99 protein-coding genes, 1 other RNA gene and 1 riboswitch (2 of these 101 only partly in view) are annotated in these 114,685 nt (G+C 71.3%); of the genes, 54 read left to right on the forward strand and 46 right to left on the reverse strand.

Going from position 1 to position 114,685, the window contains the following annotated elements:
- Nucleotides 1-1,110, forward strand: partial view of a pectinesterase family protein gene (locus ACFVNO_RS03345; RefSeq protein WP_378888827.1) — the 3' portion only. It extends 15 nt beyond the left edge of the window; only the last 1,110 of its 1,125 coding nucleotides appear in the window; its start codon lies beyond the left edge, outside the window; the stop codon is at nt 1,108-1,110.
- Between the two features lie 439 nt (nt 1,111-1,549).
- On the opposite strand, the gene ACFVNO_RS03350 is transcribed toward ACFVNO_RS03345, so the two are convergent.
- Both ACFVNO_RS03350 and ACFVNO_RS03355 read right to left on the reverse strand, forming a co-directional pair.
- Complete coding sequence (locus ACFVNO_RS03350; RefSeq protein WP_378888830.1) at nt 1,550-2,383, reverse strand: arylamine N-acetyltransferase; 834 nt, start codon at nt 2,381-2,383, stop codon at nt 1,550-1,552.
- A gap of 87 nt (nt 2,384-2,470) precedes the next feature.
- Nucleotides 2,471-2,794: a hypothetical protein gene (locus ACFVNO_RS03355; protein WP_378888833.1), complete on the reverse strand. Its 324-nt coding sequence runs from the start codon at nt 2,792-2,794 to the stop codon at nt 2,471-2,473.
- Nucleotides 2,795-2,994: 200 nt separating this feature from the next.
- Here ACFVNO_RS03355 and ACFVNO_RS03360 point away from each other — a divergent pair, with 200 nt between their 5' ends.
- From ACFVNO_RS03360 to ACFVNO_RS03420, 13 genes are all read left to right on the forward strand, one after another.
- Entirely contained in the window at nt 2,995-3,696 is a 702-nt protein-coding gene (locus ACFVNO_RS03360; RefSeq protein WP_378888836.1) for an HAD family hydrolase, read from the forward strand.
- A 350-nt stretch (nt 3,697-4,046) separates the two neighbouring features.
- The gene (locus tag ACFVNO_RS03365) at nt 4,047-8,915 is read left to right on the forward strand and encodes an NAD-glutamate dehydrogenase (RefSeq protein ID WP_355256835.1); all 4,869 of its coding nucleotides are present in this window, start codon (nt 4,047-4,049) and stop codon (nt 8,913-8,915) included.
- A 118-nt stretch (nt 8,916-9,033) separates the two neighbouring features.
- Nucleotides 9,034-10,152 (forward strand): peptide chain release factor 2, encoded by a 1,119-nt coding sequence (gene prfB / locus ACFVNO_RS03370; RefSeq protein WP_220565083.1) that lies wholly within the window; start codon nt 9,034-9,036, stop codon nt 10,150-10,152.
- A gap of 498 nt (nt 10,153-10,650) precedes the next feature.
- Nucleotides 10,651-11,340 (forward strand): cell division ATP-binding protein FtsE, encoded by a 690-nt coding sequence (ftsE, locus tag ACFVNO_RS03375; protein WP_220565084.1) that lies wholly within the window; start codon nt 10,651-10,653, stop codon nt 11,338-11,340.
- A gap of 89 nt (nt 11,341-11,429) precedes the next feature.
- Nucleotides 11,430-12,341: a permease-like cell division protein FtsX gene (gene ftsX, locus ACFVNO_RS03380; protein ID WP_355256839.1), complete on the forward strand. Its 912-nt coding sequence runs from the start codon at nt 11,430-11,432 to the stop codon at nt 12,339-12,341.
- Between the two features lie 75 nt (nt 12,342-12,416).
- Entirely contained in the window at nt 12,417-12,884 is a 468-nt protein-coding gene (gene smpB / locus ACFVNO_RS03385; RefSeq protein WP_355256842.1) for an SsrA-binding protein SmpB, read from the forward strand.
- A gap of 23 nt (nt 12,885-12,907) precedes the next feature.
- The gene (locus ACFVNO_RS03390) at nt 12,908-14,875 is read left to right on the forward strand and encodes a penicillin-binding transpeptidase domain-containing protein (RefSeq protein ID WP_355256845.1); all 1,968 of its coding nucleotides are present in this window, start codon (nt 12,908-12,910) and stop codon (nt 14,873-14,875) included.
- A 388-nt stretch (nt 14,876-15,263) separates the two neighbouring features.
- Nucleotides 15,264-15,636: a transfer-messenger RNA gene (ssrA, locus tag ACFVNO_RS03395) on the forward strand.
- A 504-nt stretch (nt 15,637-16,140) separates the two neighbouring features.
- Entirely contained in the window at nt 16,141-17,178 is a 1,038-nt protein-coding gene (locus ACFVNO_RS03400) for a serine hydrolase domain-containing protein (protein ID WP_355256848.1), read from the forward strand.
- 75 nt (nt 17,179-17,253) lie between these two features.
- Nucleotides 17,254-17,961: a CPBP family intramembrane glutamic endopeptidase gene (locus tag ACFVNO_RS03405; protein WP_355256851.1), complete on the forward strand. Its 708-nt coding sequence runs from the start codon at nt 17,254-17,256 to the stop codon at nt 17,959-17,961.
- Nucleotides 17,958-18,287, forward strand: a complete 330-nt coding sequence (locus ACFVNO_RS03410; RefSeq protein WP_220565090.1) for a PadR family transcriptional regulator — start codon at nt 17,958-17,960, stop codon at nt 18,285-18,287. Before ACFVNO_RS03405 ends, ACFVNO_RS03410 begins: the two co-directional genes overlap by 4 nt.
- Entirely contained in the window at nt 18,284-19,018 is a 735-nt protein-coding gene (locus tag ACFVNO_RS03415) for a DUF2812 domain-containing protein (RefSeq protein WP_355256857.1), read from the forward strand. The genes ACFVNO_RS03410 and ACFVNO_RS03415 overlap by 4 nt, the downstream gene beginning before the upstream one ends.
- Nucleotides 19,019-19,110: 92 nt before the next feature.
- Nucleotides 19,111-19,896, forward strand: coding sequence for a class I SAM-dependent methyltransferase (locus tag ACFVNO_RS03420; protein WP_355256860.1), 786 nt, complete (start codon nt 19,111-19,113; stop codon nt 19,894-19,896).
- Here ACFVNO_RS03420 and ACFVNO_RS03425 read toward each other — a convergent pair.
- Genes ACFVNO_RS03425 through ACFVNO_RS03435 form a run of 3 tightly spaced genes read right to left on the reverse strand, consistent with a single transcriptional unit; the run spans nt 19,874 to nt 22,279 of the window.
- Nucleotides 19,874-20,611 (reverse strand): helical backbone metal receptor, encoded by a 738-nt coding sequence (locus ACFVNO_RS03425; protein ID WP_355257108.1) that lies wholly within the window; start codon nt 20,609-20,611, stop codon nt 19,874-19,876. The genes ACFVNO_RS03420 and ACFVNO_RS03425 overlap by 23 nt on opposite strands.
- A complete protein-coding gene (locus tag ACFVNO_RS03430; RefSeq protein WP_355256862.1) occupies nt 20,611-21,288 on the reverse strand; it encodes a DUF6891 domain-containing protein in 678 nt (225 codons plus the stop codon). The genes ACFVNO_RS03425 and ACFVNO_RS03430 overlap by 1 nt, the downstream gene beginning before the upstream one ends.
- Before the next feature lie 7 nt (nt 21,289-21,295).
- A complete protein-coding gene (locus tag ACFVNO_RS03435; RefSeq protein ID WP_378888850.1) occupies nt 21,296-22,279 on the reverse strand; it encodes an aldo/keto reductase in 984 nt (327 codons plus the stop codon).
- 95 nt (nt 22,280-22,374) lie between these two features.
- Between ACFVNO_RS03435 and ACFVNO_RS03440 the strand changes: the two genes are divergently transcribed.
- The 3 genes from ACFVNO_RS03440 to ACFVNO_RS03450 are packed head-to-tail and all read left to right on the forward strand — an operon-like array spanning nt 22,375 to nt 23,544.
- Entirely contained in the window at nt 22,375-22,953 is a 579-nt protein-coding gene (locus ACFVNO_RS03440; RefSeq protein ID WP_355256868.1) for a TetR/AcrR family transcriptional regulator, read from the forward strand.
- Nucleotides 22,954-23,011: 58 nt separating this feature from the next.
- The gene (locus ACFVNO_RS03445) at nt 23,012-23,287 is read left to right on the forward strand and encodes a type II toxin-antitoxin system Phd/YefM family antitoxin (protein WP_355256871.1); all 276 of its coding nucleotides are present in this window, start codon (nt 23,012-23,014) and stop codon (nt 23,285-23,287) included.
- Complete coding sequence (locus tag ACFVNO_RS03450; RefSeq protein ID WP_355256874.1) at nt 23,284-23,544, forward strand: Txe/YoeB family addiction module toxin; 261 nt, start codon at nt 23,284-23,286, stop codon at nt 23,542-23,544. Before ACFVNO_RS03445 ends, ACFVNO_RS03450 begins: the two co-directional genes overlap by 4 nt.
- Before the next feature lie 139 nt (nt 23,545-23,683).
- On the opposite strand, the gene ACFVNO_RS03455 is transcribed toward ACFVNO_RS03450, so the two are convergent.
- Together ACFVNO_RS03455 and nagA are read right to left on the reverse strand one after the other, a co-directional pair.
- Nucleotides 23,684-23,983, reverse strand: coding sequence for a hypothetical protein (locus ACFVNO_RS03455; RefSeq protein WP_220565098.1), 300 nt, complete (start codon nt 23,981-23,983; stop codon nt 23,684-23,686).
- 99 nt (nt 23,984-24,082) lie between these two features.
- Nucleotides 24,083-25,225, reverse strand: coding sequence for an N-acetylglucosamine-6-phosphate deacetylase (gene nagA, locus ACFVNO_RS03460; protein ID WP_355256877.1), 1,143 nt, complete (start codon nt 25,223-25,225; stop codon nt 24,083-24,085).
- Nucleotides 25,226-25,867: 642 nt separating this feature from the next.
- Here nagA and ACFVNO_RS03465 point away from each other — a divergent pair.
- A complete protein-coding gene (locus ACFVNO_RS03465) occupies nt 25,868-26,383 on the forward strand; it encodes an NADPH-dependent FMN reductase (RefSeq protein ID WP_220565101.1) in 516 nt (171 codons plus the stop codon).
- 43 nt (nt 26,384-26,426) lie between these two features.
- Here ACFVNO_RS03465 and ACFVNO_RS03470 read toward each other — a convergent pair whose 3' ends face one another.
- Nucleotides 26,427-27,332: a hypothetical protein gene (locus tag ACFVNO_RS03470; RefSeq protein WP_220565103.1), complete on the reverse strand. Its 906-nt coding sequence runs from the start codon at nt 27,330-27,332 to the stop codon at nt 26,427-26,429.
- 542 nt (nt 27,333-27,874) lie between these two features.
- Between ACFVNO_RS03470 and ACFVNO_RS03475 the strand changes: the two genes are divergently transcribed.
- Nucleotides 27,875-29,464, forward strand: coding sequence for a GDSL-type esterase/lipase family protein (locus ACFVNO_RS03475; RefSeq protein ID WP_378889219.1), 1,590 nt, complete (start codon nt 27,875-27,877; stop codon nt 29,462-29,464).
- Nucleotides 29,465-29,494: 30 nt separating this feature from the next.
- Nucleotides 29,495-31,324, forward strand: a complete 1,830-nt coding sequence (locus ACFVNO_RS03480; protein ID WP_378888858.1) for a hypothetical protein — start codon at nt 29,495-29,497, stop codon at nt 31,322-31,324.
- Nucleotides 31,325-32,573: 1,249 nt separating this feature from the next.
- Here ACFVNO_RS03480 and ACFVNO_RS03485 read toward each other — a convergent pair.
- From ACFVNO_RS03485 to ACFVNO_RS03520, 8 genes are all read right to left on the reverse strand, one after another.
- Nucleotides 32,574-32,999, reverse strand: coding sequence for a hypothetical protein (locus tag ACFVNO_RS03485; RefSeq protein ID WP_378888861.1), 426 nt, complete (start codon nt 32,997-32,999; stop codon nt 32,574-32,576).
- A gap of 357 nt (nt 33,000-33,356) precedes the next feature.
- A complete protein-coding gene (locus ACFVNO_RS03490; RefSeq protein WP_378888864.1) occupies nt 33,357-35,510 on the reverse strand; it encodes a bifunctional DNA primase/polymerase in 2,154 nt (717 codons plus the stop codon).
- Between the two features lie 498 nt (nt 35,511-36,008).
- Complete coding sequence (locus tag ACFVNO_RS03495; protein WP_378888867.1) at nt 36,009-36,611, reverse strand: hypothetical protein; 603 nt, start codon at nt 36,609-36,611, stop codon at nt 36,009-36,011.
- Nucleotides 36,612-36,784: 173 nt separating this feature from the next.
- Nucleotides 36,785-37,033, reverse strand: coding sequence for a hypothetical protein (locus ACFVNO_RS03500; RefSeq protein ID WP_378888870.1), 249 nt, complete (start codon nt 37,031-37,033; stop codon nt 36,785-36,787).
- Between the two features lie 754 nt (nt 37,034-37,787).
- Nucleotides 37,788-38,204 (reverse strand): hypothetical protein, encoded by a 417-nt coding sequence (locus ACFVNO_RS03505; RefSeq protein WP_378888873.1) that lies wholly within the window; start codon nt 38,202-38,204, stop codon nt 37,788-37,790.
- Complete coding sequence (locus ACFVNO_RS03510; RefSeq protein WP_378888876.1) at nt 38,201-38,494, reverse strand: hypothetical protein; 294 nt, start codon at nt 38,492-38,494, stop codon at nt 38,201-38,203. The genes ACFVNO_RS03505 and ACFVNO_RS03510 overlap by 4 nt, the downstream gene beginning before the upstream one ends.
- Nucleotides 38,491-38,709, reverse strand: coding sequence for a hypothetical protein (locus tag ACFVNO_RS03515; RefSeq protein WP_378888878.1), 219 nt, complete (start codon nt 38,707-38,709; stop codon nt 38,491-38,493). Before ACFVNO_RS03515 ends, ACFVNO_RS03510 begins: the two co-directional genes overlap by 4 nt.
- 841 nt (nt 38,710-39,550) lie before the next feature.
- A complete protein-coding gene (locus tag ACFVNO_RS03520; RefSeq protein ID WP_378888881.1) occupies nt 39,551-39,877 on the reverse strand; it encodes a hypothetical protein in 327 nt (108 codons plus the stop codon).
- 97 nt (nt 39,878-39,974) lie between these two features.
- Between ACFVNO_RS03520 and ACFVNO_RS03525 the strand changes: the two genes are divergently transcribed.
- On the forward strand, nt 39,975-40,742 hold the full coding sequence (locus ACFVNO_RS03525) for a helix-turn-helix domain-containing protein (RefSeq protein WP_378888884.1): 768 nt from the start codon (nt 39,975-39,977) through the stop codon (nt 40,740-40,742).
- Nucleotides 40,739-40,912 carry a DUF397 domain-containing protein gene (locus ACFVNO_RS03530; protein WP_378888887.1) on the forward strand — a complete coding sequence of 58 codons (174 nt, stop codon included), beginning with the start codon at nt 40,739-40,741 and terminating at the stop codon, nt 40,910-40,912. Before ACFVNO_RS03525 ends, ACFVNO_RS03530 begins: the two co-directional genes overlap by 4 nt.
- 64 nt (nt 40,913-40,976) lie before the next feature.
- Here the strand turns inward: ACFVNO_RS03530 and ACFVNO_RS03535 are convergent, their stop codons facing one another.
- The gene (locus ACFVNO_RS03535; protein WP_378888890.1) at nt 40,977-41,879 is read right to left on the reverse strand and encodes a tyrosine-type recombinase/integrase; all 903 of its coding nucleotides are present in this window, start codon (nt 41,877-41,879) and stop codon (nt 40,977-40,979) included.
- Between the two features lie 346 nt (nt 41,880-42,225).
- On the opposite strand from ACFVNO_RS03535, the gene ACFVNO_RS03540 reads away from it, so the two are divergent.
- From ACFVNO_RS03540 to thiC, 6 genes are all read left to right on the forward strand, one after another.
- Complete coding sequence (locus ACFVNO_RS03540) at nt 42,226-42,366, forward strand: hypothetical protein (protein WP_220565106.1); 141 nt, start codon at nt 42,226-42,228, stop codon at nt 42,364-42,366.
- A 233-nt stretch (nt 42,367-42,599) separates the two neighbouring features.
- The gene (locus ACFVNO_RS03545; protein WP_220565107.1) at nt 42,600-43,883 is read left to right on the forward strand and encodes a glycosyltransferase family 4 protein; all 1,284 of its coding nucleotides are present in this window, start codon (nt 42,600-42,602) and stop codon (nt 43,881-43,883) included.
- Nucleotides 43,880-48,313, forward strand: coding sequence for an alpha-(1->3)-arabinofuranosyltransferase (locus ACFVNO_RS03550; protein WP_378888894.1), 4,434 nt, complete (start codon nt 43,880-43,882; stop codon nt 48,311-48,313). Before ACFVNO_RS03545 ends, ACFVNO_RS03550 begins: the two co-directional genes overlap by 4 nt.
- The gene (locus ACFVNO_RS03555; RefSeq protein ID WP_355256888.1) at nt 48,310-49,338 is read left to right on the forward strand and encodes a DUF3068 domain-containing protein; all 1,029 of its coding nucleotides are present in this window, start codon (nt 48,310-48,312) and stop codon (nt 49,336-49,338) included. Before ACFVNO_RS03550 ends, ACFVNO_RS03555 begins: the two co-directional genes overlap by 4 nt.
- 10 nt (nt 49,339-49,348) lie before the next feature.
- Complete coding sequence (locus ACFVNO_RS03560; protein WP_378888898.1) at nt 49,349-50,206, forward strand: SOS response-associated peptidase; 858 nt, start codon at nt 49,349-49,351, stop codon at nt 50,204-50,206.
- Nucleotides 50,207-50,333: 127 nt separating this feature from the next.
- A riboswitch (TPP riboswitch) is annotated at nt 50,334-50,445 on the forward strand.
- Nucleotides 50,439-52,124, forward strand: coding sequence for a phosphomethylpyrimidine synthase ThiC (gene thiC / locus ACFVNO_RS03565; protein ID WP_378888901.1), 1,686 nt, complete (start codon nt 50,439-50,441; stop codon nt 52,122-52,124). Its footprint overlaps the riboswitch before it by 7 nt.
- A gap of 451 nt (nt 52,125-52,575) precedes the next feature.
- Here thiC and ACFVNO_RS03570 read toward each other — a convergent pair whose 3' ends face one another.
- Complete coding sequence (locus ACFVNO_RS03570) at nt 52,576-53,397, reverse strand: methyltransferase domain-containing protein (protein WP_355256897.1); 822 nt, start codon at nt 53,395-53,397, stop codon at nt 52,576-52,578.
- A 355-nt stretch (nt 53,398-53,752) separates the two neighbouring features.
- Here ACFVNO_RS03570 and ACFVNO_RS03575 point away from each other — a divergent pair, with 355 nt between their 5' ends.
- From ACFVNO_RS03575 to ACFVNO_RS03590, 4 genes are all read left to right on the forward strand, one after another.
- Complete coding sequence (locus tag ACFVNO_RS03575) at nt 53,753-54,418, forward strand: sigma-70 family RNA polymerase sigma factor (protein WP_220565116.1); 666 nt, start codon at nt 53,753-53,755, stop codon at nt 54,416-54,418.
- Entirely contained in the window at nt 54,415-54,714 is a 300-nt protein-coding gene (gene rsrA / locus ACFVNO_RS03580; protein ID WP_220565117.1) for a mycothiol system anti-sigma-R factor, read from the forward strand. Before ACFVNO_RS03575 ends, rsrA begins: the two co-directional genes overlap by 4 nt.
- A gap of 849 nt (nt 54,715-55,563) precedes the next feature.
- The gene (locus ACFVNO_RS03585; RefSeq protein ID WP_378889222.1) at nt 55,564-56,949 is read left to right on the forward strand and encodes an HD-GYP domain-containing protein; all 1,386 of its coding nucleotides are present in this window, start codon (nt 55,564-55,566) and stop codon (nt 56,947-56,949) included.
- Nucleotides 56,949-58,277: an HD domain-containing phosphohydrolase gene (locus ACFVNO_RS03590; protein WP_355256901.1), complete on the forward strand. Its 1,329-nt coding sequence runs from the start codon at nt 56,949-56,951 to the stop codon at nt 58,275-58,277. Before ACFVNO_RS03585 ends, ACFVNO_RS03590 begins: the two co-directional genes overlap by 1 nt.
- 108 nt (nt 58,278-58,385) lie before the next feature.
- Here ACFVNO_RS03590 and ACFVNO_RS03595 read toward each other — a convergent pair whose 3' ends face one another.
- Nucleotides 58,386-59,126, reverse strand: coding sequence for a GntR family transcriptional regulator (locus ACFVNO_RS03595; protein WP_073378335.1), 741 nt, complete (start codon nt 59,124-59,126; stop codon nt 58,386-58,388).
- A gap of 97 nt (nt 59,127-59,223) precedes the next feature.
- On the opposite strand from ACFVNO_RS03595, the gene ACFVNO_RS03600 reads away from it, so the two are divergent.
- A complete protein-coding gene (locus ACFVNO_RS03600) occupies nt 59,224-60,774 on the forward strand; it encodes a histidine kinase N-terminal domain-containing protein (RefSeq protein ID WP_355256905.1) in 1,551 nt (516 codons plus the stop codon).
- Between the two features lie 116 nt (nt 60,775-60,890).
- On the opposite strand, the gene ACFVNO_RS03605 is transcribed toward ACFVNO_RS03600, so the two are convergent.
- A complete protein-coding gene (locus ACFVNO_RS03605; RefSeq protein WP_220565121.1) occupies nt 60,891-61,148 on the reverse strand; it encodes a WhiB family transcriptional regulator in 258 nt (85 codons plus the stop codon).
- Nucleotides 61,149-61,424: 276 nt separating this feature from the next.
- Nucleotides 61,425-62,357 (reverse strand): diacylglycerol kinase family protein, encoded by a 933-nt coding sequence (locus tag ACFVNO_RS03610; RefSeq protein ID WP_355256908.1) that lies wholly within the window; start codon nt 62,355-62,357, stop codon nt 61,425-61,427.
- Nucleotides 62,358-62,484: 127 nt separating this feature from the next.
- Here ACFVNO_RS03610 and ACFVNO_RS03615 point away from each other — a divergent pair, with 127 nt between their 5' ends.
- On the forward strand, nt 62,485-62,898 hold the full coding sequence (locus ACFVNO_RS03615; protein ID WP_220565125.1) for a hypothetical protein: 414 nt from the start codon (nt 62,485-62,487) through the stop codon (nt 62,896-62,898).
- A 20-nt stretch (nt 62,899-62,918) separates the two neighbouring features.
- Here ACFVNO_RS03615 and ACFVNO_RS03620 read toward each other — a convergent pair whose 3' ends face one another.
- The 7 genes from ACFVNO_RS03620 to ACFVNO_RS03650 form a co-directional block, all read right to left on the reverse strand.
- Nucleotides 62,919-63,677 carry an RNA polymerase sigma factor SigF gene (locus ACFVNO_RS03620; protein ID WP_073378881.1) on the reverse strand — a complete coding sequence of 253 codons (759 nt, stop codon included), beginning with the start codon at nt 63,675-63,677 and terminating at the stop codon, nt 62,919-62,921.
- A 41-nt stretch (nt 63,678-63,718) separates the two neighbouring features.
- Nucleotides 63,719-64,144 carry an anti-sigma factor gene (locus ACFVNO_RS03625; RefSeq protein ID WP_073378345.1) on the reverse strand — a complete coding sequence of 142 codons (426 nt, stop codon included), beginning with the start codon at nt 64,142-64,144 and terminating at the stop codon, nt 63,719-63,721.
- Between the two features lie 124 nt (nt 64,145-64,268).
- Nucleotides 64,269-64,760, reverse strand: coding sequence for a GNAT family N-acetyltransferase (locus tag ACFVNO_RS03630; protein ID WP_355256912.1), 492 nt, complete (start codon nt 64,758-64,760; stop codon nt 64,269-64,271).
- Between the two features lie 63 nt (nt 64,761-64,823).
- A complete protein-coding gene (locus ACFVNO_RS03635; protein ID WP_355257117.1) occupies nt 64,824-65,378 on the reverse strand; it encodes a class I SAM-dependent methyltransferase in 555 nt (184 codons plus the stop codon).
- A gap of 143 nt (nt 65,379-65,521) precedes the next feature.
- On the reverse strand, nt 65,522-66,337 hold the full coding sequence (locus ACFVNO_RS03640) for an amino acid ABC transporter ATP-binding protein (RefSeq protein ID WP_255647080.1): 816 nt from the start codon (nt 66,335-66,337) through the stop codon (nt 65,522-65,524).
- Nucleotides 66,337-67,302 (reverse strand): amino acid ABC transporter permease, encoded by a 966-nt coding sequence (locus ACFVNO_RS03645; RefSeq protein ID WP_355256916.1) that lies wholly within the window; start codon nt 67,300-67,302, stop codon nt 66,337-66,339. Before ACFVNO_RS03645 ends, ACFVNO_RS03640 begins: the two co-directional genes overlap by 1 nt.
- Nucleotides 67,303-67,344: 42 nt before the next feature.
- The gene (locus ACFVNO_RS03650) at nt 67,345-68,265 is read right to left on the reverse strand and encodes an ABC transporter substrate-binding protein (protein WP_355256919.1); all 921 of its coding nucleotides are present in this window, start codon (nt 68,263-68,265) and stop codon (nt 67,345-67,347) included.
- A 383-nt stretch (nt 68,266-68,648) separates the two neighbouring features.
- Between ACFVNO_RS03650 and ACFVNO_RS03655 the strand changes: the two genes are divergently transcribed.
- Nucleotides 68,649-69,842: an NADP-dependent malic enzyme gene (locus ACFVNO_RS03655; RefSeq protein ID WP_378888913.1), complete on the forward strand. Its 1,194-nt coding sequence runs from the start codon at nt 68,649-68,651 to the stop codon at nt 69,840-69,842.
- Nucleotides 69,843-69,921: 79 nt separating this feature from the next.
- Here the strand turns inward: ACFVNO_RS03655 and ACFVNO_RS03660 are convergent, their stop codons facing one another.
- From ACFVNO_RS03660 to ACFVNO_RS03675, 4 genes are all read right to left on the reverse strand, one after another.
- Entirely contained in the window at nt 69,922-71,004 is a 1,083-nt protein-coding gene (locus tag ACFVNO_RS03660) for a helix-turn-helix transcriptional regulator (protein WP_355256925.1), read from the reverse strand.
- Nucleotides 71,005-71,856 (reverse strand): DUF4097 family beta strand repeat-containing protein, encoded by an 852-nt coding sequence (locus ACFVNO_RS03665; protein ID WP_355256928.1) that lies wholly within the window; start codon nt 71,854-71,856, stop codon nt 71,005-71,007.
- 200 nt (nt 71,857-72,056) lie between these two features.
- Entirely contained in the window at nt 72,057-72,236 is a 180-nt protein-coding gene (locus ACFVNO_RS03670; RefSeq protein WP_220565134.1) for a DUF6104 family protein, read from the reverse strand.
- A gap of 14 nt (nt 72,237-72,250) precedes the next feature.
- Nucleotides 72,251-75,880 carry a multifunctional oxoglutarate decarboxylase/oxoglutarate dehydrogenase thiamine pyrophosphate-binding subunit/dihydrolipoyllysine-residue succinyltransferase subunit gene (locus ACFVNO_RS03675; RefSeq protein ID WP_378888920.1) on the reverse strand — a complete coding sequence of 1,210 codons (3,630 nt, stop codon included), beginning with the start codon at nt 75,878-75,880 and terminating at the stop codon, nt 72,251-72,253.
- Nucleotides 75,881-76,523: 643 nt separating this feature from the next.
- Between ACFVNO_RS03675 and ACFVNO_RS03680 the strand changes: the two genes are divergently transcribed.
- Nucleotides 76,524-76,898, forward strand: coding sequence for a BlaI/MecI/CopY family transcriptional regulator (locus ACFVNO_RS03680; RefSeq protein WP_220565136.1), 375 nt, complete (start codon nt 76,524-76,526; stop codon nt 76,896-76,898).
- A 167-nt stretch (nt 76,899-77,065) separates the two neighbouring features.
- Here the strand turns inward: ACFVNO_RS03680 and ACFVNO_RS03685 are convergent, their stop codons facing one another.
- Together ACFVNO_RS03685 and ACFVNO_RS03690 are read right to left on the reverse strand one after the other, a co-directional pair.
- Nucleotides 77,066-78,265 (reverse strand): MFS transporter, encoded by a 1,200-nt coding sequence (locus ACFVNO_RS03685; protein ID WP_378889225.1) that lies wholly within the window; start codon nt 78,263-78,265, stop codon nt 77,066-77,068.
- Nucleotides 78,266-78,335: 70 nt separating this feature from the next.
- Nucleotides 78,336-79,421, reverse strand: a complete 1,086-nt coding sequence (locus tag ACFVNO_RS03690; RefSeq protein WP_355256938.1) for a suppressor of fused domain protein — start codon at nt 79,419-79,421, stop codon at nt 78,336-78,338.
- Nucleotides 79,422-79,614: 193 nt separating this feature from the next.
- Between ACFVNO_RS03690 and rlmN the strand changes: the two genes are divergently transcribed.
- The 3 genes from rlmN (at nt 79,615) to ACFVNO_RS03705 (ending at nt 81,566) form a co-directional block, all read left to right on the forward strand.
- On the forward strand, nt 79,615-80,712 hold the full coding sequence (gene rlmN, locus ACFVNO_RS03695) for a 23S rRNA (adenine(2503)-C(2))-methyltransferase RlmN (RefSeq protein ID WP_378888924.1): 1,098 nt from the start codon (nt 79,615-79,617) through the stop codon (nt 80,710-80,712).
- Between the two features lie 7 nt (nt 80,713-80,719).
- Nucleotides 80,720-81,190, forward strand: coding sequence for a hypothetical protein (locus ACFVNO_RS03700; RefSeq protein WP_220565141.1), 471 nt, complete (start codon nt 80,720-80,722; stop codon nt 81,188-81,190).
- Between the two features lie 67 nt (nt 81,191-81,257).
- The gene (locus tag ACFVNO_RS03705) at nt 81,258-81,566 is read left to right on the forward strand and encodes a hypothetical protein (protein ID WP_220565142.1); all 309 of its coding nucleotides are present in this window, start codon (nt 81,258-81,260) and stop codon (nt 81,564-81,566) included.
- A 22-nt stretch (nt 81,567-81,588) separates the two neighbouring features.
- On the opposite strand, the gene ACFVNO_RS03710 is transcribed toward ACFVNO_RS03705, so the two are convergent.
- From ACFVNO_RS03710 to ACFVNO_RS03720, 3 genes are read right to left on the reverse strand one after another with little or no spacing between them, the layout of a single operon-like run.
- Nucleotides 81,589-83,187: an anibiotic ABC transporter efflux pump gene (locus ACFVNO_RS03710; RefSeq protein ID WP_355256945.1), complete on the reverse strand. Its 1,599-nt coding sequence runs from the start codon at nt 83,185-83,187 to the stop codon at nt 81,589-81,591.
- Entirely contained in the window at nt 83,184-84,107 is a 924-nt protein-coding gene (locus ACFVNO_RS03715) for an ABC transporter ATP-binding protein (protein ID WP_355256948.1), read from the reverse strand. The genes ACFVNO_RS03710 and ACFVNO_RS03715 overlap by 4 nt, the downstream gene beginning before the upstream one ends.
- A 53-nt stretch (nt 84,108-84,160) precedes the next feature.
- The gene (locus ACFVNO_RS03720) at nt 84,161-84,811 is read right to left on the reverse strand and encodes a TetR family transcriptional regulator (RefSeq protein ID WP_378888929.1); all 651 of its coding nucleotides are present in this window, start codon (nt 84,809-84,811) and stop codon (nt 84,161-84,163) included.
- Between the two features lie 85 nt (nt 84,812-84,896).
- On the opposite strand from ACFVNO_RS03720, the gene ACFVNO_RS03725 reads away from it, so the two are divergent.
- Complete coding sequence (locus ACFVNO_RS03725; protein WP_378888932.1) at nt 84,897-85,700, forward strand: carbon-nitrogen hydrolase family protein; 804 nt, start codon at nt 84,897-84,899, stop codon at nt 85,698-85,700.
- Between the two features lie 247 nt (nt 85,701-85,947).
- Entirely contained in the window at nt 85,948-86,193 is a 246-nt protein-coding gene (locus ACFVNO_RS03730) for a hypothetical protein (RefSeq protein ID WP_378888935.1), read from the forward strand.
- Nucleotides 86,194-86,468: 275 nt separating this feature from the next.
- Here the strand turns inward: ACFVNO_RS03730 and ACFVNO_RS03735 are convergent, their stop codons facing one another.
- Nucleotides 86,469-87,977, reverse strand: coding sequence for a CoA-acylating methylmalonate-semialdehyde dehydrogenase (locus ACFVNO_RS03735; protein WP_355256957.1), 1,509 nt, complete (start codon nt 87,975-87,977; stop codon nt 86,469-86,471).
- 21 nt (nt 87,978-87,998) lie between these two features.
- Entirely contained in the window at nt 87,999-89,285 is a 1,287-nt protein-coding gene (locus tag ACFVNO_RS03740) for an aspartate aminotransferase family protein (protein ID WP_378888939.1), read from the reverse strand.
- Between the two features lie 192 nt (nt 89,286-89,477).
- Here ACFVNO_RS03740 and ACFVNO_RS03745 point away from each other — a divergent pair, with 192 nt between their 5' ends.
- Complete coding sequence (locus ACFVNO_RS03745; protein ID WP_220565155.1) at nt 89,478-91,085, forward strand: PucR family transcriptional regulator; 1,608 nt, start codon at nt 89,478-89,480, stop codon at nt 91,083-91,085.
- Nucleotides 91,086-91,209: 124 nt separating this feature from the next.
- Nucleotides 91,210-91,698 (forward strand): Lrp/AsnC family transcriptional regulator, encoded by a 489-nt coding sequence (locus tag ACFVNO_RS03750; RefSeq protein WP_220565157.1) that lies wholly within the window; start codon nt 91,210-91,212, stop codon nt 91,696-91,698.
- A 75-nt stretch (nt 91,699-91,773) separates the two neighbouring features.
- Here ACFVNO_RS03750 and gabT read toward each other — a convergent pair whose 3' ends face one another.
- The gene (gene gabT / locus ACFVNO_RS03755; protein ID WP_378888944.1) at nt 91,774-93,108 is read right to left on the reverse strand and encodes a 4-aminobutyrate--2-oxoglutarate transaminase; all 1,335 of its coding nucleotides are present in this window, start codon (nt 93,106-93,108) and stop codon (nt 91,774-91,776) included.
- 173 nt (nt 93,109-93,281) lie between these two features.
- Between gabT and ACFVNO_RS03760 the strand changes: the two genes are divergently transcribed.
- From ACFVNO_RS03760 to ACFVNO_RS03805, 10 genes are all read left to right on the forward strand, one after another.
- A complete protein-coding gene (locus ACFVNO_RS03760) occupies nt 93,282-94,727 on the forward strand; it encodes a PucR family transcriptional regulator (RefSeq protein ID WP_378888947.1) in 1,446 nt (481 codons plus the stop codon).
- A 112-nt stretch (nt 94,728-94,839) separates the two neighbouring features.
- Nucleotides 94,840-97,836, forward strand: a complete 2,997-nt coding sequence (locus ACFVNO_RS03765; RefSeq protein ID WP_378888950.1) for a DNA helicase — start codon at nt 94,840-94,842, stop codon at nt 97,834-97,836.
- Nucleotides 97,837-97,901: 65 nt separating this feature from the next.
- Complete coding sequence (locus ACFVNO_RS03770) at nt 97,902-98,783, forward strand: DNA-formamidopyrimidine glycosylase family protein (RefSeq protein ID WP_355256972.1); 882 nt, start codon at nt 97,902-97,904, stop codon at nt 98,781-98,783.
- A gap of 107 nt (nt 98,784-98,890) precedes the next feature.
- Nucleotides 98,891-99,910, forward strand: coding sequence for a LacI family DNA-binding transcriptional regulator (locus tag ACFVNO_RS03775; protein WP_220565164.1), 1,020 nt, complete (start codon nt 98,891-98,893; stop codon nt 99,908-99,910).
- A 393-nt stretch (nt 99,911-100,303) separates the two neighbouring features.
- The gene (locus ACFVNO_RS03780) at nt 100,304-102,016 is read left to right on the forward strand and encodes an ABC transporter substrate-binding protein (RefSeq protein ID WP_220565166.1); all 1,713 of its coding nucleotides are present in this window, start codon (nt 100,304-100,306) and stop codon (nt 102,014-102,016) included.
- A gap of 212 nt (nt 102,017-102,228) precedes the next feature.
- A complete protein-coding gene (locus tag ACFVNO_RS03785) occupies nt 102,229-103,224 on the forward strand; it encodes an ABC transporter permease (RefSeq protein ID WP_220565167.1) in 996 nt (331 codons plus the stop codon).
- Nucleotides 103,221-104,132: an ABC transporter permease gene (locus ACFVNO_RS03790; RefSeq protein ID WP_220565169.1), complete on the forward strand. Its 912-nt coding sequence runs from the start codon at nt 103,221-103,223 to the stop codon at nt 104,130-104,132. The genes ACFVNO_RS03785 and ACFVNO_RS03790 overlap by 4 nt, the downstream gene beginning before the upstream one ends.
- Nucleotides 104,133-105,083: an ABC transporter ATP-binding protein gene (locus ACFVNO_RS03795; RefSeq protein ID WP_355256976.1), complete on the forward strand. Its 951-nt coding sequence runs from the start codon at nt 104,133-104,135 to the stop codon at nt 105,081-105,083.
- A gap of 4 nt (nt 105,084-105,087) precedes the next feature.
- Nucleotides 105,088-105,996 carry an ATP-binding cassette domain-containing protein gene (locus ACFVNO_RS03800; protein WP_220565172.1) on the forward strand — a complete coding sequence of 303 codons (909 nt, stop codon included), beginning with the start codon at nt 105,088-105,090 and terminating at the stop codon, nt 105,994-105,996.
- Between the two features lie 297 nt (nt 105,997-106,293).
- Nucleotides 106,294-106,497, forward strand: a complete 204-nt coding sequence (locus tag ACFVNO_RS03805; RefSeq protein WP_355256980.1) for a cold-shock protein — start codon at nt 106,294-106,296, stop codon at nt 106,495-106,497.
- Between the two features lie 181 nt (nt 106,498-106,678).
- Here the strand turns inward: ACFVNO_RS03805 and ACFVNO_RS03810 are convergent, their stop codons facing one another.
- Nucleotides 106,679-108,448 (reverse strand): FAD-dependent oxidoreductase, encoded by a 1,770-nt coding sequence (locus ACFVNO_RS03810; protein WP_378888965.1) that lies wholly within the window; start codon nt 108,446-108,448, stop codon nt 106,679-106,681.
- A 280-nt stretch (nt 108,449-108,728) separates the two neighbouring features.
- Here ACFVNO_RS03810 and ACFVNO_RS03815 point away from each other — a divergent pair, with 280 nt between their 5' ends.
- Entirely contained in the window at nt 108,729-109,265 is a 537-nt protein-coding gene (locus ACFVNO_RS03815) for a hypothetical protein (protein ID WP_378888968.1), read from the forward strand.
- Between the two features lie 66 nt (nt 109,266-109,331).
- Here ACFVNO_RS03815 and ACFVNO_RS03820 read toward each other — a convergent pair whose 3' ends face one another.
- The 5 genes from ACFVNO_RS03820 to ACFVNO_RS03840 all read right to left on the reverse strand — a co-directional run.
- Nucleotides 109,332-110,084 carry an MIP/aquaporin family protein gene (locus ACFVNO_RS03820; protein ID WP_355256989.1) on the reverse strand — a complete coding sequence of 251 codons (753 nt, stop codon included), beginning with the start codon at nt 110,082-110,084 and terminating at the stop codon, nt 109,332-109,334.
- 201 nt (nt 110,085-110,285) lie between these two features.
- Nucleotides 110,286-111,782: a glycerol kinase GlpK gene (gene glpK, locus ACFVNO_RS03825; RefSeq protein WP_220565177.1), complete on the reverse strand. Its 1,497-nt coding sequence runs from the start codon at nt 111,780-111,782 to the stop codon at nt 110,286-110,288.
- Nucleotides 111,783-112,291: 509 nt separating this feature from the next.
- Nucleotides 112,292-113,077: an IclR family transcriptional regulator gene (locus ACFVNO_RS03830; protein WP_220565179.1), complete on the reverse strand. Its 786-nt coding sequence runs from the start codon at nt 113,075-113,077 to the stop codon at nt 112,292-112,294.
- A 181-nt stretch (nt 113,078-113,258) separates the two neighbouring features.
- Entirely contained in the window at nt 113,259-114,266 is a 1,008-nt protein-coding gene (locus ACFVNO_RS03835; RefSeq protein WP_355256994.1) for a GntG family PLP-dependent aldolase, read from the reverse strand.
- 59 nt (nt 114,267-114,325) lie between these two features.
- Nucleotides 114,326-114,685, reverse strand: partial view of a MarR family winged helix-turn-helix transcriptional regulator gene (locus ACFVNO_RS03840; protein ID WP_378888976.1) — the 3' portion only. 99 nt of this gene lie beyond the right edge of the window; the window shows 360 of its 459 coding nt (coding positions 100-459); its start codon lies beyond the right edge, outside the window; it ends in the stop codon at nt 114,326-114,328.

The raw sequence follows: 114,685 nt of genomic DNA on the forward strand, positions 1-114,685 counted from the left end.
ACCACGGCGCTGCGACTCACGGCCCTGCCGCTCGCCCTCGCGGGCGTCCTGGTCGCGTTCGCCGCCTCCCCTGCCCTGACCTCCGAGGTGACCCCCATGAGCGATGAGAGCATCGTGATGACCGTCGCGGCCGACGGCTCCGGCGACCACCGCAGCGTGCAGGACGCGGTCGACGCCGCTCCCTCCCACTCCACCGAGCGCGTGACACTGGTGATCGGCGCGGGGGTCTACGACGAGCCCGTCGTCATCCCCTCCTCCAAGCCGAACCTCACCCTGGTCGGCGCGACCGGCGATCCGAAGGACGTCGTCATCACCCACGGACGCGCGGCGGGCATGCCCAGGCCGGACGGCGGCACGTGGGGGACGTCGGGCAGCGCCAGCGTCGTCATCTCCGGGGACGACGTGCACGCCTACGACCTGACCTTCGCGAACTCCTTCCTGCGCGAAGAGCACCCGGACATCACCTCCACGCAGGCGGTCGCGGTACGCACCACCGGCGACCGGCTGGTGTTCGACAACGTGCGCTTCCTGGGCCACCAGGACACGCTGTACGCCAACTCCCCCGACACCGCGACGGTCTCGCGGCAGTACTACCGGAACTGCTACGTCGAGGGTGACGTCGACTTCGTCTTCGGCCGGGCCACGGCCGTCTTCCACGGGTGCGAGATCCGCTCCCTGGACCGGGGCAGCGATACCGACAACGGGTACGTGACCGCGCCGAGCACGCCGCCGGAGCAGGAGTTCGGCTTCCTGTTCACCGAGAGCTGCTTCACCGGTGACGCCCCGGCGGCGACGGTCTACCTGGGCCGTCCGTGGGTGCCTAGCTCCGATCCGGACGCCCGGCCCCAGGCGCTGATCCGCGATTCCTGGATGGGCCGCCACTTCAAGGAGCAGGGCTGGATCCCGATGTCCTCGGGCAACGGCTGGCGTCAGTTCGAGCTGCGCGAGTACGCCAACAAGGGTCCGGGCGCCCTGGTCACCGAGGACCGGCCGCAGATGGGGGAGACCGAGGCCGTGGGGCACACCGCCGAGGCCTATCTGGAGGGCGACGACGGCTGGAACCCGGTCCGCGAGCCGCGCCGGCCGGTGTGCACCGCGCGCGGTCGATGACCCGGAGCCGTCGGCGCACACGCCCGGTGCCCGGGGAGATCGCCGGCCCCGCGCACGCGGGGGTGGACCGGGACAGGGGCCGGTGGCGCACGATGCGGCCCGGTCAGCCCCGTGCACGCGGGGATGGACCGGCGGTGGCCGCATGAGCGCCACACGCCTCCTCGTCAGCCCCGCGCACGCGGAGATGGACCGGGCGCGGCCTCATCAGCGCCTGCTGGAACCGTGTCAGCCCCGCGCACGCGGGGGTGGACCAGTCGCCCCCGAGCGCGAGCGCGCCCTGTGGATGTCAGCCCCGCGCACGCGGGGGTGGACCGTTCGCCCACCCGTCTGCGACGAGATGGTTGAGGTCAGCCCCGCGTGTGCGGGGATGGGGCTGGACGGCCCTGCCGGACCGGGCGGCGGGGGCGTCGGCGCCGCGTGGGCGGAGCCGTTCGGGCGGTCAGGTGGGGGAGGGGAGGCCGGCGAGGCGCTTGTGGAGGAGGGCGCGGTCGTCCTCCGGAAGGCGCACGCCGAGGCGGTCCAGCCACGGGTCGAGGTCTTCCGGCGCCAGCTCCCCGTGCCGGGTGGGGGAGCCCGGGGCGCGGAGGGTGACCGAGTCCTGGGTGAGGCTGGCGTGGATCCCGTCGGGGAGGAAGCCCGTCACCACCAGCATCCTGCGGAACACCGAGTCCGGGTGGGTCGCGACGAAGTGGTTCCCCGCGACCAGGTCCACCGGGTACACCTCCGACTCGTGGGTCACGTGCAGCGGCTCCCACCCCTGACCCCGCTGCTTGCGCAGCTCCCAGCCCCACGACCTCCCGCGGGGCACCCGGGCGAGGCCGAAGGTCATCCCGCCCCCGCTGCGCCGGGCCCCGTCCTCCATCGCGATCGGCCGCCGCATGCCCGAGCCGAACCCCGGGTCGGCCAGCAGCCGCCGGCCGTCCAGCACGACCTCGACCAGCAGGTGCGTCCGGGCGTTCTCTCCCGCGGGGCCGACCGTGCCCAGCCGCCGGTGCACCTCGAAGCCCAGCCGTTCCAGGGCGGCCGCGAACAGCACCCCGTGCTCGAAGCAGTACCCTCCCCGGCCCCCGCCCAGGAACTTCTCCTGCACGCCCCGGACGTCGACCGCCGGGGCCCGGCCCAGGAGCGCGTCCACGGTCTCGAAGGGGAACGCCCTGATGTGCGCCTCGTGCAGCCGGTCCAGGTACTCCCCGTCCGGCGGTTGCGCGGGCACCCCCACCCGGTCCAGGTAGGCCGTCAGGTCCAGGGCCTCGGTGCCCCATGAGGTCGTCATGGCGGATCTCCTCTCGTCACCCCGTTGCAGCGCGGGCGGATAACGGGGTGTTCCTGGAGCAATCCGGAGGAACGGCGCGGGAATATCTCAGGGACGGAGGTCGCGGTGGAGCACCGTGCGGAGGTCGCCGGGCGGCCGACCGGTGATGCGTTCGACCGTGTCCGTGACGCGGTCCTCGGCACCCGAGGCGATGAGGCCGTCGAGCCGCACCGGCATCCGCGCCACCTCCACCGGCATCGCCGCCGCCAGCGCCCGCTCCACGTCGCCGGGCTCCAGCGACTCGTGCAGGACCTCCCGCCCCGTCACCTCGCCGACGCCGTCGCCCGCGCCGGCCAGGCGCCTCCCGCGCCGGACGCCGCGTGGACCGCGCACGTCCTGCTCGGCGCCGTCCGGGCCGACCTGGTGGGCCACCTCGTCGCCGCCGAGGGACTCACCCGGGGCCGGGCGCTGCGCGACGTGCGCGCACTGGTGGAGCGGCTCCTCGGACCGGGACCGGTCGCGGCCCGGTGTGGCCGGTCCCGGACGGGGTTCTCGACGGGAAACGCCCGTGCGGCACAATAGGGGGGTCCGACTGTCGTGCATCACCCGAGGAGTTCGCCATCAGCCGCCTGGTGCTATGGAACATCGACCTCACGCTCCTCGACGTCGGCCGGGTCATGCGGGCCGCCTACGCCGAGGCCTTCGAGAAGGTCACCGGTGAGCCCCTGGTCTACCTGACCTCGACCGCGGGCCGTACGGACTCAGAGATGTTCTTCGAGTTCTGCGCCCGCAACTACGTCGACATCGAGCCCGACGTCGACACCCTCGCCCAGTTCCTCGCGGCCCTGGAGGCCGCCTTCGAGACCCGTACCGGGGAGCTGGCGGCCAAGGGCCGGGTGATGCCCGGGGCGGCGGCCTCGCTGGCGGCCGTGGCCTCGCTGCCCGACACCGTGCAGACGGTGGTCAGCGGCAGCCCCCGGACGGTGGCCACCGCCAAGCTGGTGGCCTTCGGCCTGGACCCCTACCTGAACCTGGCCATCGGCGGCTACGGGTCGGTCAACTACCCCAAGTCCACGCTCATCCAGTCCATCCGCCTGCACGCGGCCGAGGGCGGGATGATCCCCGACTCCAGTACCGTCCTGATCACCGACAACGTCTCCGACGTCCGGGCCGCCCTGATCGGCGGGGCCGTCCCGGTCGGGGTCCTCAACGGCCCCACGACGGAGGGGCGGCTGCGCGACGCGGGCGCGCAGGTCGTCCTGCCCGACCTCACCGATCCCCGCGCCGTGATGACCGCCGTCCATCAGGCGACCGATTCGACAACGGCTCGATAACGACACGTACGTCTCCGACCGGGTCGAGGTGAACCCTCGTGCACATCGCCACCGACCGTCGCAATCCGCTTCTTACAGTGTGTAACCGTGGTTTAACGGTGTTGCTCCTGCCCTCCGACGTGAAAAGCAGTAGCCTGTGTTCTTGGACGAGGCAGTGACAATGGGGTCTGAAGCCTCTTTCTTCCAGCCTGTGCGCACAGGTCACACCACCACCACACCGCTCCCCGGGTCCCGTGCGGCCCTGGGTGCTCACGTAAAATCACACATCAGCTCAGGGATTCACAGGGCACATGACCCGGTGATCCCACAGCGCTCGTGCGACGTTGCTCACAAAGGAGTGAGATAGACACATGTCCGGGCAATCCGACGGCACCCTCCAGCAGCTGCTCGCCGAAGCGGCGACCAAGTGGTCCCCCGGCCCGCGGCTCGGCGCCGACGAGGCCGAGGCCGTCCGCCGCTTCCTCCCGTTCTACTACCGGCACACCGACCCGGAGGAGATCGCGGGCCGCACCCCCGAACAGATCTGCGGCATGGCCGAGGCCCACCTCGCCTTCGGCGCCCGGCGCCGCCCCGGCCGCGCCAAGGTCCGCGTGCACACCCCGACCGTCGAGCGCGACGGCTGGGACTCCCGGACCAGCATCGTCGAGACCGTCACCGACAACGCGCCCTTCCTCGTCTCGTCCGTGACGATGGCCCTGCGCGAGCTCAACGCGGGTGTCCGCCTGATCATCCACCCCCAGATGACCGTGGGCCGCGACCTGGAGGGCGAGCTCCGCCAGATCGACCCCGAGCTCGGCGGCGACGGCCTGCTGCCCGTCGACGAGTCCTGGATGCACATCGAGATCGACCGGCAGACCGACCCCGAGCGGATCAAGGAGATCACCGACCGGCTCGAGTCCGTCCTCAACGACGTCCGCTACGTGGACGAGGACGCCGCCAAGATGAGCGACCGGGCCATCCGGATCGCCGACGAGCTGGCCGCCTACCCCGACCGCCTGGTCGCCGGGGGCGTGGACGCCCGCGAGATCGGCGAGAGCGTCGACTTCCTGCGCTGGGTCGCCGGGCGCCACTTCACCTTCATGGGCTACCGCGAGTACACCCTGGTCACCGACGAGAACGGCGACGACGCCCTGCGCCCGGAGCCCGGCACCGGCCTGGGCATCATGCGCATGGACTCCCCGGCCTCCACCAGCTTCGCCGCCCTGCCCCCGGAGATCCGCGGCAAGGCCCGCGAGCCCTACATCCTGGTGCTCACCAAGGCCAACTCCCGCTCCACCGTCCACCGGCCCAAGTACCTGGACTACATCGGCGTCAAGAAGTTCGACGCCCAGGGCAACATCGTCGGCGAGCGCCGCTTCCTGGGGCTGTTCACCTCCCAGGCCACCAACACGGGCATCGCCCAGATCCCCATCCTCCGCCGCAAGCAGGCGGAGATCCTGGCCCTGGCCGGGTTCGAGGCCGACAGCTACGACGGCCGCGACCTCACCGAACTGCTGGAGACCTTCCCCCGCGAGGAGCTCCTCCAGATCCCCGTCGGCGAGCTGTACACCATCGTCCGCGGCGTCATGCGCCTGCGCGACCGCCGCGGCACCAAGCTGTTCATGCGCCGCGACCCCTACGGCGGCCGGTACATGTCCTGCTTCGTGTACATGCCGCGCGACGAGTACAGCACCCGTGTGCGCCTGGACATCCAGCAGGTGCTCGGCGAGGCCTTCCACGGCGCGACCATGGACCACAACGTCATGATCGGCGCCGCCCCGCTGGCCCGCCTCTACCTGGTGGCGCGCGCCCGCCACGGCGAGACCCTGGCCGACATCGACCAGCTCGCCCTGGAGGAGAAGGTCCGCCAGGCCGCCCGCTCCTGGGACACCGACCTCGACGACGCCCTCACCGACGCCTTCGGCCCGGACCGCGCCACCGAGTACAAGGAGCGGTACGGCTCCGGCCTCTCCGAGGCCTACAAGGTCGACAACCAGCCCGAGGTCGCCGCGCGCGACATCGGCGCCCTGGAGGAGCTGCTCGCCCGCACCGCGCCCGACGAGCGGCGGGGCGCGTTCTCCGCCAGCCTCTACCGGCACCCCGACGACGACGCCTGGCGCTTCCGCGTCCACCGCGTCGGCGAGCCCATCTCGCTCTCCCGGATCCTGCCGGTCCTGGAGCACCTGGGCGTCGAGGTCGTCGACGAGTGGCCCTACGACATCGACGTCCAGGGCGTGGGCCGGGTCTGGATCTACGACTTCGGCCTGGGCCCCGTCACCGCGGCCGACCTGCCCGACGAGCGGCTCAAGAAGCTGTTCGAGGACGCCTTCGACGCCTCCTGGCGCGGCCTGGGCGAGTCCGACCGGTTCAACACCCTGGTGGTCCGCGCCGGGCTGGACTGGCGCCAGCTCACCGTGCTGCGCGCCTACGCCAAGTACCTGCGCCAGGCCGGGTCCACCTTCACCCCCGACTTCCTGGCCGACATCCTGGCCGCCAACGTCGGGATCACCGGCCTGCTCGTCGACCTGTTCCAGACCCGCTTCGACCCGGACCAGCCCGACGAGGGCCGGACCGAGCGCACCGAGGCCCTGGTCCGCAAGATCGAGGGCGAGCTGGACTCGGTGGCCAGCCTGGACCACGACCGCGTGCTGCGGTCCTTCCTGGCCGTCATCAGGGCCACGCTGCGCACCAACCACTACCAGGGCAACCCCTACCTGGTGCTCAAGCTCGACCCGCAGAGCATCCCGGACCTGCCCCAGCCCCGGCCCAAGCTGGAGATGTACGTCTACTCGCCGCGCGTCGAGGGCGTCCACCTGCGCTTCGGCCGGGTCGCCCGCGGCGGCCTGCGCTGGTCGGACCGGCTGGAGGACTTCCGCACCGAGGTCCTGGGCCTGGTCAAGGCGCAGATGGTGAAGAACTCGGTGATCGTCCCCAGCGGCGCCAAGGGCGGCTTCGTCTGCAAGCGCCTGCCCGAGGGCGGCACCCGCGAGCAGGTCATGGCCGAGGTCGTCGCCTGCTACAAGGACTTCATCAGCGGCCTGCTCGACGTCACCGACAACCTGGTCGACGGCGCCGTCGTCCACCCCGAGCGCACCGTCCTGCACGACGGCGACGACTCCTACCTGGTGGTGGCGGCCGACAAGGGCACCGCGACGTTCTCCGACACCGCCAACGAGATCTCCAAGGGGCGCGGCTTCTGGCTGGGCGACGCCTTCGCCTCCGGCGGCTCGGTCGGCTACGACCACAAGGCCATGGGCATCACCGCCCGCGGCGCCTGGGAGTCGGTCAAGTACCACTTCCGGGAGATGGGCGTCGACGTCCAGAGCGAGCCCTTCACCGCGGTCGGCATCGGCGACATGTCCGGTGACGTGTTCGGCAACGGCATGCTGCTGTCGCAGCAGATCAAGCTGGTCGCCGCGTTCGACCACCGGCACGTGTTCCTCGACCCGGACCCGGACCCGCACACCTCCTGGGTGGAGCGCAAGCGGCTCTTCGAGCTGCCGCGCAGCAACTGGGAGGACTACGACCCGGCGCTGATCTCCGAGGGCGGCGGCGTCTACCCGCGCTCGGCCAAGTCCGTCCCGGTCAGCCCGCAGGTCCGCGCGGCCCTGGGCATCGAGGACGACGTCACGGCGCTGACCCCCGACGAGCTGATCCGCCGGGTCCTCACCTCCCCGGTGGACCTGCTGTGGAACGGCGGCATCGGCACCTACGTCAAGGCCGCCTCCCAGACCCACGCCGAGGTCGGGGACAAGGCCAACGACCAGGTCCGCGTCGACGCCACCGAACTGCGCGTCAAGGTCGTGGGCGAGGGCGGCAACCTGGGCCTGACCCAGCCCGCCCGCATCGAGTTCGCCCGCGAGGGCGGCCGGGTCAACACCGACTTCATCGACAACTCGGCCGGCGTGGACACCTCCGACCACGAGGTGAACATCAAGATCATGCTCGACCGGGAGGTGCGCGACGGCTCCCTGGACGCCGACGAGCGCGACCGCCTGTTCATCGACATGACCGACGAGGTCGCCGAGCTGGTCCTGGACAACAACTACGCGCAGAACACGGTGCTGGCCGCCGCCCGCAAGCAGGCCCACCAGATGCTGCACGTCCACGGCCGCTACATGCGCCACCTGGAGCGCACCAAGGTCCTCAAGCGCAAGCTGGAGGACCTGCCCTCCGACAAGGCGATCGCGGAGCGGCGCGCCGCGGGCCAGGGCTTGACCGGCCCGGAGTTCGCGACGCTCCTCTCCTACACCAAGATCAGCCTCAAGGACCAGATCGGCCTGTCCGACCTGGCGCAGGACCCGTACCTGGCCGACACCCTCATCGGGTACTTCCCGACGCCGCTGCGCACGGAGCGGTTCGCACAGGCGGTGGCCACCCACCCGCTGCGCCGGGAGATCATCGTCAACCAGGTCGTCAACCAGATGGTCAACCGCTCCGGGCTGACCTTCGCCTTCCGCCTCAACGAGGAGCTGGGCTCCAGCGCCGCGGACATCGCCCGTGCCTACCTGGTCGTCCAGGAGGTGCTGCGCCTCCAGGAGTTCTGGGGCGGGGTGGAGGAGCTGGACCACCGCATCTCGGTGGACGGCCAGCTCACCCTGCTGCTGGAGACCCGCAAGCTGGCCGAGCGCTCGGCCCGATGGCTGCTGCGCAACCGCACCTTCCCGTTCGACATCCGCACCGAGATCGGGTTCTTCTCCGAGGGCGTGGGCGAGGTCCTGGGCCGGCTGGTGGGCCTGCTGCGCGGCCGCGACCGCGAGGCGTTCACCGAGCGCCGCGACCGGTACATCGGCCAGGGCGTCCCGGCCGACCTGGCCGAGCGGGTCGCGGCCATGGTGCCCGCCTACTCCACCCTGGACCTGGTGGAGATCGCGCACCGCACCGGCCGGCCGGTGGAGAAGGTCGCCGAGCTGTACTTCGAGCTGGCCGACCGGCTCAACATCAGCTGGTGGCGGGAGCGGATCATCGACCTGCCGCGCGACGACCGGTGGGGCACGATGGCGCGCGGCGCGCTGCGCGACGACCTGTACGAGGCGCACGCGGCCCTCACCGGCCGGGTGCTGGAGTCGGGCACGCCGGACGACTCGGTCGAGGCGCTGATGCTCTCCTGGTTCGAGCAGAACCGTGAGGCCGTCCAGCGGGCCGGGATCACCCTGTCCGAGATCCAGGAGAACGAGCGGTTCGACCTGGCCACCCTGTCGGTGGCGCTGCGGTCCTTCCGCTCCCTGGTCGACGACTGACCCCCCGTGCCCGCCCCCTCGGGGCGGGCCGCGGGGTGACCGGGGCCGTCCGAAAGGGCGGCCCCGGCCGTGTTCGCCGGTGGCGGTCCCCGCGGGGCGGGGGCCTACACTGGGATCCGTGGCAGAACTGGACCCAGCAGAGAAGATCAAGGACCTCGCGGCGACCCTGGCGAGCGTCACCGCCGTCTTGGACCTGGAGGCGATGAGCACCCGGATCGAGGAGCTGCGCGAGCAGTCCGCCGACCCGGAGCTGTGGGCCGACCAGGGCAACGCGCAGAAGGTGACGCGCGAGCTCTCCAGCCTGGAGTCCATGGTCAACAAGATCGAGGGCATCGGCCGGCGGCTCGACGACCTGGGCGTGCTCTACGAACTGGCCGAGGCCGAAGAGGACGCCGACACCAGGGCCGAGGCCGACCGCGAGCTGGAGCAGCTCCGCAAGGAGATCGGCGAGCTGGAGGTGCGCACCCTCCTCAACGGCCCGCACGACGAGCACGAGGCCCTCGTCACCATCAACTCCCAGGCGGGCGGCGTGGACGCCGCGGACTGGGCGCAGATGCTCCAGCGCATGTACCTGCGCTGGGCCGAGCGGCACGGCTACCCCACGGAGATCTACGAGACCTCCTACGCGGAGGAGGCGGGCATCAAGTCCACCTCGTTCGCGGTCAAGGCGCCGTTCGCCTACGGCACCCTGCGCGGCGAGCACGGCACCCACCGCCTGGTCCGCATCTCCCCGTTCGACAACCAGAACCGGCGCCAGACCTCCTTCGCCGGCGTGGACGTCGTCCCCGTGGTGGAGCAGAGCGACCACATCGACATCGACGAGACCGAGCTGCGCATCGACGTGTACCGCTCCTCGGGTCCCGGCGGCCAGGGCGTCAACACGACCGACTCGGCGGTGCGCATCACCCACCTGCCCACCGGGATCGTGGTGTCCTGCCAGAACGAGCGGTCCCAGCTCCAGAACAAGGCGACCGCGATGACGATGCTCCAGGCCAAGCTGCTGGCGCGCAAGCGCGAGGAGGAGCAGGCGGCGCTGGACGACATCCGCGGCGAGTCGGTGAGCAGCTGGGGCACCCAGATGCGCAACTACGTGCTCCAGCCCTACCAGAGCGTCAAGGACGTGCGGACCGGCATGGAGACGGGCAACACCGCGGCGGTGCTGGACGGCGAGATCGACGAGTTCATCGACGCCGAGATCCGCTGGATGCGCAGCAGGGAGCGGTCCGAGGACGCCTGACCCCACGACACGCCGACCGGCCGGGCGGCCCGCGCGGAACCGGGGACCCCTCCCCGGGGCGTGCGGGGCCCCGGCCGTTCCGGTCTCGTGGAGGACGGGGTATCGGACCCCGGCGCGGCCGCGAGGACCGGGTACCTTCTCCCTGTAATATCCGGGGTCCGGCCGCACGGAGCGACCACGGTGACACCCTGGGTGTCGGTGCGGATGCTACGGGTGAGCATATTGGGAAGAATGCGCAGGTTGTATCCCAATGGTGATGCTCACGACTCCGCGGTTTTACCGAAACGGCTATATGTGAACGTTATCATCGGTTGACGCCTCCGATATGCTCGGGGCTGTTGTCCGATAGTGTGCGGAATCTTCGGGTGCGACGCGGCCTGGACGATCCGGGTCGTTCCCCCCTCTACACTGTCGGTTGGCCATGCGGCCGGTACGATCCCCGCACGGAGTCCTCTCCGCGTCGGGTACCCATACCTTCGAGAACCTTGTGATGCGCCTGTGATCCACTTCGACAACGTCACCAAGGTCTATCCGACCCAGAAACGCCCCGCGCTCGACGGCGTTTCCATTGACGTAGACAAGGGCGAGTTCGTCTTCCTCGTCGGCCCGTCCGGCTCCGGCAAGTCGACCTTCCTCCGCTTGGTCCTCAAGGAGGAGAAGCCCGACAAGGGCCGCGTGCACGTGGCCGGCAAGGACCTCGCGCGCCTGTCCAACTGGAAGGTGCCGCACCTGCGCCGCCGCATCGGCTGCGTCTTCCAGGACTTCCGCCTGCTGCCGAACAAGAACGTCTTCGAGAACGTCGCGTTCGCCCTGGAGGTCATCGGCAAGCCCCGCAGGTTCATCCGCAAGGTCGTCCCCGAGGTCGTCGAGCTCGTCGGCCTGGAGGGCAAGGCCGGCCGCATGCCCAACGAACTGTCCGGTGGCGAGCAGCAGCGCGTCGCGATCGCCCGCGCGTTCGTCAACCGCCCGCAGATCCTGCTGGCCGACGAGCCCACCGGCAACATCGACCCCGCGACCTCGATCGGCATCATGAAGGTCCTGGACCGGATCAACCGCACGGGTACCACCGTCGTCATGGCGACCCACGACGCCGCCATCGTCGACTCGATGCGCAAGCGCGTGATCGAGCTTGAAGAGGGCCTCGTGGTGCGCGACCAGTCGCGCGGCGTCTACGGCCAGGCGTACTGACCTTCTGGCGCGCCCGGCGCCGGGCGTCCCACCCCGCCGAGGACCCGACCGGCGCGGCGAACCACCCAAGGATGGACCTTTAACAGATCATGCGAGCACAATTCGTTCTCTCCGAGACGTGGATCGGCCTGCGTCGGAACCTGACGATGACGATCGCCGTCATCACCACGGTCGCCATCTCCCTCGCCCTCTTCGGCGCGGGCCTGCTGGTCAACCAGCAGGTGTCCGAGATGCGCAACTACTGGGACGAGCGGATCACGCTCACCATCTACATGTGCAACGAGATCTCGCCGACCGCCGTCTGCCAGGAGAACGGGCCCGCGACCGACGAGGACCGCGCCGCGCTCCAGGACAAGCTGGAGGGCATGGAGCAGGTCCAGGACGTCACCTACCTGACGGCCGCCGAGGCGTGGCAGGACTTCCAGGAGCGCCTGGGCGCCTCCAACGAGGCCCTGGCCGCCGCCGCGCAGGAGGGCGACATCCCGGACAACTTCCGGGTGCAGCTCACCAACCCGGAGTACTACGACACCGTGCGGGCCGCCGTCGAGGGCAGCCCCGGCGTCGACTCCATCTCCAACGACCAGCGGGTCCTGGAGCAGTTCTTCGGCCTGCTGGACGGGCTCAAGTGGTCCGCGCTGCTGGTCGCCGGCGTGCAGCTGGCCGCGGCCGCGCTGCTGATCGGCAACACCATCCGCCTGTCGGCCTACAGCCGCCGCCGCGAGACCGGGATCATGCGCCTGGTCGGCGCCTCCAACTTCTACATCCAGCTGCCCTTCCTCCTGGAGGGCGCGATCGCCGGCCTCGTCGGCGGCCTCATCGCCTCCGGGTTCATCGTGGCCACCCGGTTCACGCTGCTGACCCGCGTGGAGGAATGGTTCCAGTTCGACATCGCACTGGGCACCGGCGCGCTCATGTACGTGATCGGTGTATCGATGATCCTCGGTGTGCTGCTGTGCACCGTCACCTCGTTCCTCACCCTGCGCCGGTACCTCAAGGTCTGACGCGGGCCGTCGGGGACGGACACGACCGAACCGGGGGGCCTCGTGCCCCCCGGGCGTATTGAAGGGACACCTCAAGTGGCACGGGAAACCGGGCGCAAACTCATCGCGCAGAACCGGCGCGCCCGGCACGAATACCACATCGACGAGACCTACGAGGCGGGCATCGTCCTCACCGGTACCGAGGTGAAGTCGCTCAGAGAGGGCCGGGCGTCCATCGTCGACGGGTTCGCGCACATCGGCGACGGCGAGGTGTGGCTGGAGCACGTGCACATCCCCGAGTACTCACAGGGCACCTGGACCAACCACGCGTCCCGCCGATCGCGTAAGCTACTCCTGCATCGCGCGCAGATCTCGCGGCTCATCGGCAAGACCCGGGAGCCCGGCTACACGCTGATCCCGCTGTCGCTGTACTTCAGCGACGGTCGGGTCAAGGTCGAGATCGCTCTGGCACGCGGTAAGCGCGAATACGACAAGCGTCAGGACATCGCCGAACGCGAGGCGAAGCGGGACATGGAACGCGCGCTCCGCCAACGCAACCGATGAGGCGCCCGAAAGGAACACACACGGTGTCCCCCCGTCCCCACGGCCGCAGGACCGCGGCCGCCGGCAGCGCCCTGATCCTCGCTGCCACCCTGGCCGCCTGCACTCCCGACCCCAGCCCCGAAGTGGCGGTCAGGTCCTTCCTGCTCGCCTGGCAGAGCGGTGAGCACGCGGAGGCGGCCCGGTACACAGACGGCGACCCGGAGGAGGTCGAGCGCGCCCTCACGGACATGAAGGAGCAGCTCGACCTCGCCTCCCTGCGCTTCGGGCTCGGCCCGATCTCCCGGGAGAAGGACAGCGCCACCGCCGAGTTCTCGGCCCACGCCGACCTCGGCATGGGCGACCCCACCTGGGACTACACCGGCCGGATGCCGCTCACCTGGGGCCCCGACGGCTGGAAGATCACCTGGTCCTCCGGGGTCCTGCACCCCGAGCTGAACCCCGAGGAGCGCCTCGCGGTCAGCTACGAGGCCCAGGAGCGCGGACAGATCCTCGACAGCCAGGGCCGGCCCCTGGTCGCCGCCGACCGGGTCAGCGCCTTCGGCGTGGTGCCGGCCGAGATGGAGGACAAGGAGGCCGGGGTCACCGAGCTGGCCGATCTCCTCGACGAGGACCCCGACCGCCTGCTCAACCGCGTGCGCTCCGCGCCGCCCGAGCAGTTCCAGCCGCTGGTGCTCATGCGCAACTCCAGCGTGGACGGGGCGCTGCTGGCCGACGTCCGCGAGATCTCCGGCGCGGACGTGCAGGAGGTGGAGATCAACCTGACCCCGGCCGCGGCGCCGTTCGTGGTCGGCGAGGTCGCCGGCACCGCCGAGCACCGGGTCTCCTCCCGGGTCCCGGGCACCTACCAGGCCGGCGACACCGTGGGCCTGAGCGGACTGCAGAACATCTACCAGCACGAGCTGGCGGGCTCGGCGACCACCCAGGTCGTCACCCTGGACGCCGACGGACAGGTCACCGGGGTCCTGGAGTCCTGGGAGGGCGAGCAGAGCGGCGGCGTCGACACCACGCTCGACACCGACGTGCAGCGGGCCGCCGAGCACGCGCTCACCGGGATGCCCGGCGACGCCTACCTGGTGGCCGTGGCCTCCGGCACCGGCGAGATCCTGGCCGCCGCCAACGCCTCCGGCAACACCGGCGACGACAACGCCTTCACCGGGTCCTACAAGCCCGGTGGCACCTTCGGCGTGATCGCCGCGCTGGCCGCCCTGGAGACGGGCGCCGCCACCCCGACCAGCGAGGTGCCCTGCGGGCCCAGCGTCGAGATCGGCGGGCAGACCTTCACCAACCCGAGCCAGGGCTCGCTCAGCTTCGACCCCAGCCTGGTCCGCAACATCGCCTTCGGCTGCAACGTCGGGTTCGCCGCCCTGGGCGAGGAGGTCGGCGCCGAGGCGCTGGCCGCGACCGCGCAGGAGCTCGGCGTCGGGGCGAACTGGCAGCTGCCGGTCCCCTCCTCGCCGGGCGAGGTCGAGATCGGCGGCGGCGAGGTCGAGACGGCCTCGGCGATGATCGGCGAACACGGGGTGCGGGTCAGCCCGCTGACCATGGCCCTGGTCGCCGGTGCCGTCGCCGACGGTTCCTGGCACCCGCCGCAGCTGGTGCGCGACGAGGCCGCCGCCGGGGCCACCGCCCTGGACGCGACCGGCCTGGAGGTGGTCCGCCAGGGGCTGCGCGAGGCCGTCGTCCAGCGCATGCCCGAGCTGACCATGGGGGTCGGCGAGGGCGAGGTGCACGGCCAGGCCGCGCGCACCGAGCAGGGCGACACCGCGCTGCACTGGTTCGTCGGCTACCAGGGGGACGTGGCGTTCGCGGTGCTGGCCGAGGTGGACCCGGCCCAGACGCAGTGGTCGCAGTACGCGGTCACCGCGGCCCAGTCGTTCCTGTCGGGCATGGCCAACGGGGTCCCGGAGACCACCACCGGGGTCCCCGACACCACCACCGAGGCTCCGCTGACGGAGGCCGACCTGACGGCCACCGAGGAGACCGGCTGGTAATCCGGTCGTACATACCATGCCCTGATGGGGCAAAACGGGCGGCCCTTCCGCAACCTTCGGGAGGGCCGCCCGCGTCTTTCCGGATACCTGGCGCCGCGACAGGGGGTAGCGGGCCAGCGTGGAGGCAGGACCTCATCTCGGGGGAGATCCTGCCGGTTTCCAACGGTCGGCCCGACCCTGCCGACCGGCCCCCGCGGGAGAGCGTCGACCACTCTGAGTCCGCCCCGCGGGGGTTTCTCCCTGTTCGAAACCGGTCCGCGCCCCCGGGAATCAGCTTGGCCCCCGCGGCGTTGACCCGGTAGAGTGACGAACGAGCCGAAGGACCACGGTCCGGACGCTCGTTGCGGGCACCGCGGGCCACGGCCGGCGGAGCCTTGACAACTGCACAGGGGGTGATCGGTTTCGACTTCGGTCGGCGTTTCAGGGGAAGCGGGTCGAGGGTTGTGTTTGTGACCTCGTTAATCCTGCATTCACGCTAAACACAAGTGCCAATTCCAAGCGCACTGAGTTCGCTCTCGCTGCCTAAGCGATAGCGACTCTGTCGGTCCGGGCTCGTCATCGGCCCGGGTACCGGCATCAGCCAGATGACTCACCGCGCGGATCAGGCCACAGGGCCCGCGCGGGACATTTCAGTGGCTGGGCCCGTCAGCGATGTGTCTGTACAAGCGCTGGGGCCGAGTAGAACGACACTACAGACTGCACCCGGAGAAGCTCTGGTGCGTCATCGAAGGACGCGGGTTCGATTCCCGCCACCTCCACTCGACTCTGGGCGACTCGTGCTCGGGGGCCTACGGCCGCCTCGCAGGAGTCGCCCTTCGTCGTGCCCGCCGGGGGGAGACCCCCCGAACCCCCCGAGGCACCCCCCTGTGGCGGGGGCCGCGGGGAACGGTTCCGCGGGCGGTATGTGCTCTTGCATCGTGACGCGGGCTGCGCCCGCTTTCGGGCGTTTCCGCTCGGAGCCTTCGGCTCCTTGCGGGGGCGCCTTTTTCGTGTGTGCGGGGCACCTCGGAGGGGCCCTGTGGCGGGGGCGGGCTGTGCCCGCTTTCGGGCGGCTCTGTTCGCGGGGGCGCCCTTTGTGGTGTCTGTCGGGGGTCTGTGGGCGTTGTGATGCGGGCTGTGCCTGCTTTCGGGTGTTTCCGCTCGGGCTTTCGGGTCCTTGCGGGGGCGCCTTTTTTCGTGTCCGCGGGGTGTGGTGGGGCGGGCTCCGGCGGCATGATGGGGGTCCGCGCCCTGCTCCTGCGTTCGTCGGCGGAAGGGGAGTGGGGATGCGGTCTCGGCGGGGGTTCCTGGTCGGAGGCGGGGTCGCGGCCGCGGCCGCGGTGGTGGGGGGCGGCGCCGCGGTGCGGTGGGCGTCCAGGAGTCCGCGGGAGCGGCTGGCGGACCTGGTGCCCGAGGGGCCCGAGGTCAGTGCGGTCGCGGCGGACGGCGAGCCCCTGGTGGCGGTGGGTATGGACACCGCGCGGGACGTGTGCTCGGTGACCAAGCAGTTCACCGCGGCCGGCGTCCTGCGGCTGGAGATGGACGGGGAGCTGTCCGTCGGGGACCCGGTGGGCGCTTTCCTGCCCGGCGCGTCGGGACGGCTGGGGGAGGTCGACCTGCACCGGCTCCTGACGCACACCGGCGGGCTCCCGGAGGCGCTGGGCGACGACTACGAGCCGCTCGGGCGGGAGGAGTTCGTGGCGGCGGCGGTGGCCGCCGAGCCGGTGGAGGGCTACCTGTACTCCAACGTCGGCTACGGGCTGCTGGCGGCGGTCATCGAGGTGGTGGCCGGTTCGTACGAGGGGTTCCTGGCGGAGACCCTGTTCGGGCCCGCGGGCATGACGCGGACCGGGTACGTGCTGCCGGACTGGGACGACGCCGGGGTCGCGGTGGAGTACGACGCCCGGGGGGACTCCTCGGGGCGGCCGTACGAGCGGCCGTGGGCGGACGACGGGCCGTACTGGAACCTGCGGGGCAACGGCGGGATGCTGTCCACCGCGCGCGACATGCTGGCCTGGCACCGGTCCCTGGCCGGGGGCGCGGTGCTGTCGGAGCGGGCCCTGGAGCGGATGTTCACGCCGCACGTGGCGGAGGACGCCCTGGGGACCTCGCACTACGGGTACGGCTGGGTGATCCTCGAGGTCGGGGGCCGGAGGGCGGCCTGGCACAACGGGGGGAACGGCGCGGCCTACGCGGAGCTGCTGCACGTGCCCGGCGGGCCGATGGCGTTCTGGGCGACCGGGGCGGTCTCCCGGGAGGGGGAGTGGGACCTGGAGGACGCCGATGTGGCGATCCGGATGGGCGAGGTCCTGCTGGGAGGGTGAATCGGTGCGGCGACATAGGTTGTATTCCTAACTAGGTAGGTCTATGGTCTAGGTAGTCGAACCGAAGGAGTCGTCGTGGGGTTCTCCGTGTGGGGACTGGCGCTGGTGGCGCTGATCGTCCTGTACCTGGTGGCCGTGGAACCGTGGTGGGGCAGGCGCGCCTACGCGGAGCTGGAGCGGGTGCGGGACACGGACCCGCGGGCGCTCACGCGGATGTTCGGCCAGGGCATCGCCGTCTGGTGGGGCCTCACCGGGGTCGCCCTGCTGGCGGTGCTGGTCTCGCCCGGGGTGGGCCCCGCGGAACTGGGCCTGGTCCCGGTGAACGGGGAGTGGGGCACGCTCGCCGGGGCCGTCGTGGGGATGGCCGTCGCGATGGCCGCGGTCGCCCTGGCCGCTCGGAAGGCCCCCGGGTTCCTGATGCCGGGGCAGAAGGCGGTCGCCGCGCTGCTGCCGCGCACGGCCCGGGAGCGGTGGTGGGGCGCGGGGGCCTCGGTCACCGCCGGGATCTGCGAGGAACTCGTCTACCGCGGCCTGTTCATCGCCGCCGGGGTGGGCCTGGGGCTGGACCCCGTGGTCGCCGCCGGGATCAGCCTGGGGATCTTCGTCCTGGGGCACCTGTACCAGGGGCCGGTGGGCCTGGTCTTCGTCACGCTGGTCGGCTTCGTGTTCACGAACGTGTACCTGGCCACCGGCAGCCTGTTCGTGCCGATCGTGCTGCACATCCTGCTGGACCTGCGCTCCCTGGCGTTCGCCCCCCGGCGCGAGGAGGTGGCGGCCCGATGAGGGCGGACCGCCGGTCGAGCTGGCTCAAGGGCGTGCTGGACCTGCTGGTGCTGGCCGGGCTGACCGAGGGCGAGAGCTACGGGTACGCGATCGCCAAGCGGCTCGACGAGGCGGGCCTGGGGACCATCAAGGGCGGCACGCTGTACCCGGTGCTCAACCGCCTGGAGGAGGCCGGGCTGGTGGAGGCCGAGTTCCGGGCCGCCGAGCGGGGGCCGGGCCGGCGCTACTACCGGCTGACCGAGGCCGGGCGCACCGTCCTGGCCGAACAGACCGCGGCCTGGCGCGAGTTCGAGACCGCCGTTCGTACCGTCTTGGAGGACCGATGACCTACTTCGACGAGCTGGCCGAACGGCTCGCGGCACGCGGCGTGGACGCCGAGAGGTCGCGGGTGCTGCTGGAGGAGCTGTCCGCGTACGCGGCGGACGCCGGGGTGGACCCGGAGGAGGAGTTCGGGCCGGTCGACGGGTTCGCCGACTCGCTCGCGCCCCGGGAGGAGGGCGGCCGGCCCGAGGAGCTGGCCTGGACGGCGGACGCCTTCGAGACGCCCGCGCGGCTCAACGGGTTCGGTGCCCAGGGCTGGGAGGTGGAGCGCATCGACCGGCTGGGCCGGTTCGTCGGCCGCCGGGACCGCGAGAACCCCCAGACCTGGGAGTACCGCCAGGAGGTCTGCACGGGCCGCGCCGACCGGGAGCGGCTGGCCGCGAGGCTGGCCCCCGACGGCTGGGAGCCGTGCGGGCACTGGTCGGTGCTGGCCTACTTCAAACGTCCCGGGGCGGCCACCGCCGGTCCCGGGGCGGAGCTGGAGGACCCGCCCGCGCCCGGGCCCCGGCGGGCCTTCTTCGGGGCCCGGGGGATCGCGCTCATCGCGGCGTCACTGGCGGTCGTGGCGGTCTCGGTGTGGTCGATCGTGCAGCGGGCGGCCGACGGGCGGCTGACGGCCGAGGGGCCGGAGGAGCTGGCGGGCCTCGCGGCGGGGGCGCTCGTCGGCGCGGCCCTGGTCCTGGGCGCGGTGTGGGCCGTGCTCCGGATCGCCCGGTCGGTGCGCGACCGGCGCTGAACGGGGCCGGAACCGGCTACCCCCTGTTGTTTCCCCGGCGGGATGGGTAGCCTCGGGGACTTCCTCCGTCTCTGTTCGATGGGAGCCCCACGATGTCCTCCTCCGCCCCCCTGAACCGCAACCGGGCCTCTCTGCTGCACAAGGTCCGCTACGCGCTGCGCAACCCGGGGAAGGTGGGGCCCTACCTGCGCCGCTCGGCCCGCGACCTGGGCCTGCGGCTCCGGCACCGGGACCACGTCTCCTACTACCGGGCGGTGATGGCCGCCGACACCGCCCGGGATCCCAAGGCCGCCGTGGGCAGCCGCAACGAGGAGCGGTGGCTGGAGCTGGGCCGGATGCAGTTCGACTACCTGGTCGGCCACGGGCTGCGGCCCGGCCACCGCCTGCTGGAGATCGGCTGCGGCAACCTGCGCGCCGGGTGGCGGTTCATCGACCACCTGGACGCCGGCGGGTACTACGGGATCGACATCTCCCCGGACATCCTCATCTCCGCCAAGGAGACGCTGGCCGCGCGGGGGCTGCAGCACAAGCTGCCGCACCTGACCCTGGTCCGGGACCTGACCTTCGACTTCCTGCCCGAGGGGCACTTCGACGTGGTGCACGCGCACAGCGTGTTCTCCCACTCGCCCCTGGAGGTCATCGACGAGTGCCTGGCGCACGTGGAGCGGGTGCTCGCCCCCGGCGGCTTCTTCGACTTCACGTTCGACCGCACCGAAGGGGCCGAGCACCACGTGCTGCGGGAGGACTTCTACTACCGCACCGAGACGCTCGTCGCCCTGGCGGGGAAGCACGGGCTGCACGCCCGGTTCATGGAGGACTGGGAGGAGCTGCCGCACGGGCAGTCGAAGATCCGCGTCACCGTTCCAGAACGGAGCTGAGGCGCGCCCGGGCGGCGGTCATCGCGGGGCCGTACCAGGTCAGGTCGCGGCCCGGGACGCACACCGAGGGGACGTCGAACGCCTCCGGGCCGTCGCCGGGGCCGAACGGGTACGGCTCGTCGGGCAGCAGGACGAGGTCGGCGCCGACGCTCCCGGGGGAGGCCTCCGGGTAGCGGCCGGGCAGCGCGGCCGGGACGTTGACGGCGCCCAGCCGGGTCAGCACGTCGTGGGCGTAGGTGTCGGCGCCGACGAACATCCACGGGTCCCGCCAGACCGGGACGGCCACCCGCGGTCCCGCGGCGGGCGCGGGGGCGGCCCAGGTCCGCCCGGCCTCGGCCAGCCAGCCGGGGTCGGCCAGGCCGCAGGCGTCCAGCAGGCGGTGCAGGGAGGCCAGTGCTCCGGGGACGGTGCGGATGTCGGTCACCCACACGGGGATCCCGGCCGCGCGCAGCTCCCGGACGTGGCGCTCCCGGTTCTCCTCCCTGTTGGCGACGACCAGGTCCGGGGCGAGCTCGACGATCCGCCGCACGTGCGGGTTCTTGGTGCCGCGCAGGCGCTCCGCGCCGGGGACCGGGGGGCACCAGTCGGTGACGCCCACCAGGACGCCGGGGTCGGTGGCGGCCAGCGCCTCGGACAGGGAGGGGACGAGGGACACGGCGCGGCGCACCCGGTCCGGCAGGGGGACCGGGTGCCCCAGGTCGTCGCGGCGCGGGATCAGGCGCTCCGGCTCGGGTGGTCGGCCAGGCGGCCGGTGCGCCGCCGGGCCAGCGAGGGGCCCAGGATCTTCTGCCCGGGGTCGCCGTTCCAGACCGGGTCCAGGCCGTGCCGCCGCAGGGTCTCCACGATCTCGTGGCCGACCGCGGTCTTGGCCTCGGCCCCGGTGGTCCCGACGGCGTCGAACCCCAGGTAGGGCTGGAGCCGCTCGGCGTCCTGGGCGTGGTAGAACACGAAGCCGTGCACCGGGTCCAGCCCCGCGGCCGCGCGGGCGCCGTTCTCGGCCTCGATCTCCCCGCGGATGGCGGAGTGGGCACAGGTGTTGCAGCACTCGAAGTTCTCCCGGGCGACGACCCCGGCGGAGTCGAGCTCCCCGAAGGCCGCGGTCAGCCGTTCGGCGTCGCCGGGCCCGTCGTCCTCGCCCTGGGAGCGCAGGTGGGCGGCGAACTCGGCGTCCAGGACCGAGACCAGCCAGGCCCGGATCCGGTCCCTGTCGGCCTCGGGCAGCAGGTCGGGGTCGTCGACGTAGTGCTCCAGGCCGTCGATGACGTAGTCCTCGATGGTGGAACCGACGATCTCGTCGAAGGTGTCGGTGCCCAGGGCGATCTGGACGCGCAGGTTCTCCAGGACCTCGCCGAGGACGTCTTCGGGGTTCAGGCCGTCGAAGGGGGTGCTCATACGCCGATTATGGACCGACCCTACGACGCCCGGCGCCGGAGAGGCCGGCCAGGCGCTCCAGCTCCCGGTCGCCCAGGCGCAGGTCCAGGGCGGCCGCGCTCTCGCGGGCCTGACGCTCGCTGGAGGCGCCGGGGATGGCCACGACGGTGTCGCCGTAGTAGGAGGTGAGCCAGCTCAGCGCCACCTGGCCGGGAGTGGCGCCGTGCGCGTCGGCGACGGCCCGCAGCTCCCGGACGAGCGGCGCGGACCGGGCCAGCCCGCGCGGACGGTACTCGGGGACGGCGAGCCGGCGGATGCGCGGCAGCGCGGCGACCGAGGAGGGGTCCTCGTGGAAGCGGCCGGTGAGGACCCCCATGCGCAGCGGGGCGTAGGCGATGAGCGTGATCCCCAGGCGGCGGGCGGTCGCCAGGACGCCGTTGTGCTCGATGTCGCGGTGCAGCAGGCTGATCTGCACCTGGTTGGAGGCCAGGACGACGCCCCGCGCGGCCAGCCGGGCATGGGCCCGCTCCATCTGCGCGGCGGAGAAGTTGCTGACCCCCACCGCGCGGACGGACCCGGCGGCGTGCAGCCGCGCCATCTCGTCCAGTTGGGCCCGGTGCGGGGACACGGACCCGCTTGGCATGTGGATCTGGTGCAGGTCCACCCCGTAGCCGCCCAGGGCCTCCGCGCGCCGGGGGAAGGTGCGCCCGATGCTCGCCGCGGTGCGCAGCAGGGGCGCCCACTTGGTGGCCACCGTGACCTCGCCGGGGGCGACCCCGTTGGCCCGCAGCGCGTCGGCCAGTGCCCGCTCGGAGGCGCCGTTGCCGTACATCTCGGCGGTGTCGAACCACGTGACGCCCCCGGTCAGGGCGGCCCCGACGATCGCCCGGGGCAGGGCCGGGTCGATGGGGCGGTAGAAGACCCGGGCGGCCCCGGTGCCGGAGAACTGCATGCAGCCCAGTCCGATGGGGCTGATCTCGATGTCGGTGCGGCCCAACCGTCGCCGTTCCATGACGACCGCCTTTCATGCTTGTCTCTGTGTGAGACACTAATGTCTCAAGAGGGGTCATGGCTGTCAATGGGCGGAGGGGATCTAGACTGCCCGGCATGGAGAGAACGGGTCTGCGCGACCACATCGCCGCCGCCATCCTGGACGCGGCGGCCCGCGTGCTGGCGGAGCAGGGGGAGACCGCGAGCATGGCGGCCATCGCGTCGGCCTCCGGGGTCAGCCGGGCCACTCTCTACCGCTACTTCCCCAACCGGGAGGCGCTGGTGGCCGGGCTGGTGGAGCGGGTCATGGAGGGCCTGGGAACGCGGATCGCCGACGCCGGGGTGGACGGCGTGCCCGTGCCGGAGGGGCTGGCCCGGGTCACCCGGGCGTTCCTGGCCGAGGGCCGGGAGTACGCGGCGCTGGTCCGGCTCGCCGAGGTGCACGAGCACAAGCGGCGGATGGGGATCGACGACGGGGACGAGCGGATCTCCGCCCCGGTGCGGTCCCTGCTCGCCCGCGGCGCCGCCGACGGCACGCTGCGCCCGGACGTCCCCGAGGACGTCCGCTTCGAGATGTTCACGGCCCTGGTCGAGCGCGCGCTCGGCCTCGTCATCGCCGGCCGGATGGGCGTGGAGGAGGCGGGCGCCCTCGCCACGGGCGTCTTCCTCGACGGTTTCCGCACCCGCCCCGCCTGACCGCCCCGCCACAGGGGCATTCTGGTACGGTAAAGCCGTACGAGTCGGGAGGAAGTCCATGTCCATCAGCGCGAACGAGGCCAGAGCGAACCTCTACCCCCTGATCAAGAAGGTCCAGGAGGACCACGACGTCATCCACATCACCTCTCGCCAGCACGGCAACGCCGTCCTGATGAGCGAGGAGGACTGGAACGGCTGGATGGAGACCGTCTACCTGCTGCGTTCCCCCGCCAACGCCTCCCGGCTGCTCGAGGCGATCGCCCGTGACCAGGACGGCGGTGAAGAGGTGGACGTCGCCCTGGAGGACCTGTCCGGGATGGCGGAGGACCGGTGAGGCATATTCGCTTCGACCCCGGGGCGTGGGGGGATTTCCAGTACTGGCTGGAGGCGGACAAGAAGATCGCCCGCCGGATCGTCCGTCTGATCGAGGAGATGCGGCGGACCCCGTTCGAAGGGGTCGGCAAGCCCGAGCCCCTCAAGGGTGACCTGTCCGGTTACTGGTCGCGGCGCATCACCGATGAGCACCGCATCGTCTACCGGGCGACCGAGAGCGAGTTGCGGATCGTCCAGGTGCGGTACCACTACGGATGACGTTGGCCCCGGCATCGGCGAACCAGGGCGATCGGTATGTATGGGGCAAATCGGAATCTACGCTGTAAAGGGCGGCCCGTGGAGGGCCGTGCACGACGGCGGGGCGGTGCCGGTCCGGCACCGCCCCGCCGTCGATCGGTCAGGCCTTCGTCGCGCCCACCAGCCAGGCGATCTTGTGCGCCGTGACCCCGAGGCTGCCGCTGCTGCCCAGGTAGACGCCGAAGGAGGCGATGAAGGCGTAGTCGTGCTCCCGGCGCTCACAGATCACGTCCTCGACCGCGTAGGTGGACGCCGGGTTGCTCACCCGCAGGCAGGGGCCGTGCTCGTCCACCACATCCGCGCGGACGTCGTACCGGGACAGCTCGTCGGCCAGTTTGTCCAGGTGCCCGTGCTCCTCCGAGGGTGCGCGGGTCTCCTCTTCCTGTCTGGATCGGCTCATGGCGGTGGGTCCTTTCACGTCACGGAACCGGGTCGGTGTCCCACCGCCATTGTCACCTAGCGTCTGATAACGACTACGAAGCGTCGTGGCGACACGCCGTCACTCGACCCTCTCGCCCCGATACAGCACCTCGGCGACCGAAAGGTCGTCCGCCAGCACCAGCAGGTCGGCCGGCGCACCGACCTCGACCCGGCCGACACCGGACAGCCCCAGCGCCGCGGCCGGGACCGACGAGGCCGAGCGCACCGCCTCCGGGACGCCCACGCCCAAGCCCTCCACGGCGTTGCGCACGGCCCGGGGGAGCACGATCGTGCTGGAGGCGATCGCCCCGGTCTCCACCAGGCGCGCCTCGCCGCCGCTCACGCGCACCCGCAGGTCGCCCAGCGTGTACTCGCCGTCGCCCAGCCCGGTCGCCGACATCGCGTCGGTCACCAGCGCCACCCGCTCCGCGCCCGCCGCCGCGAAGACCAGGCCGGCCGCCCCCGGGTGGACGTGCACGTTGTCCAGGATCAGCTCCACGGTCACACGCTCGTCGCCCAGCAGTGCCGCGATCGGGCCCGGGTCGCGGTGGCCCAGCGGGCGCATCGCGTTGTAGATGTGGGTGGCCACCGTCGCGCCCGCCTCCACGGCCTCCAGCGTCGTCTCGTAGGACGCCTCGGTGTGCCCCACCGCGGCCACCACGCCGGAGGAGGCGGCCGCGCGGATCAGGTCCAGGGCGCCGGGCAGCTCCGGTGCCACGGTGATCATGCGGACGTGCCCGCGGCCGGCCTTGAGCCATGCGTCGAACTCCGCGGTGTCCGGGTCGCGCAGCAGGTCCGGGTCGTGCGCGCCGCACCTGGACCTGGCGATGAACGGGCCCTCCAGGTAGATGCCCGCCAGTTCGCCCGCGTCGCACAGCTCGGCCAGCGCCGCCACCTGGCGGACCGTGTCCTCGGGGGGCGCCGCCACCAGGCCGCCCACCATCGAGGTCACCCCGCGGGAGCGGTTGAACCGGACCGTGGCCAGGGCGCCCTCGGGGTCGGCGTCGGGGAAGGCGTGCCCGGCACCGCCGTGCACGTGGACGTCGACCAGGCCCGGCGCCACCCAGGCTCCGCCCAGGTCGCGGACCTCTCCGGGGGGCGTGTCGGCGGAGTCGGGCTCCAGGGCGGCGATCCGGCCCCCCTCGATCCGGACGCGGCCCCGGTGGACGCCGTCGGGGGTGACCACTCGCGCGCCGGTGAGCGTGACGGGGTCGTGCACCATGTTCGTGACTCTCTCTCGCTTCGGACCCCGTGCGCAGGGCGTGTGTGTCGCACATTACATTCGTGTGACCGGGCTTCCGGGAAGCGGGCCGTGCACCCCCGCTCCGGCCCGCGCACCCCCTGCGGAGCTGGGAAATCCCGATCCTCGGGACGCCTGTCCGAAAGGTGGACCCTCCGATCCGGGGCGGAACGGGTCCGGGGCGGGTCGCCGGCACGCATTGACGATAGCGGCCGCGCCGCCCCATGATGGAGGCATGTCCGCCGGTGAGCTGCTTGTCCAGCGCCTGCACGTCGATCTCCGACAGCAGGCGAGCGCGCTCTGTCGTAGCTAGCGCCACGCGGGGCCCGCAGCCCCGCGCCACGGTCGTACCCCGTGGCCCGACCCTCGCAGACACCGGACGCTCATCTTCTCCCAGTTCTGGGTCCCGGACCGTGCATCGGTCCGAGGGAGCACCCCTGCCAGACCCGACACACCCCGCCTTGGACGACGAGGTCCGCGCACCGTGTCGGTAAGGGGAACGACGGTCCTCTCCGGTGTCACCGAACCGCAGTCCCCACTGTCGGGGAACCAGGTCCCGATCACCGCCCCGACGGTCCCTCCGGTCGATCCCGGCTCGCTCTGACCGAACCCAGGAGTTCTCGCATGACCCGCTTCACCGTGCTCGTCGCCGCCCCCCGTTCCCGCGCCTCCGTCCGCTCCACCGCCCTGGCGGCCGCCGCCGAGGTCGCCGCCCGCGCCGGCGTCGCCGACGCGCCCGAGGTCATCGACCTCGGCGACCTGGGGCCGGAGCTGCTCGCCGACTCCTCCGCCGCCGTCGACGGCGCCCTGGCCAGGGTGCGCGAGAGCGATGTCCTGCTGGTCGCCTCCCCGCAGGCGCACGGCACCTACACCGGGCTGCTCAAGGTGTTCCTCGACCGCCTGCCCGAGCTGGGGCTGGGCCACACCGTCGCGGTGCCCCTGGCGGTCGTCGACGACCTGCGCAACAGCCGCGGCATCGAGGAGGACCTGCGGATCCTCCTGGCCGACCTGGGCGCGTGGGTCGCCGAGCCCGGCCTGATCCTGTCCGAGGACGAGGCCGACCGCCCCGAGAGCGTCGTGCGGGCCTGGGCCGACGTCGCCGCCCCGGGCCTGCGCCGGGCCGTCTCCGTCGCGGTCTGACGCCCGCCCGCGGCCGGGGCCCGTCCGGGCCCCGGCGCCGCCGTCAGCCCTCGACGAGGGTGGCGGCGCGCTTGCGGCTGGTGTCGGCCTCGGCCCGGGCCACGTTGCCGCGCACCAGCACCACCACGACCAGGGTCAGGGCGAAGCCGCCGATCCGCAGGCCCAGCAGCACCGGGTCGTCGGGCAGGCTCTCGCCGAACAGCAGGGTGCCGGCCACGACCATGAACACGTTCCCGACCACGTTGGACACCGGTGCGGTGATCGAGGCCCGGGAGCGCTGCATGGAGGTCTGGAACAGCACGATCCCCACCGCCCAGCCTAGGGCGTACAGGTAGGGGAACGGGGAGAGGAGCGCGGGGACGACCGCGTTCCACAGGCCGTGGTCGCTGATCAGCCCGCCCAGGCCCTTGCCCTGGAGTCCGGCGCTGCCCTGGGCGAGCCCCGCGGCGGCGCCCATGGCGGCGGCCGAAACGTACCGCCCCCGGCCGCCGACGAACGCCATCACGGCGACGCAGGCGATGACGGTGGCCACGCTGACGCCGACCAGCAGGGGGGTGTGCGCGGTGGTGCCGGTCTCGCCGCCGTCGGCGGTGGACAGGCCCAGCAGGCCCAGCGCCACCGGCATCAGGCCCAGGGCGATGTACTCGCCGCGGGTGATGCGCTCGCCCAGGACGAGGGTCATCACGAGCAGGCCGCAGGCCACCCCGGCGGCGAAGGCGGGCTGGACGACCGACACCGGGGCCAGGCCCAGGGAGACGATCAGGCCGACGCTGCCCAGCGCCGCGAACACGCAGCCGAGCACCCAGCGGGGGTTGCCCAGCAGGACGCGGGCCAGGTGCAGGGGGCGGTTGACGGAGATGGACTCCGAGCCGTGCAGGGCCCGCTGCTCCACGGTCAGGCCCACGGTGTAGACCACGGCGGCCAGCAGGGCGACCACGAGTCCGATCACGGATGCGCCTTTCGGATCGGGGAGGGCGGCGGGGTTCGGGAGGGGGTGTCGCGCCGGGTACGGCGTACCGCTAACGTCATGCTCTGCGGCCCTCTCCGCGCGGAAAGGGTGTGCTCGGGTTGACGGCCTCCATATAACCAGTTCTAGTCTGGTGTGGCCAGCTTTGTGTTGCGCCCGACGCTCCCTGGCAACCGGCTGAGGGCGTGGCGGATGTTGATGTAGAACACGTTCCGATACCGCTGTGGCGGTGGGATTGGGGAACGGTGCGGGAGCCGGGTGGGCCCGACGGGGACGCCTCCGCGTCCTCCTCGGCGGAGGGCGGGGCCGGGCCGAGTGCTGCCCGGGCCACACTGCGGGAGGCGCTCGCCCGCCGCCGAGACGCCCTGCGCACCGCGGTCACCGAACGCCTCGCGCACTGGCGCACCCTCACCTGGCAGGACGTCAGCTGGCGCACCCTCACCTGGCGCGGGCTGGCCGCCTGGCGCCACCGCGGCTCCGGAACCTCCCGTTTCGAGCCCGGGCCCCTGGGCCTGCTCGGCATCATGCTGGCGGCGATGGCCGTCACCCTGCTGTTCATCCAGGCCGGCTCCCCGGGACTGACCGGGCGGGGCGAGGAGGGCTCCGACGGCCCGGTCCCGGTGCCCGGGCCGCCCTCGGGCGAGCTGAGGGTGATGGTCGTCGGGGACTCCCTCACCCAGGGCAGCAGCGGCGACCACACCTGGCGCTACCACCTGTGGCGGCACCTGACCGGGAGCGAGGTCGCGGTCGACTTCGTGGGCCCCTACGACGACCTCTACGACCTGGCCGGCGAGGAGTTCGGCGACGACTCCTACGCCGTGCCCGACTTCGACCGCGACCACGCCGCCCGCTGGGGGTACTCGGCGGGGGACCTCTCCGACGAGGTGTCCCGGCTGGCCGCCGAGTACGAGCCGCACTACCTGCTGCTGCTGTCCGGCCTGGAGGACATCCTGGGCGGCGGCACCGCCGACCACGCCCTGGAGGGGGTCGGGGAGACCGTCTCGACGGTGCGGGTGGTCCAGGGGGAGACGCGGTTCGTCGTGGGCGAGCTGCCGCCGGTGGAGGGGACCGCCGACGACGCCCGGGCCAACTCCGAGATCGCCCGCTTCAACATGGGCGTGGTCGCCCTGGCCGAGCAGCTGACCTCGGCCGACTCCCCGGTGGTCGTCGCCCGGGTCGCCGACGGGTACTCGCCCGCGCGGGACAACTGGGACGAGGCGCACCCCAACGCGCGGGGGGAGCTGCGCATCGCCGCGGCGTTCGCCGACGCCCTGGCCGACCCCCTGGGCGTGGGGCCGGCCCACCCGCGGCCGCTGCCCGAGATGGAGGTCGGTCCGCTGACCGCTCCGGAGCCCGGGCACGAGGAGGGCGACGACGGGCTGGTGCTCAGCTGGGAGGCGGTGCCGGGGGCGACCGACTACCGGGTGACCCAGCGCAGGGTGGCCCCCGACCCCGACGGCGAGACGGTGCTGCCGCTGGAGGTCGAGGAGGACGGCGGGAAGTACTCGGCGCTGGTGGAGGGCCTGTTCAGCGGGGCCCGGTACGAGTTCACCGTGATCCCGTTCAAGGGGCGCGACTCCGGCCGGGCCTCCGAGCCCGTCCAGCTGGTGTGGCGCGGGGACCCGCCGCCGGGGCCCGCCTGGATCCGCCTCCAGGACGGGGGCGCCACCCTGGTGTGGGAGCGGGTGGAGGACGCCACCCACTACGAGGTGTGGGTGCGGCCGCTGGAGTGCTCGTTCGCCGACGACCGGCGGGCCCCGGCCGACACGACCGACGGGGTGCGCTCGCCCGACGACGGACCGGTGGAGCCGCCGCCGGGCGGGGGCGACCCGAGCCCGGGGCCCGTGGACCCGCAGCCGACCCCGACGCCCCGGCCCGACCCCGGGCCGGACCCGGAGCCCCCGGTGGCGCCGCCGGCGCCCGGCGACCCCCGGTGCGAGCGGCGCGACGGCCTGGGCCCCGACGACGGGGAGGGGTGGCGCACGCTGGGCTCGGCCGGCGAGGACCCGCGGTGGGCGGTGACGGTGTCGGGCGACTACGAGATCGTCGTCCGCTCCCACCGCGACTACGTCGAGGGAAGGTTCTCCGACTCGATCCTGACGGCGCGTCCCTAGGGCGCAGTGGTACCGGTGAGGAGGTCGCGGATGTCCCGCTGGCTGCCCTGGGCGGTGGGCCTGGTCGCGGCGGTGCTCGCACTGGGCCCCGCGCTGGGGCCCGGCTACGTGCTGCGCTACGACATGGTGTTCGTGCCCGACCTGTCGCTGCCGACGGTGCTGCGCGGTGCGGACGGGTTCCCCCGGGCGATCCCCAGCGACGCCGTGGTGGCGGCGCTGTCGTGGGTGCTGCCGGGGGACGCGGTGCAGTCGGCGGCGCTGGCGGCGGTCTTCGTGGTGGGCGCCGCGGGCGCGGCCCGGCTGATGCCGTCCCCGGCGGCCGCGGTGGTGGCGGGCGCGGCGTACGTGTGGAACCCGTTCGTGGCCGAGCGCCTGCTGCTGGGCCAGTGGGCGATGCTGCTGGGCTACGCCGGGCTGCCCTGGGTGGTGGGGGCGGCGCGCGGGCCGCTGGCGGGGGTGGTGCGTTCACTGGTCCCCGCGGCGGTGGGCGGGTTCTCCTCGGTGGTGCTCACCGCTCTGACGGCGGGTCCGGTGGCGCTGTGGAGGCGCGGCGGCCTGCGCCGCGGCGGGCTGCTGGCGGGCGCGCTGGTCGTGGTGTCGCTGCCCTGGCTGGTGCCGGCGCTGACGGCGGGGGCGGCGGGCGCGACGACCGACCCGGCCGGAGTGGAGGCGTTCGCGCCGCGGGCCGACACCCCGCTGGGGACGGCGGGGTCGCTGTTCCTGCTGGGCGGGGTGTGGAACGCGCACGCGGTCCCGGCGGGGTACGGGGACCCGGTGGCGGTGGCCCTGCGCCTGGCGCTGTGCCTGGCCGCGGTCGCGGGGTGGGCGTGGTGGCTGTACCGGGGCCGCCCGGGGTTCGGCCCGGGGCTGACCGCGGCGGCGGTGCTCGGGTTCGGGGTGGCCCTGCTGGGCGCCACCGAGCCGGGGCGGGGCGTGCTCGCCTGGCTGATCGGCCTGTGGCCGGGGTTCGGCCCGCTGCGCGACGGCCAGCTCTATGTGGCGCCCCTGGCGCTGGTGCAGGCGCTGGGGCTGGGGGCGGCGGCCCTGTGGCTCTCCCGGCCCGCCGGGGGGACCGCGGACGGTCCGGGGGGCGGCGGGGCCGGTGCGGCGACCCGGGGCACCGGGGAGCCCGGTACTCCGGCGGGGTCCGGGCCCGCGGGCCCGGCCGGGCGGCGGACGCCGGCGGCCGGCCGGATCGCCGGGGCGGCCGCCGCCGCGGGGCTGGCGGTGCTGCCGGTGGTGGCGCTGCCCGGGCTGCTCTGGGGCGCGCAGGGGGCGCTGGCGCCGGCGGAGTACCCGCGGGACTGGCTCGCGGCGCAGGCGGCGGTGGCCGCCGACGACCGGCCCGGGACGGTGCTGGTCCTGCCCTGGAGCGCCTACCGGGGGATCGACTGGTCGGGCGGGCCCGCGGTGGTGCTGGACCCGGCGACGAGGCTGTTCGACCGGCGCACCGTCTGGAACGACGACCTGATGGTGGGCACCCCCGACGGCGGGACCGTGGTGGTGCGCGGGGAGGACGGGCTGGCGAGGGAGGCGGCCGCGGTGCTGGGGCCCGACCCCCGGACCGGGCTGCCGGAGTCCCTGGACGCGGCCGAGCTGGCGGCGCTGGGCGTGCGGTACGTGGCGGTGTCCGCCCCGGTCGATAACCGGTTCTGGTCTGATGCGGACGGGTTCTCGGTGGTGGTCGAGGGGTCTGAGATGACCCTTTTGGAAGTGCTCGCAGGGCCGATCAACACCGAAGAAGCGGACATTTCGGGGTTGGAAGTTACCTGTGGGTTAGTTACAGTTGGGGCAATCATCTGGTCTGTAGCGAAAACCGCCCCTGACCTGCGACGATTCACCCGCCGTAACCGTCCCTAGCACCGTGGAACCGCACTGTTTGGTTATTACACGCGAAGCATAGAACCGGTTCCACCAGGTGTCCAGCGGTTCGGGGGATCGAGACTCTTCCCCCGGATCGAGATCGAGACTATATATCAGCGTGTAACTAAATAATTTCAATCCGTACGCACGCAGGGAAGCGCGTCGGCACGCGCGAGGACAGCGGGTCGCCCCCGGGGATTTCCTACTATTTCGGTGGGGCATGAAGCGTACCGACCGGTCGGTGCGGGAGCGGGCAACGGGTAGCTGAACGACCGTTCAGCAAGCAGTGGTGGGGGTGGGTAGACAGTCGTCTAGCGGAACCCCGGTTCCGTGCGCTCCCGTCTAGGATTTGCTATGTCTGCAAACCGTCTAACGACACCCCCGGTTTCGAGCGCAGGTGTCTAAGTCAGGGCTACCCGCTGGGGGTCCGGGGTTGCCAGCAAGGCCGAAGCCCGTTGCCAGCAAGGCCGAAGCTCTCAGACGCGCGCTAATCGCCTAACTCGCGCCAACCCATACTCGACTAAGCAAACGGTGCCTACTCGCGTCAGCGTTGATCTGACGGCCGTATAGGCGTCTGGGGATGCGTTGCCCCACCCGCTGGGGTGGCTTGCCGGGGGTGGAAGTCGCATAGCTAGGGAACTATGGACACGTGGGCGTCACTGTGTGTAGCTAGGTGGTGACACAAGCAAGCCCCGGCGGTAGAGCCGGGGCTAGGCGCTTGGGCTACGGCTAGCGGAACAGCGTCGGCAAGGTGCGGGGGGCACGGCGGTAGTGGCGCTCCCAGGCAGCACGCAGGCCGTGACGGCGGGCACGACGGGTGAACAGTCGAGTAGCCCGGTACCAGTCGGGGGCTGCAAGGGCTACCCACACGACAACGGCTATCGCGGTGAACATCAGGACAGTGGTCACGGGGGTTTCTCCGTTGGGGTTGGGAAAGGTTCGGGCCGTTTCAGCAATGGTCCGGTAGCGGTTATTCCCGCGTGGTGTCTGCGCAGGTCAGCGCGTTGGTAGCTGTGCGTGTTGCGATGAATTGAAGCGGTAGTCGTTGCAGGTCAGGCGGGTCATCCTACGTTACCTAGGGCGGTACAGCCACTACAGCGGGTAGCCATAGGGGGTTGCGTCCGGACAATTTTTCGCAGCGTGTAGGAATTGCTAAAGCGCCCCAGGTCAGAGCGTTGTGGCTGAGTGCGGTAGCAAGCGAAGAACCCCCAGCGTCATACTCACTGAGGGCTCTTCGCTTTGGTTATCAGCTTTGAATTCGGTAACCAACCTTGTAAGTCCTGCGACGTACCTTGACTTCATTAGTCACCAGCGTGGTTTCACCCACAAGCTTCCAGGTGTCGCCACCCTTCAAGCCGCCGTGGTTGTCTCCACCGCATTCGCACGAGCATTCGTCGCCACGGGCTTGTACGCATCGGACATCGCACTTGCCGCGTAGCGCGACGTCAACAATGATCGTAGCCGCCGGGTATTCGATGTTGAGCATGCTCCGCACTTTCTGGAAATGCGTTCGCTTGAACACCCAGGTCTTGCGCACCTTGTCGAAAGTCAGGTCACTACGTTCACCGATAACGAGCTTTAGGTTGCGTCGGTTGTTGGGGTTGTAGGGGAGACGCAGCTCGCAGTCTCCCTTGGTTGGTCGATACAGCAAAGGTTCGGTGTTGTTTTGCATGTTTTCTTTCTCTCTTGTGTGTCTCTGACCTGGAGTGGAACATAAAACCCCAGGTCACGGTGAGGGGTGGAACCCTTCCACCCACTCTGACCTGGGGTGGAAGGGTGGAGGGGTGGAACATGTCTCGCGGGGGAGAAAACGATAACTCTCAATCACTAGTCTTGAGTACTGCCTATGACTCTCACAGGTAGTACTTATAAACTAAATCTACCCTGTTTATAACTAGTGGAGTGTTTATTCCCCCTCGCGCGGGGGTGGAACCCCCTTCCACCCTTCCACCCCAGGTCAGAAGGGGTGGAAGGGGGTGGAAGGTGGAGCTTTTGGGTTCCACCCCAGGTCAGGGCGTTGTAACTCAGATCACTTAACAGGAGTGATGAAACCGTTTTCGTCCACCGACACCCAACCCTGCGTTTCCGCATACTCGATAGCGTCAGCGAACAACGGTCGCTTCTTGGAGTGCAACGTCTTGCGCAGCTCCGACGAACCGATGCCGCCTGAATCCTCCACCTTCTTGGTCAGGGCTTTGGCTAGCTGCTTGTTCTTCGCGCCGATATTCGTCGTGGCTAGAGCGGTCCGCTCAGCCTCACGGATACGCTCGGCCGAAGCCCTTTCCTTCTCACGCTTAGCCGTTTCGATAGCCTCGGCGTGAACGAAGTCGCGTACCGCGCAGGACGTATCCCAGATGATTCCGGACAGCTCCCAATCCTCATGATTAACGTCGTATCGTCCTTCGAGCAACGCCAGCAAAGCAGCGACCTTAGCCCGCATCAGGTTACTGTGGGCATCAAGCGGATTCTCTTCGGATTCCTCCGAAGTCGCTCGCTTCCACTGGTACTCCCACATCTGATCCTTGAGGTCGTCAGGGAAATGCATCAGCGGCGGGACATTTCCGGGGAAGAACGAACCATCCAAAGCGTGACCCTTCAACTCCCCGGGGTGGTCGATTCGCTTGCGAGGAATGTTCGGGTCGGTAGCCCACGCCCATAGGAAACGCTGCGGGGTTCCGCCGTTGATCTCGTCCTCAGTGAGAAGAGCAGCAGCGGTGTTCACCTGGTATCCGACGATCAACCCCAGCGCGTACGACCCAGCGGGAAGGTTGCGGGAATTCTCCTGTCGCGCGTTGGCCTGACCCATGGTCTCACCGACCCAAGCGGAACGCATGATCGGCGCTACGGTAGACCCGGTACGCTCCATTACCTTGTTCAACTCGTGTCCTTCATCCACGACGAACAAAGCGTTGTGACGAACTTGCTTGCGAACCCTCGCTACCTTCGGCTTACCGTCCTTGGTGGTTTCTCCGGTTTCCTCAAAAACGTCACCCATGAAGGCTTCGATCATGCCTTCACCGGAACCCAACCCAAGCTCACGGTATTCGGGGTTCGCAATGTCACCTAGGACGTCACGGCTAGCCGAACCGCCCGACGACTTCCCCGCACCGGTTCGGCCGACAACCGCCACGTATAGGTTCAGCGACGCAGGCGACTTGACACCAGTCACGACCCGAACCCCGTGGTGAACCGCCGACGACAACCGCGCGAGAGTCGAGTAGAGAACCACGTCGGCACTCGACGTCTGGGCGTGCGCAGCGGTCCGGATGTGACGCAGGCTGTCACGGGAGTTCCAGAGGCGGTCAGGCAGGATGCGCGGGTCACGCTCGCACGGGTCGCCGTCGTTCAGCGGTTCATCCGCGATCAGGTACAGCCCGGTAAGGCCACGGTTGAACTCACCGGTCGCGTCACGCTCCCCGTCAACGTCCGACAGGTACAACCCTTCAAGGGTGTCCATAGCGGTACCGACTCCGGGGTGTCCGTCCTCCCCCAGCTTCATAAGGCGGTACTGCGCAGCGATCATCGACCCGTAACGGGACTCGCCGTTACCGGTCCGGTCGTTGTACCGGTCGAGTACCCTCGTCACTTCGTCGCACGGAACGCCACCGGTCAGGAAGTCATCCGTAGCGTCCTCAGAGCGACGCTGCGGGACTACCGCGTTGGTCTTGCGCAGGAAGTCAGCCCAAGCGTCAGGAAGCTTGGGAAGCGCGTCAGGGCCGCTCTCCCACATAGGCGTCTCGCCTACCGTTTCCCAGCGGTACGTCTGTCCGGTGTCGGGGTGGATGCTCGGTTCCACCACCATGTATCGGTGGTGGTGCTGGATGATCTCGATACCGGGAAGCTCCCCGATCGACTCGAAGTCCTCGGGCACGCGGAACAGGTAGATCCCGCTGGGGGCTTCCCGGGAACCGCTTCGGTCAGTCTCCGGTAGCGGGCCTAGCTTGTCGGCAAGACGCCTCAGCGTGTCGGCACCGGGCTTGTCGCCGTAGGCGTCAACGTCGATACCGATAACACCTCGCGGCAGTCGAATAGCGATGTTCTGGTTACCGGTCGGCATCACCGATTCGGTAGAACCGGTACGACCGGTACGGCCCTTAACCGCAAGGGTCTTTCCGTTGACGGGCACTACCTGCCAACCGGTTTCGTCGTAGCGTTCAGCGGCACGAATGGTAAGATCGTTCATAGCGGACATTGCTTTCTCTTGCAGCACCCTGGTCAGGTGCGTTGGTAATGGACATGTGAATCCTTCCTTTCCTTAGCGGTATCGGAGCGGGGCTACCTTCCGGGGTAGCCCCGTTTCTCGTCTCCGATACTGGTCTAACCGGTATCTCGGGCGCGTTCCAACATTTGCTGTCCGCGCTTCAACCGAACACTGTGGAAACGGATGCTGCCATTGGTTCGGCATTCCGTACCGGGTCCCGCCTGACAAGTCCGGTCGTAACACTTCACCGCTAGCGTGTACCCGTTGAGGTCGTCCGATCCGATCGGGTCTACGACCATTCGGACACGGCTTCGTTCGGTCGATGCTCGCTTGCGGTTGCGCAACGCAGTTACCGCAGAGTTCCAACCCTTGGCACGGGCCGCGCGGTCGGCGTGGAACTCACCACCGCCGAGGATGAAACCGGTACACGGTTCGCTGATACCGGAGCGGCACACAGGACAGGTGACTTCGATAGGAGGCTTAGACACCGGTCGCCTCCTTCACCATTCCGACGACCTTCCGAGCGTCGCTCTGGGAGAGGCTGTACCGGTTCGCAACGCGGTTCCAACCGGGGCGCTTCTCACCGGTACGAACCTCACTGACGATCTCGTTGGCGATACCGACAAGATCGGTAGGAACCTCGGTAGCCTTACCGGTTTCGGTACCGGTAATGAACGGTCGGGTGACGGTAACCGCAGGGGCTCCGATAAAGGTCGAAGTCATCAGCGACTCGACACCCAACACACCCAAAGCGGGAAGCACGTACAGAACCGCAGCGACCACACCGAAACTCGTAAAGCCGAAGAATCCAGCGCTGATGATCGACACCGACAACGCTCCGTACAACAGGATGCGGGCAACGCGCTTGCTGGTGGGGTTGGTCGCCCTTCCCCTGGTCAGGTACAGCAGGGCGTACACCCAAACAGCGTCAATGGCAGCGGCTAGACCGTGCGCGTACAGCGCGCTACCGCCGACCGCATACGGAAGGATGAATCCGACCAGCGTCGAATAGCTGAGGGCGATAACCAGGGTGACCAAGCACAGCAGGAACACCAGGTCGCCGTTTCGCTGGACCCAATCCATTACTCACCCCCGGGGCTGGGGGTGGAGTTGTCCGCAGCATGCCTTACCGTGAACTCCGGTAGCCGCATCGGTACCGTCTTACCGGTTTCATCGGTGACATCTACAACGGTCTCGTCATGGTAAAAGTCAGTCGTCAGGCCGTACGGGGTGAACTCGACACTTCGGTAACCCATTCACGCCACCACCTTGACGAAAACCTCAAGCGAGTCACGCCCATTGGTAAGCGTCTCGATCATGTCGAGAACGTCGCTGTCAGCCAACGCCTTGACGTCGGGGGTGATATCACCCCAGTGAACGAGGGCGCGAGTCCTCTTGAAATCGTCGAGTAGTTCGATGACGCGCTTGTCGTCGTCTCCGTAGTTTCGCTTCGCTCCCGCGTATCGGGCAGCGGCCTTCTTCAACTCAGCACGGTCAATAGTCATGTGAAACCTCACAGGTATATCTTTCGGTGAAATACCGACAGATGGTCTAAGAGAAAGCGGCTCTGAGCCGCTGAGCAGTTCCTACACTCCGGTGATGCGGTAGCGCTTCGGTTCTGCCTTCCCGGAGCCTTTGCTCCGAGGTACTGCCTTACTGCGTGAGGCACCTTGTGAAGGTGGCGGGGGCGAACCCCCGACTTCGCTCTAACCGAGCGGGGAATCCATACGGACTGTTGCCGTGTTCCCTGTTCGACCCGAACCGCTGCGCGATACCACGTTTCCCCTGTGGGGACGAGCCGTATCTTCGGTCTTCGGGTCTCTTCTAAGAAGAGCCTACCAAGTCGCCCTGAGGCTAAATGGTATTGGTCCTCGAACCTGGTTTCCCGGGGTTCTCCGACCCTCGAAGACAATGATACAGACCGCCCTCTCAAAAAGAGGTACTAGCTCGTTCTCGCTGGTCAGAGTGGGGTTTTCCGGTCTCAGGGGCGAGTGCCGGCACTGCTCGCCCCTGAGACCAGTGGGAGGACACGGGGGTTACCAAACCCCGTGTTAAGGGCACGGTGTGGCTGACACCGCGTGGCGTGTCGCCCGGGAAAGAGCTACCGGGCACGCCGTGGCTTGTCTGACGGGCGCTCAACCTGTCCAGGGAGCGACACAACGTCTGTGGGGGATTCCGGGCTGTGAGTGTCCGTCCGGACGGCTCTCAGCGTGGCTTGCAAGGGCTTCCAGGTGTCCACCTGGGGTTGGTCGGTACGACCTAGGCTGTGTCCTCTGCATCGACCTCAGCGGCTACACGGCGACGCTGACGCTCTTCAGCCTTGCGCTGCTCGAAATCGACCGGAGTCGTAGCGGCCTTGCGGAGCTTGTCCCGAAGGGTGTCCGCCGCAACGGCTTCGGCGTCGCGCTCTGCGATCGCGTCGATAGCGTCCTGTGTCTTCTGACGGTCTCGGGCTTCAGCGGCTTCCTGACGCTGACGGCGGTTCTCGGCTACGGCCTGACGACGCGCGCTGTGTACGTCGTAACCGGCCTCCTGCAACTCGCGCGCCCTCTCGGTCACGGCCTTCTCGATACGCGCTTCAGCGTCGGCGTGAGCCTTCACAGCGGCCTTGTCGGCTTCGGTCTGCGCTTCGAGCTGTCCGCGTAGTCGCGCTACAAGCATGTCCTTAGCTGTCATCGGTTGGTCCTCTTGTTCTGTAGTCGTTCTTGTTCGGCCTGACGGAGACGCGCGCGGTACTCGATCGACTCGCGCTCTGAGGCGATCCGCTGGGCGGTGTGCGCTGCACGGGCTTCTACGGCTTCGGCACGGCCCGTGCGCTTCAGCAAGCGTCGGACCGCATCGTGATCGGCCAGACCGAACAGGTCTCCGATCTCCTGCCACGGGCGACCCTGGCGGCTCATGGTCTGGGCTTGCCGTAGCAAGGCTTCCGGTAGCTGGGTCGCCTGGGCGAGTTCTGCGAACGTCATGCGACTTCCTCCGTACGCGCGTCGGCGAAGGCCGCTCCGGGGTGCGTGTCTTCGAGCGCCAACAGGACGCGACCGGTTGAGATCCAGCGGTAGACGTTGCTGACAGACACGTCGTACATCAGCGCGATACGCAGCGCTGGCACACCGGACGCATGCAGCCGTGCGGCTTCGATCGACCGGGCGCGTACCCGTGACGACTTCGGTAGTCGTGCCATAGTCCCTCCTTGTCGCAAAAGTGGACTTGCCTTACCAGTGTATCACACTGTTGTCAATGGACTTTGCACGATCGTTATACAAGGATTGAGACTCGCGCTTGCGCGAGGCTTGACTCGCAGGATGCAGGAAGGGCAGGAGGGCTAGAGCCCCCTCTATATACGGGAGAACTTTTTTTCTCCCCGTCAACACCGTTTACAACCAGAAAAAAAGTTCTCCCCACACAGAAGGGGGTTCCAAGCTTCCTGCCCTTCCTGCGTGTGACGGCGGTCACGCTAGAGCGGTGATACCCCCCGGGGGTGTGAGAGAGTGGTGAGGTCTCCAGCCCCCCTTATATACGTGAGAAAAATTTTTTCTTGGTCAACACCGTTTACAACCAGAAAAATTTTTTCTCCCCACACATAAAGGGGTTCCGCCAACCAACATCAACTCACACGGGACGGTCTTTCCCCAGCTCAACAAGGGTTCAACGGGTATGGTGACCGGGGTCACACTGGGGGATGTGAGTTGCTACCCCCTGGCAAGTTCCCGTGACAGGTTCTTCCACCCTCGGCGTGTTCGCTATGTGCACACATTCCCTTGTCAACCTGCATTGACAACCGAACAGCGTTCGGTTTCTGTTGCGGGTTGTCGCGTCCGGGTGTCCGGTTTCCGTACCCTTCGACCCCCGCTGACCAGGGAAGTAGGCACGTTCCGCCCACCCGTGAAGGGTGTATCCAGTGCATACACCCTTCCCCTATGTAGTACATAGGGGAAGCCCACCGGACACAGCGAAAGACCCGGGGTGCCCCTGCAACCCCGGGTTTTCCTGCAAGGGTGCGGATACTAGCCGCCCCCTTCCCCCTACCGGTTCCCCCTGCGAGGAAGCGGGAACGGCTTGCCCGCACGGGCTTCGATCACAGCATCGACAAGGAAGTCCGGGTAGTGAGGGTGGACGTCCTCCCAGACACCGGGCTGCGACTCGAACGTGTACATCCCCGCTTCGGTCACGCCGACGACGACGTTCCCCAGATACGCGGGACCGATCAAGCAAGGCTCGATCTCCGGCCCCAGCGTCCACGGGAAGCGGTACCAGTCGTGTCGCATCACGAGGGACCGGGCTGCGAAGGCTTCGGCCGCGATTGAGAGTGCTTTCCGGACGGTCGTGGTGTGCTGCTGCGTGTTGTTCATGCTCCTAGGGTGTGAGAGCGCAACGGGATTCCCTAGGAACACGGATGTATCCGCTAAAGGTAGGGTCCGCGCGGGACAAGCTCGATAGCTTTGCAACATGCATGAACACGACTTCGGGTCATACCTCGCAAAAGAACGCAGAAACGCAGGTCTGACGCTGCGCAAGCTGTCGAGCCTGTCCAATCTCGCAGCGTCCACCCTGAGCCGCTGGGAGAACAACCACGTCTCTCCGGTGCGTGCCGACGTTGAGAAGGTCGATAAGGCACTTGAGATGAACGGGCGGCTGGTCACTATCTGGGAGTTCGCCACGTCGGGGTTCCCGTCGTGGATGCGCGACGTGTCCAGGTTGGAAGAAGCCGCGCACATGATCGAACTGATATCCCCCCACCTGGTACCGGGGTTACTCCAGTGCGAGGACTACACGCGGGAAGTCTTCAAGGAAGGCTTGCTTCCGGGAACCCCCGAAGAGATCGACCGATTGGTGGCGCTCCGGTGCGGTCGTTACGATCGGCTGCGTTCCGCTAACGATCCTCTGATTACCGCTGTGTTCCCCGAGACGGCTTTGACGTTCGCGCCGGAACCCGCGCGGTCCGCTCAGGTCCGCCACTTGTTGGAGTTGAGCCGTCAGGGTCGGGTGACGATTCACCTCATCCCAGCGGGAACCCTCCTGTTGGGAGTAACGAGCATGCTTCTCATGTTCCATCTCCAAGACGGCGGTAAAGCCGCTGTGAGTGACCACGTGGACGGCGCTACCTTGTACGAGGACACGCGAACGTACGACCGGCTTCACGGGCTGGTGAAACGCGCGCTGGGCAGTGCGCTTCCGACGAAGCAATCACTAGAAGTCTTGGAGAACCTACAGTGAGTAACGAGTCCTGGCACAAGTCGTCTTACTCGACGTCGGGGGCGAACTGTGTAGAGGTCAGCGAGGGTCCCGCAACCCTGGTTCGGGACACGCAGCACCGGGAGCACGCGACCCTGACGTTCCCCGCTGTTGAGTGGGTGTCCCTCCTGCGTACCGAGTCGCAGCGCTGACGCGCCCTCAGAGACACCAGGAAGCCCCCGACCGGTGACAGGTCGGGGGCTTCTCTGTGTCCAGCTACGCAGCGCTCAGACGGTCACCAGGGGACAGGCGACGGTGAGCGTTGAACGCCCGTTCCACCTGACCCGCCAACCCGTACCGTTCGATGATCTGCTGAGGGCTCGACCAGCCACCCAGAATCATCAAGTCCTTCAGGGTCGCCCCGTTGTCGAGCATGCTGTGAACCCACGTGTGGCGGAACTGGTGGGGGTGAAGCCCGGGGCTACCGACCTGCGACCCGTACGCCTTCAGCATCTCCCGAACCGCGTTGCCCTTCAGCTCCCCCCGGTGACCGAGGAACAACTCGGGACGGTTCGCGCTGCGAGGGTACTTCGCACGGGCACGCAGGTACCTGCGCAGCGCTACCGACGTGGCGGTTCCGAACGGCACGGTACGCGGACCGGTCTTGCCGTTGACCTTCACTGTCATCGCGTCCATGTCCACGCTGTTCGTGGTGATGCTCAGAAGCTCACCGATACGGACACCGCCGTCCCACAACAAGTAGAGGATCGCTCGGTTCCGGATGGTCAGGAACCTGGTACGGGCTTCGAGCTTCAACAGCGCGTGCATCGTGTCCTCGGACACCAGGGGAGTCGGTTCGATGGTTTCCTTCGGTCGGGCGACACCCTTGACGGGGCTCTCCTTGATCTCGCCCTCAGCGACCAACCACGTGAAGAACGCTCCCAGGGAAGCGTGTCGCATGTGCAGCGTGTTCTGAGCGATCCCAGCGTCACGCAAGGCTGCGAGGAACCCCCGGACGTGTCGCTTGCCGACACGCTCCCACTCGGTCACGTCGGTCTGCTCGGACAGGTACCCCATGAACTTGTCCAGGGTGACCCGGTAGGTCTTCGCTGTGTTCTCCGCGATCGGTTCCGTGTCGGTCCGTCGCGCGTCGATGAACTCCTTCACGAGGTCTTCCACGTCGTGTCCCATCTGGTGGTTACGACGGTTCCTCGGTACTGGTCACGTTCCGTGTCGCCCCGGGGTTCGAGCCCCGATCCGGTCCGGTGTCCGCCCCGGTCGATAACCGGTTCTGGTCTGATGCGGACGGGTTCTCGGTGGTGGTCGAGGGGCCTGAGATGACCCTTTTGGAAGTGCTCGCAGGGCCGATCAACACCGAAGAAGCGGACATTTCGGGGTTGGAAGTTACCTGCGGGTTAGTTACAGTTGGGGCAATCATCTGGTCTGTAGCTAGATCAGGTTCTAGTCTCGGGTTCCAGCGCACCGGCGTCGAACGGCGTCCGGGCGCGCGGAAGGAGATCCCCTAGTGATCAAGGTAATCGCCGCCTGCGTGATCGGTGCGGCTCTGGCTGGCGGGTCGGCCTACATGGTCACCAACATCGCCACCGAGTCCACCGCCACCGCGGAACCGGTGAACGAAACCCTCTACAACTACGGCGACCGCTAGGCCGCCCGAGTTCATCGAGGTCCTTCGGGCGCCTCGCCCCCAGCGGGGCGCCCATCCGTCCCCCCGTCCCGGCGGTCCTCTGCCCCGACCGCCCCCATCCCCACAGACGTCCGGTCGATGGGCCTGTTCGGCGTGCCCACCGCTCTTCCCGTGCGCCCTCGCCCTCCGTGTTCGCTCCGCCCCGGAGGGTGTCGGACGCGCCGGGTCCCGGACACCCCGCGGAAGGAGAGCGCGTGGTCTTCTCGAAGGCCCACCACCGAGGCCTGCCCACGGTCACCGCGAACCCCGCCCCGGTCCCGGCGGCCGCCGAGGAGGACCCCGTCGACCTCGGCCCCCGGCTCGACGGCGTCCGCCTGGTCATGATCAACTGGCGCGACCCCTGGCAGAGCGCGGCCGGCGGCGCCGAGGAGTACGCCTGGCGGATCAGCCGCCACCTGGCCGAACGCGGTGCCATCGTCACCTTCCTCACCAGCCGCGAGCCCCACCAGGCCCGCGTGGAGACCAGGGACGGGATCGTCATCCGCCGCATGGGCGGCCGCTTCACCGTCTACCCGCGCGTGATGGCCTGGCTCGCCCTGTGGCGCCGCGAGTACCAGCTCGCCTTCGACTGCATGAACGGCATCCCCTTCCTGTCCCGCCTCGTCCTGCGCCGCCGCACCAGGGTGGTCAGCATCGTCCACCACGTCCACGACCTCCAGTTCAACGCCTACTTCTCGGCGCCGCTGGCGTGGTTCGGCCGGTTCGTCGAGTCGACCGTCGCCTCGTGGGTCTACCGCGACTGCACCACCGTCACCGTCTCGGAGTCCTCCCGCCGCGCGCTGCGCGAGAAGCTGGGCTGGCGCGCGCCCGTCGAGATCATCCACAACGGGGGCGTGCAGGGCCCCCTCAAGCCCCTGGACGACGCCCCCGACGACATGGGCGACCCGGCGATCGTCAGCCTCGGCCGCCTGGTGGTGCAGAAGCGCGTCTCCCAGGTCGCCGACCTGGCCCGCGCCCTGGAGGGGGAGCACCCCCGGCTGCGGGTCCACATCGTCGGCCGCGGCCCCGAGGGCGAGCACCTGGCCGAGCAGATCTCCCGGGACGGCACGGCCGACCGGGTCCGCCTCCACGGGTTCCTGCCGGAGGAGGACAAGAACAGCGTCCTGGCCTCCAGCCACCTGCACGTCACCGCCTCCGAGTTCGAGGGGTGGGGCCTGACCGTCATCGAGGCGGCGCGCCTGGGCGTGCCCACCGTGGCCTACGATGTGGACGGACTGCGCGATTCGGTCCGCGACGGCGAAACCGGATGGCTGGTGCGCGAGGGCGAGGAACTGGCCGATGTCGTCTCCCGGGCGTTGAAGGAGCTGTCCGACCCCCACCGCAGAGCAGCCGTCCGCCGGGCCTGCCGGGCCTGGGCCGACCGCTTCACCTGGGAGGCCAGCGGTGCGCGGATGACCCGCCTGGTCGCCCGCGAACTCGATCTCCCCGGTGGCGCGGACGCCCCCGACACGACCTCAGGCAGGAAAGCAGAGAAGTGACTTCGGCGGAATCCACCGCCAGGCGCGAACCGGAGGATTCCAGGACACCGTCCCCCGTCTCCGGGGGAGTGGACGAGAAGCTGCTGCGGCGGCTCAAGGTCCTCGCGGTGTGCCTTCTCCTGGGCGCGCTGGCGGCCAGCATCGACCCCGGCCGGATCGTCAGCGACACCAAGCTGGACCTGACGGTCAACCCCCTGGGGTTCATGGAGCGCGCCCTGCACCTGTGGGACGCCTCCTACTTCGGGCAGATCCAGAACCAGGCCTACGGGTACTTCTTCCCGAACGGGCCGTTCCACCTGCTGCTGGAGTGGCTCGGCATGCCCGAGTGGCTCGTCCAGCGCTCGTGGATGGCGGTGCTGCTGGTGGCCGCGTTCCTGGGCGTGTACAAGGTCGCCGGAGCGCTGGACATCGGCACCGTCAACACCCGCATCCTGGCCGGCGTCGCCTACGCGCTGGCCCCCCGGGTGCTGACGCTGCTGTCGTACAACTCCGCCGAGCTGCAGCCGATGCTGCTCATGCCGTGGGTGCTGCTGCCGCTGGTCCTGGGCGCCCGGCGCGGCTACCCGCCGGCCCGGATGGCGCTGCTGTCGGGGGCGGCGTTCCTGCTGTGCGGCGGCACCAACGCCGCCTCCGAGCTGGCCGTCCTCATCGTCCCCGGCCTGTACCTGCTCACCCGCTCCCGCGGCCCGCGCAAGCGGCGGATGATCTTCTGGTGGTCGGTGGCGCTGGTCGCCGCCACGTTCTGGTACGTCGCCCCGCTGCTGCTGATGTCGCGGTACGTGTACTCGTTCATGCCCTACACCGAGGACGCCGCCGTCACCACGGGCATCACCTCGCTGCTCAACGCGCTGCGCGGCACCTCCAACTGGATGGGCTTCCTGCCCGACCAGGGCAACACGGCCCTGCCCTCGGGCGCGGCCCTGTCCCTCACCCCCTGGCTGATCGCGGTCACCGCGCTGGTCGCCGGGCTGGGCCTGGCCGGGCTCGTCAACCGGCGCACCCCCGAGCGCTTCTTCCTGGTCACCACCCTGCTCACCGGTACGGCGATCGTCGTCGCCGGCTACACCGGCGACCTCACCGGCCCGTTCGCCGGGACCATGCGCGAGCTCCTGGACGGCGCGCTGGCCCCGTTCCGCAACGTCCACAAGTTCGACGCGCTCATCCGGCTGCCGGTGGTGCTGGGGCTGGCGCACCTGCCCGTGGTGGTCGCCCGCGACCGGGCCGACCGGCGCGGCGAACCGGTCTCGGGCCGGGTGCGGCGCACCGTGGCCGCCGTGTGCGCGACCGCGTTCCTGGTCACCCTCGTCCCCATCGCCACCGTCGGCGTGGCCCCGGCGGGCGGGTTCGTCGCCCTCCCCGGGTACTGGCGCGAGGCGGTGGACTGGCTCAACGACCGCTCCGACGAGCGCGGCATGACGATGGCGCTGCCCGGCTCGGGGCGCGGGGAGTACGAGTGGGGCCGTCCCCTGGACGAGCCCCTGCAACCCCTCCTGGAGGGGGCCTGGACCAACCACCAGATCATCCCGTGGGGCTCGGCGGGGGTCTCCCGGCTCACCCACGAGATCGACCAGCGGGTGTCCTCCGGACGCGGCTCGGCGGGGCTCTCCGCCACGCTGGCCCGGATGGGCGTCACCCACCTGCTGGTCCGCAACGACCTCCAGCGCGTGGACAACCACGGCGGCTGGCCGGCCCGCGTCCACCAGGCGCTCGAAGCCTCGCCCGGCATCACGCCGGTGGCCGAGTTCGGGGCGCCCATGGGCTCCCTGGACCACCACTCCGCCTCGCAGTGGTTCGACCAGCCCTACCCGGCGCTGACGATCTACGAGGTGGAGGGCGCCGCCCCGACGGTGGGCGTGGTGCCCGCCGACGAGGCCGTCCGCGTCACCGGCGGCCCCGAGTCGCTGCTGTACCTGGCCGAGCAGGGGCTGATCACCGACGACCGGCCGGTGCTGCTGGGCGACGACCCCGGCGCCGAGCAGGTGTCCGCGGAGGACACCATCGTCACCGACACCGCCCGCCGCCGCGAGGTCGTCTACCCCGACGTACGCCGCAACGTGTCGGCCACCCTCACCGAGGACGAGGAGCTCGAACGCGACGTCCCCGCCCCCGACATCGTCGACCCGGCCTGGGAGGACTACACCGCCCACGCCGAGGACATCGGGATCGCGTCGGTGCGCGCCTCCTCCTCCGAGGCGGGTGCGGGCGCCCGCGCCGCCGACCGCGACCCCGGGCACGGGCCGCAGGCCGCGCTCGACGACGACCTCACCACCTCGTGGCGGTCCAGCGCGTTCACCGGCGCCCTGGGCGAGTGGATCGAGGTCGAGTTCGAGGAGCCCCAGGACCTCACCGGCCTGACGGTCGCGTTCGAGCAGTTCGCGAACGACCCGCCGCCCTCCCGGATCAGCGTCGTCACCGACACCGGCGAGGTGGACGTGCCGGTCGCCCAGACCGGCGACCCCCAGGAGGTCATGGTCCCGCCCGGGGACACCACCACCCTGCGGCTCCGGGTGGAGGAGCTGGCCTGGGAGCCCGAGTACCGGTTCGGCACCCGGGTGGGCGTCACCTCCATCTCCGTGCCCGGCCTGGAGCCCGCCCGGACCCTGCGCGTGCCCGGCCCGGCCGACGCCGGCACCCTGCTGTTCACCGGGTCCACCGGCACCGCTCCCGGGTGTATGGAGGGCTCCCACGTGTGGGTGTGCAACAGCGGCCTCCAGGTGCAGGGCGAGGACGCCCGCCGGCTGGACCGCACCTTCGGGCTGTCGGCGGCCGCGGCCGCGGCACCGCACTCGGTGTCCGGCGAGGTCGTCCTCACCGACCCGCGCGAGGCCGAGAACGCGGCCAACCGCGCAGGGACGTACCCGTACGTCACCGCCTCCTCCACCGCCGTGCAGCACCCGGCGGCGATGGGCCGCGGCGCCCTGGACGACGACGGGAGCACCGTCTGGTACCCCGACCCCGAGGAGAAGCGCCCCTGGCTCGACATCGAGCTGGGCCGGTCGGTCGAGCTGAGCCATCTCACGGTGGACTTCCCGCGCGCCGACAGTGTGCTGCGCCCCATCAAGGTCACGGTCGAGGGCGGCGGCACCGTGCGCGAGGGGTGGCTGGACGGCAGCGGCCGGGTCGACTTCGCGCCGTTCACCGCCGACGCGGTGCGGATCACGTTCGAGCGCCCCGAGGGCCAGGCACTGGAGATCGGCACCATCGCCCTGCCGGGCGTGGACCCGGTCGACCCGGTCCCCGACGGGGACGCGTCCACCGCCTGCGGCCTGGGCCCCACCCTGCGGGTCAACGGGCAGCGGGTGGAGACGCGGATCAGCGAGGGCACCCTGGCCGACCAGCTCACCGGCCGCCCGCTGCGCTACGAGAGCTGCACCGCCCTGGACCTGGTGGAGGGCGAGAACCGCATCGTCGTCGACCCCGGCAACCGGTACGAGGTCCGCTCCGCCGTGGTGGGCTCGGGGGAGTCGGTGGCCGAGCGCCCCGAGGTCTCCCTGACCGCCCCCGCGACCGTGCACGAGTGGGGCCCGGGGGAGCGCCGCTTCGACGTCGAGGCCGTGGACACCGACTCCTTCCTCGTCGTCAACGAGAACTACAACGAGGGCTGGCAGGCCCGCCTGGAGGGCGGGGAGGTGCTGGAGCCGGTCCGCCTGGAGGGGTGGAAGCAGGGCTGGCTGCTGCCGGCGGGCAGCGCGGGCACCGTGACCCTGACCTACACCCCCGACGCCGCCTACCACCGGGCCCTGATCGCGGGCGGCGTCCTGGCCGCCCTGCTGGTGGTCGCCGCCCTGTGGCCGCGCCGGCTGCTGCCGGGCGGCCGCGCCGGGGCCGCCGGGGCCCTGCGCGGAGCGCGCGCGCTGCCCGCGGCCGGGGCGGCCTGGCCGTCGCGGTGGTTCGTGCTCCCGCTGGGCCTGGCGTACGGGGTCTGGGTCGCCGGGGCGGTCGGCGCCGCCCTGGTCGGCGCCATCCTGCTGTGCATGTGGTGGCTGGGCCGCCGCGCGCCCGCCCGGCTCCGGCACGCCAAGCCGGGGAGCCCGTCCATGGGCGGGCGGCTCCTGCCCCGCCTGGCGGGGCCGTGGCCGGTGGCGGTGTCGCTGGGACTGGCGGGCCTGGCGATGGCGGTGGGCACCCACCTGGCGGTCCACATGCCGTTCCACGACATCACCGACGTGGTGGGCCAGCCCCTGCGCGGCTGGGTCGCCCAGTTGCTGTGCCTGCCCGCCCTGGCCCGCCTGGTCCTGGCCCTGGGGCAGCGCCCCGACCCGTCCCGGGCCGACGCCCACCCGCGCGGGACGGGCGGCGCCCGCGGCGCGTCCGGCCCGCCGGGCCCGGGCCGGTCCCCGGACCGGCCCCGGAGCCGGCCGTGGAACGGTGACGGCCCCGCCCCGGAGGCCGGCGGCCGGGAGAGCGACCACGAGGAGGCCCGCACATGAGCGCGGACGACACCGCGGGGCGGCGCACCCTGCCCCGGGGCACGGTCCCGGCGGCGGTCGGCGCCTTCCTGCTGACCCTGGCCGCGATGCTGCCGCTGTACGTGTACGACCGGGTGGCGGTGCTGCCCGCCCAGGGCCGGTTCGAGGTGACGATGGTCGCCGACGGCGCCGGGTACCTGGACACGTCCCGGTGGGCGTGGGTGGACGGGGTGCGGATCGTCCGCAACACGTCCGTCAGCGCCCAGGCCCACGGCCCGGACTGGTCGGCCTGGGAGATGTCGGTGGACACCGTCGCCGAGGGCGCCATGATCGACCACTGGAGCCGCCGGGCCATCGTCGACCGGGACACCGGCCGCGCCGTCAACTGCTGCGGCGAGCACGTGAACGGCGACCGGGCGGTCCGCCAGGCCGGGCTGGTGTTCTCCTGGCCCCCCGGGGTGGGGGAGGCCGACCACCCCTTCTACGACGCCGAGGTGCGGGCCGCGCCCGTCATGGAGTTCCAGGGGACCGACGAGGTCGCCGGGCTTACCGTGCGCCGCTACACCCAGGAGATCCCCGCGACCCAGGTGCCCGAGTCGGCCCGCGAGGTCCCCGCGTGGCTGTTCACCCCCGGAGCGGAGGGCACGGTCACCGCCGGCCGCTGGCTGGAGCTCACGCGCACCTACTGGGTGGAGCCGGTGTCCGGCACGGTCGTCAACGCCCACGAGGCGCGGCTGGAGACGCTGCGCCCGCAGAACGCCTCCGGCGAGGCGCACCTGCTCTACGCGGAGCTGGGCCTGCGGGAGAACCAGATCGCGGGCCGCGCCGAGCAGGCCCGGGTGCGCTCCCTGCTGCTGCGCTCCCTGGACTCGTGGGCGCCCTGGGCCCTGGGCCCGGCCGGCGGCCTGCTGCTGGTCGCCGGGGGTGCGGTCGCCCTGCGCGACCGCTCCCGGGACGCGGGCCGCGACGGCCGCGGGGGCGCGGAGGGGGCGGGAGCGCCCGCGGATTCGGATGTCACGGATGGGAAGCGGGTGCCGTCGGCGTAGGATCGGACGCATGTGCGGTCGTTATGCCCAGTCCAGGAACGTGCAGCAGCTCCGGCTCGACTTCGGCCTCCCGGAGGAGTCCCTGCCCGGCGAGGACGTGGACACCCGCGCCTGGCCGCCGCTGGAGGAGCTGGAGCCGGACTACAACATCTCGCCCGGCCGCCCGGTGTACGCCGTCCTCGGCCCGCCCCCGCAGGGCGGGGAGGAGGCCGCGCCCGGGCCGCGCTCCCTGCACACCCTGCGCTGGGGGCTGATCCCCTCCTGGGCCAAGGACCGCAACATCGGCTACCGGATGATCAACGCGCGCAGCGAGACCGTGGCCGACAAGCCCGCGTTCCGCACGGCGTTCCGGCGCCGCCGCTGCCTGCTGCCCGCCGACGCCTACTACGAGTGGCAGCTCGTCGGCAGGGACGGCACGGTCCAGGCCAGCACCTCGCCCGCCACCGACCCCGACCACAAGAAGCGCAAGGCCAAGGCGGACAAGAAGCCCTACTCCGTCCACTACCCCGGCGGCGGCGAGCCGCTGGCGATGGCCGGGATCTTCGAGCGCTGGCGCGACCCCGAGGCCCCCGAGGAGGACCCGGCGGGCTGGGTGTGGAGCTGCGCCGTCATCACCACCGAGGCCGCCCCCGCGCTCGCGCACATCCACGAGCGGATGCCCGTCATCGTGCCCCGGCAGGACTGGGCGGCGTGGCTGGACCCGGCCACCGGGCCCGACGAGCTGATGCACATCATGGCCGACACCCCGGCGGACCGGCTCGTCGCGGACGAGGTGTCCACCGACGTCAACACCATCAAGAACAACCGCCCCGACCTGCTCACGCCGCTGGCGGCCGGGTCGGGGCCGGAGCCGGACACCCTCTTCTGACCCCGGGGCCCGCCTCCGGGTCCCCCTGCACCCCTGGACGGGACCGGGGTGTCCCTGTGTACAGTGTCCGGGGCCGCCCGTGAACGCGGGCGCGCCCGGGTACGGCCCGACCGTGCCCCACAACGGGATAACGCAACGCGGGAGCTCGCGCCATGGCGGGCTGAGAGGGCGGCTCAACGGTGTCGCCGACCGCAGAACCTGTTCGGGTAATTCCGACGTAGGGAGGCATGCCATGACGGCTTCGCAGAGCCGTGACACCGGTCCCACCACCGGGGAGCACCGGGTGACCACCGGTCCCATCATGGGATCATCCAAGGTCTACCGGGACATCGAGACCCCCGAGGGCTTCACCCTCCGGATCCCCGGGCGCCGGGTGGGACTCACCGACGGCGGCCATTTCGACCTGTACGACACCTCCGGCCCCTACACCGACGACACCGCGCACATCGACGTCCGCGCCGGGCTGCCCGCCCTGCGCGGGGAGTGGATCCGCTCCCGCACCCCCGTCAACGGGGCCGACACCCAGCTCGCCCACGCCAAGGCCGGGACCATCACCCCCGAGATGAGGTTCGTGGCCGAACGCGAGGGCCTGGACCCCGAGTTCGTCCGTTCCGAGGTGGCGGTGGGCCGGGCGGTCATTCCCGCCAACCGCCGCCACCCCGAGTCCGAGCCGATGATCATCGGCAAGAACTTCCTGGTCAAGATCAACGCCAACATCGGCAACTCGGCCGTCACCTCCTCGGTGGAGGAGGAGGTCGAGAAGATGGTGTGGGCCACCCGCTGGGGCGCCGACACGATCATGGACCTGTCCACCGGCAAGCGCATCCACGAGACCCGCGAGCGCATCCTGCGCAACTCGCCCGTGCCGGTCGGCACCGTCCCCATCTACCAGGCGCTGGAGAAGGTCGACGGGGACCCGGCCCGGCTGTCCTGGGAGGTCTACCGCGACACGGTGATCGAGCAGTGCGAGCAGGGCGTGGACTACATGACCGTGCACGCGGGCGTCCTGCTGCGGTACGTGCCGCTCACCGCCCGCCGGGTCACCGGCATCGTCTCGCGCGGCGGCTCCATCATGGCCGCCTGGTGCCTGGCCCACCACCGGGAGAGCTTCCTGTACACCCACTTCGAGGAGCTGTGCGAGATCCTCCGGGAGTACGACGTCACGTTCTCGCTCGGCGACGGGCTGCGGCCCGGCTCCATCGCCGACGCCAACGACGAGGCCCAGTTCGCGGAGCTGCGCACGCTGGGCGAGCTCACCCACATCGCCCGCGCCCACGACGTGCAGGTGATGATCGAGGGCCCCGGGCACGTGCCCATGCACAGGATCGCGGAGAACGTGCGCCTGGAGGAGGAGCTGTGCGGCGAGGCGCCGTTCTACACCCTCGGCCCCCTGACCACCGACATCGCACCGGGCTACGACCACATCACCTCGGCGATCGGCGCCGCCCAGATCGGGTGGTACGGCACCGCGATGCTCTGCTACGTCACCCCCAAGGAGCACCTGGGGCTGCCGGACCGCGACGACGTCAAGACCGGCGTCATCACCTACAAGCTCGCCGCCCACGCCGCCGACCTGGCCAAGGGGCATCCGCGGGCGCAGGAGTGGGACGACGAGCTGTCCAGGGCGCGGTTCGAGTTCCGGTGGAAGGACCAGTTCCACCTGTCGCTGGACCCGGAGACGGCGACGGCGTACCACGACGAGACGCTGCCCGCCGAGCCGGCCAAGACCGCGCACTTCTGCTCCATGTGCGGGCCCAAGTTCTGCTCGATGAAGATCACGCAGGACGTGCGCCGCTACGCGGCGGAGAACGGGCTGGACACGGTCGAGGCCATCCAGCGGGGGATGGCCGACAAGTCCGCCGAGTTCGGGGAGCAGGGCGGGCGGGTGTACCTGCCCATCACCGAACGGTCCGGGTGACCCCGGGGCCCTGACGGCCCGGACGCGCACCGGGCGTCCCTGAACGGGCCGGCGGCGGTACCGCCGGCCCGTTTCCGGCCCAGCACGGCCGTGCCGTCGGCGGCCCTCGAGGGCCGGAGCCTTAGGTGCTGCGTCCAGGTCCTCGCCGATCACCGGCCCCGGCGGACGGCCCACGCCGCGCTTTCCCGTGGACGCCTCCGCCGGGCCTCTTCCCTTGGGCGCCTCCTCCGGGCCCCCGGAACCCCCATGGCACAGGGGGTGTTCGGAGGGCGGGCGCCAGGGCGTGTTCGGCGGATCGTTCCGGGTCGCGGCCGTGGGGCCGCCTCTCACCGCGCCGCCCGCGCTCGGACGGGCCGACCTGCGCCGGCCGTCTTGCGAGAGAACGCCCCGCGGCCGCTCCCGGCATTCGGCGCGAGCGCCGGAACGCTCGAGGGCATCCGCCGAACACGATCTAGAGGGGCTTGCGGGCCGCGGCGACGAGGTGGACGCCGACGTAGTCGTCGGACTCGGTGGCGCGCAGCTCCATCTCGACCAGCCGGTTCATCGAACGCGGGTCGCGGGCGAGCATCATCTCCACCGTGGACGCCGACAGCACCGTGCGGGGCTTGATCCACTCCAGTTCCAGGCCCGCCTCGGTGAGGGTGTCGGTGAGCTGCTCGGCGGTGAAGCAGCGGGTGATGGACCCGTCGGGCCAGGGCACCAGCAGGACGTCGGCGCTGGGCGCGTGGCTCAGCTCGGGCCAGCAGTCCTGCTCGGCGAGCAGGGCCATGCCCAGCACCACCGAGTCGACGCACAGCAGGACCCGGCCGCCGGGCCGCAGCACCCGGGCGATCTCGGCCACCGACTCCTCGGTGGCCAGCTGCCGGGACAGCACCCGGTTGTCGGCGATCACCCCGTCGAAGCTCTCGGCGGCCAGGAAGCGCGGGAACGCCGCGTCCCCCACGATCTGGCGCAGCCGCCCGCGGCGGGCCGGGCGGGGCACCGCGGCGCGTCCGTTGACCAGGCGCAGCGGCCTGCGCACCGCCGAGTCCGCGGAGGGCAGCAGGGCGACCACGTCGTGTCCCGCGGCGACGGCGCGCGGAGTCCCCTGGTAGTCCGGGCTGGACAGGTCCAGCAGCCGGGAGGGGACCTCCGGGAGCCAGCGGGCGATCTGCGCCTCGGCGACGGCCCAGTAGAACCGCCAGTAGTCGGAGAGCCGGTCGGGGGTGGCGAACTGGGCCGCCGGTGACCGGGGGCGGTCGGAGGCCGGAGTCGAGGACGGTCGCACGTGCACTCCTCTCCCATCCTTCAAAGGGTCTTACCCGCACTCTGCCATGCCTCACCTCCCCGGACGCGTCCGATCGGCGAAGTTCCGCGAGGAGGGGACCTTCGGCCCGTGTCCGGACCGGAATCAGCGGGCGGCGGCCGTTGTTGTGACCGAACACCGCGACCGGGGAGGGCCCCGGTCCCACCGCCACCAGGGATTTTCCGAGGAGGACCGCCAGACCATGCCGATCGCCGGTGCGTGCCTCGAACGCGAGGAGGCGTTGTCCACGCCACGTGGTGCCGATGCGCGGCCCCGTGCCGGGGAACCGTATCTTGGAGGTACGGATTTCCCAGCCGGGACCAGTGCGAGGAGGCCGACGGGCTTGGATCAGGGCCAGGAGACAGCCGAGGAGCGGGAAGAGCGCTTCGAGAGGGATGTGCTTCCCTTTCTCGACCAGCTCTACTCCGCGGCGCTGCGCATGACCCGCAACCCCGCCGACGCGGAGGATCTCGTACAGGAGACCTTCGCCAAGGCGTTCGGTTCGTTCCACCAGTTCAAGGAGGGGACGAATCTCAAGGCGTGGCTGTACCGCATCCTCACCAACACCTTCATCAACTCCTACCGCAAGAAGCAGCGCGAGCCGAAGCAGGCCGGCACCGAGGACGTCGAGGACTGGCAGCTGGCGCAGGCCGCCTCGCACACGGCGGCGGGCCTGAAGTCCGCCGAGGCCGAGGCCCTGGAGCACCTCCCCGACAGCGACGTCAAGCGGGCGCTGCAGGAGCTGCCCGAGGACTTCCGGATCGCGGTCTACCTCGCCGACGTCGAGGGCTTCGCCTACAAGGAGGTGGCCGAGATCATGGGGACGCCGATCGGAACGGTCATGTCCAGGCTGCACCGGGGGCGCCGCCAGCTCCGGTCCCTCCTGGAGGAGTACGCGGTCGACCGCGGCTTCCTCCCCGCGGTGCGCGCCACGGCCGGCGCCGCCGCCTCTGGATCGTCCGCGGGCGGGCGGGGTCAGGACGGGTCGGATCGAGGAGATCGGCGATGAGCGGCCAGGGTCGTCACGGGGACACCCCGTGCAGCGAGGTGCTCGACAAGCTCTACACGTACATCGACGGGGAGCTGGAAGAGAACAACTGCGAGCAGATCAGGCGGCACCTGGACGGGTGCGAGCCCTGCCTGGAGGAGTACGGGCTCGACGAGGCGGTGAAGAAGCTCGTCGCCAAGCACTGCGGGTGCGACCCGGTCCCGCTGGACCTGCGGGACAAGGTCCTGGGCCGGCTCGCCCGGGCCCGGGACGAGCAGGCGGCCCGCGAGGCGGCGGGGCCCGGAACGTTCGCCTGAGCCGCGCACGGACGCGGTTCCCGCACGGACCCGGTTCTTTTTTCGGAAGTCCGGAACACCCCTGGGCGGAAGCTGGAATGCCAGCTTCCGCCTTTTTGGTGTCTTGCGGGTTTTCTGGGATCTTGTCATATGATGCGGCCTTGATGGGGTTTTGCGCTATTTCTTGGGAATGGGTGTTCGGATTCCCCTATGGTGTGGGGGTTTTTGGTCATCGGACTTTCCGGGTGACGCCTTCGTCCTCTCCTGCGACACGCCCGACCCCCTTCGGCCGACCCGGCCTGTGATCGACTCGGAATGATTTTTCCTGCGAGTGCGGGGAGTGGCCACGGGTGATCACTTTGTGTAGTCGGAGCTGATGGCCTTGCGGGGGGCTGCCAGGCAAGTGGGCTCGGGTTCCGGTCTTCCGCGATCACGCCGCCGAAGGCGATGGTCACTCAGGGTAGTCACCCGTGATTGCTAATTGAATTAGTAATTCCATACTCCGGAACTTCGCATCCCCTTCGGAGTCCGTGGCGCCGATGGTTCGGGTTGTGGGGAATCCGGGTGCCTTCGGGGCCCGTTAAACTGGACGCCATATCCAACGAATGGGGTAATTTACGCGGCGTGCCCGGGGAAAGGCGGCATGCCGTTCAGGGGAGAGGGGACGACGATGTTCATGGCTCTGCTTCACACCGCCGCCGCGGCGATCTTGGCCGCTTCCTCCTTCACGGGATGGTCCTGGTGGTAGAACAGAACCGGTGAAACCATGACAGTCCGGTCGTCGCTGGTGGGAGGTGAACGAGGGTGCGGGCTCTTCCCGGGGGCGCGCGTGTCTACATCGGGATCATCGTTGTCAGTGCTGTCGCCATCCTGCTCATCGGGCCCTATTCGGGCATAGATCCGCAGACGCTCATCATGGTGGCGCTGCTGTTCGTGGTCGCCGAGTCGATCAGTACGAGTGTCGGGTCGGGCGGCAAGGCGGGGATGTCGCCGAGCTCGGCGGTCTCGCTGGCCGCGGTCGTCCTCGTCGGTCCCGTCGGGGCGGCGCTGGTCGGTTTCGCCTCATGCTTCGCGGTCCGGAGGCTGGCCGCGGTCAAACGCGCCTTCAACGGAGCGCAGTTCGCACTGGCGGCGTTCGCGGCCGGACATGTCTACCTGCTGTGCGGCGGCGTGGTGGGAGGACTCGGCGAGGCGGACTTCCCGGCCGTGGTCCTTCCCTACGTCGCCGCGGTCCTGACGCACTCCGCCGTCAACTCGCTGCTGGTCGGGGTCCTGTTCTGGACGCTCGGCCAGGCGCGCCCGCGCGGGCGCGGCCGCTTCAACTGGCGGCCCCTGGTGGCGGTCGAGCTGTCCTCGATGGGCTACCAGATGCTCGGCCTGGCCATCGCGGCGGTCTGGGACGGCGTGGGGATCGTCGCACCGCTGCTGGTCCTGCTGCCGCTGTTCATCGCCCGCTGGGCGTTCGCGCAGCAGGCCGACGAGGCCAGGGCGCACGAGGCCACCCTGGCCACGCTCTGCCAGGCGGTGGAGACCAAGGACTACTACACGCGCGGCCACTGCATGCGCGTCGCCGAGGGCTCGGCCATGATCGCCCGCGAGCTGGGGATGTCGGCCGAACGGGTGCAGAAGATCCGCTACGCGGGGATGCTCCACGACATCGGCAAGCTCGGCGTGCCCACGAAGGTGCTGCAGAAGACCGGCAAGCTCACCGACGAGGAGTACGCCGCCATCAAGCTGCACCCCACCCGCGGCTACGAGATCGTCCGGGAGATCGGCTTCCTGGACGAGGCGCTGGCCGGGATCCGGCACCACCACGAGCGCCTCGACGGCCGCGGCTACCCGATGGGGCTGGTGGGGATGGAGATCCCCGAGTCCGCCCGCATCATCAGCGTCGCCGACGTCTTCGACTGCCTCACCTCCACGCGCTCCTACCGCAAGGCGTGGTCGGTGGAGGACGCCATCGTCGAACTGCGCGCCTGCGCGGGCACCCAGTTCGACCCGCGCATGGTGGAGGCCCTGGTCCGAGCGGTGGAGCGCGAGGGCTGGGAGACGCCCGACATCGCCGAGCCGCCGGGCGGCTGCTACGGCTCGGCCGCGGCGGAGGCCGCCTCCGCGGAGGACGGGGCGGCCGGCGGGACCGGACCGGGCACCGCGCCCGCCGCCGTGCCCGCCGAGCAGGGGACGGCGCCCGTCGAGGGCGCGGCCCCCACGACGGCGCTGCCCACGGGCACCGCGACGGGCGGTCGGGACCGGTGATGACACAACGGCAGACGGAGGGGCCGCCCCCCGGGCGGCCGACGGGCCCCGAGGGCGGCGCGCTCGGCCACCGGCCCCGGAGCGGGCCGGTCTGGAGGACCTCCCGCCCGGTGCGCGCCCTGCTGGTGGCGGTAGTGGGCTCGGTCTCGCTGGTCTCCCTGGTGTGGACCTCGGCCACCGGGTTCGTCGAACCCTATGTGGCCCTGTGCTTCTGCCTGGTCATCGCCGTCGGCGAACTGGTGAGGATCACCCTGCCCGGACACCGGGAGGTCGCGCCGATCGCCTCGGCGGGGGCGGTCGGGTACGCCTTCCTGCTGAACCTGGGGCAGGGGCCCTCGGACCACTCGCCCCTCCAGGTGGTGGCGGTGGTCGCCTGCGGTGTGGCGGTGGGCGAGCTGCCGCACGTCGCGGTGGGCCGCACCCCGCGGGTGGAGGACGTCGCCCGCAGGGTGCTCTCCGCCGGGCTGCTGGCCGTCGGCTTCCGGCCCATCGCCGAGCACCTGGGGCTGTCGGGGCCCTCGGTGGCGGCGACGCTGCTCATGTTCACCCTGGTACTGACCGTGTGGACGGTGGACGCCCTGCTGGCCGCGGTGCTGCGCGCCGAGCGGCTGCGCACCCGGCTGCGGGTCGCGGCGGGCGACGAGATGCGCGCCCAGTTCGCCTCGGGCATGGCCACCGGCTCCAGCGGTGTGCTCATCGCGCTGTCCTGCACCGTCACCGGCCTGGCCGGGCTGCTGGTGTTCAGCGCCCCGCTGCTGGTGGCCCAGGTGGCCTTCCGCAGGCACGCCGAAGTGCGCCGCACCTACCTGGAGACCGTGCGCGCGCTGTCGCGGGTGACCGAGGTCGGCGGGTACGTGGAGAACGGGCACTCGCGCCGGGTCAGCCACCTGTCGCACCTGGTCGGCTGCGAGCTGGGCCTGGCCGAGGCCGAGCTGCTGGAACTGGAGTACGCGGCGCTGATGCACGACATCGGCCAGCTGTCGCTGCGCGAGCCCATCGCGGGCGGGGCGACCGTGCTGGCCTCGCCCCGGGAGCAGCGGCGCATCGCCGAACTGGGCGCGGGGATCATCCGGGAGACCGGGGTGCTGGACTCCGTCGCCGAGGTGGTGCGCCGCCAGTGCGAGCCGGTCGCCGGGGACGACGACGAGGGCGTGCCGCCGCTGGGCAGCCGGATCATCAAGGTCGCCAACGCCTTCGACGACCTGGTGGGCGAGAACGGCGACGCCGAGCGCCGGGAGGCGGTGCTGGACCGGCTGCGCATGGACGCGGGCACCGAGTACGACCCGCGGGTGGTGGAGGCGCTGGCCACCGTCCTGGACCGCGGGTAGCCGCGCGGTGCGGGACCCGGGCGCGGTCCGGGTCCCGCACGCCGCGCCCGTACGGAGGGGGCGCGGGGAGGCGCCGCGCAGGGGGAGAGGGGCCGTCGGCCGGGGGGCTCAGTCGGTCGGGGGGCGCAGGCGCGTGACGAACTTGTAGCGGTCGCCCCGGTACAGCGAGCGCACCCACTCCACCGGGTGCCCGTCCCGGTCGAAGCTGTGCTGGCAGTGCAGCACCAGCGGCAGGCCCACGTCCACACCGAGCAGCCGGGCCTCGTTGGGGGTCGCCAGCACGGTCTCGATGGACGCCTCCGCCTCGGCCAGCGAGACGTCGTAGGCGCTCGCCAGCGCCTCGTAGAGCGAGGCATAGCGGTCCAGCTGCCGGCGCAGGCCGGGGAAGCGCCGGGCCGCCAGGTGGGCGGTCTCCACGGCCATCGGCTCGCCGTTGGCCAGCCGGAGCCGCTCGATGCGCAGCACCCGGCCGCCGGAGCGGATCGCCAGCAGCTCGGCGAGCTGGTCGTCGGCGTTGATGTAGCTCACGTCGAGGATGCGGGTGGCCGGGTGCAGGCCGTGCGAGCGCATCTCCTGGGTGTAGCTGGTCAGCTGGAGCACCTGGGCGACCTTGGGCTTGGCCACGAACGTGCCCTTTCCCTGGATGCGCAGCAGCCGCCCCTCCACGACCATCTCGGTGAGGGCCTGGCGCACCGTGGTGCGCGAGGTCCCGAACTGGGTGGCCAGGGCCCGCTCCGGGGGCACCGGGTTGCCCGCCGGCATCGCCTCGATCAGTTCCAGGAGCTGCTTCTTCACCTGGTAGTACTTCGGCACCCGGGGGTTGCCGTCCAGTGTGCCCTGACCGGTCATCACTCTCCTCGTGCGTTCGGCCGCGCCCGAATTGGTGTGGACCACTGGTCGAGCGCGTACCTCTTGAGTATGCACTCCTCCATGGGATGATTTGTGAGTGCCTCACCTCAGTGATCTCATCAGGCGACACACGTCGCTCAAGCAGGCCGATCTCGAATGGATCCACTCCCTCGTCTCCGATTGGCAGCTGCTGGCCGACCTCTCCTTCGCAGACCTGGTGCTGTGGGTGCGGTTGCGCGAGGACGACGGCTGGGTGGCCATCGCGCAGATGCGCCCCACCACCGGCCCCACCGCGTTCCAGGACGATCTGGTGGAGACCGTCCTCTACGACGATATGACGGACGTCACATCGCGTACCGCGCCCCGGGTGGTGGGCCGCAGGGCCCTCATCGACCGCGCCTGGAGCGAGGGCCGTATCTGCCGCGACGGCGACCCGGACTGGTCGGGCGGGGTCCCGGTGCGCGAGGAGACCATTCCGGTGCGGCGGGAGGGCAACCTCATCGCCGTCATCCAGCGCAGCACCAACCTCAGCTCCGCCCGCACCCCCAGCCGCCTGGAGCTCACCTACCTCCAGAGCGCCGGCGACCTGGCGCAGATGATCGCCGAGGGCGTGTTCCCCTTCATCGACCAGGGCCCGCTCATGGTGCGTTCGCCCCGCGTCGGGGACGGCCTGCTGCGCCTGGACCAGAACGGCGAGGTCGTCTACGCCAGCCCCAACGCCCTGTCGGCCTACCGGCGGCTGGGGCTCACCGCCGACCTGGTGGGCGCGCGCCTGGACCGCATCACCCTGGAGCTGGCGGCGCCGGGGGAGGCCCGCGACGAGAACCTCACCTACACGGCGGGCGGCCGGGCGCCCCAGGAGGCGGAGGTGGAGGCGCGCGGGGTCACCGTGCAGCTGCGCGCGATCCCGCTCATCATCGACCGGGTGCGCATCGGCGCCCTGGTGATGGTCCGCGACGTCACCGACCTGCGCCGCCGCGAGCGCGAGCTGATGACCAAGGACGCCACCATCCGCGAGATCCACCACCGGGTCAAGAACAACCTCCAGACGGTGGCGGCCCTGCTGCGGCTCCAGGCGCGGCGGCTGGACGTGCCCGAGGCGCGGGCGGCCCTGGACGAGGCGGTGGGCCGGGTCGGCTCCATCGCGATCGTGCACGAGATGCTGTCGCACACCCCCGACGAGGTCGTGGACTTCGACGACATCGCCGACCGGGTCATCCAGATGGCGGCGGAGGTCTCCTCCACGTCGGCCGGCAGCACCGTGGTGCCGCGCCGGGTGGGAGGGTTCGGCCTGCTCAACGCGCTGGTGGCGACACCGCTGTCGATGGTGCTGGCGGAGCTGGTGCAGAACGCCGTGGAACACGGGCTGGGCCAGGGGCCCGGGTCGATCGAGGTGCGGGTGCGCCGGTTCGAGGGCGGGCCGGGGTACACGGGTGCGGGAAGCCTGGAACTGGCCGTGTCCGACGACGGCGGGGGGCTGCCGGAGGACTTCGACCTGGAGGGCACCACGAGCCTGGGGCTGCAGATCGTGCGGACCCTCATCGTGGGGGAGCTCGGGGGGACCCTGGCCATCAGGCCCAAGGAGGGCGGCGGGACCGAGGTGGCGATCACCCTGCCGCTGGACCGGGAGGAGGCGTCACTGCCCTGACCGGCGGGAGCCGTGCCGGGCGGAGGCCGGAAAGGGGCGCGGGCGTCCCCGCTGCGCCGGGCGGGGACCGGGTCCGCCTCCGGCCGTTGGCCGGGGGGCGGTGCGGGCGCCGGGGATCAGCCGCGTACCATCGAACGGTGGGAGATGCCCCGCCGCTTCTTGATCAGGCGGCGCTCGTCCTCGCTGGTCCCTCCCCAGACACCGCCGTCCTGGCCGCTCTCCAGAGCCCAGTTCAGGCAGGCGGAGCTGACGGGACAGCGGTGGCACACGGCCTTGGCCTCTTCGATCTGCATCAGGGCCGGGCCGAAATTGCCGATGGGGAAGAAGAGTTCGGGGTCTTCGTCACGGCAGGCTGCGTCATGGCGCCAGTCCATGCGGTCCACTCCTCATGTCGAGGTCCGGGGGCTTGTGAAGATTTTCACGAACACTGCACGGCGGGCGCCCGATGGATGGGTCCCATCGGTGGAGTCCGGCCCCGGGTTCACCCCGCGGCCACGTGGGAAGCGCCCCAATTAACTCGCCCGTAACTCGCGGCGATATGTCGAGCGTGGCAGGCCCGTCCCCGGCGTGCAAGAGCTCTCGGGGTCAAAGGTCCCGTAAGGGCATGTCGCATGCGTCACAGTGCCGTTGAATGGCGACGGAGCCGACAATTAACAGACGATTCGTAATGCCTTCGGTACGGAATGGAAGTTGACCTCTTCCCGCTCTCCGAGGTACTCGCCGTCGATTTGGAACGCCCGCGGATGGGATGACGTGATCCGCAGAGACTCCTGATCGTGCCAGGTCAGATAGCCGTCGCCGCGGGCGGCGAGCCCTTTGGGGAAGAACATCTGCGAAAGGATCCACCCCGTGAGCGGGTGCCCGGCCTGGGTGAGCGCGAATGCGTCCAGCCCCAGCTCGAAACGGGAGGAGGGCGTGGGCTGGAGCGGCAGCGCACCCGCGTAAGTCCACGGAGTGGTGTTCGTGACGAGGGCGAAATAGACGTCCTTCGCCCCGCCGTCGCCGGTCTGTACCGCCAGTGAGGGATCGCGGATATCGCCGCCGAAGAACAGCTTGACCGCGACCTCCGCGTACAGCGCCGGGGTCGCCTTGCGCCCGTTCGACCTCTCGTGCTCCACCCGCTGGACCACGTCCGCGTCCCAGCCGAACCCGGCGCAGAAGGTGAAGTAGCGGTCGTCCCGGTCGCTGGTGATCCGCCCCAGGTTGATCTCGCGCTCCCGGCCCGCCCGCAGCGCCTCCAGGATCGTCCCCGTGGCCTCCACGGGGTCGCCGGACACCCCCAGCGCGCGGATGAAGACGTTGGCGCTGCCGCCGGGGATGACCGCGTAGCGCGGCCGTTTCAGCTCCGGGGGAGTGGCCAGCAGGCCGTTGACGACCTCGTTGACGGTGCCGTCCCCGCCCAGGCTCAGCACCAGTTCGTACCCGGCCCCGGCCGCGCCGCGGGCCAGCTCGACCGCGTGGTCGCGGTACTCGGTCTCGGCGACGGTGACGTCCAGCTCCGACGCCAGGGCGCCCAGGATCACCTCGCGGGTCCGCGACGTGGTCGTGGTCGCCTGGGGGTTCACGATGAAAAGGGCGCGCACACGGCCAGTGTAGGGCCATACGGGGCGCATCCCGCGGTCCGGGAGCGCCGCGCCCGCCGGACGCGCCCCGGGCCGCGGGAGGGCGGGGCGGGAGCGGGTCCGGCCGGGACGGGGATAACCTCGAGGGGTGTCTTCCGAGGTCTCTTCCCGCCCGTTCACCGTCGTCGTCGCAGCAGCGCTGGAGGCGCTCGTCGGGCTGGCCGCCGGCATCGGCGGGCTCTACAGCATGTTCACCGCGGTCACCGGCCGCACCGGCGAGCTGGACAGCGCCCTGCCGCTCACCGTCATCGGGCTGGGGGTGGCGGCGCTGCTGGTCTTCATCGCCCAGGGCCTGTGGCGGCTCAAGGACTGGGCGCGCACGCCGGTCTTCGTCACGCAGCTCTTCCTCGGCGTGGTGGCGTACTACATGTTCACCAGCGGCCAGTACCTGATCGGCGGCGTGCTGGCGGCCGTGGCGGTGGCCGCCTCGGCGGCGGTGCTCTCGCCTCCGACGACCGCGGCCCTCTTCCCCGGCGAATGGGGCGAGAAGAAGGATCGGTGAGCCGCGGCCGTCGGCGCGCGTCAGTCGTCGGTGGTCAGTGCCTGCCGCAGCTGGGCCAGGGTGCGGGCCAGCAGGCGCGACACGTGCATCTGCGAGATGCCGAGCTCCTGGGCGATCTGCGACTGGGTCATGTTCCCGAAGAACCGCAGCAGCAGGATGCGCTTCTCCCGGGGAGGCAGCTGCTCCAGGAGTGGCTTGAGCGACTCCCGGTACTCCACGCCCTCGAGGGACTCGTCCACGATCCCGAGCGAGTCGGCCACCGCGGGCGCGTCCTCGTCGCCGCTGTCCGGCGCGTCCAGCGACACCGTCGAGTAGGCGTTGGCGGACTCCAGGCCCTCCAGCACCTCCTCCTCGGTCATCTGCAGGTGCGCCGCCAGCTCGGCGACCGTCGGCGAGCGCCCCTCGCGCTGCGACAGGTCGCTGACCGCCTTGGTCAGTGAGAGCTTCAGCTCCTGGAGGCGCCGGGGGACCCGGACGGCCCACCCCTTGTCCCGGAAGTGGCGCTTGATCTCACCGACGATGGTCGGCGTGGCGTAGGTGGAGAACTCCACCCCCCGCTCCAGGTCGAACCGGTCGATCGACTTGATCAGCCCGATCGTGGCGACCTGGGTGAGGTCGTCCAGCCATTCCCCCCTGTTGCGGAACCGGCGGGCCAGGTACTCCACCAGTGGCAGGTGGAGCTCCACGAGCTCGTCACGGATCCTGCGCCGTTCCTCCGAATCGGCGTCGAGTTCGTTGAGGCGTTCGAACAGCGCTCTCGCGCGCGCCCGGTCGGGCACCGCGTGCTCGGTCTTCGCGGTCAGAGCGGGCCCCCTTTCGCTCACGCCGGCTCCAAGGTGCCACGGCGTTTGTACAGGACGATGGAGACACGGTCGTCGGGGCCGACCTCGGCGTCGACCTCCCCGGCCAGGGCGGACAGCACCGTCCAGGCGAAGGTGTCGCGCGCGGGGAGCCGGCCGTCGGCGGTGATCACCGAGACGGAGATGCGCATCCCGTCCGCGGCGAGCTCGAACTCTGTGGTCAGTTCCGTGCCGGGCAGCGCCTGGGAGAGGAGCATGGCGCAGGCCTCGTCGACACCGATCCTCAGGTCCTCGATCTCGTCGAGGGTGAAGTCGAGCCGGGCGGCCAGGCCCGCCGTCGCCGTGCGCAGGACGGACAGGTATGCGCTGTCCGCGGGCATGTTGACGGTGACAGCGTCGCGTACACCGGTGGCGTCGGCCATGGGCACAGCGGTTTCTTCGGTCACGTCCCTCCTTCGGGGGGCGAGGTTGCCGCTTGAATGCAATGTATCTCGTTTCACCCTGCCACTGACGCAGGGAGAACGGACCGTGTCCGCGTGATCGGGTCGAACGCGAGACGATCGGTCGTGATCAGGGGCTCTGGGAGCCCAGAGAGGCCAGGGCTTCGCCGTCCAGGCGGCGGACCGTCCACTCGCTCATGGGACGCGACCCGAGCGCCTCGTAGAAGCGGATGGACGGCTCGTTCCAGTCGAGCACGGACCACTCCAGACGGGTGTAGCCGCGCTCCACACAGGTGCGCGCCAGGGTGCGCAGCAGCGCCAGCCCGTGCCCGCCGCCGCGCGCGTGCGGGCGCACGTAGAGGTCCTCCAGGTAGATCCCGTGCCTGCCGGTCCAGGTGGAGTAGTTGAGGAACCACACCGAGAAGCCGACGGTGACGGGGGCCCCGTCCGGCCCGGGCGCCTCGGCGATGTGCGAGAACACCTTGGGGTCGGGGCCGAAGAGCGCCGTGCGCAGGTCGTCCTCGGTGGCGACCGCCGCGTCCGGCTCCTTCTCGTACTCGGCCAGTTCCCGGATCATCGCGACGATCTCCGGAACGTCGTCGGGCACGGCGGTACGGATCATCGGATCACCTCGGTAGCGGAAGGGGACAGGGCCTCCTCCAGCCTACGCGCACACCGGCGGGCGTCAGGGGCGGTGGGCGACCATCCGCTCGACCGTCCCGAAGAACAGCCGGTCGTGGTGGCCGACCCGGAAGCCCGCCTCGGCGGCCACCTCGCGCGGTGCCCGCCGGGGGTTCTCGCGGCGGCGCTCCCACAGCCGCGCGGGGAAGCGCGTGTGGCCGATCCGCTCCGCTGCCAGCAGCCGCCCGCCCGGCACCAGGACCCGGTACATCTCCCGCAGCGCCTCCTCCTGGCCGTCGATGGCGCTCAGGGCGAGCGTGCACACCACGGTCTCGAAGCTCTCGTCGGAGAAGTCCAGCGAGCGGGCGTCCCCCTCGGCGAAGCGGGCGACCAGCCCCAGCTCCTCGGCGCGCTTGCGGGCCGCGGCCAGCGCCGCCGAGTCCGGGTCGATCGCGGTCAGGCGCACCTGGGGCGGGTAGTACCGCAGGTTGGCGCCGTCGCCCACACCGACCTCCAGGGTACGCTCGCGCGCCCCCGCGCACAGGATCTCCCGGGTGCGCCGCAGGGCGGGGCCCTCCCAGGGCACCCCGCGCTCCGTCCACGGCCGCCGTACGCTCATGTCCTCGCCCGCTGTGCTCACCACCCCGACTCTGTGTCCCCCGGGGCCCCGGGTCAAGGGGCGGCGGCGCGTTTCTCCGGGAGAGGGCGCAAAAAAGGGGGCGGCCCGCCCCCGGGGAGGGAGCGGGCCGCCCGGAGCGCGGCTCAGAGCACCTTGGACAGGAAGGCCCGGGTGCGCTCGTGCTGCGGGTTCCCCAGCACCTCGGCGGGGGCGCCGGCCTCCACGACCACGCCGTCGTCCATGAACACCAGGGAGTCGCCGACCTCGCGGGCGAACCCCATCTCGTGTGTGACGACCATCATGGTCATGCCGTTCTCGGCCAGGTCCCGCATCACGTCCAGGACCTCGCCGACCAGCTCCGGGTCCAGGGCGCTGGTGGGCTCGTCGAACAGCATCAGCGACGGCTCCATCGCCAGCGCGCGGGCGATCGCCACGCGCTGCTGCTGGCCGCCGGAGAGCTGGTCGGGGTAGGCGGCGGCCTTGTCGGGCAGGCCCACGCGCTCCAGCAGCTCCATGGCCTTGGCCGTGGCCTGGGCCTTGGGCACGCGCTTGACCTGCACCGGCGCCTCGATGATGTTGCCCAGCACGCTCAGGTGCGGGAACAGGTTGAAGCGCTGGAACACCATGCCGATGTCGCTGCGCTGGGCGGCGACCTCGGTCTCGCGCAGCTCGTAGAGCCTTCCGCGCTTCTGCCGGTAGCCCATCAGCTCGCCGTTGACCCACAGGCGTCCGGCGGTGAGCTTCTCCAAGTGGTTGACGCACCGCAGGAAGGTCGACTTGCCCGACCCCGAGGGGCCGATGATGCACATGACCTCGCCCCTCCGGACCTGGAGGTCGATGCCCTTGAGCACCTCCAGGCGGCCGAAGCTCTTGTGCACGTTCTCGGCGACCACGAGGGCGTCGGAGGGGAGCTCGGCCCCCTCGGCGGTCTCGATGACCGGCTCGTTCTGCTCGCTCATCAGTGCGCCCCTCCGACGATGCGGTTGCGGATGCCGCCGTACTGGCCGGGGTTGAAGCGGCGTTCGATGAAGTACTGGCCGATCATCAGGACGCTGGTGATGGCCAGGTACCACAGGCACGCCGCCACCAGCATCGGGAAGATCTGGTAGGTCCGGGCGCCGATCGCCTGGAGCTGGTAGAACAGCTCGATCGTCACCGGGACGTAGGCGAGCAGCGCGGTGTCCTTGAGCATCGCGATGGTCTCGTTGCCGGTGGGCGGGATGACCACCCGCATCGCCTGCGGCAGGGTGATGCGCCGCAGGACCTTGGCCCGGCTCATGCCCAGCGCCTGGGCGGCCTCGGTCTGGCCCTTGTCGACCGACTGCAGGCCCGCCCGGATGATCTCGGCCATGTAGGCGCCCTCGGAGAGCGACAGCGCCATCAGGCCGGCGACGTAGCCGCTCAGCAGGGTGCGGGTGTCGATCTCGAAGAAGCGGGCGTCGCCTTCGAGGCCGAGCCAGGCCATCCAGTAGTTGTCGAACGGCAGGCCCAGCTCGATGGTCTGGTAGAGGATCGCCAGGTTGCCGAAGAGCACGGCCAGGACCAGGCGGGGCACGCCCCGGAAGAACCAGGTGTAGATCCAGGAGACGGTGCTCAGCACCGGGTTCCCGGACAGCCGCATCACGGCCAGCACGATGCCCAGGGCGATGCCGATGACCATCGACAGGACGGTGGCGCTGATCGTGACCCACACGCCTCGGACGACGGGGTCCGAGAACATGTGCTCCACCATGAACGGCCAGTTGAAGGCGTCGTTCGTGAAGAGCATGTGCACGAACATCGACGCCAGGAGCAGCACGGCTCCGGCGGCGACCCACCGCTCGGGGTAGCGGACGGGGACGGCGGTGATGGGTTCGGCCGGTCGGCCCGGAGCCGGGATCTTGCTCGGCTCCGGGCCGCCCACCGGTGCGGTCGGTGAGGTCAAGGATCGGACTTTCGCTCGGTGACGGACGGGGGAGGGTTTCCCTTACTCCGCGGCGGGGTTCACCTCGGCGGACTCCAGGCCGCCGGCCTCGACGCCCCACTCGCCCAGGACCTGCTCGTAGGTGCCGTCCTCGATCATGGCGTTGAAGGCGGCGGCGATGGCGTCGGCCAGCTCGGTCTCGTCCTTGTGGGTGAGGATGCCGTAGGGGGCGGCGTCGTACTGCTCGCCGATGAACTCCAGGACGCCCTCACCGGTCTGCTCCAGGGCGTACGCCGCGGTGGGCATGTCGGCCAGGGAGGCGTCGTTGACGCCGGACACCACGGTCTCGGTGGCCAGCGGCTGGTTCTCGAACTTCTGGATGGTGATGGGGTCCTCGCCGGCGTCCACGCAGGCCTGGCTGCGGGCCTCGATGTCCTCGTCGTGGGTGGTGTCGGACTGCACCGCGATGCGCATGCCGCAGGCGTTGTCGGGGTCGACGCCCTGCGGGTTGCCCGCCTGGGCGAACCACTGGGTGCCGGAGGAGAAGTAGGACACCATGTTGACCTGCTCCATGCGCTCCGCGGTCACGGTGAAGGAGGAGGAGCCCAGGTCGTAGGTTCCGGTGTCGACGCCGATGATGATGGAGTCGAAGGTGGTGGGCTCCCACTGGGCCTCCAGGCCGAGCTTGCCCAGGGCGGCCTCCAGCAGGTCGACGTTGAAGCCCAGGACGGTCTCGCCGTCGGTGTCCAGGAACTCGCCGGGCGGGTAGGACGCCTCCACACCGATCTTCACGGAGCCGGCCTCGGCGATGTCGGCGGGGACCAGGGCGGCGAGCTCCTCGTCGACCTCCACGGCGGGCGCCTCCGGCGTCGCGGCCTCCTCCTCGGCCGGCTCGGAGCCGCCGCAAGCGCTGAGGGCGAGGACACCGGCCAGGGCGAGGGCGCCGACGGAGAAGGGCGCGGACAGGGGCTTGTGCAGGGCCATCGTGAATCTCCTTCTGGAGCACGAAGTGCCTGGTCGGAGTCGGGTTCGCGGCCCCTCCACCCGAACCAAAGCGACATACGGTGCGATATGTGGCAAATGTGGATACGTCGGTGCCGTCCCATCGTGCCGACCCTGCGATTTTCCTGCGGTCACCGTTGTGAGAGGATTGCGTAACGGGTCATCCCCGTAGTGAGGCGTACGCGCAGAACTCGCATAGGAGTCAGGCGAAGCACGACCTCTCCGGCGACACCACCGGTCATGGCCGACCGGCGCCGGAGGGGGCTCCCCTAGCACGGCACACCGGCTTCGCGCGCGGTACGCACCGACACCATTCGCCCCGTCATGGCCGACGCGGGCGGCAGTAAGACCTTGAAGGGTTTTCGATGACCAGCGATTCTTCTTCGCGTACCCGGAATCCGAACCTGGACGACGACCCCGCGTTCGCCCTGCACCGCGGCGGCAAGCTCCAGATCACCTCCACCGTCGACGTGCACGACCACGAGGGCCTGTCCCTCGCCTACACCCCGGGCGTCGCCCGCGTCTGCAACGGCATCGCCGACTCCCCCGAGCTGGTGGAGGACTACACCTGGCGGAGCAACCTGGTCGCCGTGGTCACCGACGGCACCGCGGTCCTGGGCCTGGGCGACATCGGCCCCGAGGCGTCCCTGCCCGTCATGGAGGGCAAGTCGCTGCTGTTCAAGCAGTTCGGCGGCGTCGACTCCGTCCCCATCGCGCTGGCCTGCACCGGTGCCGACGAGATCGTCGAGACCGTCGTGCGGATGGCCCCGTCCTTCGGCGGGATCAATCTGGAGGACATCTCCGCCCCCCGCTGCTTCGAGATCGAGAAGCGGCTGCGCGAGCGGCTGGACATCCCCGTCTTCCACGACGACCAGCACGGCACCGCGATCGTCACCGTCGCCGCCCTGCACAACGCCGCCCGCCTGACCGGGCGCACCCTGGGCGACCTGCGCGCGGTGGTCTCGGGCGCGGGCGCGGCCGGGGTCGCCGTCACCAAGATGCTCGTCGACGGCGGCATCGGCGACATCGCCGTGGCCGACTCCAAGGGCATGATCTACGACGGGCGGGAGGGCCTGACCCCCGTCAAGCAGGAGCTGGCCGCGATCAGCAACAAGGCCGGCCTGCGCGGCTCCATCGAGAGCGCCCTGGCCGGCGCGGACGTGTTCATCGGCCTGTCCGCCGGCGAGGTCCCCGAGGCCGTCGTCGCGACCATGGCCCAGGACGCGATCGTGTTCGCGATGGCCAACCCCAACCCGGAGATCCACCCGGACGTCGCCCGCAAGTACGCCGCGGTGGTCGCCACCGGGCGCAGCGACTTCCCCAACCAGATCAACAACGTCCTGGCCTTCCCGGGCGTGTTCAAGGGCGCCTTCGAGGCCCGCGCCACCGACATCACCGAGAACATGAAGCTGGCCGCCGCCACGGCTCTGGCCGGACTCGTCGGTGACGACCTGTCGGCGGACTACATCATCCCGAGTCCCTTCGACGAGCGGGTGGGCGCGGCGGTCTCGGCCGCCGTCGCCGCCCAGGCCCGCGAGGACGGCGTCGCCCGCCGCTGACCGGACACGGGAAGGGCCCGGAAGGCGCGCCCCCGCGGCGCCCCTCCGGGCCCTTCCCCTTTTGCTCGGTCCGTCGCGGCTACTTGTCGTCGCCGGGGTCGTCGACCACCTGGCTCCAAGGGTCGCCGCCGGAGGGCGGCATGGGCCGCGCGGCCTTGGGCTCCTCGGGCTTCGGGGCCTTCCCGGCACCCTCGGCCCTCGGCTCCCCGGGCTCGCCCGCCTCAGGCTCCCCGGCCCCCGGCTTCTCCGCCTCCGGGCCGGGCGCCTCGGGCTCCTGGGACTCGGACTCCGGCCGCTCGGCGGCGGGAGCCCCGGCCCCGGGCGCCTCGGGACCGTCGGCCTTCTCGGCCTCCGGCTCCGCGGAGTCCTTGCGCGGCGGGCCCCAGGTGCGCGCGTCCCGGCGGATCACCTCGACGGTGTCGTCCAGGATGCGGCGCAGGTCGTGCAGGGCGGCCTCGCCGACCGTGCCCGCCTCCCTGGCCACGTCGCGGACCCGCTCGCTGAAGTCGCGCAGGGCGTGGTCCAGGTCGGGGGTGCGGCCGGAACCGCCCTTGCCCCAGACCGCGCCGAAGGCGCCGAAGCCCTGGGTGAACTTCTCCCACTCGCGCGACCAGCGCTGGCCGTCGTCGCAGGAGTGGTCGGCCTTCGCCTTCTCGCCGCCCTGCTTCCGGGAGTCCCGCTCCTCCTCGGCCTTGGGGGCCTCGGCGGTCGGCTCCTCCTGCTTCGGGGCCTCCCCGGCCGCGGACTCCGGCGCGGGAGCCTCCTCGGCGGGGCGCCGGGCGCCGCCCGCGGCGAACTTCAGCTCCTCGCGCAGCGAGCTGATGGTCTCCCGCACGTCCTGCTTGACCGCCCGGGCGATGTCGCGCACCGAGTCGGTGATCTCCCGCTCCAGGTCGTCCAGGTCGCGCTCGCGCGCCCGCAGCTCCTCGCGCCCCTTGTCGGTGAGGCTGTAGACCTTGCGGCCGCCCTCCTCGGTGTGGGTGACCAGCCCCTCCTCCTCCAGCCGCGCCAGCCGCGGGTAGATGGTGCCGGGGGAGGGGGAGTACACGCCCAGGAACCGGTCCCGGAGCAGGCTGATGATCTCGTATCCGTGCCTGGGGCTCTCGTCCAGCAGCTTGAGCAGGTAGAGCCGGAGTCTGCCGTGTCCGAAGAAAGTGCTCATTCATGCCCCCTCGGGGATCGCGGCCGGAGTCTCGGGCGCGCGCCGCAGCAGCGCGGTCCGGTTGGACGCGGAGTTGATGGTGATGGTCGCCGGGTCCACCCCGCTGCCGATGCGCCCGCTCAGGACGGTGCGGGCGCGCCCGCCGCTCCGCTCCAGGCCGAAGTCGGAGTCGACCGCGGAGCTGGCGTTGCGGATCTCCACCGAGGCGGAGGTGTCCGCGGGCACCCGCAGGGCGACCTCGCCGGAGACGGTGTTGATCCGCACCCGGCCGGCCGGGGCCACGTCGGTGTCGGCCAGCACGGAGCCCGAGACGGTCTTGGCGCTCAGGGAGGAGACACGCCCGCCCGCCACGGCCAGCTGGCCGCTGACGCTGTTGAAGGACAGGCCCCCGGACACGTCCCGCAGGGAGGCGTTGCCGGAGACGGTGCCGATGTCGGTCTCGCCGCTCGCCCCGTCCAGGGTCACCTCGCCCGAGGCGGTCTTGAGCCTGGTGCGCGACCCCACGCCGGCGACGACGATCGGCGCGCTCATGGTGGTGACGTCGACCGGGCAGTCCCGGGGGACGCGCAGGTTCACGGTGGCGCTGCGCCGCTGCACCTGCTTGTAGCCGCCCAGCTGGACCGGGCGCAGCCGCTCCAGCAGTCCGGACCCGGTGAGGTCCTCGTAGTGGATGGTGAGGATGCCCGCCTCCTGGACGGCGAGGAGGGGCTCGCCGACGATGTCGGTCACCTCGAAGGTGACCGGGTCGTCGGTGGGAAGAATGTTGACCTGGCCGCCGAGGATCCGTACCCGCAAGGCCACGATGCCGTCGAGGGTCTGGGTCGTCGGCCTGTCGATGGTCCAACGTGCCATCGTGTGCACCCTTTCGCTCGCTCCGATGCCTTCACGATATGTCGCGAGTGCGGCGAACTCAAGATATGTCGCGGATTACCGGGGGTGTCTCCGGGTTCTCCCCGAGGCCCCCCGGGGGGAGCGGCGCCTCCCGGGACGGGGCCGGACAGCGCGAAGGGGGCCCGGGATCTCTCCCGGGCCCCCTTCACAGGTGGTGCGCCCTACTCTTCGTCCTCGTCGTCCAGCCGGGCCAGCCAGGTGGCCAGCCGGTCGACCGGGGTCTCGAACTCGGGGTGGACGTCGGTGAACGTCCGCAGCTGCTCGGCGAGCCAGGCGAGGCTGACCTCCTCCTCACCGCGGCGTTTCTCCAACTCCTCGATTCCGCGATCCGTGTAGTACAACGCGCACGCCCCTGCTAGTCCGCCGGCGGGAAGACCGTGTCCACCAGGGCGCGCTGCTCCGCCTCGTGCCGCTTGGCCGAGCCGGCCGCGGGCGAGGAGGACGCCGGACGCGAGATCCGGGTGAACGGGCGGTCGAGCTGCTCGGAGAAGACCAGCGCGACGAACGGCCACGGGCCCATGTTCGCCGGCTCCTCCTGGACCCACAGGACCTCGCCCGCGTTCGGGTAGGCCTTGAGCTGCTCCCGGATCTCCTCGATCGGCAGCGGGTAGAGCCGCTCCGCCCGGATGATCGCGGTGTGCTTGTCGCCGCTCTTGCGGCGCGCCGCGTCCAGGTCGTAGTAGATCTTGCCCGAGCACAGCACCACGCGGCGCACCTTCTCCGGAGCGATCGAGTCGTCCGTGATGAGCGGCCGGAAGTGCCCCGAGGTGAAGTCGGAGGCGGCGGAGGTCGCGGCCTTCAGGCGCAGCAGCGACTTGGGCGTGAAGACCACCAGCGGACGCTGGATCGGCGACTTCGCCTGCCAGCGCAGCAGGTGGAAGTAGCTCGCCGGGGTCGTCGGCATCGCGACGGTCATGTTCTCCTGCGCGCACTGCTGGAGGAACCGCTCGATCCGGGCCGAGGAGTGGTCCGGGCCCTGGCCCTCGTAGCCGTGCGGCAGCAGCAGGGTGACGCTGGAGCGCTGGCCCCACTTCTGCTCGCCGGAGCTGATGTACTCGTCGATGACGGTCTGCGCGCCGTTGACGAAGTCGCCGAACTGCGCCTCCCACATCACCAGCGCCTCGGGGCGGGTGAGCGAGTAGCCGTACTCGAAGCCCAGCGCCGCGTACTCGCTCAGCAGCGAGTCGTGGACGTGGAACTTCACGGTGCCGTTGTCGAACTGCTTGAGCGGCGTGTAGGTCTCGCCGGTGTCGCGGTCCATCAGCGCGGCGTGGCGCTGGCCGAAGGTGCCGCGGCGGCTGTCCTGGCCGATCAGGCGGACCGGGTGCTCGTCCAGCAGCAGCGAGCCGAAGGCCAGCAGCTCACCGGTCGCCCAGTCCACCGCGTCGGTCTCCACCATCGTGGCGCGGCGGGCCAGCTGCGGGGCCAGGCGCGGGTGCGCGGTGAAGTTCTCCGGCAGGTTGACCTGGGTGTCGATGACCCGCTTGACGACCTCGTCGCTGATCGCGGTCTCGACGGTGGAGTGGTCCAGGCGGCCCTCGGTGAACACCTCGGGCTTGACCACGGCGCCCGGCTCGATCGGCTTCTTGTCGGCCTCGCGGGTCTCGACGAAGGCCCGCTCCAGCTCGGACTGGTAGTCGCGCAGCGCCGACTCGGCCTCCTCCACCGTGATGTCCCCGCGGCCGATGAGGGCCTCGGTGTACAGCTTGCGGGTGGAGCGCTTGGCGTCGATGACGTCGTACATCAGCGGCTGTGTGAACGCCGGGTTGTCGCCCTCGTTGTGACCGCGGCGGCGGTAGCAGACGAGGTCGATCACGACGTCCTTGTTGAACGCCTGGCGGTAGGCGAAGGCCAGGTGCGCGACCCGGACCACGGCCTCGGGGTCGTCCCCGTTGACGTGGAAGATCGGCGCCTGCACCATCCGCGCCACGTCGGTGGCGTACACGCTGGAGCGGCTGTCCGACGGCGAGGTGGTGAAGCCCACCTGGTTGTTCACGACGATGTGGACGGTGCCGCCGGTGCGGTACCCGCGCAGCTGGGACAGGTTGAGGGTCTCGGCGACCACGCCCTGCCCGGCGAACGCGGCGTCGCCGTGGATGAGGATCGGCAGCACGGTGAAGCCGTGCGCGCCCTTGTCGAGCACGTCCTGCTTGGCGCGGACGATGCCCTCCAGGACCGGGTCGACGGTCTCCAGGTGGGACGGGTTGGCCGCCAGGGAGATGTCGATCTTCTCGCCCTCGCGGGTCTGGAAGACCCCCTCGGTGCCCAGGTGGTACTTGACGTCGCCGGAGCCGTGCGCGCTGCGCGGGTCGAGGTTGCCCTCGAACTCGCCGAAGATCTGCCCGTAGGACTTGCCGCAGATGTTGGCCAGCACGTTGAGGCGGCCGCGGTGGGCCATGCCGATGACGGCCTCGTCCAGACCGGACTTGGCGGCCTTGGAGATCACGCCGTCGAGCAGCGGGATGAGGGACTCGCCGCCCTCCAGGGAGAACCGCTTCTGGCCCACGTACTTGGTCTGCAGGAAGGTCTCGAACGCCTCGGCGCTGTTGAGCCGGTGCAGGATGTGCAGCTGCTCGTCACGGTCGAGCTTCTCGTGCTCGCGCTCGACGTGCGCCTGGATCCACTCCCGCTCCTCCGGGCTCTGGATGTGCATGTACTCGATACCCACCGTGCGGCAGTAGGTGTCGCGCAGCACGCCCAGGATGTCGCGCAGCTTCATGACCTGCTTGCCGCCGAAGCCCCCGGTCGGGAACTCGCGGTCCAGGTCCCACAGGGTCAGGCCGTGCTGGAGCACGTCCAGGTCCGGGTGCTTGCGCTGCTCGTGGTCGAGCGGGTTGGTGTCGGCCATGAGGTGGCCGCGCACGCGGTAGGCGTGGATCAGCTCCTGGACCCGGGTGGTCTTGTCGAGCTGGGTGGCCTTGTTGACGTGGATGTCCTGCACCCAGCGCACCGGCTCGTAGGGGATGCGCAGGGAGTTGAAGATCTCGTCGTAGAAGCCGTTCTCGCCCAGCAGCAGCTGGTGGATCCGGCGCAGGAACTCACCCGACTGCGCACCCTGGATGATGCGGTGGTCGTAGGTGGAGGTCAGCGTCATGACCTTGCTGATGCCCAGCTCGGCCAGCGTGTCCGCGGAGGCGCCCTGGAACTCGGCCGGGTACTCCATGGCGCCGACGCCCAGGATGGTGCCCTGGCCCGGCATGAGGCGCGGGACCGAGTGCACGGTGCCGATGCCGCCGGGGTTGGTGAGGCTGATGGTGGTGCCCTGGAAGTCCGGCACGCCCAGCTTGTTGGTGCGGGCCTTGCGGACCAGGTCCTCGTAGCCGCTCCAGAACTCCATGAAGTCCATCTCGTCGGACCTCTTGATGGAGGGCACGACGAGCTGGCGCGAACCGTCCGGCTTCTGCAGGTCGATGGCCAGGCCGAAGTTCACGTGCCTGGGCTTGGCGACACCGGGCTTGCCGTCGATCTCCGTGTAGGAGTAGTTCATCTCCGGCATCGACTCGAGGGCCTTGACCATGGCGTAGCCGATGAGGTGGGTGAAGGAGACCTTCCCACCGCGGCCGCGCCGGAGATGGTTGTTGATGACGATCCGGTTGTCGAAGAGGAGCTTGACCGGTACCGCGCGCACACTGGTCGCGGTCGGCATGGCCAGGCTCGACTCCATGTTGGTGGCGGTGCGCGCCGGTGCGCCGCGCAGCCGCTCCTCGTCGACCCGGAGGGCCTCGTCCGCGCTCGGGGCCGCCGCCTTGGCGGGGGCCGGCGCGGCGGGCTTCTCGGGTGCGGTGGGGGTCGTGGCCTGCGCCTTGGCGGCGGTGGTCCCCCCGCTCTTCGCACCGGCCGACTCCGCGGGCTTGTAGTCCGCGAAGAAGTTCCACCAGGCCTTGTCGACCGAGTTCGGGTCGTTCAAGTACTTCTGATAAAGCTCCTCGACCAACCACTCGTTGGGACCAAAGTCTGTCAGGGGTTGAGACGCCTCAGACGACACGGCGGAGATCGCCCACTTCCGCAGCTCGCTCGTGAATGTGTAGGACGACGGGTGGCTGCCGGCTCGGTCGGCTCAAGGAAGAACGGTGGTCGACCGCGTGGCGGAAGACCGGTCTGACCAGGCCGGCGCTCGTCGGTTACCAGGCTACTTGTACCGGCCTCCCGGCGGGGAACGCGGGCCGTGTTGAAACTAGGAGATAGCTAACATTTTTTCACAATCACGTTGTCGCTACGCGCCGGTAACCAAGCGTAGTGTGCCCGCACTGCCTGATTTGTAGGCTTTTGAGGGGATTTGGAGATGTGAAACCCTTGGCCGTTATCGGCCGCCTCCAGTGTGTCCTGTACCACTCTCGATATCGAGATTCCGAGGGAACCCGGTACCGGCGGGCTCCGTCGGAGTAGGTGCAAGCGGCCGGGCAGGACGGCCGGGTCCCGCCGCCGACGTTCCCAGCGGGAGCGGTGGGACCCGGGCCCGGCCGTCGCGCGTTTCCCTCGGTGAGGGCCCTCCGGACTCGCGAAACGCCGGTGAACGGTGCCGAACTTGCGCGGATCTGTGCGCTCTTCGGAGTTCTCCCGCGCCGACGCGCCCCGCGTGCCAGGATCGCGATACGCGCACACCGGACACACGGGGGTGGGAGAGACCCATGAGGGGACTGGGGGAGCTGGAAGCCGCCATCATGGACGCGCTGTGGCGGTCCGAGGAGCCGCTGCCCGTGCGGCTCGTCCACGAGACGATGGTCTACGACCGGGACATCGCGTACACGACCGTCATGACGGTCGCGGGGATCCTGTACAACAAGGGCCTGGTCGACCGGGAGAAGCGCGGCCGCGCCTGGGTGTACTGGACGCTGGAGACCCGTGCCGAGTACACCGCGCGGGTCATGGACGAGTTCCTCGGCACCTGCCCCGAGCCCCAGGCCACCCTGCGCAGCCTCGTCGAGCGCTTCAGCGACGAGGAGGTGGCCTCCTTCCACCGGGTGCTCAGCCAGGTCCGCCTCAGCCGGGGCGCCGCCGGCTAGGCGGTGTCCTTGTGAACCTCCGCTGCGCTTCAGTCCGTCCGCCGCCCGCCACCGCCCTCGACGGACGGCCCGCGGCCGCGGGCTTTCCTCGAGGACGCCTCCTTGGGGCCGCCGGAACCCCGCCGGGCGCCTCACGAACCCCCGGCGGCACGGGGGAGAACAGGCCTCTAGGCCCGTCTGCGCAGGCGGCGCACGCCCGGCACGGCCAGGGCCGCCAGGGTGGCCGCCGCCGTCAGCGCGGCCAGCGCCGCCAGGGCCCGCTCCGGCCCCACGGCCGCCGCCACCGGCCCGATCGCCGCCTGCCCGACCGGGATCGCGGCGAACGACCCCAGGGCGTCGTAGGAGTACACCCGGGACAGCCGGTCGGCCGGGACGTTCTCCTGCACCGAGACGTGCCAGGCCACCTCGAACTGCTCCACGGCCACGCCCGCCGCGAACATGGCGGCGACCAGCACCAGGGGCGCCGCCGGCAGGGACAGCGCGTACAGCGGGACCGCCTGGACGGCGACCAGCGCCACCCCGAACGCCAGGGCGCGGCGCGGCAGCCACCGCGCGGCCAGGAACCCGCCCGCCAGCATCCCGGCGCTCTGGGCCGCCACCACCAGCCCCCAGGCCGCCCGGCCGAAGGACGCGTCGGCGATCGCCGGGCCCAGCACCGTCACCGAGGCCGACCAGGCGGCGTTGGTGACCATGAACTGCGCCACCACCACCCACACCCACGGGCGGGCGGTGAACTCGCGCCACCCCTCGACCAGGTCGCGCAGCACGCCCACCCGCCCCGTGCCGGCCTCCGTGCCCGGCAGCCGCAGCAGCACGAACGCCCCGCAGGCCAGCGCGTACAGTCCCGCGTCGGCGGCGATCGACCACCCCGGGCCGACGAACGCGACCAGGGCCCCGCCCAGGGACAGCCCCGCCACCATCGCGCCGTTGCCGGTCAGCCGGACCACCGCGTTGGCCTGGCGCAGCAGCCCGGGCGGCACCGTCTGGGGGACCAGCGCGGCGGACGCGGGCAGGTTCACCGCGGCCGCGGCCCCGTTGAGCACGCTCAGCCCCACCATCAGCGGCATCGACGCCGTCCCCGTCAGCAGGGCCGCGCCCAGCGCCCCCTGGGACAGGGCGGCCAGGGCGCAGCCGCCGCGCAGCACCAGGGCGCGGGGCAGCCGGTCGGCGATCACCCCGCCGAGCAGAAGCAGGAGCACGTTGGCCACGGACCGCGCGCCCACCACCAGCCCCACCTGGACCAGGGACCCGGTCACGTCCAGCACGGCGAACGCCAGCGCCACGTTCGCGAGCCCGTTGCCCAGGGACATCAGCAGCCGCCCGGCGGCCAGCGCCCGGAACGGGCCGTGCCGCAGCGGCGCCCCCATCCCGGCCGCGCGCCCCGCGTCCTCCGTCGCCGTCACCTCGGAACCCCGTCCCGTTCCCGGGACCCCGGGCTCACGACAGGATCCAGCTGCGGCCCTCCGCCGCCAGCTTCTCCACGAGGGTCGCGCTGTCGTGCTCCTTGGCGAACAGGTGCTCGGGGCGGGTGATGGGCACGATCCACAGCCACCGCACCGGGTCGCCCTGGAAGGTCAGCCCCGCGGTGTCCGGCGGGGCGTGCCCGGCGGCGGCCACGAGGGGCGAGGGGTCCTCCAGCAGCAGCACCGCCCCCGCGCCCCGGCGCATCGCCCGGTCCTCGGGGTTGTCCAGCCACTTGACCGTGTGCCCGGTCCCGAACCAGGTCACCGCCCGCCACGGGAACGCGCCGATCCACCGGAAGATCCGCGCCGCGTGGTGCGCGGGCATGGTGGTGGCCAGCGCCAGCTCCACCCGCGCGTACCTGGAGGTGTCGGCCATGTACCGGTCCAGGGTGGGCATCCGCTGCCCGCACATGCCCACGGTCGACAGGATCGTGAACGGCCGGTCCTCGGAGGGCGGGCGCTCCGACACCCGCAGCAGCGGCGGGTGGCCGTCGGACACGTCCCAGTAGTGGCCGGCCGCGCCCACCGTCCGGTTGAGGTGCCCCAGCACCGTGCGCTGCACGCTGCGCCACGCGCCCGAGGCCCGCCGCCAGTCCCAGTAGGCCTCCGCGTGCACCACCCGCGGCCACAGCTGTCCCTTGACCGGGTCCAGCTCCCAGGCGTAGGCGCTGCGCCCGATCGCCTCGCGGGCGTACCCGGGCAGGCCGCTGTCGGCCTCCGCCCAGCCGGGGATGACCGCGAGCAGGCCCTCCTCGTCGACCAGCGCGACCCCGTCGCCCTCCTCGAACCACACCGCACGCAGACAGGAGGGGTCGAACCGTGGGCGCCCCTGCGGGTGCTTGGTGTGCCCCTCCGGCATCAGCGGGGCCCGCCCCTCGAAGGAGCCGCCGGGCTCGGCGGCGCGGGGGGCGATCTCGTGGTTGGCCAGCCACACCGGGACGCGGATGCGCCCGCGCGCGTCCAGCAGGTAGGCGGCCGTGGTCCGGGAGTCGCACTCGACGACGACGCGACGGCTCTGGTACGGGCTGACCTCGTCGAGCAGGACCTCGATCCCTGTCACCGGCCCTCCCACATGTGCCGATCCGCCGTCCTTCGCGGGTCCGATCCGACCCGTCCCTGCAATGCGTAGAATCGACGGTAGTGCCCTGACAGGCGGAGCCGTATCCGCAGCCGCGTATAGGTCGTATAACGACCCGAGCCGCTGCCGTCCCGCGCCGGGCCGAGACCATCGACTCCACCCTTACGGACTCTCTATGCCCGCCGAGCTCACCTTCGTCGCACCGCGCCGCGCCAAGCCTCCCCGGCACCTGGCCGACCTCACCCCGCAGGAGCGGGCCGAGGTCGTCGCCGAGCTGGGGGAGAAGCCCTTCCGGGCCAAACAGATCGCCAAGCACTACTTCGGCGGTCTGGAGTCGGACACCTCGGCCATGACCGACCTGCCCGCCTCCTCGCGGGAGAAGCTGGGCGAGGCCCTGCTGCCCCGCCTGCTCACCCCCGTCAAGCACATCACCTGCGACGACGGGATGACCCGCAAGACCCTGTGGAAGGCGTTCGACGGGGTGCTGTTCGAGTCGGTGCTGATGCGCTACCCGGACCGCGTCACCCTGTGCATCTCCTCACAGGCGGGCTGCGGCATGAACTGCCCGTTCTGCGCCACCGGGCAGGCGGGGCTCACCCGCAACCTGTCCACCGGCGAGATCGTGGAGCAGGTGGTGGCCAGCGCCCGCGACCTGGCCCGCGGCCAGGTGGCCGGCGGACCGGGGCGGATCAGCAACATCGTGTTCATGGGCATGGGCGAGCCCATGGCCAACTACAAGCGCGTCCTGGAGACGGTGCGCCGGATCACCGACCCGGTGCCCGACGGGCTGGGCATCTCCCAGCGCGGCGTCACCGTGTCCACGGTGGGCCTGGTCCCGGCGATCGACAAGCTCACCGCCGAGAAGATGCAGGTGCGCCTGGCGATCTCGCTGCACGCCCCGGACGACGAGCTGCGCGACGAGCTGGTGCCGATCAACACCCGCTGGAAGGTCGCCGAGGTGCTCGACGCCGCCTGGCGCTACGCCGGGACGACCGGCCGCCGGGTCTCCATCGAGTACGCGCTCATCAAGGACGTCAACGACCAGGCGTGGCGGGCCGACCTGCTCGGCAGGCTGCTCAAGGGCCACCTGGTGCACGTGAACCTGATCCCGCTCAACCCCACCCCGGGGTCCAAGTGGACCGCGTCGCGCCCCGAGGACGAGCGCGAGTTCGTCCGGCGCCTGCAGTCCCACGGCGTCTCGGTGACCGTGCGCGACACCCGCGGCCAGGAGATCGACGGGGCCTGCGGCCAGCTCGCGGCCGCGGAGAGCTGACCCGGGGGTGGTCGAGACCGGACTGGCCTTCGTCATCGCCCTCGCGGCGGGACTGGTCCCGGTCCTCAACATCGAGGTCTACCTGCTGGGCGCCGTGGCCGTGAACGGCGACGGCGCCCTGGTGGCCATGGCGGTCGCCGCCGGCCTGGGGCAGACCCTGGGCAAGCTGCCCTACTACTACGCGGGCAAGGGGACGCTCTCCGCGCCCTGGCTGCGCAGGCGCACCGAGACGCCGGGCAAGTGGACCGAGCGGGCCGCCCGCTGGCGGAGCAGGGCCGAGGAGCGCCCCGCCTGGGGGGTGGGCCTGCTGGCGCTCAGCTCGTTCGCGAGCATCCCGCCGTTCATGGTGGTCTCCGTCCTGGCGGGCGTGGTGCGGATGAACATCGTGCTGTTCTCGGCCGTCACCTTCGCGACCCGCACCGCCCGCTTCCTCATCATCGTCCTGGCCCCCGCCTGGGCGCTGTCCTTCCTCCCCTGACCCCTTCCCGGCCGGGCTCCGGGCTCCCTAGGATCGGGTGCGGTACCCCCGATCCGAGAGGCGCCCCATGCTGCCCTCCCTCCTCCTCGGCCTGCTGGCCGGACTCCTGCTCGGCAACGGCCTCCCGCACTTCGTCACGGGGATCACCGGCCGCTCGTACCCCAACGTGTTCGGCGACGGACCGGTCCCCAACGTCCTCGGCGGCTGGGTGCAGCTCGTGGCGGCGTCCGGCATCGTCTACGCGCTGACCCGGCTGGACGGCGCCCCGTCCCCGCTCGTGCCGCTGGCCTGCGGTGCGGCGGGGGTCCTGGCGGCCGCCCTGTTCCACGCCCGCGGCCTCGCCGCCGGCGCGCGCCGCGCCGCCCCCGGGGACTGAGGCCCCCCGGGGGCGGCGCCGCTCAGGCGGTGTCCAGGTCGCGGCGGCGGAAGCCCGCCAGCGCCAGGGCCAGGGCGGCCGCGACCGCGGCGGAGGCGATCACGACCGGTGCCGCCTCGAACTCCTCCATCGGCGGCTGCGGTAGCATCCCGAACGCGCTGAGGTCCAGCGCCCAGTCGGGCATCCCCAGCAGGGCGCCGAGCATGGTGGTGAAGACGCTGTACCCCAGCCACAGCCACACCAGCGGCATCAGGCGCGGGGCCGCCCCGACGAACAGCGCGGTGGCCGCGACGAACGCCAGCGCCACCGGCGCCTGCGACAGCGCCGACTCCAGCATCGTGCCGATCCAGGAGGCGTCGTCCGTGGCGCTGAGCGCTCCGATGCCGATGCCGAGCCCGCCCAGGACCACGAGCAGGCCCGTGGACAGGACGCCCACCGCCAGGGCGGCGCCGTACCAGCGGATCCGCCCCACCGCCGTGGCCAGGACGAGTTCGGCGCGGCCCGCCGACTCCTCGCTGCGCGCGCGCAGGACCGACAGGATGCCCTGGGCGGCGGCCGCCATGATCACGTAGCTCGACATGACGCCGAGGAAGCCCGCGGTCACGTCCTCGGCGGCGGAGCCGAGCAGGGCCACCAGCTCGGGGTTGGAGTCGAGCATCCCCTCGACCTCGGTGGCCAGCGTGCCGAAGGAGATCGAGAACAGGAAGGTCGCGGCGCTCCAGGCGATGATCGACCCCCGCTGCTGGCGCAGGTGCAGGGCGAGGACGCCGTTGAGCAGCGGGCCCGCAGCGGCCGGACCGGGGCGGGACGGGACCAGTCCCGCGCCCAGGTCCCGGCGCCCCGCCAGGGCGTAGGCGGTGCCGAACAGGGCCAGGATCGCCAGCGGGTACAGGGCCAGCGGCCACCACCGCAGGTCGTCGAACACCCGGGTCTGCTGCACCCAGGCGAACGGGGAGGCCCAGGAGGAGGGCCCGCCCCCGCGCTCGGCCAGGTCGCCGACGACGCGGGCCATGAAGAGCAGCCCGGTGACGAGGAAGGCCGTCCCGGAGGCGGCCCGCCCGTGCTCGGTGAGCTGGGCGCACACCGCGGTGACGGCGCCGAAGGTGAGGCCGGCCAGCCCCAGCCCCAGCCCGTAGACCAGGGAGTCGACGGCGTCCAGCCCGTAGCCGGCCATGATCGCCCCGGTCAGCCCGCCGATGAGCAGGTTCAGCAGGGCGACGGTGAGCAGCGCCGCCGTCATCTGGGCGCCGCTGCCCAGGACCCCGGCCCGCAGCAGCTCGGCGCGGCCGCTCTCCTCCTCGGCCCGGGTGTGCCGGACCACGTGCAGGATGCTCATGATCGCCATGGCGATGAGCAGGCTCATGGTCAGCTCGTTGACCACCATGGCGCCGAGCGTGTAGTCGTCGAGCCCGAAGCCCGGGCCGCCGAAGAGGATCCCGGTGGGCGTGTCCATGAGCGCCGCCCGGGCCTGGCGCTGGGCTTCGGTGGCGAAGGCCTCGTCCAGGGTGGGGACGGTCAGGCCGACCGTGCCCACCAGGGCGACCACCCACACCGACATCCGGATGCGGTCGCGGCGCAGGATGAACCGGGTCAGGGTCCCGGTCCCGGTGAGGGCGCTCATGCCGCGCTCCCCCGGTCGCCGTTGAGGGCGGCCAGCTCGTCGCCGTAGTGGCGCAGGAACAGTTCCTCCAGGGAGGGCGGGTTGCTCACGAGGGAGCGGACCCCCAGGCCGGTCACCGCCCGCATGACGGTGTCGAGGTGGTCGTTGTCCACGTCCATGGAGATCCGGTCGCCGTCGACCTCCGCGTTGTGCACCCCGGCCAGCCCGGCCAGCGCCGAGGGGTCGCCGGAGACGGTGGCGCGCACGGACGACCGGGTCAGGTGGCGCAGGTCCTCCAGGGTCCCCGACTCCACGGCCCTGCCCTGGCGGATGATGGTGACCGTGTCGCAGAGCTTCTCGACCTCGGACAGGATGTGGCTGGACAGCAGGACCGTGCGCCCCTGCTCCTTGGCCTCCAGCACGCACCCGGTGAACACCGCCTCCATCAGCGGGTCCAGCCCGGAGGTCGGCTCGTCCAGGATGAGCAGCTCGGCGTCGGAGGCGAGGGCGGCGACCAGGGCGACCTTCTGCCGGTTGCCCTTGGAGTAGGTGCGCGCCTTCTTGGTGGGGTCCAGCTCGAACCGGGCCAGCAGCTCCTCGCGGCGGGCCCGGTGCAGGCCGCCGCGCAGCCGCCCGAGCAGGTCGATGGCCTGGCCGCCGGTCAGGTTGGGCCACAGGGTGACGTCGCCGGGGACGTAGGCCAGCCTCCTGTGCAGGGAGACGGCGTCCTTCCAGGGGTCGCCGCCCAGCAGGCGGACGGTGCCGGCGTCGGCCTTGAGCAGGCCGAGCAGGACGCGGATGGTCGTGGACTTGCCGGAGCCGTTGGGGCCGAGGAACCCGGCGACCCTGCCGGCCTCCACGGTGAGGTCCAGGCCGTTGAGGGCCTGGAACCGGCCGAAGTACTTGTCGACGCCGCGCGCGTCGATGACGGGTGAGGACATGGCGGGTGGTCTCTTCTCTCTTCCGATGGGGGGATGCCCGGGGGCCTGGTGCGTCAGCGGGTGCCCTCGGGCGGGTCGCAGACGTACAGCAGGTAGGCGTCGAGCATCTGCCGGTCGGTGTAGAGACCTTCGGTGTACAGCTCCAGTACCGGGAGCATGTGCTCCTCCATCCATTCCCGCAGGAACAGTGGGAAGTCGATGTCGTCGGGGTCGGGTCGGGCGGACAGTGCTACGAGGAGGGAGCCCATGGAGCTCTCGGCCAGCCACCGGGCGCGCTTGGCCCGGTCGCGGCTGGGCCGGATCGTCCCGGCGGCCTCGCCCGCGGCGAGGTAGCCCTGGACGTCCTCGACGATGCGCTCGTACAGGGCCAGGCCGACGGCGCCGCCCTCCTGGAAGGAGCGGATGGCGTAGGCCAGCAGGGGGGCGAACTCCTCGACGTGCGCCACGTACTGGAGGGCGACCGAGGGGTCGGAGGTCACCGTCTCCCTCTTGACCCTGTGCATGACCTCGAAGACGTGGTCGTCGCAGGCCCTGCGCAGACCGTCCTTGGACCCGAAATGGTGCATGACCAGGCCGGGGGAGACCCCCGCCTTCTCGGCGATGGCCCGGATCGTCACCTTGAAGCCGTGCCTTCCGAAGTACTCGAGGGCGGCGTCGCGGATGCGGGCGCGCGCGGTGAGGTCGGAGGCGTCGGCTGAACTCATGTTCAATAGGTTAAACACGCGTTCAGTCCGCTGGCAAGGGGGTGGCCGTACACTCGTGCCCACCCGCGTCGACGAGGAGGATCCGATGGTGCAGGTCGCTGTCGCCCAGTTCGCCCCCGCCCAGGACAAGGCGGAGAACCTGCGCTCGGTGGGGAGGCTGGCCGCGCGGGCCGCGGCCCTGGGGGCGCGGGTGGTGCTGCTGCCCGAGTACACGATGTTCACCGCGTCCCGCACCGACGGCCGCTACGTCGAGGCGGCCGAGCCCCTGGACGGGCCGTTCGTCGCGGCCGCCGCCGACACCGCCCGCCGGGAGGGCGTCCACCTGGTGCTGGGCGTCAACGAGGAGACCGCCGGGGGCACGCACTTCTCCAACACGCTGGTGGCGCTGTCGCCGCGGGGCGAACGGGTCGCGCTCTACCGCAAGATCCACCTGTACGACGCGTTCGGTGTCAGGGAGTCCGACGTGGTCGCGCCCGGGCCCGTCGAGGAGCCGGAGACCTTCGCCGTCGAGGGCGTGACCTTCGGCCTGCAGACCTGCTACGACCTGCGCTTCCCCGAGGTGACCCGGCGGATCGCGGACGCCGGGGCGCACGTGGTGCTGCTGGCCGCCCAGTGGGTGCCCGGACCGCTCAAGGAGGAGCACTGGCGGACGCTGGCGCGCGCCCGGGCGGTGGAGAACACCGTGTACGTCGCCGCCGCCGGGCAGTCCGCGCCCACGGGGGCGGGCAACAGCATGGTGGTCGATCCGATGGGGACGCCGATCGCGGCGCTGGGGGAGCAGGGCTTCGAGGTGGCCGTCGCCGAGGTTTCGGCCTCACGGGTGGACGAGGTCCGTACGACCAACCCCGCGTTGGCGATGCGCCGCTTTGTGGTGGTACCCCGTGACTGATTCGATGTGATCGGGGGTAGTCCACCTCCAGGATGTCCGACAAATCCGCTGATCGCTCAGATTTCAGGCGGGGTCTTCCCAGGCTTGGTTACTTAGAGCTATGATCTACCTGCACGGAGTGATTTAGATGGGGACGGACCCTTCCAGGTGCCGAGTGCCTCTGATTGAATAAAGAGCCGGTAACTATCGGCCCGCCAGACTGTCCTAAACCACGGGGGGAGCAGGGACATTGCGCGGAACGAGCACGATGTGCGTATCGGATGCGGAGGCCGACGCCGTATCCGACGGATACGTGTACGACCCGGAATCGCTGAGCGCGGAGCAGTGCACGGGGGATGCCTGCGCCGTCTGCCACACGCGATGGCCCCGGCCGCGGATCGCCCTGGGCGTCCTGCCGGACGGGGTGCCGGTGTTCGGTTGTGGTGACTGCGCGGAGCTCGTCGGCGCCGGATCGCCGGTCGCCGCCGACACCCGGGTGTTCGCCGCCCGCTGAGGAGAACACGGTCGCGCTCCGGGTCCAAGGGGGAGAGAAGGACCCGGAGCGCTCCCGCCGGCGCACCCGCTTCCATGGGGAGGAGGGGAAGTTGAGCGCGCCTTTCCCGGAATGGTCCCGTGATCAGGCCGTCGGCCACGCCCCGTGAGGGGCGGGCGACAACCACGATACTCCGAGTCGCCCGCCGCGACCGTCGGTGGGACGTATCCGTCCGGTATTTCCCGGAACTGCTGACAGTCGGGAATGTCCGTTGTCATTCGCCGGCGGGGGACCCGTCAGCCGTTGGTGGGGAACCCGAGGTCCACGCCGCCGGACGGGCGCGCGCCCGGGTCGGTCCACCGGGCGGTGACCGCCTTGGTGCGGGTGTAGAAGTGCACGCCCTCGGTGCCGTGCGCGTGCGAGTCGCCGAACAGCGACTGCTTCCACCCGCCGAACGAGTAGTAGGCCATCGGCACCGGGATCGGCACGTTGACGCCGACCATCCCCACCTCGACCTCGTTCTGGAACCGACGGGCCGCCCCGCCGTCGTTGGTGAAGATCGCCGTCCCGTTGCCGTAGGGGTTGTCGTTGACCAGCTTCACCGCGGAGTCGTAGTCGTCCGCCCGCAGCACGCTCAGGACCGGGCCGAAGATCTCGTCGCGGTAGCAGGACATCTCCGGGCCCACGTGGTCGAGCAGCGTCGGCCCCAGCCAGAACCCGTCCTCCCCGCCGCCCAGGACCGGGTGCACCCGGCCGTCGACGGCCAGCGTCGCGCCCTCGCGCACCCCCGACTCCAGGTAGGAGGCGACCTTGTCGCGGTGCTCGCGGGTGACCAGCGGGCCCATCTCGCTGCGCTCGTCGTCGCCGGGCCCCACCCGCAGCCGGGAGATCCGCTCCTTGATCCGGGCGACCAGCTCGTCGCCCACCGGGTCCACCGCGACCACCGCGGAGATGGCCATGCAGCGTTCCCCGGCCGAGCCGAACCCGGCCGACACCGCCTGGTCGGCGGCCAGGTCCAGGTCGGCGTCGGGCAGTACCACCATGTGGTTCTTGGCCCCGCCCAGCGCCTGGACCCGCTTGCCGTGCTCGGCGGCCGTCCGGTAGATGTACCGGGCGATCGGGGTGGAGCCCACGAAGCTCACCGCCGCCACGTCGGGGTGCTCCAGGAGCGCGTCCACGGCCACCTTGTCGCCCTGGACCACGCTGAACACGCCCTCGGGCAGCCCGGCCTCCTCCCACAGCCCGGCGATGAGCAGCGACGCCGAGGGGTCCTTCTCGCTGGGCTTGAGGACGAACGCGTTGCCGCAGGCGATCGCCACAGGGAACATCCACATCGGCACCATGGCCGGGAAGTTGAACGGGGTGATGCCCGCGACCACGCCCAGCGGCTGGAGGATGGAGTAGGAGTCCACGCCGGTGGACACGTTCTCGGAGTAGCCGCCCTTGAGCAGGTGGGGGATGCCGCAGGCGAAGTCCACGACCTCCAGGCCGCGGGCCACCTCGCCCTGCGCGTCGGAGAACACCTTGCCGTGTTCGGCGCTGATCGCCGCGGCCAGCTCGTCCCTGTTGGCGTTGAGCAGCTCCCGGAACCGGAACAGGATCTGTACCCGCCGCGACAGCGACGTGTCCCGCCAGCCCGGGAACGCCGCCCGGGCCGCGGATACCGCCGCGTCCACCTCCTCGGGGCCCGCGAAGTCGACGGTGCCGGTGACCGCGCCCGTCGCCGGGTTGTAGATGTCGCCCTGGCGCTCGGCCGGGCCCTGGTAGCGGCGTCCGCCGATCCAGTGGGTGACGTGCTTGCCCATGTCTGGTCTCCTCGGGTCGTGTCAGGCCTGGGCGTTGACCGCGCGGACGGCGTCCAGCAGCAGGTCGCGCCCCTGGGCGGCGTCCTCGGCGGACAGGGTCAGCGGCGGGGCCATGCGCAGCACGTTGCCGTGCACGCCGCCCTTGCCCACCAGCAGGCCCCGCTCGCGGGTGGCCTCCAGCACCCGGCCGGCCAGGGCCGAGGAGGGGCCGCCGGTGCGCGGGTCCGCCATCTCGACGGCGAACATCAGGCCCTTGCCGCGCACGTCCGCCACCGATGCCAGTTCGGTCAGCGGCCGCAGGCCCTCGATGATGAGCGAGCCCTGCCGCAGCGCGTTGCCCTGGAGGTTGTGCTCCAGCACGTAGTCCAGGGTGGCCCCGGCGGCCGCCATCGACACCGGGTTCCCGCCGAAGGTGGCCACGCCCAGCGCCGACAGGCCGTCCATGAGGTCGCCGCGCGCCACGACGCCGCCGACGGCGAAGCCGTTGCCCAGGCCCTTGGCGAAGGTCATCATGTCCGGGGTGACCCCGTGGTTCCCGATGCCGAAGAAACTGGTGCCGGTGCGGCCCCAGCCGGTCTGCACCTCGTCGGAGACGAACAGGATCCCGTGCTCGTCCAGCACCTCCTTGTAGGCGGCGTACAGCCCGTCCGGCGGCATGTTGAACCCGCCCACGCCCTGGATCGGCTCGGCGATCAGACAGGCCACGTTCGGTGCGGCGGTGTCCAGGACGTCGCGCAGGTCGGCGACGCAGGCCTCGGTGTACTCCTTCTCCGACATGCCGCGGAACACCGGGGAGGCGTGGTCGGTGCCGTGCAGGTAGTGCACGTTGAGCGGGGACAGCGAGGAGTTCTTCCAGCCGCGGTTGCCGGTGACGGCGATGGTGCCGTAGGAGCGCCCGTGGTAGCTGCCGCGCACGGCCAGCACCTCGTCGCTGCCGCGGGCGCAGGTGGCCAGCAGCAGGGCGGTCTCGTTGGCCTCGGTGCCGGAGTTGGTGAAGAACACCTTGGCGTCGGGGATGCCCGACAGGCGGGCGATCTTCTCGGCGAGCTCGACCTGGGAGCGGATCAGGTACAGCGTGGAGGTGTGCACGACGCCCTTGGCGATCTGCCGCTCCACGGCCTCGCGCACCTCGGCCACGTCGTAGCCGAGCATGTTGGTCACGATGCCGGTGAAGAAGTCCAGGTAGGTGCGGCCGTCCGCGTCGGTGACGCGGGAGCCGCTGCCGGACACGATCTCCAGCGGGGACTCGTAGTACAGGGGCAGCCAGGAGGGCATGACCGCGCGGTGGCGCGAGAGAAGTTCGGACATGCCCCCAGTCTCTCCGCGGACCGCCGCCGTGGCCAGAACCACCGTGTTGACATCGTGCAGGCCGGATTTACGACCTGTAAGAAGGCCGCTTCCCCTGCTCACCGCGGGTTCCGGGCCGCCGGGCCGCGAAAGGGGGTGCACAGTGTCAGGCCGCCCCGGTCGTCTTCTGACACTGTGTCCTAGAATGCGGACGTGCTTCCCACCCTTGCCGAGGTCCTGCGCCTCCCCGCGCTCCAGCGCGCCCGCCCCCGCGTCGTGGTCGGCTCCGAGCACCTGGACGTGCCCGTGCGCTGGGTCCACATCGCCGAGGTCACCGACCTGGCGCACCTGTTGCGCGGCGGCGAGCTCGTGCTCAGCACCGGCATCGCCATGCCCGACGACCCCCACGCGCTCAAGCGCTACATCGACGACCTCGCGGCCGTCGGCGTCAGCGGCATCGCCGTCGAGCTGGGCCGCAAGTACCACGCCGAGCTGCCGGGGCCGTTCCTGGACGCCGCCCGCGAGGCCGGGGTCCCGGTGATCCTGCTGGACCGGGAGGCCCGGTTCGTGGAGATCACCGAGGCCGTGCACATCCGGGTCGTCAACGAGCAGCTGGAGGAGCTGCGCGAGTCCGAGAAGCTCCACTCGGTCTTCACCCGGCTGTCGGTGGAGGGCGCCGACACCGACCGCATCCTGCACGAGATCACCCAGCTGTCCGGCTGCCCGGTGGTCCTGGAGAACCTCTCCCACCAGGTCCTGGCCTGCGACCTCAACGGCGAGGACCCCGGGACGCTGCTCACCTCCTGGGAGAGCCGCTCGCGGGCCGTGCGGTCGGGCACGCGCACCGTCCACGCCCCGGCCACCGGCTGGCTGGTCACCACGGTCGGCGCGCGCGGGCAGGACTGGGGGCGGCTCATCCTCATCGCCGGGGCCAACCCCACCCCCCGCCAGAGCATGCTCATCGAGCGGGCGGCCACCACGCTGGCGCTGGGCCGGCTGCTCGAACGCCACCAGGAGAGCCTGGAGCGCCAGACCCACCGCACGATCATCGCGGGCATCATCGACCGCGCCTACTCCGACCCCGAGGAGGCCCTGGTGCGGGCCCGGGCCGTGGGTGTCCCCCTCAACAACCGCGAACTGCTGGGCCTGGTGCTGCGCCTGCGGGAGAACGGGACCGGCCTGGCCGCGCAGGCCCGCCTGTCCGACACCGCGGAGGGCGCCGCCCGCGCCTGCCGCGAGCTGCGGCTGCCCGCACTGGTGGGCTCCCTGGACGACCTGCGGGTCGGCGTCCTGCTGGCGCTGCCGCCCCGGCGGCGCGTCGACGCCACCCTGCACATGCTCGCCGACCGGCTGGCGGTGACCGTCGGCGACGCCGCGGTGCTCGCGGTCGGCTCCACCTCGGACGACATCCGCGAGGTGCGCCGCTCCTTCCTGGAGGCGCGCCAGGTGGGCGACGTGGCGGTCCGCCAGAGCGACCGGCGGCCCTTCTACCGCCTGCCCGACCTGCACCTGCGCGGGCTGCTGCACCTGTTCCGCGACGACGAGCGGCTGCAGACCTACGTGGAGCGAGAGCTGGGCCCGCTGCTGGACCACGACGCCCGGCACGGCTCGGACCTCACCGACATGCTCCGCCACTACCTGGCGGCGGGGCGCAACAAGGCACTGGCGGCGGGCAACGCGCACCTGTCCCGGCCCGCGTTCTACGATCGGCTGCGCAGGATCTCCAACGTGCTCGACGCCGACCTGGACTCGGTCGAGACCTGCCTGTCCCTGCACGTGGCCCTGCTGTCACTGGATTCGGTGCGCGACGGCCAGCTTTGACCGGCCGGGGTCTTCGTCATTCGAATGACCGTGCAGTAACCTTGGAATCCGTTGTACGGACGTCAGATGTCGATGAAATCCGGCGTTCATACGCACAAAATACGTTGGATTCACGGAGGGCCATGTGAACGGCCAGTCGGACCCCGCCCCCCAGCGCAGGGGCAACGGCATCGTCCTGGACGAGACCGCCAAACGCATCATCGAGGTGCTCCAGGAGGACGGCCGCCGGTCCTACGCCGCCATCGGCAAGGCCGTGGGCCTGTCCGAGGCCGCCGTGCGCCAGCGCGTCCAGCGCCTGCTGGAGTCCGGGGTGGTCCAGGTCGTGGGGGTCACCGACCCCATGATGCTCGGCTTCCACCGCCAGGCCATGATCGGCGTGCGCACCGACGGCGACCTCAACACCGCCGCCGACGTGATCTCCGAGATCCCCGGGGTGGAGTACGTCGTCATCACGGCGGGCTCCTTCGACCTGCTGGTCGAGGTCGTCGCCGAGGACGACGCCCGCCTGCTGGAGATCCTGGCGGCCATGCGCGCCGTCGACTCGGTGGTCTCCACCGAAACCTTCCTGTACCTCAGGCTCCGCAAGCAGACCTACGCCTGGGGCACCCGGTAGGGGGCGATGCCCACCGGGCGGCCCCAGGACGGAGGGGCCGCGGGGTGCGGGCCGGAGAGGGCCCGCGGGGCGCGGCTACAGGCGGGCGAACGCCTCGGCCAGGATGTCCAGGCCCTCGTTGAGGAGGTCGTCGCCGATGACCAGCGGCGGCAGCATGCGGATCACGTTGCCGTAGGTGCCCGCGCTCAGCAGGATCAGGCCCTGGGAGTGGCAGTACGACAGGACCTTGCCCAGCGCCTCCGTGTCCGGGGTCTTGTCCTCCTTGACCAGCTCGATCGCGATCATCGCGCCGCGGCCGCGCACGTCGCCGATCACCGGGTGCTCCTCGGCCAGCTTGCGCAGCCGGCCCAGCATCAGGTCGCCGATCTCGCGGGCGCGCCCGACCAGGTCGTCGGACTCGATGGCCTCCAGCGACGCCAGCGCGGCGGCGCAGGCGGTCGGGTTGCCGCCGTAGGTGCCGCCCAGGCCGCCGCCGTGCACGGCGTCCATGAGCTCGGCGCGGCCGGTCACCGCGGCCAGCGGCAGGCCGCCCGCGATGCCCTTGGCGGTGGTGATGAGGTCCGGGACGATGCCCTCGTGCTCGCAGGCGAACATCTGCCCGGTGCGCGCGAAGCCGGTCTGCACCTCGTCGGCGACGAACACGATCCCGTTGGCGCGGCAGAACTCCACCACGGCGGGCAGGAAGCCGGGGGCGGGCTCGATGAAGCCGCCCTCGCCCTGGATCGGCTCGATCACCACGGCGGCGACGTTGTCCGCGCCGATCTGCTTGGTGATCTGGTCGATGACCATGGCCGCGGCCTCGGGGCCGCAGTTCTCCGGGCCGGTGGGCCAGCGGTAGGCGTAGGCCATGGGCATGCGGTGGATCTCGCCCGCGAACGGCCCGAAGCCCTGCTTGTAGGGCATGTTCTTGGCGGTCAGGCCCATGGTGAGGTTGGTGCGGCCGTGGTAGGCGTGGTCGAACACCACGACGGCCTGGCGCCCGGTGGCGCTGCGGGCGATCTTCACCGCGTTCTCGACGGCCTCGGCGCCGGAGTTCAGCAGGATCGAGCGCTTCTCGTGGTCGCCGGGGGTGATCCGGTTGAGGGCCTCGCACACGTCCACGTACGCCTCGTACGGGTTGACCATGAAACACGTGTGCGTGAACCGGCCCAGCTGCTCGGCGGAGCGCTCCACCACGCGCGGGTCGGCGTTGCCGACGTTGGTCACGGCGATGCCCGAGCCGAAGTCGATGAGGGCGTTGCCGTCGACGTCCTCGACGATCCCGCCGCCGGCCCGGGTCACGTAGACGGGCAGCACGCTGCCGACGCCCTTGGCGACGGCCGCGACACGGCGCTCCTGGAGCTCACGGGACTTGGGACCGGGGATCTCGGTGACGACCCGGCGGGACTGGGCGACCTCGGTCACGGCCATGCGTCTGCCTCCTTCAGTGCGACACGGGGTGTGGAACGGGACGGGGCCGCACGGCCCCGACCCGCATGACACTAGGCCGCGTCCGGGCCGGCGGACATGGACACCGTGGATAATCGACGCAGGTCCCTGCGCCAATGCGGCAGGGGCCGCCGAGCACGACGAGTGGAGGCCCGATGCCACCGACCCTGGGCGGACTGGTGCGGACGCCCTCCCTTGGACTGCGCCCGCTCACCGGCGACGAGGGGCTGGAGCGCACGGTGGGGTGGGTCGCGGTCAGCGAGCTCACCGACCCCACCCCCTACCTGGCCGGGGGCGAGCTGCTGCTCACCACCGGCGTCCGCTGGGCCGACTCCCGGCCGGACCTGCGCGAATACGTGCGCAGGCTGGCCCGGCGCGACATCGCCGGGCTCGGGTTCGGCGTGGGCGTGGCCCTGGAGCGGACCCCGGAGGAGCTGCGGGAGGCGGCCGCGGAGTTCGGCGTCGTCCTGTTGGAGGTCGCCCGCCGGACCCCCTTCATCGCCATCGGCAAGGAGGTCTCCCGGGTCCTGGCCAAGGAGGAGTACGAGGGCCTCAGCCGCGCCTTCACCGCCCAGCGCGACCTCACCCGCGCAGCCCTGACCGGGGCGGAGGCCGTCGTCGACCGGCTCGCCCGGGACCTGGGCGCCCGGGTGCTGCTGATGGCGGCCGACGGCTCCCCGCGCCACACGGCCCCCGCCGGGGCGGCCCTGCGCCCGCAGGACCTGGCCGGGGAACTGGAGCGGCTCAAGACCGCGGGACCCCGCGCCAGCGTGGCGGTCACGGCGGGCGGCGACCGCGTCTGGGCCCAGCCGCTGGCCACCGGCCGCCGGGTCCGCGGGTTCCTGGCCGTGGGCACCGGCGGGCCGCTGGGGCCCGAGCAGCGGACCCTGGTCAACGCCGCCGTCTCCCTGCTGTCCCTGGAACTGGAGCGGGACGCCCACGGCGACATCGCCCGCATGGGCGAGGGGGTGCTCGCCGCCCTCCTCGCCGGGGCCCTGGACCCGGCCCATCCCGGCGCCGAGCGGCTGGTCGCGGTGCTCCCTCCCACTCCCGTGGTGGTCGCCGCCGCGGACGGGGTCCAGGGCGCCCACCCCCCGCACGGCGTCCTCGTCGCCGATCATGAGGGCCGGACCGTGCTGCTGGCGTCGGCCGACACCCCGGCCGCGGCCCTCGCCGACCTGCTCGACGGCCCCGTCGGGATCAGCGAACCGGCCGACTACACCGGGCTCGCCGTCGCCCTGGCCCAGGCCGAGCGCGCCCGCGAGGCGGCCCGCTCCCGGGGTGGGGGGCCGGTGCGCGCCGCCGAACTGCCCGGCGGCCTGCTGGGCCTGGCCGACACCCCCGCCGGGGCCCGGATGGCCGAGGAACTGCTCGCGCCGCTGCTGGCGGAGCGCTCCGGCGCCGAACTGCTCGCCTCCCTGCGCGCGTACCTGGCGGCCTCGGGGCGCTGGGACGCCGCGGCCGATGCCCTGGGCGTGCACCGGCACACCCTGCGCTACCGGATGCGCCGCATCCGCGACCTGCTCCCGGTCGACCTCGACGACCCCGACGTGCGCGCCGAGCTGTGGATGGCCCTGCGCCTGCACGGCGGCCGCGCCTGAAAGTCGGTACGGGTTCCGGCGTTCGGGGGGCCTCGGCCCGCGTTATCCACGACAATGGGCGTTGACAGCGGTGTGTAATCGAATGATCACCGGATCGACGCCGGGGGCGGACGTGAGATCACTACGGGACGATGAGCAGGAGATCGGCGACCTCGGGACACCGGTCCCCTCCGGGCGGCGGCCGGCGGTCATCCGGATCCGCAGGCAGGGGACGGGCGGGGCGTCCCCGCACTGGAAGCCGCCCGCCGCCGAGGACACCGACCCCCGCGCCCTGCTGGGCTACCTGCGCGCCTGCCTGCGCCGCGAGGCCGTGCACACCCACACGGTCCTGCTGGGCCACCTCGACGGCGACACCTGCGCCTGCCTGCCCGGAGGCGCCGAGACACTGTTCAGCGGCGGCGGCGACCGCGTCCCGGCCGGGACCGCGGCCGCCCGGGTCGTGCGCCTGGCCGCCCGGCACGGGCAGGCCCTGCGCTACGGCTACCCCCTCGTCATCCTCGGCGAGGGCGCCGACCGGGCCGCCCTGCCCCTGCTCACCGTGGACGTCCAGGCGGTCGAGGACCCCGCCTTCCCCGACGCCCCCCGGATCCGCGCGATCGGCCCGCCCGACGTCAACGCCGCGCTGCTGGAGCGGCTGGGCGCCACCGACCCCGAGGACCTCTTCGAGCTGCGGACCCGGCTGCGCTCCGGCGCCCGCGGCCCCTACCCCGCGGCCGTCGCCGACCTGGCCGTCAAGGTGCGCACCCTGCTCTCCCGCCTGGAGATCGAGCGGGTCGACGACATCGACCCGGCGGCCACCCGGGACGCGCCCCGCGACCCCGTCGACGGCGCCCACAACGTCGCCGTCCTGTTCCGGGCCGGTCCCGGCGCCCGCCCCGGCGACCGGGTGCCCGAACCGGGCACCGTGGAGGCGGTGCTGGCCGACCTCGACCCCACCGAACGGGACGGCATCGACCCCGGGGCCATCGGGGACACCGCCCTCCAGGCCCTGCTGCGGGGCCCCGGCGGCGCCGCCGGGGCGGAACCGGACCCCGCCCGCGACCCCGGCGGGCCCGGCGCCGACCCCGTCCCGATCAGCGCCTCGCCCCTGGACCAGGCCCGGTACGCCGCGCTGTGCGCGGCCATGGCCGACCGGCTCACCGCCGTGGCGGCCCCGCCCGGCACCGGCGTCCACGACCTCGTCGACGCCGTCGTCCGCACCGCCGTCGGCTCCGGCCTGCGGGTCCTGGTGTGCGGGCGCACCGAGCACGACATCCGCGAGGTCCTGCGCCGGGCCGAGGGCGGCCACCCGGTCATGCGGGTCGGCGGCAAGGAGCACCGGGCCGCCGAGGCGCGCCTCATCGGGCGCCTGCTCGCCGACCACGGCGGAGCCCCGCCCCGCCACGAGGACCCCGCCGCCCACCGCGCCGACCTGGCCCGCCACTGGTCCGTGGTCCGCGCGGTCTGGGACGAGATGGACGGCATGGCCGCGGGCGGGTACGAGCTCGCCCACCTGGCCCTGGAGCGCGAACTGGGCATCGCCGCCGGCTGGGACCCCGACCGGCTGTTCACCCCCGAGCGCGGCGGCCCGGAGTACTGGCTGCCGCGGGCCGAACGCGCCTTCGCCGGCGGCCTGGGCGCCTTCCAGCACCGCTCCGCCATCCGCCGCGAACTGGGCCTGGACACCGACCCCGAGACCCTCGCCCGGCTGTGCGCGACCGCCCGCCTGGAGAGCCGCTGGCGCGCCGCCCTGGACCGGCGCACCCGGCACGCGCCCCTGGGCGAGCTGACGGAGCGGCTGGCCCGGGCCCGTGAGGAGCACCGCCGCGCCGGGGCCGACTGCCTGGCCGCCGCCGTCGAACCCCGGCTGTGGCGGGGCAGGCCCGCCCTGGAGAACCGGTTGGAGACCCTCAACTGGCACCACGGCCCGGGCTGGCCCGGTATGGACGGGCTGATCGAGGTGCTGCCCGCCTGGACGTGCCGCACCGACCAGGTCCGCGCCCTGCCCCCGCGCGCGGGCCTGTTCGACCTGGTCGTGGTGCTGGGCGCGGAGCGGACCCGGGTCTGCGAGCTGTTGCCCGCCCTGCACCGGGCGGCCCGGGCCCTGGTCGTGGGCGACCCGGCGCACCCCGGCCCGGCCAGCGCTCTGGAACCCGACGAGGAGCGCCGCGCCCTGGCCGCCGCCGGGCTCGCCGCCGACCGGCTGGACGAGCGGGGCCTGCGCCACGGGACCGGGTCGGCGCTGCGCGCGGCCGAGCGCGCCGCCGGCGGGATCCTGTGGCTGGACGAGCATTCCGGGGCGCCGCCCCTGCTCGCCGAGACCGCCTCGCGCCACTGCTACGGAGGGCGGGTGTCGGTGTCCACCGCCCCCGACCCGGGCGGCGGCCCGGCCTTCGAGTGGCGCGACGTCGCGGGCGTCTGCGAGGCCGCCCCCGGTCTGTCCTACATCAACCGGGAGGAGGCCTACCGCGCCGCCGTGGTCGTGGACGAGATCGACGAGCACCTGCCGCTCGGGCGCACCATCGCCGTGGTCGCCCCGACCCAGCCCCAGGTGGCGCTGCTGCGCCGCCTGCTGCGGCCGCGGGCCTTCCGCCACCGCGTCGTGGTCGGCGGACCCGACCTGCTCGGCGGCGACCTCGACCGCGCGGACATCACCGTCCTCTCGCCGCTGCTCGCCCGGGGCGCTCCCGCGATCATCGAGCGCCGCGTGCGCCGCATGGGACACCTGTGGGCCGCGGTGCTCACCCGCACCGGGCAGCGGCTCGTGGTCGTCGGCGACCGCTCCCACTGGGAGGCCGGCGACGGCCCGCTCGCCGAACTGGTCGCCGTACCCGAGAACACCCCGGACGGCGCCTGCCGGGCCCTGGTGGACCGGCTCCGGGAGGCGGGCACCCGCGTCGGCGTCCAGCAGACCGTGGAGGGCTGGACCGCCGACCTCGTGGTCCGCTTCGGAGCCCGGCGCCTGCTCATCCTCCTGGACCGCGAACCCGACGGCCGCGGGCTGCGCCGGCTCATGGCCCGCGGCGACGCCCTCAACCGCATCACCGGCGACCCCGTCGTGGTGGTCCCCGCCTGGCGCTGCCTCGCCGACCCCGACCGCCTCGTCCGGGAGATCCTCGGGGCCCGCTGACCCGCACTACCCTGGACGCGGCGGGGACGAGGCCCCGCCGTGCTCAGGGAGGCAAGGGGGATCGGGTGCCCGAGGGCCACACTCTGCACCGGTTGGCGGCGCACTTCGACAAGGCCTTCGGCGGCGGCGCCGTGCGGGCCTCCAGCCCCCAGGGCCGCTTCGCCGACGGGGCGGCCCGGATCGACGGCCGGGTCCTGACCACCGGCGAGGCGCACGGCAAGCACCTGTTCCTGGGCTTCGACTCGGGGGAGTGGCTGCGGGTCCACCTGGGCCTGTACGGCGCGTGGACCTTCGGCGACGCCGACGGCGAGCGCCACCTGGGCGCGCCCCGCGCCGCCGGGGCCGGCCGGACCGACCTGGTCCGCGACGCGGACGGGTTCGTCGTGCCGCCCGCGCCGACCGGCACCGTCCGGGCCCGGCTGGTCAACGCCTCCGGCTGGGCCGACCTGCGCGGCCCCTCGGCCTGCGAGGTCGTCACCGAGGAGGAGAAGCTGGCGGTCCAGGAGCGTCTGGGGCCCGACCCGCTGCGCCCCGACGCCGACCCCGAACGCGCCTGGCGTGCGGTCTCCCGCTCCCGGACGAGCATCGCCGCCCTGCTCATGCGGCAGGAGGTCATCGCCGGGATCGGCAACATCTACCGCGCCGAGTCCCTGTTCCGCGCGGGCCTGGACCCGATGACCCCCGGCCGCGACCTCACCCGGCGGCAGTGGGACGCCCTCTGGGACGACCTGGCCGGGCTGCTCCGGGACGGCGTCCGCGACGGCTACATCATCACGACCCGACCCGAGCACCGGCCCGACCCCGGCGCGCTCCCGGTGCCCCGGCCGGACACCCTGTACGTCTGCTACCGCACCGGCGAACCCTGCCGGGTGTGCGGATCCCCGATCGCCTCGGCCGAGCTGGCCGGACGAACGCTCTACTGGTGCCCGGGCTGTCAGCCCGCGTGAGACCCGGTCCCCCTCCCCGGCGAACGCTCACGGAGCGTGCAGTACAATCCCACATCGCCGCTTAACCGGTTCAGGACTCGAGTTCAGGGGGACGTGTGGGGGGTTTGATGCGACGGCCGACCATCATGGACATCGCCAAGGCCGCGGGGGTGTCCAAGGGGGCGGTCTCCTACGCCCTCAACGGCCGGCCCGGGGTCTCCCAGGAGACCCGCGAGCGCATCCTGGCGATCGCCCACGACCTGGGCTGGGCGCCCAGCAGCACGGCGCGCGCCCTGTCGCCCGGCGGCCGGGTGGGCGCGTTCGGGCTGGTCATCGACCGGCCCGCCCGCTTCCTGGGGGTCGAGCCGTTCTTCATGCAGTTGGTCTCGGGCATCGAGGCGGAGCTCGCGGTCGCGGGCACGGACCTGCTGCTCCAGGTCACCGACGACCGGAAGGCGGAGGAGGGCGTCTACCGGCGCTGGTTCGCCGAGCGCCGTGTGGACGGGGTGATCATCGTCGACCTGCGGGTCGACGACCCGAGGATCGCGCTGGTCGACGAGGTGCCGCTGCCCGCGGTCGTCCTGGGCGGGCCCGGCGGGGCGGGCTCCCTGCCGTGCCTGTACACCGACGACGCCTCCTCCGTCCGGGAGGTCGTGCACTACCTGGCCGCCCTGGGGCACCGGCGGGTGGTCCGGGTGGCGGGGCCGGACGACTTCGTGCACACCAGGGACCGGACCCGTGCCTTCGAGGAGGCCGCCGCGGAGGCGGGGCTGCCGGGGGCGGTCACGGTCCACTCCGACTACACGGGGGAGTCGGGCGCCCGCACGACCCGCCGCCTGCTGGCGCGCGCCGACCGGCCCACCGCGCTGGTCTACGACAACGACCTCATGGCGGTGGCCGGCCTGGGCGTGGCCCGCGAGATGGGGGTCGACGTCCCGGGGCAGCTGTCCATCGTGGCCTGGGACGACTCGGTGCTGTGCCAGGTGGTGCACCCCTCCCTGACCGCGGTCGCCCGGGACGTGGTCGCCGCGGGCCGGGAGGTCGCGCGGATGCTCGCCGAGGCGGTCGAGGGCGGCCCCGTGGGCAGCCGCGAGACGGTTCCGGGGGAGCTCCAGCCGCGCGGCAGCACGGGCCCCATGGCGGGCTGAGCGACCGGTGCGCAGGCGTCGGCCGAACGAGCACCTCCGGCATGCCTCCCGAGCCTCATGGGAGCGCTACCAAAACATCATTCACTGTGGAAAACTACGCGCAAGCCGTGCGCTGCGTCACAACGCACACGAGGGGAGAAGCCCGATGGTGAACCGGTTCGACGGTTGTCGGCTGGCTGACTTGCCCACATCTGTGCTGTTACAAGCGAATAACAGCGGAGTGACGCCCATTGACGCCCTTCCCGTCGGCGTGTTGTTGTTAACGTCACTTACCCGGTTCAGCAACGGCCTGTCTCCGCGCCCCTGATTGGGAGCGCTCCCACCTCTTCGGGCCCCGGAGAGGGAAGTTCCCCCCCACGAGCGGCCGACCGGGTGGAAGAAGGAGGAGTCGAGATGAGATCTCTTCGGCTTCCGGCGGCACTCGCGGCACTGACCCTCGCGGTCACGGCCTGCGCGGGTGGCGGCGGCGGAAACGGAGAAGGTTCCGGCGAGTACCCGCGGAACGAGACGCTGTACACCACCGGGACCGCGTGGGGCCCGCCCGCCAACTGGAACCCCTTCATGCAGGGCCAGTACGCGGTCGGCACGGTGGGGCTGGCCTACGAGCCGCTCTTCCTCTTCGACCCGAACACCAGCGAGTACGTCCCCTGGCTGGCCGAGAGCGACAGCTGGCCCGAGGAGAACGTCCACGAGATCGTCCTGCGCGAGGGCATCACCTGGACGGACGGCGAGGCCTTCGACTCCGCCGACGTGGTCTCCACACTGGAGATCGGTCAGTTCGGGTCCGTCCCCTTCAGCAACCTGTGGAACTTCATCGAGAGCGTGGAGGCCGTGGACGCGCAGACCGTCCGCGTCACGTTCAGCGAGAGCCGCCCGCAGGAGTGGATGAACTGGGTCTACTCGCACCCCATCGCCCCCGAGCACATCTGGGGCGAGAAGACCGAAGAGCAGATCATGAGCGACGTGAACGAGGACCCGGTCGGCACCGGTCCCTACGTCTACGAGTCGCACACCGACGAGCGCCTGGTCTGGGAGCGCAACGACGACTGGTGGGGCACCGCGGCGCTCGACTACGAGATGAAGCCCCGCTACATCGTCGACCTCGTCAACGCCTCCAACGACGTCACCCTGGGCATGCTCCAGCAGGGCCAGGTCGACCTGTCGAACAACTTCCTGCCGGGCATCGACCAGATCATCAACGGCAACGAGACCATCACCAGCTTCTACGACGGTCCGCCGTACATGCAGCCCGCCAACACCGCCTGGCTGGTGCCCAACACCACCAAGGAACCGCTGAACGACCCCGCGTTCCGGCAGGCGCTGGCCCACTCGATCGACATGCAGCAGATCATCGAGGGCCCGTACTCCAACCTGGTCGAGGCCGCCAACCCCACCGGTCTGCTCCCGCTCTGGGACGACTACATCGACCACGAGCTGGTCGAGGAGGAGGGCTTCTCCTACGACGCCGACGAGGCGGTGGCCATCCTCGAGGACGCGGGCTACCAGGACCAGGACGGCGACGGCTTCGTCGAGACCCCGGACGGCGACCCCATCGCCCTCACCCTGGAGGTCCCGGCCGGCTGGACCGACTGGATGGAGGCGTCCAACGTCATCGCGGCGAACGCCCAGGCCGTCGGCATCAACATCGAGGCGCAGACCCCCGAGTTCGACCTGCTGGTGGACAACCGCAACTCCGGTGAGTTCGACCTGATCATCAACAACGAGCGCCAGGCGAGCAACACCCCCTGGACCTACTACGACTACCTCTTCCAGCTGCCCATCAACGAGCAGCAGACGACGGTCAACTTCGGCCGTTACGAGAACGAGGAGGTGTGGTCCCTGGTCGAGCAGCTCGCCGCCGTCCCCGCGGACGACGTCGAGGCCGCGGCCGAGATCACCTCGCAGATCCAGGAGATCCAGCTGGCCGAGCTCCCGGCCATCCCGCTCTGGTACAACGGCATGTGGTCGCAGGCCAACAACACGTACTGGACGAACTGGCCGAGTGAGGCCGAGGGCGCGCCGAAGAGCGCCGCGACCCTCTGGAACGGCTGGTGGCAGCTCGGCGCCATCACCACCCTGGCCACCATCGAGCCGGCCGGCGAGTAGCCGCACCACGGTCGGCGGGCCGGAGCACCCCTCCTCCCGAGTCCCGCCGACCGCCCGGTCCCGGCCGGGAGCGGCGCGAAAGCCCGACCGGGACCGCCCCGGAGCGGGCGGGACGGCGGAACCCCGCGGGGACCCCCTCGCCCGGGTCCCCCTCCGCCTCCCGCCCCGCCCGGGGCTCCTCGTCCGTCCGCCACCATCACCTGGAGGAACGTGTGTGGCGCTACATCGGCCGTAAGCTCTTCGTCTACCTGCTTACGTTCGTCATCGCGGTCACCATCAACTGGATGATCCCGCGCTTCATGCCGGGCGACCCCGTCCGGAGCATGCTCTCCCGCGCCTCGGTCGGCAACCCCGAGGCCCTGCAGCGCATGAACGATTACTACACGGGGGTCTTCGGCCTCGACACCCCCCTGCACGAGCAGTACCTCGCCTTCTGGGCCGGCCTGCTCCGGGGCGACCTGGGCGTCAGCGTGATGCTGTTCCCCCAGCCCGTCCTGGACATCATCATGAGGTCGGTGCCCTACACCCTGGGACTGCTCCTGCCCGCCATCCTGCTGAGCTGGATCGTCGGCAACCGGATCGGCGCCTTCGCCGCCCGCAAGAAGCTGCTCGACAACACGATCCTGCCCGTGGGGTACATCCTCACCGCCATGCCCTACATGTGGCTGGCCCTGCTGCTCGCCTGGAGCCTGGGCATCGTCGCGGGAGTCCTGCCCACCGCCGGCGGCTACGCCCCGTCGCTGCGCCCGGAGTTCAGCTGGCTGTTCATCTCCAGCCTGATCTCCCACTGGTTCCTGCCGTTCCTGTCCATGTTCATCGTGGCCCTGGGCGGCTGGGCGATCGGCATGCGCAACATGATCATCTACGAGCTGGAGGCGGACTACTCCAACTACCTCCAGGCCCTGGGCGCCCCCACCCGCCTGATCCGCCGCTACGCGTTCCGCAACGCGATGCTGCCGCAGATCACCGGCCTGGCCGTCCAGCTGGGCACGGTCCTGTCCGGCGCCCTGCTCACCGAGATCGTGTTCAACTACCCCGGCCTGGGCACCCTGATCCTCCAGGCGCTGAACAACCGCGACTTCTTCGTGCTCCAGGGCACCTTCCTGTTCGTGGTCGTCGGCGTGCTGATCGCCAACTTCATCATCGACATCGTCTACGTGCTGGTCGACCCGCGCACCCGGGTCCAGATGACGGGAGGCGCCGCGTGAGCGAGATCGCCGGAGCCCCGGGCGCCGCGGATCCCGCGGGCGACCCCCAGCCCACCCCAGAGCGCAAGACCTCCGAGGTCCTGCACTTCGCCGTGCGCAACCCCAAGCTGCTCATCGGCCTGGGCATCGTCCTGAGCCTGCTGCTGCTGGGCATCTTCGGGCCGTTCTTCATCGACCACGACCCCAACGAGTACATAGGCCCCAAGAGCCAGCCGCCGAACGGCGAGTACTGGTTCGGCACGACCAGCTTCGGCCAGGACGTCTGGGCCCAGTTCGTGTACGGCCTGCGCTCGACCTTCCTCATCGGCGCCTTCGGCGGCGGCGTGGCCTTCGTCATCGGCACGGCGGTCGGGTTCGTCGCCGGTTACAAGGGCGGGATCGTCGACGAGATCCTCAACATGCTCACCAACGTCGTGCTGGTGCTGCCCGCCCTGGTCGTCCTCATCGTCATCACGGCCTACCTGGAGGTGCGCGGCGTCTTCATCCAGGGCGTGTTCATCGGCCTGACCTCCTGGCCGTGGGCGGCCCGCGCGGTCCGCTCCCAGGCGCTGTCGCTGTCCACCCGCGACTACGTCGACCTGGCCCGGCTCAGCGGTCGCCGCACCTGGCGGATCATCACCACCGAGATCGCCCCCAACATGAGCTCCTACCTGGTGATGTCCTTCATCCTGCTGTTCGGCGGGGCGATCCTCATCGCCGCGGGCCTGGACTTCATCGGCCTGGGCCCGACCAACGGCGTCTCGCTCGGCCTCATGCTGGAGAGCGCGATGAAGTGGAGCTCCCTCTACCTGGGCATGTGGTGGTGGTTCATCCCGCCGGGCCTCGGGATCACGATGATCGTGGGCTCCCTGTACATCCTGAATGTCGGGCTGGACGAGGTGTTCAACCCCAAGCTGCGGGAGCTGTAGATGACTCTGCGCGTCAACGACCTCAAGGTCTACTACCAGACCCTGCGCGGGGACGTCCACGCCCTGGACGGCGTGACCTTCGATCTGGCCGACGGCGAGATCATGGGTCTGGCCGGCGAGTCCGGGTGCGGCAAGACCACGCTGGGCAAGAGCCTGATCCGCCTCGACTCGCGCATGCGCCACGTCGGCGGGACCGTCGAACTGGACGGCAAGGACGTGCCCATCGCCGACGACAGGGCGATGGTGCCCCTGCGGTACCACGAGATCTCGCTCATCCCGCAGTACGCGATGAGCGCGCTCAACCCCACCCGCAAGATCGGGCGGATGATCAACGACCTCCTGCGGGCGCGGGGGGTGCGCCCGGCGGACATCGCCGCCGAACTCGGACGCCGCCTCGAACTGGTCGGACTCGACACCGACGTCCTGGACCGGTTCCCGATCGAGCTGTCCGGAGGCATGAAGCAGCGCGTCGTCATGGTGATGTCCACGCTGCTCAACCCGTCGCTGCTGATCGCCGACGAGGTCACCTCGGCCCTGGACGTGTCCACCCAGCGCGCCGTCGCCGAGTCCCTGGTGGAGTTCCGGGACCGCGAGTACATCAAGAGCATGGTGTTCGTGACCCACGACATCTCGCTCGTGTACCAGATGGCCGACACGATCATGGTGATGTACGCGGGCCACGTCGTGGAGAAGGCCTCGGCGTCGACCATCGTCAACGCGCCGCGGCACCCGTACACGCAGATGCTCATCTCGGCCCTGCCCGAGGTCGGCACCACCACCGAGCAGGGCCGGCTGGAGGGCATCCCCGGCACCCCGCCCGGGCTGCTGAACCCGCCCACCGGGTGCCGGTTCAAGGACCGCTGCCCGCTGGCGTTCGAGAAGTGCAACGAGCGGCCCCCGCTGGTCGAGATCGAACCCGGCCACTTGGCCGCCTGCTGGAAGACGGGGTGAGGACGTGCTGGAACTCAGCCACGTGCACAAGGTGTACCGGGTCGGGGCGTTCGGCGGCGGGCGGCTGCGCGCCGTCCGCGACGTCAGCCTGAAGGTCGGGTCCGGAGAGGTGGTCTCCCTCATCGGGGAGAGCGGCAGCGGCAAGAGCACCATCGGCAAGATGGTGCTGGGGCTGTTCAAGCCCTCCGCCGGGACGATCTCCTTCGACGGCACCGACATCACGACCATCCGCGGGCACGCCGCCCGCAAGGCCTACTACCGGCGGGTGCAGGGGGTCTTCCAGGACCCGTTCAGCTCCTTCAACCCGATCTTCAAGGCCGACCGGGTGTTCGAGATGATCCGGAGCTCGTACTTCCCCGGGACCTCGGACGCCGACTGGCGGGAGCGGGTGCTCAAGGCGGTCGGCACGGTCCGCCTGGACCCGGAGAACGTCCTGGGCAAGTACCCGCACCAGCTCAGCGGCGGTCAGCTGCAGCGCCTGCTCATCGCGCGGGCCCTGCTGCTGGACGTGGACCTGCTGGTCGCCGACGAGGTGATCAGCATGCTGGACGCCTCCACCCGGATCGACGTGCTCAACCTGCTCGCCGACCTGAAGGAGCGGGGGATGGCGATCCTGTTCGTCACCCACGACCTGTCGCTGGGCAACTACGTCAGCGACCGGTCGGTGATCCTGCGCAAGGGCGCGATCGCCGAGATGGGGCCCACCGCCCGCGTGTTCGAGAACCCGCTGCACCCCTACAGCCGCCACCTGCTCTCCTGCGTGCCCCAGCTGCACCGCACCTGGGCCGAGGTGGACGCCGAGCTGAAGGCGAATCCGCCGGAGGACGTCGAACTCCCCGTCGCCCCGGACGACGCGTCCGCGCCGCTGCTGGAGGCGGAGGAAGGGCATTTCGTCGGGATCGATCAGGGCTGAGAACGGACCGCCGTCCGCGCCGTGGCACGGCATCCCCGCACTGGTAGGGGGTGCCGCGCCCGTCGCTGTCAGGACCCCGGATATTCCCCTGCTGTTCGTGCGTGTTGCCACACCGAAAACCCTCGCGATCCGGGGTGCCTGTGGTACGTTCGAGGTGATTGTTAGTCGTTGAATTTCGCAGTTGGTGTCTTGCCCGCGGAGTTTGTGACCGGCGGGCGGTTTCCCTGGGGAGTCGGCTCGCGGCAATTACTCGGGCGCGAGGTTGCGCCCGATGTACACCGAGCTGAAGGAGACAACATGGCTCAGGGAACTGTGAAGTGGTTCAACGGCGAGAAGGGCTTCGGCTTCATCTCCCCCGACGACGGTGGCCCCGACGCCTTCGTTCACTACAGCGCCATCCAGGGCACGGGCTTCCGTAACCTGGAGGAGAACCAGCGCGTGGAGTTCGACATCGTCGCGGGCAACCGCGGCCCGCAGGCCGAGAACGTCGTCGCCATCTAACTCCTCGTGAGCTAGATCACCACGACTCGGGACGGCCCCGTCCGGAGGTCCTCGACCTCCCGGCGGGGCCGTCCTTCGTCTTCCCCGGGCGGGCCCGGGGTCGAGACGCGCGAAGGCCCCGGAGGGTCGGACCCTCCGGGGCCTTCGCATGTCCGGGGCGCCGGCCGGGCGCCCCGTCGGATCAGTGGACGGCGGGCACGGGCGCGCCGAGAAGCCGCTGGACGCGGGCCCGGACCTCGGGTGTCTCCAGGCCGCGTACGGTCACCGTGGTGCGGCGGCGCAGCACGTCGTCGACGGTCACCGCCCACTCGCGGTCGCGGGCGAACACCACCTGGGCCCACACGTCCGGGCCGTCGGGGTGGATGCGCTCGCCCAGCGCCGGGTCCTCGCGGATGAGCGCGGCGATGTCCAGGGCCAGGCTGCCGTAGTGGGAGGCCAGGTGGCGGGCCACCGGCGGCTCCATCCGGGCGCCCGGCTCGCGGTCGATCAGGATCCGCTGCGCCACCGCGTCCGGGCTGGCCAGCCCGGGCAGCGGGACGGTCCGCAGCGGGTCGGCCATCTCCTCGGCCAGCGGCACCGCGCGCACCTTGCGCAGTTCCTTCAGGACGGCCCGGCCGATGTGCCGGTAGGTCGTCCACTTGCCCCCGGCCACCGACAGCATGCCGCCGCGGCCCTGGGTGACCACCGTCTCGCGCTTGGCCGCGCTGGTGTCCCCGTCGCCGCCCGGCAGCACCCGCAGCCCGGCGAAGGCGTAGTCCACGTGGGAGGCGTCCAGGTAGGGCGCGTCGATGCCCAGCTCGGCCTCGCCCAGGATCTGCTCCACGTCGGCGGGCACCACGGCCACCTCGGCGGGGTCCCCGGTGTACTCCTCGTCGGTGGTGCCCAGCAGCAGGCGCCCCTCCCACGGGATGGCGAACGACACCCGGTGGCGGTCCACCGGGATGGTCAGCGCCGCCCGCCACGGCTCCGGGGTGCGCAGAACCAGGTGGGCCCCCTTGGACAGGCGCACGCTCGGGGCCGCCGCGGGGTCCTCCATCCGGCGCAGGCGGTCCACCCACGGGCCGGTGGCGTTGAGGACCAGGCGGGCGTCGACACCGAACTCCGTGCCGTCGGCGCGGTCGCGCAGCTCGGCACCGGTGACCCGGGTCCCGGTGCGGCGCAGGTCCACGACCTCCGCGTGGTTGAGGACGACGGCCCCCGCCTCGACCGCGGCCCGCACGGTCATGATCGCCATGCGGCTGTCGTTCATCTGGTGGTCGCCGTAGGCGGCGACCGACTTCAGGCCCTCGGTGCGCAGGCCCGGGGCCAGCCGGGCGGCCTGGGCCGGGGACAGCAGCCGCCCCATGCCGTCGCCGAACGCCGACAGCGCCGAGTACAGGAACACGCCCGCGCCCATCTTGGCCGCGCCGTGCGGGCCGCCCTCGTACACCGGCACCAGGAACGGCAGCGGGTTGACCAGGTGCGGGGCGACGGTGGTGGCCAGGGAACGGCGTTCGCGGTGGTTCTCGGCGACCAGCCTGAGGTTCCCGGTCTGGAGGTAGCGCAGGCCGCCGTGGACGAGCTTGGAGGAGGCGCTGGAGGTGGCGCCGGCGAAGTCGCCCGCGTCCACCATGGCGACCCGCAGGCCGGACTGGGCGGCGTTCCAGGCGACGGAGGTGCCCAGGATGCCCCCGCCGACGACGAGGAGGTCGAAGGTGCCGCGGGAGAGCTCGGTGCGGGTGCGCGCGCGGTCCGCGCCGCGGCCCGGCAGCGCGACGGCGGCGGACACCGGGGACAGGGCGTCCGGGGTGCCGGCGGTCTCCGCGGCGGGGGCTTCGGTGTCTCGGGCAGCGGGCACGGAGGCGTCGGGGCGCCGGTCGGCCGGGTCGGGCGTGGTCGTCATGGCCGGGTACTCCTCGGAGAGGGATGGCTGTGCGGCCGCCGGAACGGACTCCGCGTTCCGTGCGGACATCGCAAAGATCATACGACAATGCCGCACGCTGGTGGAGGGGGAGGGGGTCCCTGCGGTGTTCTCGTCATGCTTTCGGTGCACTTCCCGGATTCGGGGCGTGTTGGTGTGACGGTCGGTGTCCGGTGTGTGGCGTGGGGTTCCTGTGATGCGTCATTGTCGAACGCGGTTCCATGGGTCGGCCGTGGGCCGGGGCGTGGCCGACCGCGGGCACGGGCCGACGTCAACGCCCGGTGTGTGACCGGCGTCTCATTGGTGAGGGCGAAAGGAACGGGGGAGCACGATGCACGCAGGACGCGCACGGATCACGGCCGCGGCGGGGGCGGCGGCACTGGCGGCCGCGGCGGCGCTCGCCGGCGGGGCCGCCCACGCGGACGAGGGGGAGGATCCCCGCCCCTGCCGCAGCGACGACTTCCGGGTGACCGAGGTCGACCGGGGTGCGGCCGCCGGGACGATGTACGTCGAGTTCGGGTTGGACCGCACCGGGGACGGGGACCCCTGCCTGATGAGCGACCGGTTCGGCGTCCACTGGACCGACGTCCCCGGCGGGGACCGCGTGGGGGAGTGGGCCCGATACAGCGAGGAGATCCGGGACCCGTGGGTGGTGCCGGGCGACGGGCGCGCCCTGCTGACCATGGCCCGGCCCGATCCGGGGAACTTCGACCCGGGGGACTGCGGAGAGGTGCTCACCGCCACCGGGATCACCGTCTACCAGGAGTTCCACGGCGACCCGGGCGTGCACGGGGAGCTGAGCGCGCCGGTGCGGGTGTGCGAGCTGGAGGCGGGCGCCCCCTCCATGTCCGTGTCGCCGGACGGGTGATCCGGGACGGCGGGAGGGCGGCGGACACGGTCCGCCGCCCTCCCGCGTTCCCCGTGGCGGGGCCGCTCAGCCGCCGAAGCCGGTCAGCCTCCACACCCAGGCGCCGAGCACGCCGCCGATGAGCGGGGCCACCACCGGGATCCAGGCGTAGGACCAGTCCGAGGAGCCCTTGCCCGGGATGGGCAGCACCGCGTGCGCCAGCCGCGGGCCCAGGTCGCGGGCCGGGTTGATGGCGTACCCGGTCGGGCCGCCCAGGGACAGGCCGATGGCCAGCACCAGCAGGCCGACGAGCAGCGGGGCGATGCCGGTGGAGAACAGCCCCGACAGGTCGATGTCGCCCTGCGTCACGTGCCCGGAGTTGGCGCCGATGCCGAGCACGCCCAGGACCAGCATCGCGGTGCCGATGACCTCGGTGATGATGTTGGCGACCGGGTTGCGCACCGCGGGTGCCGTACTGAACACGCCCAGCTTGGTCGCCGGGTCCCCGGTCTCCTTCCAGTGCGGGAGGTAGGCCAGGTACACCAGCACCGCACCGGTGAACGCGCCGACCAGCTGGGCCGCCATGTAGCCCGGCACCAGTGCCCAGTCGAAGTCGCCGATGCTGGCCAGGCCCAGCGTCACCGCCGGGTTGAGGTGCGCGCCGCTGACCGTGCCGACCGTGTAGACGGCCATGGCCACCGCCATGCCCCAGCCGAACGTGATCACGATCCAGCCGCCGTTGAAGGCCTTGGACTTGGTGAGGGTGACGCCGGCGACGACGCCGCCGCCGAGGAGGATGAGGATCGCCGTGCCGAGGAACTCGGCGAGGTAAACAGACATGATGGCCTCCGCCCGTATGGGGCAGCCGGGTCACGGGGGCGGTGTCCGCCCGCGGACGCGGGCATGGTCGGACACACCCGTCACAGGGATGGGGTGGGTGGGGCCGCCCGCCGGGGAGGCCCGGTCCGCGCCCGGGGCCGCGGGGGTCGCGGGCCGGGCCCCGGGGCGCGGTCGTCGGGGGGACGGGTGGGTCCCGTCCGGTCACTTCTCGTCGTGCTCGACCCAGCCGAGGGTGCGCTTCACCGCCTTGTTCCAGTTGTGGTACTCCCGCTCGCGCACGGCGGGCTCCATCTCGGGCGTCCACTCGGCCGCCTTGTGCCAGTTGGCGCGCAGGGTCTCCACGTCGGGCCAGTAGCCCACGGCCAGGCCGGCCGCGTACGCGGCGCCCAGGCACGTGGTCTCGGCGACCATCGGGCGCACCACCTCGGCGTCCAGGACGTCGGACAGGATCTGCATGAGCAGGTTGTCCGCGGTCATGCCGCCGTCCACCTTCAGGGTGGTCAGCTCGATCTTGGAGTCGGCGTTCATCGCGTCGACGACCTCGCGGGTCTGCCAGGCGGTCGCCTCCAGGACGGCGCGGGCGATGTGGCCCTTGTTGACGTAGCCGGTCAGGCCCGCGATGACGCCGCGGGCGTCGCCGCGCCAGTGCGGGGCGAAGAGCCCGGAGAAGGCGGGGACGAAGTAGCAGCCGCCGTTGTCCTCCACGGTGCGGGCCAGCGTCTCGATCTCCGGGGCGGTGGAGATCAGGCCGAGGTTGTCGCGCAGCCACTGGACGAGCGAGCCGGTGACCGCGATCGAGCCCTCCAGCGCGTACACGGCCGGGGCGTCGCCCAGCTTGTAGCCCAGGGTGGTGAGCAGGCCGTTCTCGGAGGTGACGGGCTCGGTGCCGGTGTTCATCACCAGGAAGGTGCCGGTGCCGTAGGTGCCCTTGACGTCGCCCGGGTCGAAGCAGGTCTGGCCGAACAGGGCGGCGTGCTGGTCGCCCAGGGAAGAGGCGACCGGCACACCCTCCAGGTACCCGCGGGCCTGGCCGTAGACCTCCGAGGACGAGCGGATCTCCGGCAGCACGGCCGCCGGGATGCCCATGGCGTCGAGGATCTCGGAGTCCCACTCCAGGGTGGCCAGGTTCATCAGCATGGTGCGGCTGGCGTTGGTCACGTCGGTGACGTGGCGGCCGGTCAGCTTCCAGATGATCCAGGTGTCCATGGTGCCGAAGAGGACCTCGCCGCGTTCGGCGCGCTCGCGCAGGCCGTCGACGTTGTCCAGCAGCCAGCGCAGCTTGGGGCCGGAGAAGTAGGTGGCCAGCGGCAGGCCGCAGGCGGCGCGGAAGCGGTCCTGGCCCTCGTCGGCGCCGAGTTCGCGGACCAGGGCGTCGGTGCGGGTGTCCTGCCAGACGATGGCGTTGTGGACCGGCTCGCCGGTCTCCTTGTCCCAGACGACGGTGGTCTCGCGCTGGTTGGTGATGCCGATGGCGGCGACCTGGTCGGGGGTGATGTCGCTCTTCTCCAGGGCGTTCTGGACGACGACCTCGACGTTGGTCCAGATCTCCTGGGCGTCGTGCTCGACCCAGCCGGGCTTGGGGAAGATCTGCCGGTGCTCGCGCTGGTCGACCGAGACGATGCGGCCGTCCCGGTCGAAGAGGATGCAGCGACTCGATGTGGTGCCCTGGTCGATCGCGGCGACGTACTGCTGACTCATCGGATGCTCTCGCCTTCAGTGGAGGGCTCGGGAACGGGGACGGACACGCGCGAACAACGGGCTATACCCGCACGTTGTACGACATTGACGTATGAGTAGGCGTTAGTTTCATCCGCTTTTCCCACCTGTGTCAAGACGGCGTGACGCAATCGTGTCGCGTGGGTCACGTACCCTCGCGAACACCGTGACAACACCTCGGGGCTGCGGCGAAGTCGCCGCGCCCGCCGTTCGCCGCAGGGGAACGCCGACAGGCCCGCAACGGCCCGACAACACCGGCCCCGAGGCCCGCCGCCGCGGCCGCCGCGCGGGGATCGCCGTGCAACACACCGCTGGAGCGCGCCTCCAGGGGTGGGCCAGCGGGACACCGGTGCGCGACGGCCTCCACGGGGCGCGTCGGCGGAGTGTGCGGGCAGGGGGCACAGAGGGGCGTGTCGGTGGGACACCGGTACGCGGGGCCTGCGCGGGGCACGTCGTGGAGTGCTCAGGTGGGACGTGCCGATGGGGGCGTGTCAGTAGGGGGTGGCGCCCAGTTCGCGGGAGATCGCGCGGGCGGCGTCGCGGACGTAGGACACCTGCTCCATGTCCAGCTTGTTGTCGGGCCCGCGCAGGCGTTCGACGGCGCCGCGCACCCCGATCGCCCCGACCGTGGTGCCCCGCCGGTCGCGGATGGGCGCGGCGATGGACACCTCGCCGTCCACCAGTTCCTCGGCCTCCCAGGCCCACCCGTTGTCGCGGACCTCCGCCAGCTGCTTCTCCAGCTCGCCGGGGGAGACGATCGTGAAGCGCGTGTAGGCGGGCAGGAACACCGGACCCTCCTCCACCGCGGTGTCCTCCAGCGGTGTGACCAGCGGGTCGAAGGCCATGAGGACCTTGCCCAGCGCGGTGGCGTGCAGCGGCAGCAGGGTGCCGACGTCCAGGGTCTGCCGGGAGGAGTCCGGGCGGAACACGTGGTGCACCACGAGCACCTGGCCCTGGTGCGGGGTGCCGATGCGCACGCTCTCACCGCTCCGGGAGGCCAGGGTGTCGGCCCAGTTCAGGGCGCGGGTGCGCAGCTCGTTGCCGTCGAGGTAGCGGGTGCCCAGGCTGAGCATGCCCCCGCCCAGCCGGTAGCGGCCGGACTCGGGGTCCTGCTCGACGAAGCCCACGTGCTGGAGGGTGCGCAGGATGCCCAGGACCGTGCCCTTGGGCAGTTCGAGAGAGCGGGAGATCTCCGCCAGGCTCAGCCCGCGGGCACCACCGGCCAGGAGGCGCAGGATGGCGGCCGCGCGTTCGATGGACTGGATTCTTCCCGGCATGGGGGTGCTACCACTCTCTAGTACGACAATGTCATACGCGCATGCTACTACGCGATGTGACGCCCGCCATGGGACGAGTGACATCGGATCGCGCGGAACGGCCCGCAGGGTCGCAACAGTGTAGTCGCCGGGCCTTCGGAGCCCGCGCCCGACGTGCACGGACGCGGGCGCGGGCGGCCGTTCACAGCTCGGCGGCGGCCTTGGCGATCGCCGTGGCGGCCTCGTCGACGTCACGGTCGGTGATCTCCAGGTGGACCACCAGGCGGATCGTCTCCGCGCCGATGTCCAGGGCCCGCACGCCGTGCCGGGCGAACGCCTCCCGGTAGGCGGCGGCCCGCCCCCGCGGGGTCTCCACCAGCACCATGTTGGTCTGCGCCCGCGCCCCGAGCCCGGGCACCCGGGCGATCCGCTCCGCCAGCAGCGCCGCCCGCGCGTGGTCCTGGGCCATCCGCTCCCGGTGGTGGCGCAGGGCGTACAGGGCGCCCGCCGCGATGATGCCGGCCTGGCGCATCCCCGCCCCCAGCAGCTTGCGGGCCCGCCGGGCCCGGGCGATGGTGGCGGCGTCCCCGGCCAGGGCTGAGCCCACCGGCGCGCCCAGCCCCTTGGAGAAGCACACCGACACCGAGTCGAACCCCTCGGCCACCTCGGCCGGGGAGACCTCCAGCGCCGCGGCGGCGTTCCACAGCCGGGCCCCGTCCAGGTGGGTCCGCAGCCCGTGGCGGTGCGCGAACCCGGTCACCCGGCGCTGCTCGGCCAGCGGGACCACCCGGCCGGTGAAGGTGTTCTCCAGCCACACCAGCGCGGGCTCGGCGCGGTGGACGTCGCCGCGCCCGGCGATCCACGACTCCAGCAGCTCGTCGGAGGGGACCGTGCCCTCGGAGTACAGCCGGGGCAGCGCCCGGGCCAGCACCGCGGTCGCCCCCTGCTCGTCCCCGATGAGGTGGTGGTGCTCGTGCGCCCACACCTCGTCGCCGCTGCGGACGGACACGTACAGGCCCAGCTGGTTGGCCATGTGCCCGGAGGTGACGTAGAGGGCGGCCTCCTTGCCGAGCAGGGAGGCGGTCTCCTCCTCCAGGGCGCGCACGGTGGGGTCCTCGCCGAAGACGTCGTCGCCCACCTCCGCCTCGGCCATGGCCCGGCGCATGGCGGAGGTGGGGCGGGTGACGGTGTCCGAGCGCAGGTCGATCATGGTCGCTTCCTCGAGAACGCGGCGGTGGGGTGTGCGACCGACGATACTGCCCGGCGGGTTCAGCCCCGCGGGCCGATCCTCTCCAGCGCCTCCGACAGCAGGCGCAGGGAGGCCAGCGCGTCCGCGGCGCCCTCCTCGCCGAGTTCGGCGATCAGCGCCTCGGCCAGCCGGCCGTGCGCCGGGTCGATCCGGCGCAGCGCGGCGATGCCCTCCCCGGTGGGGGCCAGGAGCTTGGCGCGGCTGTGCGCGGGGTTGGGCCGGTACTCGGCGAGCCCCTGCTCCACCAGCACGTCCGCGATGCGCTGCACGCTCTGCCGGGCGCTGCCGAGTTCGCGGGCGATGGCCGACACCGCCTTGGGCGCGTCGGTGACCGAGCCGAGCACCTGCCAGCGCGCGGCGGTCAGCCCCGCCGGTCTGGC

The sequence above is a fragment of the Nocardiopsis sp. NPDC057823 genome (genome assembly GCF_042797335.1).
In the GTDB taxonomy this organism is placed as follows: domain Bacteria; phylum Actinomycetota; class Actinomycetes; order Streptosporangiales; family Streptosporangiaceae; genus Nocardiopsis; species Nocardiopsis changdeensis.

Excerpts from the sequence above, each read along its gene's own strand:
- ACFVNO_RS03350 (WP_378888830.1), bottom strand. The coding sequence starts at position 2,383 with ATGACGACCTCATGGGGCACCGAGGCCCTGGACCTGACGGCCTACCTG.
- ACFVNO_RS03415 (WP_355256857.1), top strand. The coding sequence starts at position 18,284 with ATGACCTACTTCGACGAGCTGGCCGAACGGCTCGCGGCACGCGGCGTG.
- ACFVNO_RS03725 (WP_378888932.1), top strand. The coding sequence starts at position 84,897 with ATGGTGCAGGTCGCTGTCGCCCAGTTCGCCCCCGCCCAGGACAAGGCG.
- ACFVNO_RS03835 (WP_355256994.1), bottom strand. The coding sequence starts at position 114,266 with ATGATCGACCTGCGCTCGGACACCGTCACCCGCCCCACCTCCGCCATG.
- ACFVNO_RS03680 (WP_220565136.1), top strand. The coding sequence starts at position 76,524 with ATGAGGGGACTGGGGGAGCTGGAAGCCGCCATCATGGACGCGCTGTGG.
- ACFVNO_RS03715 (WP_355256948.1), bottom strand. The coding sequence starts at position 84,107 with ATGTCCTCACCCGTCATCGACGCGCGCGGCGTCGACAAGTACTTCGGC.
- ACFVNO_RS03820 (WP_355256989.1), bottom strand. The coding sequence starts at position 110,084 with ATGTCTGTTTACCTCGCCGAGTTCCTCGGCACGGCGATCCTCATCCTC.
- ACFVNO_RS03595 (WP_073378335.1), bottom strand. The coding sequence starts at position 59,126 with ATGACCGGTCAGGGCACACTGGACGGCAACCCCCGGGTGCCGAAGTAC.
- ACFVNO_RS03590 (WP_355256901.1), top strand. The coding sequence starts at position 56,949 with ATGACACAACGGCAGACGGAGGGGCCGCCCCCCGGGCGGCCGACGGGC.
- ACFVNO_RS03650 (WP_355256919.1), bottom strand. The coding sequence starts at position 68,265 with ATGGCCCTGCACAAGCCCCTGTCCGCGCCCTTCTCCGTCGGCGCCCTC.
- ACFVNO_RS03480 (WP_378888858.1), top strand. The coding sequence starts at position 29,495 with ATGTCCCGCTGGCTGCCCTGGGCGGTGGGCCTGGTCGCGGCGGTGCTC.
- ACFVNO_RS03660 (WP_355256925.1), bottom strand. The coding sequence starts at position 71,004 with ATGAGCACTTTCTTCGGACACGGCAGACTCCGGCTCTACCTGCTCAAG.
- ACFVNO_RS03515 (WP_378888878.1), bottom strand. The coding sequence starts at position 38,709 with ATGGCACGACTACCGAAGTCGTCACGGGTACGCGCCCGGTCGATCGAA.
- ACFVNO_RS03475 (WP_378889219.1), top strand. The coding sequence starts at position 27,875 with ATGCTGGCGGCGATGGCCGTCACCCTGCTGTTCATCCAGGCCGGCTCC.
- ACFVNO_RS03455 (WP_220565098.1), bottom strand. The coding sequence starts at position 23,983 with ATGAGCCGATCCAGACAGGAAGAGGAGACCCGCGCACCCTCGGAGGAG.
- ACFVNO_RS03730 (WP_378888935.1), top strand. The coding sequence starts at position 85,948 with ATGTGCGTATCGGATGCGGAGGCCGACGCCGTATCCGACGGATACGTG.
- ACFVNO_RS03640 (WP_255647080.1), bottom strand. The coding sequence starts at position 66,337 with ATGAGCGAGCAGAACGAGCCGGTCATCGAGACCGCCGAGGGGGCCGAG.
- nagA (WP_355256877.1), bottom strand. The coding sequence starts at position 25,225 with ATGGTGCACGACCCCGTCACGCTCACCGGCGCGCGAGTGGTCACCCCC.
- ACFVNO_RS03520 (WP_378888881.1), bottom strand. The coding sequence starts at position 39,877 with ATGAACAACACGCAGCAGCACACCACGACCGTCCGGAAAGCACTCTCA.
- ACFVNO_RS03605 (WP_220565121.1), bottom strand. The coding sequence starts at position 61,148 with ATGGACTGGCGCCATGACGCAGCCTGCCGTGACGAAGACCCCGAACTC.
- ACFVNO_RS03490 (WP_378888864.1), bottom strand. The coding sequence starts at position 35,510 with ATGAACGATCTTACCATTCGTGCCGCTGAACGCTACGACGAAACCGGT.
- gabT (WP_378888944.1), bottom strand. The coding sequence starts at position 93,108 with ATGGCCGTGACCGAGGTCGCCCAGTCCCGCCGGGTCGTCACCGAGATC.
- ACFVNO_RS03735 (WP_355256957.1), bottom strand. The coding sequence starts at position 87,977 with ATGGGCAAGCACGTCACCCACTGGATCGGCGGACGCCGCTACCAGGGC.
- ACFVNO_RS03805 (WP_355256980.1), top strand. The coding sequence starts at position 106,294 with ATGGCTCAGGGAACTGTGAAGTGGTTCAACGGCGAGAAGGGCTTCGGC.
- ACFVNO_RS03685 (WP_378889225.1), bottom strand. The coding sequence starts at position 78,265 with ATGGGGGCGCCGCTGCGGCACGGCCCGTTCCGGGCGCTGGCCGCCGGG.
- ACFVNO_RS03655 (WP_378888913.1), top strand. The coding sequence starts at position 68,649 with ATGACCAGCGATTCTTCTTCGCGTACCCGGAATCCGAACCTGGACGAC.
- ACFVNO_RS03705 (WP_220565142.1), top strand. The coding sequence starts at position 81,258 with ATGCTGCCCTCCCTCCTCCTCGGCCTGCTGGCCGGACTCCTGCTCGGC.
- ACFVNO_RS03560 (WP_378888898.1), top strand. The coding sequence starts at position 49,349 with ATGTGCGGTCGTTATGCCCAGTCCAGGAACGTGCAGCAGCTCCGGCTC.
- ACFVNO_RS03720 (WP_378888929.1), bottom strand. The coding sequence starts at position 84,811 with ATGAGTTCAGCCGACGCCTCCGACCTCACCGCGCGCGCCCGCATCCGC.
- ACFVNO_RS03400 (WP_355256848.1), top strand. The coding sequence starts at position 16,141 with ATGCGGTCTCGGCGGGGGTTCCTGGTCGGAGGCGGGGTCGCGGCCGCG.
- ACFVNO_RS03780 (WP_220565166.1), top strand. The coding sequence starts at position 100,304 with ATGAGATCTCTTCGGCTTCCGGCGGCACTCGCGGCACTGACCCTCGCG.
- ACFVNO_RS03430 (WP_355256862.1), bottom strand. The coding sequence starts at position 21,288 with ATGAGCACCCCCTTCGACGGCCTGAACCCCGAAGACGTCCTCGGCGAG.
- rsrA (WP_220565117.1), top strand. The coding sequence starts at position 54,415 with ATGAGCGGCCAGGGTCGTCACGGGGACACCCCGTGCAGCGAGGTGCTC.
- ACFVNO_RS03365 (WP_355256835.1), top strand. The coding sequence starts at position 4,047 with ATGTCCGGGCAATCCGACGGCACCCTCCAGCAGCTGCTCGCCGAAGCG.
- ACFVNO_RS03505 (WP_378888873.1), bottom strand. The coding sequence starts at position 38,204 with ATGACAGCTAAGGACATGCTTGTAGCGCGACTACGCGGACAGCTCGAA.
- ACFVNO_RS03500 (WP_378888870.1), bottom strand. The coding sequence starts at position 37,033 with ATGACTATTGACCGTGCTGAGTTGAAGAAGGCCGCTGCCCGATACGCG.
- rlmN (WP_378888924.1), top strand. The coding sequence starts at position 79,615 with ATGCCCGCCGAGCTCACCTTCGTCGCACCGCGCCGCGCCAAGCCTCCC.
- ACFVNO_RS03815 (WP_378888968.1), top strand. The coding sequence starts at position 108,729 with ATGCACGCAGGACGCGCACGGATCACGGCCGCGGCGGGGGCGGCGGCA.
- ACFVNO_RS03495 (WP_378888867.1), bottom strand. The coding sequence starts at position 36,611 with ATGGATTGGGTCCAGCGAAACGGCGACCTGGTGTTCCTGCTGTGCTTG.
- thiC (WP_378888901.1), top strand. The coding sequence starts at position 50,439 with ATGACGGCTTCGCAGAGCCGTGACACCGGTCCCACCACCGGGGAGCAC.
- ACFVNO_RS03555 (WP_355256888.1), top strand. The coding sequence starts at position 48,310 with ATGAGCGCGGACGACACCGCGGGGCGGCGCACCCTGCCCCGGGGCACG.
- ACFVNO_RS03485 (WP_378888861.1), bottom strand. The coding sequence starts at position 32,999 with ATGCAAAACAACACCGAACCTTTGCTGTATCGACCAACCAAGGGAGAC.
- ACFVNO_RS03635 (WP_355257117.1), bottom strand. The coding sequence starts at position 65,378 with ATGAGCGTACGGCGGCCGTGGACGGAGCGCGGGGTGCCCTGGGAGGGC.
- ACFVNO_RS03760 (WP_378888947.1), top strand. The coding sequence starts at position 93,282 with ATGCCACCGACCCTGGGCGGACTGGTGCGGACGCCCTCCCTTGGACTG.
- ftsX (WP_355256839.1), top strand. The coding sequence starts at position 11,430 with ATGCGAGCACAATTCGTTCTCTCCGAGACGTGGATCGGCCTGCGTCGG.
- ACFVNO_RS03710 (WP_355256945.1), bottom strand. The coding sequence starts at position 83,187 with ATGAGCGCCCTCACCGGGACCGGGACCCTGACCCGGTTCATCCTGCGC.
- ACFVNO_RS03740 (WP_378888939.1), bottom strand. The coding sequence starts at position 89,285 with ATGTCCGAACTTCTCTCGCGCCACCGCGCGGTCATGCCCTCCTGGCTG.
- ACFVNO_RS03410 (WP_220565090.1), top strand. The coding sequence starts at position 17,958 with ATGAGGGCGGACCGCCGGTCGAGCTGGCTCAAGGGCGTGCTGGACCTG.
- ACFVNO_RS03630 (WP_355256912.1), bottom strand. The coding sequence starts at position 64,760 with ATGATCCGTACCGCCGTGCCCGACGACGTTCCGGAGATCGTCGCGATG.
- ACFVNO_RS03525 (WP_378888884.1), top strand. The coding sequence starts at position 39,975 with ATGCATGAACACGACTTCGGGTCATACCTCGCAAAAGAACGCAGAAAC.
- ACFVNO_RS03465 (WP_220565101.1), top strand. The coding sequence starts at position 25,868 with ATGACCCGCTTCACCGTGCTCGTCGCCGCCCCCCGTTCCCGCGCCTCC.
- ACFVNO_RS03795 (WP_355256976.1), top strand. The coding sequence starts at position 104,133 with ATGACTCTGCGCGTCAACGACCTCAAGGTCTACTACCAGACCCTGCGC.
- ACFVNO_RS03445 (WP_355256871.1), top strand. The coding sequence starts at position 23,012 with ATGTCCATCAGCGCGAACGAGGCCAGAGCGAACCTCTACCCCCTGATC.
- ACFVNO_RS03775 (WP_220565164.1), top strand. The coding sequence starts at position 98,891 with ATGCGACGGCCGACCATCATGGACATCGCCAAGGCCGCGGGGGTGTCC.
- ACFVNO_RS03810 (WP_378888965.1), bottom strand. The coding sequence starts at position 108,448 with ATGTCCGCACGGAACGCGGAGTCCGTTCCGGCGGCCGCACAGCCATCC.
- ACFVNO_RS03665 (WP_355256928.1), bottom strand. The coding sequence starts at position 71,856 with ATGGCACGTTGGACCATCGACAGGCCGACGACCCAGACCCTCGACGGC.
- ACFVNO_RS03420 (WP_355256860.1), top strand. The coding sequence starts at position 19,111 with ATGTCCTCCTCCGCCCCCCTGAACCGCAACCGGGCCTCTCTGCTGCAC.
- ACFVNO_RS03830 (WP_220565179.1), bottom strand. The coding sequence starts at position 113,077 with ATGCCGGGAAGAATCCAGTCCATCGAACGCGCGGCCGCCATCCTGCGC.
- ACFVNO_RS03435 (WP_378888850.1), bottom strand. The coding sequence starts at position 22,279 with ATGGAACGGCGACGGTTGGGCCGCACCGACATCGAGATCAGCCCCATC.
- ACFVNO_RS03440 (WP_355256868.1), top strand. The coding sequence starts at position 22,375 with ATGGAGAGAACGGGTCTGCGCGACCACATCGCCGCCGCCATCCTGGAC.
- ACFVNO_RS03510 (WP_378888876.1), bottom strand. The coding sequence starts at position 38,494 with ATGACGTTCGCAGAACTCGCCCAGGCGACCCAGCTACCGGAAGCCTTG.
- glpK (WP_220565177.1), bottom strand. The coding sequence starts at position 111,782 with ATGAGTCAGCAGTACGTCGCCGCGATCGACCAGGGCACCACATCGAGT.